At 45.8% G+C, this 115,343-nt stretch carries 101 protein-coding genes (1 of these 101 running past the window's edge); 78 read left to right on the top strand and 23 right to left on the bottom strand.

Annotation, left to right across the window (positions count from 1 at the left end):
• From AC4PM4_RS19995 to AC4PM4_RS19940, 12 genes are all read left to right on the top strand, one after another.
• Positions 1-75, top strand: partial view of a redox-sensing transcriptional repressor Rex gene (locus AC4PM4_RS19995; protein ID WP_053780717.1) — the end only. It extends 579 nt beyond the left edge of the window; the window shows 75 of its 654 coding nt (coding positions 580-654); its start codon lies off the left edge, out of view; the stop codon is at positions 73-75.
• A complete protein-coding gene (locus AC4PM4_RS19990) occupies positions 62-1,366 on the top strand; it encodes an amidohydrolase (RefSeq protein ID WP_491614411.1) in 1,305 nt (434 codons plus the stop codon). The genes AC4PM4_RS19995 and AC4PM4_RS19990 overlap by 14 nt, the downstream gene beginning before the upstream one ends.
• Positions 1,367-1,407: 41 nt before the next feature.
• A complete protein-coding gene (locus AC4PM4_RS19985; RefSeq protein WP_491614409.1) occupies positions 1,408-1,938 on the top strand; it encodes a hypothetical protein in 531 nt (176 codons plus the stop codon).
• A 302-nt stretch (positions 1,939-2,240) separates the two neighbouring features.
• A complete protein-coding gene (locus AC4PM4_RS19980; protein ID WP_491614407.1) occupies positions 2,241-2,768 on the top strand; it encodes a hypothetical protein in 528 nt (175 codons plus the stop codon).
• Positions 2,761-4,263, top strand: a complete 1,503-nt coding sequence (locus AC4PM4_RS19975; protein WP_491614405.1) for an AAA family ATPase — start codon at positions 2,761-2,763, stop codon at positions 4,261-4,263. The genes AC4PM4_RS19980 and AC4PM4_RS19975 overlap by 8 nt, the downstream gene beginning before the upstream one ends.
• A gap of 133 nt (positions 4,264-4,396) precedes the next feature.
• Positions 4,397-5,269, top strand: coding sequence for a 3-hydroxyacyl-CoA dehydrogenase family protein (locus AC4PM4_RS19970; protein WP_063566802.1), 873 nt, complete (start codon positions 4,397-4,399; stop codon positions 5,267-5,269).
• Positions 5,266-6,471, top strand: coding sequence for an acetate/propionate family kinase (locus tag AC4PM4_RS19965; protein WP_063566803.1), 1,206 nt, complete (start codon positions 5,266-5,268; stop codon positions 6,469-6,471). The genes AC4PM4_RS19970 and AC4PM4_RS19965 overlap by 4 nt, the downstream gene beginning before the upstream one ends.
• Positions 6,472-6,573: 102 nt before the next feature.
• The gene (gene asnS, locus AC4PM4_RS19960) at positions 6,574-7,869 is read left to right on the top strand and encodes an asparagine--tRNA ligase (RefSeq protein ID WP_063566804.1); all 1,296 of its coding nucleotides are present in this window, start codon (positions 6,574-6,576) and stop codon (positions 7,867-7,869) included.
• Positions 7,869-8,591: a DnaD domain-containing protein gene (locus tag AC4PM4_RS19955; protein WP_231952456.1), complete on the top strand. Its 723-nt coding sequence runs from the start codon at positions 7,869-7,871 to the stop codon at positions 8,589-8,591. Before asnS ends, AC4PM4_RS19955 begins: the two co-directional genes overlap by 1 nt.
• A 162-nt stretch (positions 8,592-8,753) precedes the next feature.
• Positions 8,754-9,374 (top strand): RNA polymerase sigma factor, encoded by a 621-nt coding sequence (locus AC4PM4_RS19950; RefSeq protein WP_079694035.1) that lies wholly within the window; start codon positions 8,754-8,756, stop codon positions 9,372-9,374.
• Complete coding sequence (locus AC4PM4_RS19945) at positions 9,364-9,816, top strand: hypothetical protein (RefSeq protein WP_491614401.1); 453 nt, start codon at positions 9,364-9,366, stop codon at positions 9,814-9,816. The genes AC4PM4_RS19950 and AC4PM4_RS19945 overlap by 11 nt, the downstream gene beginning before the upstream one ends.
• 37 nt (positions 9,817-9,853) lie before the next feature.
• Positions 9,854-11,155 (top strand): multi-tm2 domain protein, encoded by a 1,302-nt coding sequence (locus AC4PM4_RS19940; protein ID WP_491614399.1) that lies wholly within the window; start codon positions 9,854-9,856, stop codon positions 11,153-11,155.
• 164 nt (positions 11,156-11,319) lie between these two features.
• Here the strand turns inward: AC4PM4_RS19940 and AC4PM4_RS19935 are convergent, their stop codons facing one another.
• From AC4PM4_RS19935 to AC4PM4_RS19905, 7 genes are all read right to left on the bottom strand, one after another.
• A complete protein-coding gene (locus AC4PM4_RS19935; protein ID WP_036607600.1) occupies positions 11,320-11,973 on the bottom strand; it encodes a methylthioribulose 1-phosphate dehydratase in 654 nt (217 codons plus the stop codon).
• A gap of 2 nt (positions 11,974-11,975) precedes the next feature.
• Positions 11,976-12,653 carry a 2-hydroxy-3-keto-5-methylthiopentenyl-1-phosphate phosphatase gene (locus tag AC4PM4_RS19930; protein WP_063566808.1) on the bottom strand — a complete coding sequence of 226 codons (678 nt, stop codon included), beginning with the start codon at positions 12,651-12,653 and terminating at the stop codon, positions 11,976-11,978.
• Complete coding sequence (locus AC4PM4_RS19925) at positions 12,650-13,873, bottom strand: 2,3-diketo-5-methylthiopentyl-1-phosphate enolase (RefSeq protein ID WP_063566809.1); 1,224 nt, start codon at positions 13,871-13,873, stop codon at positions 12,650-12,652. The genes AC4PM4_RS19930 and AC4PM4_RS19925 overlap by 4 nt, the downstream gene beginning before the upstream one ends.
• The gene (proC, locus tag AC4PM4_RS19920; RefSeq protein ID WP_064636898.1) at positions 13,870-14,730 is read right to left on the bottom strand and encodes a pyrroline-5-carboxylate reductase; all 861 of its coding nucleotides are present in this window, start codon (positions 14,728-14,730) and stop codon (positions 13,870-13,872) included. The genes AC4PM4_RS19925 and proC overlap by 4 nt, the downstream gene beginning before the upstream one ends.
• Before the next feature lie 36 nt (positions 14,731-14,766).
• On the bottom strand, positions 14,767-16,014 hold the full coding sequence (locus AC4PM4_RS19915; RefSeq protein ID WP_400346360.1) for a glutamate-5-semialdehyde dehydrogenase: 1,248 nt from the start codon (positions 16,012-16,014) through the stop codon (positions 14,767-14,769).
• A 96-nt stretch (positions 16,015-16,110) separates the two neighbouring features.
• Positions 16,111-17,214, bottom strand: coding sequence for a glutamate 5-kinase (gene proB, locus AC4PM4_RS19910; protein WP_400345850.1), 1,104 nt, complete (start codon positions 17,212-17,214; stop codon positions 16,111-16,113).
• A gap of 361 nt (positions 17,215-17,575) precedes the next feature.
• A complete protein-coding gene (locus tag AC4PM4_RS19905; RefSeq protein ID WP_400345849.1) occupies positions 17,576-18,784 on the bottom strand; it encodes a pyridoxal phosphate-dependent aminotransferase in 1,209 nt (402 codons plus the stop codon).
• Positions 18,785-19,044: 260 nt separating this feature from the next.
• On the opposite strand from AC4PM4_RS19905, the gene AC4PM4_RS19900 reads away from it, so the two are divergent.
• The 4 genes from AC4PM4_RS19900 (at position 19,045) to AC4PM4_RS19885 (ending at position 23,053) form a co-directional block, all read left to right on the top strand.
• Positions 19,045-20,061, top strand: a complete 1,017-nt coding sequence (locus tag AC4PM4_RS19900) for an ABC transporter substrate-binding protein (protein WP_064636913.1) — start codon at positions 19,045-19,047, stop codon at positions 20,059-20,061.
• Positions 20,062-20,264: 203 nt separating this feature from the next.
• On the top strand, positions 20,265-21,911 hold the full coding sequence (locus AC4PM4_RS19895; protein WP_090951414.1) for an ABC transporter substrate-binding protein: 1,647 nt from the start codon (positions 20,265-20,267) through the stop codon (positions 21,909-21,911).
• 48 nt (positions 21,912-21,959) lie between these two features.
• Positions 21,960-22,781: a carbon-nitrogen family hydrolase gene (locus AC4PM4_RS19890; RefSeq protein WP_491614394.1), complete on the top strand. Its 822-nt coding sequence runs from the start codon at positions 21,960-21,962 to the stop codon at positions 22,779-22,781.
• A gap of 86 nt (positions 22,782-22,867) precedes the next feature.
• Positions 22,868-23,053: a hypothetical protein gene (locus AC4PM4_RS19885; protein WP_024630602.1), complete on the top strand. Its 186-nt coding sequence runs from the start codon at positions 22,868-22,870 to the stop codon at positions 23,051-23,053.
• 220 nt (positions 23,054-23,273) lie between these two features.
• Here AC4PM4_RS19885 and AC4PM4_RS19880 read toward each other — a convergent pair whose 3' ends face one another.
• Entirely contained in the window at positions 23,274-24,194 is a 921-nt protein-coding gene (locus AC4PM4_RS19880) for a LysR family transcriptional regulator (RefSeq protein WP_491614392.1), read from the bottom strand.
• Positions 24,195-24,648: 454 nt separating this feature from the next.
• Here AC4PM4_RS19880 and AC4PM4_RS19875 point away from each other — a divergent pair, with 454 nt between their 5' ends.
• Both AC4PM4_RS19875 and nagA read left to right on the top strand, forming a co-directional pair.
• A complete protein-coding gene (locus AC4PM4_RS19875; protein WP_491614390.1) occupies positions 24,649-25,434 on the top strand; it encodes a DeoR/GlpR family DNA-binding transcription regulator in 786 nt (261 codons plus the stop codon).
• 26 nt (positions 25,435-25,460) lie between these two features.
• Complete coding sequence (nagA, locus tag AC4PM4_RS19870; protein WP_072733395.1) at positions 25,461-26,603, top strand: N-acetylglucosamine-6-phosphate deacetylase; 1,143 nt, start codon at positions 25,461-25,463, stop codon at positions 26,601-26,603.
• A gap of 257 nt (positions 26,604-26,860) precedes the next feature.
• Here nagA and AC4PM4_RS19865 read toward each other — a convergent pair whose 3' ends face one another.
• On the bottom strand, positions 26,861-27,700 hold the full coding sequence (locus AC4PM4_RS19865; RefSeq protein ID WP_491614388.1) for an AraC family transcriptional regulator: 840 nt from the start codon (positions 27,698-27,700) through the stop codon (positions 26,861-26,863).
• Positions 27,701-27,965: 265 nt separating this feature from the next.
• On the opposite strand from AC4PM4_RS19865, the gene AC4PM4_RS19860 reads away from it, so the two are divergent.
• The 24 genes from AC4PM4_RS19860 to AC4PM4_RS19745 all read left to right on the top strand — a co-directional run bounded on the left by AC4PM4_RS19860 (position 27,966) and on the right by AC4PM4_RS19745 (position 63,300).
• Positions 27,966-28,838 (top strand): chitosanase, encoded by an 873-nt coding sequence (locus AC4PM4_RS19860; protein WP_491614387.1) that lies wholly within the window; start codon positions 27,966-27,968, stop codon positions 28,836-28,838.
• Between the two features lie 19 nt (positions 28,839-28,857).
• Positions 28,858-31,446 carry a metallophosphoesterase gene (locus AC4PM4_RS19855; protein WP_491614386.1) on the top strand — a complete coding sequence of 863 codons (2,589 nt, stop codon included), beginning with the start codon at positions 28,858-28,860 and terminating at the stop codon, positions 31,444-31,446.
• A 455-nt stretch (positions 31,447-31,901) separates the two neighbouring features.
• Positions 31,902-33,323, top strand: coding sequence for a 3-isopropylmalate dehydratase large subunit (gene leuC / locus AC4PM4_RS19850; RefSeq protein WP_063566821.1), 1,422 nt, complete (start codon positions 31,902-31,904; stop codon positions 33,321-33,323).
• A 31-nt stretch (positions 33,324-33,354) separates the two neighbouring features.
• Positions 33,355-33,972, top strand: coding sequence for a 3-isopropylmalate dehydratase small subunit (leuD, locus tag AC4PM4_RS19845; protein ID WP_063566822.1), 618 nt, complete (start codon positions 33,355-33,357; stop codon positions 33,970-33,972).
• 275 nt (positions 33,973-34,247) lie between these two features.
• Positions 34,248-35,654 (top strand): N-acetylmuramoyl-L-alanine amidase family protein, encoded by a 1,407-nt coding sequence (locus tag AC4PM4_RS19840; RefSeq protein ID WP_465117089.1) that lies wholly within the window; start codon positions 34,248-34,250, stop codon positions 35,652-35,654.
• 258 nt (positions 35,655-35,912) lie between these two features.
• Positions 35,913-37,325, top strand: coding sequence for an N-acetylmuramoyl-L-alanine amidase family protein (locus AC4PM4_RS19835; RefSeq protein ID WP_063566824.1), 1,413 nt, complete (start codon positions 35,913-35,915; stop codon positions 37,323-37,325).
• A gap of 35 nt (positions 37,326-37,360) precedes the next feature.
• Positions 37,361-38,044 (top strand): GerMN domain-containing protein, encoded by a 684-nt coding sequence (locus AC4PM4_RS19830; RefSeq protein ID WP_491614385.1) that lies wholly within the window; start codon positions 37,361-37,363, stop codon positions 38,042-38,044.
• A 72-nt stretch (positions 38,045-38,116) separates the two neighbouring features.
• Positions 38,117-40,855 (top strand): S-layer homology domain-containing protein, encoded by a 2,739-nt coding sequence (locus tag AC4PM4_RS19825; protein ID WP_491614384.1) that lies wholly within the window; start codon positions 38,117-38,119, stop codon positions 40,853-40,855.
• A 163-nt stretch (positions 40,856-41,018) separates the two neighbouring features.
• A complete protein-coding gene (gene nth / locus AC4PM4_RS19820; protein ID WP_063566827.1) occupies positions 41,019-41,714 on the top strand; it encodes an endonuclease III in 696 nt (231 codons plus the stop codon).
• Between the two features lie 23 nt (positions 41,715-41,737).
• A complete protein-coding gene (locus tag AC4PM4_RS19815; protein ID WP_024630585.1) occupies positions 41,738-42,010 on the top strand; it encodes a hypothetical protein in 273 nt (90 codons plus the stop codon).
• Positions 42,011-42,305: 295 nt separating this feature from the next.
• Complete coding sequence (locus AC4PM4_RS19810; RefSeq protein WP_491614382.1) at positions 42,306-45,977, top strand: dynamin family protein; 3,672 nt, start codon at positions 42,306-42,308, stop codon at positions 45,975-45,977.
• A 321-nt stretch (positions 45,978-46,298) separates the two neighbouring features.
• Positions 46,299-48,071, top strand: a complete 1,773-nt coding sequence (locus tag AC4PM4_RS19805; RefSeq protein ID WP_063563179.1) for an ABC transporter ATP-binding protein — start codon at positions 46,299-46,301, stop codon at positions 48,069-48,071.
• Positions 48,068-49,918 (top strand): ABC transporter ATP-binding protein, encoded by a 1,851-nt coding sequence (locus tag AC4PM4_RS19800; protein ID WP_063563178.1) that lies wholly within the window; start codon positions 48,068-48,070, stop codon positions 49,916-49,918. Before AC4PM4_RS19805 ends, AC4PM4_RS19800 begins: the two co-directional genes overlap by 4 nt.
• Positions 49,919-50,054: 136 nt before the next feature.
• Positions 50,055-51,242, top strand: a complete 1,188-nt coding sequence (purT, locus tag AC4PM4_RS19795; RefSeq protein WP_063563177.1) for a formate-dependent phosphoribosylglycinamide formyltransferase — start codon at positions 50,055-50,057, stop codon at positions 51,240-51,242.
• Positions 51,232-51,690, top strand: a complete 459-nt coding sequence (locus AC4PM4_RS19790; protein WP_062328403.1) for a GNAT family N-acetyltransferase — start codon at positions 51,232-51,234, stop codon at positions 51,688-51,690. Before purT ends, AC4PM4_RS19790 begins: the two co-directional genes overlap by 11 nt.
• A 349-nt stretch (positions 51,691-52,039) precedes the next feature.
• Complete coding sequence (locus AC4PM4_RS19785) at positions 52,040-52,843, top strand: CAP domain-containing protein (protein ID WP_491614381.1); 804 nt, start codon at positions 52,040-52,042, stop codon at positions 52,841-52,843.
• A gap of 247 nt (positions 52,844-53,090) precedes the next feature.
• Complete coding sequence (locus AC4PM4_RS19780) at positions 53,091-53,957, top strand: GDSL-type esterase/lipase family protein (RefSeq protein WP_491614380.1); 867 nt, start codon at positions 53,091-53,093, stop codon at positions 53,955-53,957.
• Positions 53,958-54,923 (top strand): ABC transporter ATP-binding protein, encoded by a 966-nt coding sequence (locus tag AC4PM4_RS19775; protein ID WP_063563175.1) that lies wholly within the window; start codon positions 53,958-53,960, stop codon positions 54,921-54,923.
• Entirely contained in the window at positions 54,916-55,905 is a 990-nt protein-coding gene (locus AC4PM4_RS19770; protein WP_491614379.1) for an ABC transporter permease, read from the top strand. The genes AC4PM4_RS19775 and AC4PM4_RS19770 overlap by 8 nt, the downstream gene beginning before the upstream one ends.
• A 76-nt stretch (positions 55,906-55,981) precedes the next feature.
• Positions 55,982-57,961: a DNA topoisomerase IV subunit B gene (parE, locus tag AC4PM4_RS19765; protein WP_072733384.1), complete on the top strand. Its 1,980-nt coding sequence runs from the start codon at positions 55,982-55,984 to the stop codon at positions 57,959-57,961.
• A gap of 12 nt (positions 57,962-57,973) precedes the next feature.
• Entirely contained in the window at positions 57,974-60,436 is a 2,463-nt protein-coding gene (gyrA, locus tag AC4PM4_RS19760) for a DNA gyrase subunit A (RefSeq protein WP_064636946.1), read from the top strand.
• A gap of 229 nt (positions 60,437-60,665) precedes the next feature.
• Positions 60,666-61,103, top strand: a complete 438-nt coding sequence (locus tag AC4PM4_RS19755) for a MarR family winged helix-turn-helix transcriptional regulator (protein WP_063563171.1) — start codon at positions 60,666-60,668, stop codon at positions 61,101-61,103.
• Positions 61,104-61,345: 242 nt separating this feature from the next.
• Entirely contained in the window at positions 61,346-61,792 is a 447-nt protein-coding gene (locus AC4PM4_RS19750; RefSeq protein ID WP_090951382.1) for a MarR family winged helix-turn-helix transcriptional regulator, read from the top strand.
• Complete coding sequence (locus AC4PM4_RS19745) at positions 61,789-63,300, top strand: DHA2 family efflux MFS transporter permease subunit (protein ID WP_063563169.1); 1,512 nt, start codon at positions 61,789-61,791, stop codon at positions 63,298-63,300. Before AC4PM4_RS19750 ends, AC4PM4_RS19745 begins: the two co-directional genes overlap by 4 nt.
• Positions 63,301-63,412: 112 nt before the next feature.
• Here AC4PM4_RS19745 and AC4PM4_RS19740 read toward each other — a convergent pair whose 3' ends face one another.
• The 3 genes from AC4PM4_RS19740 to AC4PM4_RS19730 form a co-directional block, all read right to left on the bottom strand.
• Positions 63,413-63,757 carry an MGMT family protein gene (locus tag AC4PM4_RS19740; protein ID WP_072733382.1) on the bottom strand — a complete coding sequence of 115 codons (345 nt, stop codon included), beginning with the start codon at positions 63,755-63,757 and terminating at the stop codon, positions 63,413-63,415.
• Between the two features lie 119 nt (positions 63,758-63,876).
• On the bottom strand, positions 63,877-64,611 hold the full coding sequence (locus AC4PM4_RS19735) for an RluA family pseudouridine synthase (RefSeq protein WP_491614377.1): 735 nt from the start codon (positions 64,609-64,611) through the stop codon (positions 63,877-63,879).
• Positions 64,611-65,474: a class I SAM-dependent methyltransferase gene (locus AC4PM4_RS19730; RefSeq protein WP_491614376.1), complete on the bottom strand. Its 864-nt coding sequence runs from the start codon at positions 65,472-65,474 to the stop codon at positions 64,611-64,613. The genes AC4PM4_RS19735 and AC4PM4_RS19730 overlap by 1 nt, the downstream gene beginning before the upstream one ends.
• Positions 65,475-65,736: 262 nt before the next feature.
• Here AC4PM4_RS19730 and AC4PM4_RS19725 point away from each other — a divergent pair, with 262 nt between their 5' ends.
• From AC4PM4_RS19725 to AC4PM4_RS19715, 3 genes are read left to right on the top strand one after another with little or no spacing between them, the layout of a single operon-like run.
• Positions 65,737-66,189 (top strand): flavodoxin, encoded by a 453-nt coding sequence (locus AC4PM4_RS19725; RefSeq protein ID WP_064636952.1) that lies wholly within the window; start codon positions 65,737-65,739, stop codon positions 66,187-66,189.
• Between the two features lie 6 nt (positions 66,190-66,195).
• Positions 66,196-66,999, top strand: coding sequence for a hypothetical protein (locus AC4PM4_RS19720; RefSeq protein WP_090807339.1), 804 nt, complete (start codon positions 66,196-66,198; stop codon positions 66,997-66,999).
• A gap of 52 nt (positions 67,000-67,051) precedes the next feature.
• Positions 67,052-67,618: a nitroreductase family protein gene (locus AC4PM4_RS19715; protein WP_072733380.1), complete on the top strand. Its 567-nt coding sequence runs from the start codon at positions 67,052-67,054 to the stop codon at positions 67,616-67,618.
• Between the two features lie 22 nt (positions 67,619-67,640).
• Here the strand turns inward: AC4PM4_RS19715 and AC4PM4_RS19710 are convergent, their stop codons facing one another.
• Positions 67,641-69,098: a 4-hydroxyphenylacetate 3-hydroxylase family protein gene (locus AC4PM4_RS19710; protein WP_090807337.1), complete on the bottom strand. Its 1,458-nt coding sequence runs from the start codon at positions 69,096-69,098 to the stop codon at positions 67,641-67,643.
• A gap of 202 nt (positions 69,099-69,300) precedes the next feature.
• Positions 69,301-69,453: a DUF1540 domain-containing protein gene (locus AC4PM4_RS19705; protein WP_072733378.1), complete on the bottom strand. Its 153-nt coding sequence runs from the start codon at positions 69,451-69,453 to the stop codon at positions 69,301-69,303.
• A gap of 363 nt (positions 69,454-69,816) precedes the next feature.
• Between AC4PM4_RS19705 and AC4PM4_RS19700 the strand changes: the two genes are divergently transcribed.
• Positions 69,817-70,629: an AAA family ATPase gene (locus AC4PM4_RS19700; RefSeq protein ID WP_491614373.1), complete on the top strand. Its 813-nt coding sequence runs from the start codon at positions 69,817-69,819 to the stop codon at positions 70,627-70,629.
• A 164-nt stretch (positions 70,630-70,793) separates the two neighbouring features.
• Here the strand turns inward: AC4PM4_RS19700 and AC4PM4_RS19695 are convergent, their stop codons facing one another.
• Together AC4PM4_RS19695 and AC4PM4_RS19690 are read right to left on the bottom strand one after the other, a co-directional pair.
• Complete coding sequence (locus AC4PM4_RS19695) at positions 70,794-72,257, bottom strand: HAMP domain-containing sensor histidine kinase (protein WP_491614371.1); 1,464 nt, start codon at positions 72,255-72,257, stop codon at positions 70,794-70,796.
• A complete protein-coding gene (locus AC4PM4_RS19690) occupies positions 72,242-72,928 on the bottom strand; it encodes a response regulator transcription factor (protein WP_063563160.1) in 687 nt (228 codons plus the stop codon). The genes AC4PM4_RS19695 and AC4PM4_RS19690 overlap by 16 nt, the downstream gene beginning before the upstream one ends.
• A 191-nt stretch (positions 72,929-73,119) precedes the next feature.
• On the opposite strand from AC4PM4_RS19690, the gene AC4PM4_RS19685 reads away from it, so the two are divergent.
• The 17 genes from AC4PM4_RS19685 (at position 73,120) to AC4PM4_RS19605 (ending at position 92,511) form a co-directional block, all read left to right on the top strand.
• Positions 73,120-73,839, top strand: coding sequence for a YceI family protein (locus AC4PM4_RS19685; protein ID WP_491614368.1), 720 nt, complete (start codon positions 73,120-73,122; stop codon positions 73,837-73,839).
• A gap of 240 nt (positions 73,840-74,079) precedes the next feature.
• Positions 74,080-78,435, top strand: a complete 4,356-nt coding sequence (locus tag AC4PM4_RS19680; protein ID WP_491614366.1) for a glycosyl hydrolase 53 family protein — start codon at positions 74,080-74,082, stop codon at positions 78,433-78,435.
• Positions 78,436-78,595: 160 nt separating this feature from the next.
• Complete coding sequence (locus tag AC4PM4_RS19675) at positions 78,596-79,612, top strand: iron-hydroxamate ABC transporter substrate-binding protein (RefSeq protein ID WP_063563156.1); 1,017 nt, start codon at positions 78,596-78,598, stop codon at positions 79,610-79,612.
• A gap of 242 nt (positions 79,613-79,854) precedes the next feature.
• Positions 79,855-80,898 (top strand): SPFH domain-containing protein, encoded by a 1,044-nt coding sequence (locus tag AC4PM4_RS19670; RefSeq protein WP_491614363.1) that lies wholly within the window; start codon positions 79,855-79,857, stop codon positions 80,896-80,898.
• On the top strand, positions 80,895-81,998 hold the full coding sequence (locus tag AC4PM4_RS19665; RefSeq protein WP_491614361.1) for a diacylglycerol kinase catalytic domain-containing protein: 1,104 nt from the start codon (positions 80,895-80,897) through the stop codon (positions 81,996-81,998). Before AC4PM4_RS19670 ends, AC4PM4_RS19665 begins: the two co-directional genes overlap by 4 nt.
• An 81-nt stretch (positions 81,999-82,079) precedes the next feature.
• Positions 82,080-82,793 (top strand): response regulator transcription factor, encoded by a 714-nt coding sequence (locus AC4PM4_RS19660; protein WP_491614359.1) that lies wholly within the window; start codon positions 82,080-82,082, stop codon positions 82,791-82,793.
• Positions 82,794-82,891: 98 nt separating this feature from the next.
• Complete coding sequence (locus tag AC4PM4_RS19655) at positions 82,892-83,782, top strand: sensor histidine kinase (protein ID WP_491614357.1); 891 nt, start codon at positions 82,892-82,894, stop codon at positions 83,780-83,782.
• A gap of 171 nt (positions 83,783-83,953) precedes the next feature.
• The gene (locus AC4PM4_RS19650) at positions 83,954-84,724 is read left to right on the top strand and encodes an ABC transporter ATP-binding protein (protein WP_076289013.1); all 771 of its coding nucleotides are present in this window, start codon (positions 83,954-83,956) and stop codon (positions 84,722-84,724) included.
• Complete coding sequence (locus AC4PM4_RS19645; protein ID WP_491614354.1) at positions 84,699-86,648, top strand: FtsX-like permease family protein; 1,950 nt, start codon at positions 84,699-84,701, stop codon at positions 86,646-86,648. The genes AC4PM4_RS19650 and AC4PM4_RS19645 overlap by 26 nt, the downstream gene beginning before the upstream one ends.
• Before the next feature lie 105 nt (positions 86,649-86,753).
• Positions 86,754-87,485, top strand: coding sequence for a ZIP family metal transporter (locus tag AC4PM4_RS19640; protein ID WP_090807319.1), 732 nt, complete (start codon positions 86,754-86,756; stop codon positions 87,483-87,485).
• A 187-nt stretch (positions 87,486-87,672) separates the two neighbouring features.
• A complete protein-coding gene (locus AC4PM4_RS19635; RefSeq protein WP_491614534.1) occupies positions 87,673-88,281 on the top strand; it encodes a hypothetical protein in 609 nt (202 codons plus the stop codon).
• Between the two features lie 285 nt (positions 88,282-88,566).
• On the top strand, positions 88,567-88,725 hold the full coding sequence (locus AC4PM4_RS19630; protein ID WP_491614352.1) for a hypothetical protein: 159 nt from the start codon (positions 88,567-88,569) through the stop codon (positions 88,723-88,725).
• Positions 88,725-89,282, top strand: a complete 558-nt coding sequence (locus tag AC4PM4_RS19625; RefSeq protein WP_491614349.1) for a hypothetical protein — start codon at positions 88,725-88,727, stop codon at positions 89,280-89,282. Before AC4PM4_RS19630 ends, AC4PM4_RS19625 begins: the two co-directional genes overlap by 1 nt.
• 70 nt (positions 89,283-89,352) lie before the next feature.
• Positions 89,353-90,105, top strand: coding sequence for an SMI1/KNR4 family protein (locus tag AC4PM4_RS19620; RefSeq protein WP_491614347.1), 753 nt, complete (start codon positions 89,353-89,355; stop codon positions 90,103-90,105).
• 3 nt (positions 90,106-90,108) lie between these two features.
• Positions 90,109-91,410, top strand: a complete 1,302-nt coding sequence (locus AC4PM4_RS19615) for a hypothetical protein (RefSeq protein WP_491614345.1) — start codon at positions 90,109-90,111, stop codon at positions 91,408-91,410.
• A 44-nt stretch (positions 91,411-91,454) separates the two neighbouring features.
• Entirely contained in the window at positions 91,455-91,883 is a 429-nt protein-coding gene (locus AC4PM4_RS19610) for a hypothetical protein (protein ID WP_491614344.1), read from the top strand.
• 16 nt (positions 91,884-91,899) lie between these two features.
• Positions 91,900-92,511, top strand: a complete 612-nt coding sequence (locus AC4PM4_RS19605; protein ID WP_491614342.1) for an SMI1/KNR4 family protein — start codon at positions 91,900-91,902, stop codon at positions 92,509-92,511.
• A 100-nt stretch (positions 92,512-92,611) separates the two neighbouring features.
• Here the strand turns inward: AC4PM4_RS19605 and AC4PM4_RS19600 are convergent, their stop codons facing one another.
• Positions 92,612-92,905 carry a hypothetical protein gene (locus AC4PM4_RS19600; protein ID WP_143021529.1) on the bottom strand — a complete coding sequence of 98 codons (294 nt, stop codon included), beginning with the start codon at positions 92,903-92,905 and terminating at the stop codon, positions 92,612-92,614.
• A gap of 105 nt (positions 92,906-93,010) precedes the next feature.
• Between AC4PM4_RS19600 and AC4PM4_RS19595 the strand changes: the two genes are divergently transcribed.
• On the top strand, positions 93,011-94,063 hold the full coding sequence (locus AC4PM4_RS19595) for a leucine-rich repeat domain-containing protein (RefSeq protein ID WP_090807311.1): 1,053 nt from the start codon (positions 93,011-93,013) through the stop codon (positions 94,061-94,063).
• Between the two features lie 150 nt (positions 94,064-94,213).
• Positions 94,214-94,918 (top strand): cupin domain-containing protein, encoded by a 705-nt coding sequence (locus AC4PM4_RS19590; RefSeq protein WP_063563142.1) that lies wholly within the window; start codon positions 94,214-94,216, stop codon positions 94,916-94,918.
• 124 nt (positions 94,919-95,042) lie between these two features.
• Here AC4PM4_RS19590 and AC4PM4_RS19585 read toward each other — a convergent pair whose 3' ends face one another.
• On the bottom strand, positions 95,043-96,089 hold the full coding sequence (locus AC4PM4_RS19585; RefSeq protein ID WP_491614339.1) for a Rieske 2Fe-2S domain-containing protein: 1,047 nt from the start codon (positions 96,087-96,089) through the stop codon (positions 95,043-95,045).
• Between the two features lie 357 nt (positions 96,090-96,446).
• On the opposite strand from AC4PM4_RS19585, the gene AC4PM4_RS19580 reads away from it, so the two are divergent.
• Both AC4PM4_RS19580 and AC4PM4_RS19575 read left to right on the top strand, forming a co-directional pair.
• Positions 96,447-96,893, top strand: coding sequence for a carboxymuconolactone decarboxylase family protein (locus tag AC4PM4_RS19580; RefSeq protein WP_072733365.1), 447 nt, complete (start codon positions 96,447-96,449; stop codon positions 96,891-96,893).
• A gap of 37 nt (positions 96,894-96,930) precedes the next feature.
• Positions 96,931-97,857, top strand: a complete 927-nt coding sequence (locus AC4PM4_RS19575) for a sigma-70 family RNA polymerase sigma factor (protein WP_072733364.1) — start codon at positions 96,931-96,933, stop codon at positions 97,855-97,857.
• 146 nt (positions 97,858-98,003) lie between these two features.
• Here AC4PM4_RS19575 and AC4PM4_RS19570 read toward each other — a convergent pair whose 3' ends face one another.
• The gene (locus AC4PM4_RS19570) at positions 98,004-98,960 is read right to left on the bottom strand and encodes a hypothetical protein (protein WP_083584631.1); all 957 of its coding nucleotides are present in this window, start codon (positions 98,958-98,960) and stop codon (positions 98,004-98,006) included.
• 216 nt (positions 98,961-99,176) lie between these two features.
• A complete protein-coding gene (locus AC4PM4_RS19565) occupies positions 99,177-99,821 on the bottom strand; it encodes a spore coat protein (RefSeq protein WP_072733546.1) in 645 nt (214 codons plus the stop codon).
• A 131-nt stretch (positions 99,822-99,952) separates the two neighbouring features.
• Between AC4PM4_RS19565 and AC4PM4_RS19560 the strand changes: the two genes are divergently transcribed.
• Together AC4PM4_RS19560 and AC4PM4_RS19555 are read left to right on the top strand one after the other, a co-directional pair.
• The gene (locus AC4PM4_RS19560; protein WP_491614336.1) at positions 99,953-100,486 is read left to right on the top strand and encodes a hypothetical protein; all 534 of its coding nucleotides are present in this window, start codon (positions 99,953-99,955) and stop codon (positions 100,484-100,486) included.
• A gap of 34 nt (positions 100,487-100,520) precedes the next feature.
• A complete protein-coding gene (locus tag AC4PM4_RS19555; RefSeq protein ID WP_063563137.1) occupies positions 100,521-101,252 on the top strand; it encodes a DUF1361 domain-containing protein in 732 nt (243 codons plus the stop codon).
• A gap of 117 nt (positions 101,253-101,369) precedes the next feature.
• Here the strand turns inward: AC4PM4_RS19555 and AC4PM4_RS19550 are convergent, their stop codons facing one another.
• Positions 101,370-102,344, bottom strand: coding sequence for a serine hydrolase domain-containing protein (locus AC4PM4_RS19550; RefSeq protein ID WP_072733362.1), 975 nt, complete (start codon positions 102,342-102,344; stop codon positions 101,370-101,372).
• Between the two features lie 327 nt (positions 102,345-102,671).
• Between AC4PM4_RS19550 and AC4PM4_RS19545 the strand changes: the two genes are divergently transcribed.
• From AC4PM4_RS19545 to AC4PM4_RS19515, 7 genes are all read left to right on the top strand, one after another.
• Positions 102,672-105,008, top strand: a complete 2,337-nt coding sequence (locus AC4PM4_RS19545; RefSeq protein WP_491614334.1) for an ABC transporter permease — start codon at positions 102,672-102,674, stop codon at positions 105,006-105,008.
• Between the two features lie 10 nt (positions 105,009-105,018).
• Positions 105,019-105,783 (top strand): ABC transporter ATP-binding protein, encoded by a 765-nt coding sequence (locus AC4PM4_RS19540; protein ID WP_072733360.1) that lies wholly within the window; start codon positions 105,019-105,021, stop codon positions 105,781-105,783.
• A 28-nt stretch (positions 105,784-105,811) separates the two neighbouring features.
• Positions 105,812-107,137 (top strand): MFS transporter, encoded by a 1,326-nt coding sequence (locus AC4PM4_RS19535; protein ID WP_491614333.1) that lies wholly within the window; start codon positions 105,812-105,814, stop codon positions 107,135-107,137.
• Positions 107,138-107,342: 205 nt separating this feature from the next.
• Complete coding sequence (locus AC4PM4_RS19530; RefSeq protein ID WP_491614332.1) at positions 107,343-108,410, top strand: ankyrin repeat domain-containing protein; 1,068 nt, start codon at positions 107,343-107,345, stop codon at positions 108,408-108,410.
• 298 nt (positions 108,411-108,708) lie between these two features.
• Positions 108,709-110,013 carry an SPFH domain-containing protein gene (locus AC4PM4_RS19525; protein ID WP_491614331.1) on the top strand — a complete coding sequence of 435 codons (1,305 nt, stop codon included), beginning with the start codon at positions 108,709-108,711 and terminating at the stop codon, positions 110,011-110,013.
• Positions 110,013-110,756, top strand: coding sequence for a hypothetical protein (locus AC4PM4_RS19520; protein ID WP_491614330.1), 744 nt, complete (start codon positions 110,013-110,015; stop codon positions 110,754-110,756). The genes AC4PM4_RS19525 and AC4PM4_RS19520 overlap by 1 nt, the downstream gene beginning before the upstream one ends.
• A 19-nt stretch (positions 110,757-110,775) precedes the next feature.
• Entirely contained in the window at positions 110,776-111,162 is a 387-nt protein-coding gene (locus tag AC4PM4_RS19515) for a hypothetical protein (protein WP_063563130.1), read from the top strand.
• Between the two features lie 486 nt (positions 111,163-111,648).
• On the opposite strand, the gene AC4PM4_RS19510 is transcribed toward AC4PM4_RS19515, so the two are convergent.
• Positions 111,649-112,203 carry a hypothetical protein gene (locus AC4PM4_RS19510; RefSeq protein WP_491614329.1) on the bottom strand — a complete coding sequence of 185 codons (555 nt, stop codon included), beginning with the start codon at positions 112,201-112,203 and terminating at the stop codon, positions 111,649-111,651.
• A 20-nt stretch (positions 112,204-112,223) separates the two neighbouring features.
• Positions 112,224-113,186 carry a hypothetical protein gene (locus AC4PM4_RS19505; RefSeq protein WP_491614328.1) on the bottom strand — a complete coding sequence of 321 codons (963 nt, stop codon included), beginning with the start codon at positions 113,184-113,186 and terminating at the stop codon, positions 112,224-112,226.
• 165 nt (positions 113,187-113,351) lie between these two features.
• On the opposite strand from AC4PM4_RS19505, the gene AC4PM4_RS19500 reads away from it, so the two are divergent.
• Positions 113,352-114,158 carry a helix-turn-helix transcriptional regulator gene (locus AC4PM4_RS19500; RefSeq protein ID WP_072733354.1) on the top strand — a complete coding sequence of 269 codons (807 nt, stop codon included), beginning with the start codon at positions 113,352-113,354 and terminating at the stop codon, positions 114,156-114,158.
• Positions 114,159-114,285: 127 nt separating this feature from the next.
• Complete coding sequence (locus tag AC4PM4_RS19495) at positions 114,286-115,239, top strand: aldo/keto reductase (RefSeq protein ID WP_491614532.1); 954 nt, start codon at positions 114,286-114,288, stop codon at positions 115,237-115,239.
• Positions 115,240-115,343 lie beyond the last annotated feature (104 nt).

The following is a 115,343-nucleotide window of genomic DNA, read 5'->3' as shown; positions in this document are numbered from 1 at the left end:
TTTACGACGGATCTACTTAGCCTGGCTTATTACTTGGAGAATGGAAAGGACGACGAGGAAGATGACGACAAATAGATGGGTAATTCACAACGGCAAATTTGCCGTGAGTGAAGGTACGAATTGGAACGTGGTTCAAGGTTTTATGGTTGTTGAGAATGACAAGATTGTGCATATTGGTGAGACATTGCCGGAAGGAGACGAAAGCCTGACAAAGGTGGACGGAAAAGGACTGTTCTTCTTGCCGGGTCTGATCAATACGCATGGTCACGCGGCCATGTCGCTCCTCAGAGGCCATGGAGACGATCTGGCGTTACAAGTATGGTTGCAGGAGAAAATGTGGCCAATGGAAGCCAAATTGACGTCTGAAGACGTATATTGGGGCACATCACTTTCCGTGCTTGAAATGTTGAAGGGTGGAACAACAGCTTTCCTAGATATGTATGATCATATGGATCAGGTTGCGAAAGTGGTGGAACAATCCGGCGTTCGGGCTGCTCTGGCACGTGGGGTAATCGGGCTTTGCTCAGAAGAAGAACAACTGCGCAAGCTCGAAGAGTCCGCAGCATTTGCCCGTCAATGGAATGGACAAGCAGACGGAAGAATTACAACCGTAATCTCTCCGCACGCCCCTTACACTTGCCCTCCGGATTACATAGAGAAGCTGGTACAGGTTGCTCATGATCTGAATCTGCCTTTGCATACGCATATGTCTGAAACGCTTCGCGAAGTGGAACAGAACGTGGCTGATTACGGACTGCGTCCAGTCGCACATCTGGAGAAGCTAGGATTTTTCTCCCGTCCATCTCTGGTTGCACATGCGGTACATCTGAATGATGAAGAGATCGAGATTCTCGCAAAGCATGATGTAGCAGTTTCCCACAATCCAGGCAGTAACCTGAAATTGGCTTCGGGTGTTGCGCGTGTGCCTGATCTGTTGAAAGCAGGCGTGACTGTGTCTCTGGGAACAGACGGACCAGCAAGTAACAATAACCTGGATATGTTTGAAGAGATGAGATTGGCTGCGTTGATTCACAAAGGTGTGTCCGGTGACCCTACTGCAGTGCCGGCAGGGGAAGCGCTTCTGCTTGGAACTTCATATGGTGCTAAATCCATATTCCTGAACAATACAGGCGCTCTGCAAGTTGGCATGAAGGCTGACTTCATCGCGTTGAACATCGAACAGGCCCATTTCTATCCGCATACGGATCTGATTTCCCATACGGTCTACTCGGCATCGGCCAAAGATGTGGAGCATGTGTGGGTGGATGGTAAACAAGTGGTTAAACATGGCGAATGTCTTACGATGGATGAAGAGCGCATTCTGCGTGAGTCTCAGCTGGCATTTGACAGTTTGCTTGCCCGTTAATTACAAGGACAGCATCGTCATAGGGAAAGGAAGTTCGGCTTTTGAAGAAAAAAAAGAAGTGGATATGGATTTCGCTGCTGCTCCTGGTTCTGATTCTGTTTGGACTTCAGCGTTATTATGTCTATGTTACCCAGGATCAGCGCAAGGAAGAGGCGTTGGCCATACAGGCGGCCCAGGAACAGCTGGGGATTACGTCCCACGAAGAGCTGCGTAAGTATGTCTGGGGGCAGAAAGACGGCGGAGACAACATATACTGGACCCTGATCGGCAAAAATAAGGATAACCAGGATGTCATGGTGTGGATCAAGTTTGATGAGAATAACAAACCCGTGACGGGAACCAATGCAGTACACGGTGAACTGTTAAAGAACGGCATGAATGAAGCTCAGATTCGAAATCGGTTCAGCTCTGAAGTTCCCGGTGGGGAGATCAAACGAATCATGCCAGGCGTTGTGAATGGAATCTATGTATGGCAAGTGTATTATAATGATGATACTCACAACTATTATCGGTTTTACCGCTTCAGTAACGGGGATCAGGTGGATCTGGTCTATACGATCCCAAATAGCTAGAATTAGCATAAATACTATCGTCCAAAAGAATACATTAAAGAACCGGCAGACGGAAACCCGACTGGTCCGGTTCTTTGGCGTACTTTGTTGATCATTTTGGATTTGAATAGTTAAAATTAATAATTTATTCATATTTTCGCCTTAGATATTGTATATACGATGTGATATACTCAAATATGTATTCAAGGATACATCATACACAAATAAATCCTGTTAGGCACATCACAGGACATTACGTACACATATTCATATTCTTGCCTACAAGTTATAGGATGGGCCAAAATTTAGGAGGGGTAACTCACTTGAAGATAAAAGTATTGCCTATTGCTCTGACTGCCGTCATTTCAGCCGTTGTGTTGTTTGGAGGTTGGTTTGTGTATCGTCATGTGGCTGTGCAAAGCCCAATTCAAAAAATGGTTACCCAGTACGATGGAGTCAATGATGTTCAATTAACTATTAACCGCAATGATGTACAGTTGAAACTCGATCTGCAGCCGGATGTTGATCTGGGCAGGTTGGTACAATATATTCACAAAGAAGGACAAACCTTGATTGGCACTCGTTCGTTGAAGCTGGATGTCGTGGATCATTCCAACGAAGCATTAGAGAGCTGGTGGGGAAGCGCGATGTTTACCGTAGCACAAGCGATGGAGAACAAGCAATACACCGAAATTACACCGACCTTGTCTAAAATGGCTACAAATGGGATCAAGGTAAATACAGCCATGGATGACAATAATGTATATGTTAGTCTCAGAGATGGAGATGCCAGTAAGTTTATTATTCTGCCGCGTGTGCCCGGTCAGATAGGAGTGTGGCCTAATGCCTAAATGGACGAAAGAAATTGCCATTGGATTTGTACCCGTATTGATTATCTTTCTCGCTTTTATCGGTGTAAACATGATTCCCATTCTGATCGCTGTAATGCTTGTGGGAGCTCTGCTGCTCATGATGCAAATGCGGGGTGGGATTACGGTGGGGGCAGGTCAGGAACGTAAACGCAAGAAAAAAGGACCTTCCAAGCTGACTTTTGAAGAAATCGGTGGCCAGGAGAGTGCCAAGCAGGAACTGCGGGAAGCGCTTGATTTTCTCATTCGACATGAAGAAATTCAGAAGTTTGGTATTCGTCCTTTGAAAGGTATACTGCTTACTGGCCCTCCAGGAACAGGTAAAACCTTGATGGCCAAAGCTGCTGCTCATTATACCGACTCTGTTTTTGTAGCTGCTTCAGGCAGTGAGTTTGTTGAGATGTATGTTGGTGTAGGTGCAGGCAGAATACGTGATTTGTTCCGTGATGCAAGAACTCGCGCCGCTAAAGAAAATAAGGAAAATGCCATTATATTTATTGATGAAATTGATGTGATCGGTGGAAAACGCGAAGGTGGACAACAGCGTGAATATGATCAGACGCTGAATCAGCTGTTGACGGAAATGGATGGCATATACTCTTCCGAAACACCACGTATACTCGTGATCGCCGCTACGAACCGAAAAGAAATGCTGGATAGCGCACTGACGCGTCCAGGTCGTTTTGACCGTCATATTCAGGTAGACTTGCCGGATAAGAAAGGCAGAAAACACATACTGGAGCTGCATGCAGTTAATAAACCTCTTTTGGAAGGGGTCAGCCTTGATAAGACAGCAGAAGAATCCTATGGTTTCTCTGGAGCGCAGCTGGAAAGCGTGATGAACGAAGCTGCAATTTACGCGATGAGAGACGGGCTGCTCAACATTGAACAGCGTCATCTGTCCCTTGCGATTGATAAAGTAATGATGGGTGAGAAGACAGACCGCGAATCCAGCGTGGAAGAGAAGAAAAGAGTAGCTATTCATGAGTTGGGACATGCCATCATGGCTGAACTGGTTCGTCCTGGCAGTGTGAGTCAGGTTGCACTTAGCCCTCGTGGACAGGCCTTGGGTTATGTACGTCATAACCCGCAACAAGAGCAATTTCTGTACTCGAAGCGTTTTCTTGAAGAGCAAATCATGATTGCCCTCGGAGGTGCAGCAGCAGAGGAAATGTATTACGGTGGACGCAGTACAGGATCTCGGAATGACTTTGAACAAGCAACGAATGTAGTACAGACGATGATGGCTTCCGGGCTCACGACGTTGGGTATTGTTAACATGGATATGGTAACTACGGAAGAATTGATGCGGGAGAATAAATTAATCCTGCAAGACCTGATGGAACAGACCAAACGATTGCTTGAAGAACAGCGGACAATTTTCGACAATTCCCTCGACACGTTGCTCAGGGAAGAAGTATTGTCTGGCGATCAATTTCGTTGTCAATTTCGTGACAGCGCCCTTCTACCGGCATAATTTATTTATGTCGGTTATTTTTTTTTACATTTCAGTCGTGCTAAGATATTATTATATGTTGGGTCGAAATTTGTAATTTTCGGCGAACAGGGTACAATAGAGAAATAGAGAACCGAAAGGATGGAGCAGAACCATGTTTTTCAAAAAGATAGGAGTTGTCGGCGGCGGCACGATGGGGCAAGGTATTTCCCAGATGCTTGCAGCCAAAGGACTTGATGTGCTTCTGGTGGAACACACAACGGAGAAGCTGGATCATGCGTATAACATGATTGAGACGAACCTTGATAAACAACTGGAGAAATGGGCCATTACGAAGGCTGAGAAGAAATTGATTCTCTCCCGTATTACCAAAGTTGCTCATCTGGCTGAACTCGGAACTTGCGATATGGTCATTGAGACTATTTCTGAAGATCTGGAAGCGAAAAAAGCGGTATTCAGTCAACTTGACCAAGTTTGCCCAAGCAACGTAATTCTTGCAAGTAATACATCCACGCTGAGTTTGACTGAGCTTGCAAGCTCAACCAAATACCCAGAGCGTGTTATTGGTATGCACTTTATTCACCCGGTTTCCCGGGTTGATCTTGTAGAGATTATTCGTGGTCTGAAAACATCCGATAGCACTTTTGCAGAAACTAGACGTTTTGTGGAAGAAGTAGCGGACAAAAAAGGCGTTATGATCTATGAATCGCCTGGATTTGTTACGTCCAGACTGATCTGTCTTCTGATCAACGAAGCGCTGCATGTACTGCAGGAAGGTGTCGCTTCCGCTGAAGATATTGATGACGCTATGCGTATCGGATACAATTTCCAGCACGGACCGCTTGAGATGGCAGACCGTTTCGGATTGGATTCGGTAGAAGCTGCACTCGAAAGAATGTTCCGTGAATTCGGTGAATTGAAATATCGTCCTTCCACAGTTCTGAAGAAAATGGTGCGTGCAGGACACCTGGGTGTTAAAACAGGCGAAGGATTCTTCAAGTACGACAAGGATGGTGACCGGCTGTGAAAGTACTCGTAATTAATGCGGGGAGTTCCTCGCTCAAATATCAATTGTATAACATGACGGATGAATCTGTATTGGCAAAAGGTCTGGTAGAGCGGATCGGCATGGACTCTTCCATTCTGACTCATAAACCAACGGGCCGCGAGGATGTTACGGAAGTTAGCGAAATTCTCGAACATACTACAGCGATTCGTAAAGTTATTGACATCCTGACAGATAAAGAAAACGGTGTGCTTGGTTCCGTTGATGAAATTCAGGCTGTTGGACATCGTGTGGTTCACGGTGGTGAAGCATTTAAGGAATCGACATTGGTTGATGATGCTGCCAAAGCAGAAATCCGCCGTCTGTTCGATCTGGCTCCACTTCATAACCCTGCAGCAATGATGGGTATTCGTGCGGCTGAATCCAATATGCCAGGAGTACCACAGGTAATGGTCTTTGATACGGCTTTCCATCAAACGATGCCGGAAAAAGCATATCTGTATGCTATTCCACGTGTGCTTTACAAAAAGTATAAAGTGCGTCGTTATGGAGCACATGGTACTTCCCATGATTACGTAAGCAAGGCAGCAGCTGAATATCTGGATCGTCCATTGGAAGATCTGAAGATCATTACATGCCATGTTGGTAATGGTGGTAGTGTAACGGCTGTACAGGGCGGCGTATCCGTTGACACGTCCATGGGCATGACTCCACTCGAAGGATTGATGATGGGAACACGTAGTGGTGACCTGGATCCGGCAATTGTACCTTATGTTATGAACAAGGAAGAACTGAGCGTGAGCGAAGTAAACTCCATGTTGAATAAACATAGTGGACTTCTTGCAATCTCCGGCATCAGCAGCGACATGCGTGAAATCACGGAAGGTATGGAAGCTGGCGATGCTAACTCCACGCTTGCATTCGAGATGTACGAATACCGTTTGCGTAAATACATCGGTTCTTATGCAGCAGCAATGAACGGTGTAGACGTGATCGTATTTACGGCTGGTGTAGGTGAAAACTCCGTTGTTCTTCGCCAAAAAGTATGTGAGCAACTCACGTACCTGGGTGTTGAACTGGATGAAGCGCTGAATGCAATTCGCTCTGGAGAGCCACGCCGCATCACAACAGCGAATTCCAAAGTGGACGTTCTTGTAGTTCCTACGAACGAAGAATTGGTGATTGCAAGAGATACACACCGAATCGTATTGAATTCTCTGTAATCTAATTGTAAAGTGAATATAGCATGACAAGGAAGTGCAGGGGACAGGCATATGCCTGCCCGCTGCATTTTCAAATTCAGGATTCCAAGGAGAGATATGGGCATGAGTACGGATTGTGTAATTCGTAATGTGAGTGAGCATGTGGGCGAGACTGTTAAAATCGGCGCCTGGATTAACAACAAACGTTCCAGCGGCAAAATTCAATTTTTGCAACTGCGTGATGGAACCGGATATATTCAAGGGGTAGTGGTTAAGAGTGAAGTTAGCGAAGATATCTGGAATGCTGCGAAGAGCTTGACTCAAGAAAGTTCATTGTATGTAACAGGTATTATCCGTGAAGAACCGCGTAGTGCATCCGGTTATGAGATGACAGTTACTGGCGTGGAAATTATCCATCTGACTGAAAACTATCCAATTACACCGAAAGAGCATGGGGTAGACTTCCTGATGGATCATCGCCATCTGTGGCTGCGTTCGACAAAACAACGTGCGATTATGGTTATTCGTGCGGAGATCATCCGCGCTGTTCAGCAGTTCTTTGATGGTAACGGATTCACTCAGGTTGATCCTCCGATTCTTACACCTTCATCTGCTGAAGGAACGACGAACTTGTTCCACATCAAATACTTTGATGAAGATGCCTATCTGACACAAAGTGGACAGTTGTATATGGAAGCTGCAGCAATGGCGCTGGGCAAAGTGTACTCCTTCGGTCCTACGTTCCGTGCCGAAAAATCCAAAACACGTCGTCACCTGATTGAGTTCTGGATGATTGAGCCGGAAATGGCGTTTGTGGATCACGAGGAAAGCCTGCGAGTGCAAGAGAAGTTTATTGCTCACGTGGTTCAAACGGTTCTGAAAAACTGCCGTGCTGAACTGGAGTCCATCGGACGTGATGTATCCAAGCTTGAAAAAATTGTAGCTCCATTCCCGCGCATTACGTATGATGAAGCGATTGAATTCCTGAATGGACAAGGCTTCGATATTCCTTGGGGAGAAGACTTTGGTGCTCCACACGAAACGGCGATTGCCGAGAAATACGAAACACCGGTCTTTATTACCCATTATCCGGCTGGAATCAAGGCATTCTACATGAAACCTGATCCAAATCGTCCTGAAGTGGTCCTCTGTGCAGATATGATCGCACCCGAAGGATACGGAGAGATCATTGGTGGTTCCCAGCGTATTGATGATCCGGAACTGATGCAGCAGCGCTTTGATGAGCATCAATTGTCGGAAGAGGCATATCAGTGGTATCTGGACTTACGTAAATACGGATCGGTTCCTCACTCCGGCTTCGGTCTGGGATTGGAGCGGACGGTAGCATGGATCTGTGGATTGGATCACGTACGTGAAACAATTGCATTCCCACGTATGCTCTATCGTCTGTACCCTTAATGCTTAACCGCGAGTCCATGGAAGAAACCGGCTCCAAAGCCTGGTTGAATGGAGCAGCTTACGGTATGGCATCAGGGACAGCGCAGCTCCCATATGCTTTATTGCGCTATTATCATCAGCTGGGGTTAAGTGACGCAGAGGTACTTCTGCTGATTCAATTGTTTGGATTCCGGCAAGTCGAATTCAATGAGTTCCCAACGCTTGAAGAGCTTGCAACCCGTATGGGTCTTGCTCCTGAAGGCATCGCCAGAATGCTGCAACGTCTTATGAGAGACGGGTACATTCACATTGACGAGCATCGGGATGAAGAGCGTGATATTCAGTATGAACGTTATGATCTGCATGGATTATATGCCAAGCTGGCAGGATGTACAGCAGAGGAGTTGGCCGTTGCTCGTAAGCAGCAGCAGGACAGTAATGCATTACGCCCGGATTCGAACAGTGTTCAAAAAGAAGAGGAAGAACGAAATATGTTCTCTATTTTTGAAAAAGAATTTGGCCGCCCGCTTTCCCCGATGGAATGCGAAACTATATCCAGCTGGCTGGATCAGGATCGCTATCAGGAGGAACTGATTCTCATGGCATTGAAGGAAGCGGTGTTTGCTGGTAAAGTGCATTTCCGCTATATCGACCGAATTCTGCTTGAATGGAGCCGTAACCGCGTGAAGAATGTGCAGGACGCCAAGGCATATACCCAGCGGTTCCGTAACGGTGGACGTTAATACGAATGTTAGATTAGGCAACAATTTCATTCAGATAAACCAGAAACAGGCCAGAAGATATTCTGTGCCTGTTTTTTTAGATTATAGAGATGTTAAGTAAGATATGTTAAGTTCCCGGTGGAACTGACTTTTCAGGCAATGTGTAACCTTTTTATAAAAAAAATGAATGAATACGCAGGGGTCAACAAACAAGTTGTCGTCTATTGTAGTGGAGAGGAGGGGAGAGTCATTGATGAAGCGCGCTTAATCGAACAAATCCGTCAAGGCGATACATCCCAGATGCGTTTGTTGATCGAAAAGTACAGCCAGCATGTATACCATGTGGCCTACTCCGTATTACGGAACGATCAGGATGCACAGGATGCAGCGCAGGAGGCGTTCATTCAAATGGTCAAATCTCTCCCCGATTACCGATCCGAAGGTTTCAAAACGTGGTTAACCCGAATTGCCTTTCACAAAGCAATTGATGCCAAACGCAAGCTGGGCAGACGAAGCGCTGAGGATCTGGGCGGAGAAGAAAAAATAATGAACATGCCCGGTCGTGAAGAAGATGTTCTTGCCCGCCTCGTGCGTGAAGAGCGTCAGGAGAAGTTGCGCGAGCGAATCAATCAGCTGCCTGCCCAGCATAGGGACATTATTACTGCGTATTACTTAAGCGAAAAAAATTATGAGCAGATTGCCCGTGATGCACAGGTCGCAGTGAAAACCGTGGAGTCCCGTCTGTATCGTGCCCGGCAGTGGATTCGAAATCATTGGAAGGAGGATGAGTGGCGTGAGGAATAAAAGGATGTATACCGTCCAGGAATGGACTGATTATATTGAAGGCCGAATGACTGCAAACCAGGCAAGTTTGATGGAACAGGTGCTTATGGACGTTCCGGAAGCAATGGACAACTATCTCGAAGCACTCAGCATTCATCGGGAGTTGCCACAACTGAAGGACCCGGTAGGCTTCGCCGATTCGGTCATGAATCATATTACGGAAATGCAATCCTCCAAGCCAAAGCGCAAATCGCGTTCTGGACGAAGACGTCTCTGGCTGGATCACAAAGTGTTTCATTATGCTGTAGCGGCTTGTCTGACGTTAATCTTCCTCTCCTCGGGACTGTTTGACAAGGTAGCCCCTTATCATAAGTTCCAGGAAGGTGAGAACAGGGGGTCATTTACGGAAAAATGGACGGAGGCAGCCACATCATGGCTGGATCACTTCAAGCCTGGACCATAAATTGTTTCGTATTGCCTGAAAAGAAAGGATGAAGACTGTGCAATCAGATCGTAACAAATTACTTGCATTCTTATTAAACCTGATTCCGGGTCTGGGTTTTCTCTATTGGGGTCGGCCTGCCAGAGCTGTAATCTATCCATTACTCTTTTTTGGGACAGCTGTTGGTTCGTTTATGCTGGCAATTCTGGTGAGTGAGCGGGAATTAATGATTCTTGGGGCTTTGGGGACCATATTCTTCTGGTGTGTCAGCATGCTGGATATGATTATCGTTCTGCTGCGTGCCCCATCGCCTAATGATGCCCGATACCATGGATATGGCGCACATTACAGTGGACCGCACCAGGGGGCGGCATATCAGGGAGCATACACTGGTCAGGAAGGTCATCTGGGACAGATGGAGATGGACATGGACATGGAGGGAATACATCAGCATCAGAACGGTGAGTATGGCGTGCCTGCGGCTCCTTATGGTCAACCCATGTATCAAAAAGGCAGTGAAAGCGAACGATTCTTCACGATTCTGCTTTCCTTTGTTCCAGGTCTGGGACATCTTCATCTCGGACTGTTACATCGCGGTTTATCATTCCTTATCGCGTTCTTCGGTTCATTTGCCATGATGGTTTTTGTAGCTTCTATTACGAATGAATCCGTATTTCTGATGTTCTTGCTCATTCTGCCTGTCATCTGGGTTTACTGCATGTTTGATGCGGTCCAGCATGTGCATCGCAAGCAGGCCGGTGAGGTATTGCAGGATCGTACGTTGTTCGAGGAGCTGGAGATGGGCAGGGCTTCTGGACGGCGAAGCAAAGTGCTGGCAACCCTGTTATCAGCCTTTCCGGGTGCGGGTCATCTGTATCTGGGACTGCAAAAAAGAGGCATGCAACTCATGTTCCTGTTTCTCGGCAGTATCTACGTTCTGGACCTGCTTCATTTATCGGTGTTCCTGTTCATGATTCCGTTGATCTGGTTCTACAGCTTCTTTGACGGACTTCAGTGTTCAAGCAGGTATGGCCGCGAACCGTTGACAGATCAACCTATTTTCAAGGATTGGGCTCGTCACCAGCGCCTGATTGGATTCGGAATTGCTGCATTGGGATTGTACTATCTGTTTATCCGCTTGGTCATTCCACAGCTGAATGAGATGTTCCCGGATGCATTTATGACGTACGAGATTCGTTCGTATGTGAACACCGTCATTGTGTCCTTGCTGCTCATTTTTGGCGGTCTGAAGCTGTTGTTTGGCAAGCAGAGGGGGACGGGTATCTCTAGTGCGGCTCATCGAAATGATGAGGGAGCGGACAGTCTCTTTTTATTCAAGGATCGGGACGATCGTCTGTAGAGCTTTACTTAGTTGAACTAAAGAATAGTTACACTGACACTACGATGATAGAGTAACCTTCCAATCGCTACAATTTCCCAAACATAAAAAAACACGCCGAGGACTATGTATATTAGCCTTGGCGTGTTTTTGGTTTTGCAGCTTTTATTTCGAATAAATGATTGCTATTTCGTAGCACCCTTCAGCAGAAGTTGACGGTACATCACTTCGAACAGGAACTCGAACGCTTCCAGATGACGTTTCGCTTCAAAAGCATCTTTGCCCCAGGCATAAATACCGTGATTACGCAGCAAAATTCCTGGTACGTTGGCATCAAGTACACCTGGCACCAATTCAGCGATGGATGGAATATCAGCGAAGTTAGGCAGGACCGGTACACGAATCTCCGCATTTTCTTCCCAGATGTTGAAAGCCTTGATCAATTCGATGCCTTGAATCGGTACGTGTCCATCTGCTCCAAAGAATTCACTGATCAGGTTGTTAAATACGGTATGCACATGGAACACCGCGCCACAGCCGGTTAAACGATAGATTTCGCAGTGAATCAACGTTTCAGCGCTCGGTTTCAGGGTTGTGGTCTCAATGGCTTTACCATGCTTGTCCACAAACAGAAAGTCTTCCGGTGTGCGGAGGGATTTGTCTTTGCCTGATGCAGTAACTGCAAAGTAGAATTGCTCCGGGTCGAAGTCGCCCACACGCATCGACAGGTTGCCACTTGTACCAGGGAACCAGTTACGGCTGGCAAACAGCGCTTTGATATCAGCCAGCTCTTCGAGGACCTGGCGTTTATGTTCCAATGTAATCTTTTCAAAACCCATTTTTACAGCACTCCTTGTGTTTGCTTCTGTTTCATATCTTCCATAATATCGTAGAAGGTTGTGAATGGGACATGATCCACACCCAGCTCTATACACTTATCCGTCAGGATAGAACGGGAGTAGACAAGATCAGCGATTTTGGCACCTTCAAAATCCGTTAGACTGTCTCCAATGAGGATACGATTATATTGTTCTTCCGGGAATGTACGAATAACCGTCGTTTTACACATGCCGCATCCGTTCTCACAAGGAGGCTGACATGGATTAGGCCATTCAATACGTATAAATTCATCTGTGAAATCTGCCCCATTGCAATAAACGTGATCCTGTGGAATATCGAATGGAGCGAGCAAAGGCTCGATAAAAAAGTCCATTCCGCCGCTGGTGACATTGAATTCAATGCCCTCGTCCCGAACGTATGCAAGAAATTCGCTGAACCCTTCTCGGATGCCAGCCTGTCCAAGTACAAATTCCACAATCTCATCTTTCTGCGAAGAAGGCAACAGAGCGAACATCGCTCCCACACCTTCGCGGAGCGAAACTCGCTGTTCAATCGTGTCTTTCATAATTGCTTCAATACCTTCGGGTTTAAAATGTTTCATAATTGCTACAATATTGTCCGAAAGGGTGATCGTGCCATCGAAATCACAGAAAATGACCGTTTTTTTATCACTTCTCATCGTTCGCCACCCCACAGATCCAGTGCACTTTTCAGTTCGGGATGTTCGACTGCATACTCTGCCAGTGGAATGGAACGCTGGGCTGCCTCGATAGCCTGCAAGAATGCCCGTCCGCCTGCCTCAGTGCCCATGGGATGTCCATGAATACCTCCGCCGGCATTAACGATGACATCGGTGCCGAAGTCACGCAGAATAAGCGGTACAAGCCCTGGATGTATACCAGCCGAAGGCACAGGCATGCTGGTTCTGACCGGAAGCTCAGGTGACAGCAATTGTTCTGTAATGGCCATATTCTCTTCCTTCGGCATTGTCACCGATCCGTAAGGGGAAGGGAAGAGCACCAGATCCGCTCCGGCAAGTCGCATCAGCTGTCCCAGCAGGACGGAAGCCGAGATACCATAGTGTGGTGAAGGATACAGTGCACCTGCAAGCGCAGGATGAGCCATGATTGGCACGTTGATGTCCGGATCACTGCTTAGTTCGTGCAGCACGTCATATCCGTAAGACAAGACATTGAACAACAGCGCATTTGCTCCTGCACCTATCGCACGTTCAGCCTGTTGTTTCAGGCGTGATGTAGGTCCAGTCAAATTCGCGGCATAAAGAAGTTTCTTACCCGTCTCCTTGCGTGCCTGTTCCGCAGCTTTCATGCAGACCTCGACTCTTTTCTCAATCGGAGTCAGTTTGTTCTCAAACAGAATTTCATCGTCTTTAATCAAGTCTACTCCACCAAGAGCCTGGCGAATAAACTGTTCCTTCAATTCGTCTGCATCCAGTCCAATAACTGATTTAAAGATACTCATTAACAATGGACGATCATGTACACCTAGCAGATCACGAACACCGTTCAGTCCAAACTTGGGACCGGGGAATGCGCTGAGGAAGCCGTCTGAGAATCCAAGCCGTGTCAGTTTGATGCGTCCATCCATTGAGATTTTGCCAAAGACCGTCACGAGCAGGGCAGGAATATCACGGCTAAAATTTACATCCGGATAACCAATGGTAATATCGGCGTAACGCTCACCTGGGGCCATGCCCTCAGCTTCATGCACCTCAACGCTGATGACCTCACCCAGATGTTTCTGCATCGCCTCACGCTTGGCCTGAGGCAATTCGGTCCAACTGCCAACAGTCATGCCGACAGCAATGGACTCAGCCTTCTTGCGGAAGTCTGCACGATCATCATGCAGACGATATGTGGCTGTGCACATAGTATTCATTTTAAATCTCCTTCCAAAGCAGCTCCCATCTCCCGTGAGCGCTCTGCACAGCGGTTGACGGCTGCGATTACATTTTCAAAGAAATCTCCCTCGTCCAGCGTTTTTAGTGCTGCCTGGGTTGCACCTCCCGGGGAGGTCACATCACTACGGAGTTTCATTGGCTCTAGGCCAGTCTGTTGTACCATGCGAGAAGCACCCAGCACGGTCTGAACAGTCAGATCGCGGGATTGTTGGCTGGATAAGCCGCCACGAATACCTGCGGCAATCATGGCCTCCATCAAATAGTATACATAAGCCGGACCACTTCCGGAAATACCTGTGAGCACTTCGAGTTTATCTTCAGGCACAATGGTCACGATTCCGACAGCTTCGAACATCGTCATGACTGTACTACGCTGTTCATCCGTAATCTCTTCAGAGAAGGCAAGTCCGGTTGCTCCAAGCCCGATTGTACTGGACGTATTCGGCATGGTGCGGGCGATCGGTTGCTTACGTCCCAGCAGGGATTGCATCGTACGGATCGATAATCCGGCAATAACGGAGACGATTAATTGATCCGGAGACAGGAGCGGCCCAAGTTGACGCAGCGCTGCGGCAGCATCCTTCGGTTTCATGCAGAGTACAATAACGGGAGAAGCGGAGAGATGATCCAGCGATTGTGCAGCAGTTCCGGTATGTACGGCATAACGGGTACTGAGCTCCTCCTGACGTTTCTGGTTGCTGCGGTTCAGCATCGTAATATCCTGAGGACGAACGACAAGGCGGGAAATTAATCCGCGCACGATGGCTTCCGCCATCGCACCTGCTCCGTGAAAAGTAATCTTTTGTTGTAATAACGTCTGTTGTTCTTGACTCATATTTATCGTTCCTCCTATATAACTGTAGCTGCGATATTATTGCCGGATTTGTCCATTGCCAGTGATACGGTATTTGGTTGACGTTAATGCAGGCAGACCCATCGGTCCACGAGCATGCAGCTTCTGGGTACTGATCCCAATTTCGGCTCCATAACCGAACTCAAATCCGTCTGTGAAACGTGTGGAAGCATTATGGTATACAGCAGCTGCATCTATATCATGTAAAAAACGTTCTGCATTACTCGTATCCTTGGTGACGATACACTCCGAATGCTTTGTGCCATAACGTGCAATATGCTCCATCGCTTCATCCAGGTTCTGAACTACACGAATATTTAAAATATAATCATTGTACTCTGTCGCAAAATCTTCTTCCGTCACAGGAAGGGCAGAGGGAACGAGACGGCGAACCGTGTCACAACCCTTCAACAGGACATTCGCTTCACGGAGTTGTTCAGCCATAGCCGGCAGATGCTCCTCCGCGTATACAGCGTGCAGCAACAAGGTTTCCATGGAGTTGCATACCGATGGACGCTGTGCCTTGGCATTAACTGCAATCTCCACAGCCATAACCGGATCGGCAGATTCATCCACATAGGTATGGCAGATACCTGCGCCGGTTTCGATCACAGGCACTGTTGCATTGGCGACCACATTGCGGATTAGTGAGGCTCCGCCGCGTGGGATGATGACATCGAGCAGTCCATTTAACTTGAGCATTTCGTCCACGGAAGAGCGGTCTGCATCCTCCACAAGCTGCAAGGCGTCGGCGGGCATGTCTGTTGTTGCCAGTGCCTGATGGAGTACCTCCACAATTTTGCGGTTGGAGGAGAGGGCCGAGGAGCCACCTCGCAGCAGTACAGCGTTGCCTGTTTTGAGGCATAGTCCGGCGGCATCTACTGTAACATTTGGACGTGCCTCGTAGATGATGCCGATCAGACCGATGGGCACTCTCAATTTTTCAACATGCAATCCGTTTGGACGAGTGAACGTCTCCAGCACTTCGCCGACAGGGTCCTGCAATTCCACGATCTGACGCAGTCCTTCAGCGATACCAGAGATACGCTCTTTATTCAAAGCGAGGCGATCCAGCATCGATTCTGGCGTACCTTGCTGTCTGCCACGTTCCAGATCGTCAGCGTTTGCTACTATAATGGAATCCGATTGGGCAATCAATGCGTCCGCCATGACCAGCAGGGCGTTATTTTTTTGTTCTGTGCTCAGTCGATTCAGCTGCGGAACCACGGCTTGGGCCTTACTCGCTTTTTCCCTGACTTCACTCATCATAAATTCCTCCCATATATAAAGTGGAAACAAAAGATTATTTAATGGCTATATCATATGATCCTGAGCAGTACACTCGGTAGGATTAGAGGTTTTCTATTTTAACGTAATCCACTCGTCCCGATGAATAACCTCAAGTCGATGGATGCTGTTCAGCTGCTTCATCACTTCACCACTTGGCAGTCCTGCGATGAGCCGTAGCTGGTCATCATCATAATTGACGATACCACGACCGAGCAAGGTTTCATCCATACCCAGTACCTCTACAACATCTCCGGCATGGAAGGTACCCAGCACACGTTTGACACCTACAGGCAGGAGACTATGACCACCATGGACGAGTGCTTCTTCGGCACCATTATCCACAACGACGGTACCGAGCGGAGTAGACATGAAGCCAAGCCATTGCTTTTTACGAGAGAGAGCGGCAAGGCGAGTCTCGAAATACGTTCCTTTTCCGGTTCCATCAACCGCTTTTTGCATATCTCCAGGTTCCTTCACACTTCCCACAAAGACAGGCACGCCTCCACGCGTTGCCACTTTGGCTGCATCTACCTTGGATCGCATGCCGCCTGTACCTACGGATGATCCAGAACCGCCAGCATAGGCGTAGATTTCTGCCGTAATTTCGGGGATACGGTCATAACGAAACGCAGACGGATCTTTTCGTGGATCGGCCGTGTACAGACCGTTGGTATCTGTAAGAATGACCAGATGCTGTGCCTTGACCAGATTCGCTACCAGAGCTGACAGGAGATCGTTATCTCCGAACTTTAATTCATCGACAGATACGGTATCATTCTCGTTAAAGATCGGAATGACGCGCTGTTTGAGCAGTTCTTCTACCGTCATGCCCGCATTGCCCATACGTTTCCGGCTGTGAAAGTCGGTACGGGTGAGCAGAATTTGTGCTGTAGTAACGCGGTGCGCTGCAAAAGCCTGTTGATATGCCTGCATCAACAAAGCTTGCCCAACAGCCGCTGCAGCTTGTTTTTCATGCAACTGCTTGGGACGCTGAGGGTAACCGATCTCCCGGAATCCGGCAGCTACCGCTCCCGAAGTGACCAGAAGAATCTCATGGCCCTGTTCGGCCAAGGCAGCAATTTCTCCGGCAAAAAAAGTAATGGCACTCCGATCAAGCCCGCCTTCTTCCGTAGTAAGCGAACTACTTCCGATCTTAACTACAATACGTGAGGTCATGTTTTCACTTCCTTAAACAATATTAATGATTGACCCTGGAGCAGGCCGTTGGGTACAAAAAAAACTCCCGCCCTTTTAGTTAAAAAGGACGAAAGTTCGTTACTTCCGCGGTACCACCTTTATTGATGATTGGATCATCCGGCTTCATGCCCTGTAACAGAAGGCACTGTCCTGTGCATCACAGGCCGCTCAGGGGTAGGTTTCGGAGAGAAGCCGCGGTAAATTCTTGCAGCCCGATGGAATTTACTCTCTGGGCGCGGCTGATCCTCTCGTACTGGTCCCGTCATCACGTTTCGTTCAATATTTCCTTATAACATACCATGGAAACTTGGCAGATGCAAAGGGGTTATACACCTGTAAATTACTTGAATAAATTCAACTTGCCAATCCGCTCCGCTGCTTCCCTTAATCGATCTTCATCACTTAGCAGTCCTGCGCGCACATAGCCCTCACCATGTGAACCAAAACCAATACCCGGTGCTACCGCGACTTTTGCTTCACGCAGTAACACGTCGGCAAATGAAGCAGAAGTAAAGCCCGCAGGTACAGGCAGCCAGCTAAAGAAGGAACCTCCCGGTTTAGGGGCCTGCCAGCCGATAGATGAGAGTGCATTATAGAAAGAATCGCGACGTGATTCATAACGTGCAACCAGTGAAGTGACACATTCCTGGGAAGATGTCAGTGCAGCAGCAGCAGCGGCCTGGATGCCTCCGAAGAGACTCACGTAGATATGATCCTGCAGCAGATTGATTTTGGAGATGATCTCCGCATTGCCCAGAGCAAATCCGACGCGCCAACCCGCCATATTGTAGGTTTTGGATAACGTGTAGAACTCAATGCCCACTTCTTTGGCACCTGGTGCCTGCAAAAAGCTTACTGGACGATGTCCATCGAATCCAATTGCACCATAGGCGAAGTCACTGGCTACGACGATTTTATTTTGAATGGCGAACTCTACCGTATCTTCATAGAAGGAAAGCGGGGCGGTTGCCGATGTTGGATTGTTGGGATAGTTCAGGAACATCAGCTTGGCCATTTCCCGATCCTCGGTAGAGATTGCTTCATAATCAGGTAGGAATGCATTGGACTCTAGCAGTGGCATAAAAGACATGTGCGCTTTCGCCAGTGCCACACCGGACCAATAATCCGGATAACCTGGATCAGGTACGAGACATACGTCGCCAGGATTGAGCAATACTTGAGGCAACTGGACCAAGCCCGTTTTTCCACCAAATAAAATCGCAACTTCCGTTTCGGGATCCAGGTCCACGTTATAATCTTCCTTGTAACGCTTCGCAACGGCTTCCTTCAGGAAAGCATGCCCGCTAAAAGGCGAATATTTGTGATAGAGCGGGTTCTCCGCCGACTCCTGCAATGTTTTAACAATGTGGGGTGGTGTAGGTGTATCCGGGTTACCCTGACCCAGGTTAATCACGTCGTGACCACTTGCGATTTCGTGGTTTACATTTTGAACAAGAGTAGCAAAAAATTGTGTAGGAAGCTGTGTCATTACATCGGATGTAGGTATGGTAAAGGCTGAACGACCCGATGCTTTAGGCTGATTAGTCATGCTATACATCACTCCGGTTATTAAAGATGGCAATATAGTACTCATTAATTTATCACGTCAATCCCGAGCTGTATAGGGGGAAAACACTTCATGAATACTTGAATGGAGCCAATATTTGAGTTTTTGTACAAAACTGAAATGAGAGATTTCGTTTTGTCCATTGAGATTAGGGGAAAGCCTGTTTTATGATAATACTCGATAATGATAATCAATATCATTGATAAATATGAACGAAGCACTTATTAGGGGGAGAAATAGAAATGAAAAAGGGTATACGAAATACGGCAGTATTATTGACGGTTACATGGTTGTCCATTCTTCTGCTGGCTTGCGGAAATCAGGCTTCAACTCCATCTGCCGGAACGGATGATTCCAAAACGGCCAATGAAACACAGACAGATGGGGATCAGTCCAAGCAGGAACAGACGGCATCCACGGATAACAGTGAGGGTGAAACCCGGATGTTCAAGGACTGGACAGGCCATGAAGTTGAGGTTCCGGTTACGCCAAAACGTGTGATTTATCATGGTGAAGTTACAGGGGATTTGCTAGCGCTGGGCGTTGTACCTGTAGGTATTCTTCGTCAGGATGGAACGGTATATGATGATCAGGTAGCCCAAGCGGAAGATGTGGGTTTCCCGATGAGTGTTGAAAAGGCGCTTACCTTGAATCCTGATCTGATCATTTTCTCAAATAGTGATCAGGCACAATATGATCAAATCTCGAAGGTTGCGCCAACGGTTACCTTTGATTCATTTGCTTCACTGGACGACCGCATGCGTACTCTTGGCGATCTGTTGAACAAAAAGCCGGAAGCGGAAGCTTGGATCACGGCCCATCAAAAAGCAACGGAAGAGATGTGGAAGCAGCTTCATGAGAATGGACTGAAAGAAGGGGAAACGGCATCGGTATTCACCATGTATCCTGGTAATCGACTGTTTGTAATGGCCGGAGCAGGATTGCCACAGTTGTTATATGGAGCCGATGGCATGAAGCCAACCGCGGAAATTCAGAAAGTATTAGATGAAGGAATGGGCTTTGCAGAGATTTCTACTGAAAAGCTGCCCGAAATAGCGGGTGATCGCGTATTTATACTGAATCCAGTAACGGATGATGCGAAGCAGTCCACCAAAGAATTGCTGGATAGCCCAATCTGGAAGAACTTGCCCGCTGTAAAAGAAGGAAAAGTATATCGCTTTGATCTGGTTAAGGCTTCAAGTGATGCAACTTCAAGAGAATGGCTGTTGAAAGAATTACCGAAACAGATGATTAAATAGTCGTTTATGGATTGATAGATCATAATATTTTACTGGAACAAGAACGAAAATGCCGACTAAAAAAGAGCCTTCAACATTTCGTTGAAAGCTCTTTTTTTTGCTGATTACAGCCAGATCTGGATTAATGACAAAAGCTCGCTTATAATCAGTTCATACAGATTTAATGATAATCATTCTCATTTTAAAGAACGAGGTGAACCACCATGCAGGCTTTGAATGCCGATGCGAGAGGGTTGTATTTTTCAGCATTCATGTTTCGGCTGGATCATCTGGAACAACGAATTGAACAACCAGAACAGGTGATGCTGGAAGTGGCATGCGATAAACATACATTTTTGATCTGCGAAGAAGGGGAAGGTCGCTTATACATAGGATATGAACAGTTTCCTTTTACCACCGGATGTGTTTACCCGCTTTCTCCGGGCGAGGGGTACCAAATTGAACATGGAAACCGAATGGAATTAAAATATATGGTGATATCATTTGATGTTATTCATGTATTGACAGGAGATCCGGAACAGTATACGCGCCCTGTATTCGAACATAGAAATCAATTGAACGGCTATCCTTATGCCCCGTTAAGTGGACTGTTGGAGCAATTGTATGCCATTCGTGATTATCAAACAGATGCCGAATATATCCATTTGAATGCACAGTTTCAGAGATGGATGGAGATGATCATCACCCGGTACACTTCTCCAAAAACGGAGCAGAGCATGGAATCCAGACTACACAGCACGATTCAGTATGTAGAAGACCATTACGCTGAAGAAATCACAGTAACGAAACTGGCACGTCTTGCGGCTATCCGACCCGTGCAATATACAACCTTGTTCAGACAATTAACCGGCCACAAGCCGCTTGATTATGTGAACCATGTACGAATTAAACATGCTAAGGATTGGCTGCGCAAATCCGATGAACCGCTTCGGGATATAGCAACCCGGGTGGGCTTTAAGGACGAGTATTATTTTAGCAGGCGTTTTCGTCAAATGACCGGATTATCGCCTCGTCAATATGACCGATCTATTCAGCAACAAACACTGGTTCAGGATTGGTTGGGTCATGATGTGAATATTCCGGCACGACCGGAGCGAATTATGTTTTATGGTGATTCCGGTGGAGATCTGCGAGTGCTGGGTATTGGTCTGTTAGGAGATCAGGCATATGATGCGGTTGCCCCGGTTAATGTGGAAGAGGCAGTCCGGATGAGACCAGACCTGATCATTTTCGATAGCACTAACGAACAGCAATATGAGCAATTTTCCCGAATTGCACCCACACTGGCATACAACTCTCACGCAACGCTGGAAGATCGGATTTGCAGGGTGGGAAGCTGGTTTGGCAAGCAATCAGAGGCTGGACAATGGCTCTCCTCCTATCAGCAACGTATGGAAAAGATGTGGATGAAGATTCATGCTTCAATTGAACCGGGGGAAACGGCGTCCGTATTCACGTATCATCGGGGTGCACGATTGTTTGTCATGGGTAATATTGGTCTGGCCTCGCTCTTGTATCATCCGATGGGGTTCAGACCCGTTACGAAAGTGAAGGAGGCGCTTGCCGCGGGCAGAGCGTATAAGGAAATTTCGTCAGAAGCGATTCGTCAGTATGCCGGTGATCATATATTTGTCTTGCTTCCTGAAGAGGTTATTGCAAGGCAGGCCACAGAGAAGTTGATGCAGAGTCCAAGCTGGCTGGCACTTCCAGCCGTGCAGAAGGGGCAAGTGTACGGAGTAGAGGAGACAACATGGAATTTGGGCGATGCGCTGACGAGCAACCGTTTGTTAACATTGCTGCCCGAGTTATTATGTAGGAGTTCAGAACGAAAACAGGTTGCAGATGTTTGAATGATCAAGCTATGATTACAGGTATTACGGTTCAGAGGAGTGCTGGTTATGACAGAACAACAACAAGGGGAAATGCGTGTGGCCCTGATTCAGGGCGATATTCAGCTCGGAGACCCTGAGGCCAACCATAAACATATGCAGTCTTTGCTCGAACGAGCGCTAGAACAGGTTCCCGACCTGGGATTGGCTGTGCTGCCCGAGATGTGGAATACGGGCTATGCTTTGAAACAAATTCATGAGCTTGCTGACCCGGAGGGCCAGAAATCAAGAGAGTGGCTCGCGGCTTTTGCCCAAAAACATCGAATCTCCATCGTTGGCGGTTCCATTGCGGAGAAACGTAATGGCCAAATTTACAATACAATGTACGCCTATAACAGTGAAGGAAATCAGGTGACACGTTACGATAAATTGCATTTATTCCGTCTGATGGATGAAGAGAAGTATTTGCAGCCTGGTGCAGAACCGGAAATATTCGAATTGGAAAATGGCCTCACCGCTGGAGCTTCGATCTGCTACGATATCCGTTTCCCTGAGCTTGCTCGAACCCTTGCCTTGAACGGAGCCAAAGCATTAATTGTCCCCGCTGAATGGCCGAACCCGCGCTTGCATCATTGGCGCACACTGCTTACAGCAAGGGCCATCGAAAATCAGATGTACGTTATTGCCTGCAATCGTGTAGGGAAAAGCGGAGACACCGAATTTTTCGGGCATTCCCTCATTATTGATCCTTGGGGTGAAATTGTGGCTGAAGGTGGAGAAGGAGAAGAGATCGTGACCGGAGTTATCCGTCCTTCGCTTGTGGATGAGGTTCGTGGCCGTATCCCGGTATTCGAAGACCGTAGACCTGGCATTTATTTTGGCAGCAAATAAAAATCTGCAATTTTCCAATAAAGTGTTTATTCATCCGGGAGGCGGGTAATGATAACTATCCCGTCACCAAGGAGGATGATCAATCAATGGACAACCATGTGAAAGATACGCTCAGGAGACTGGAACAGGAAAACACTAGGGTAGATCACTTGAGGCCATTCTTAGAGAATGGGGCAGGAGGGCTATCACCACCTGAACAATCTGTTCAGGACGAAGGCCGCCTTGTGAATCAACAGAACAGGCTGACAAGTGAACGTAATTTGCGAAAATAAACCGCCAAACTTGAAATTCTCATATGTACGTTTTTACGTTAACAATTCAATGATGATATCAGCAACATTGTACTGTAACGATGATGTACTGCTAATACCATGTAAGAACTTTATCCTGCGGATGCGGGAGACGAGTATAGAACAAAGGCTTGGCCCTTATGGGTCAAGCCTTTGTTTATTTTGTTGCCATGTATGGCGGGCCAATTCGCTGACCGTCCAATTATTCTCCTTGAGAGAGCTCGGCAACGGTTTGTTGAAACGTATGGATGAATGCCTCCGCGGCTTTGGAGAGAACCCGTCCTTGGCGGTATGCAACTACAAGGGTACGACTGGGGGTTGGCTCAGCTAGCGGTACATAAACAGGAACAAATTCACTGCGGGGCGCGCGGGCAATGAAGCGCGGAACCAATGTAATCCCCATACCTGTAGCCACCAGTGACTGCACCGTCTCAATGTTTGTACTCTCAAACACCACGTTGGGATCAAACCCGGCTTCCTCACACAGATCAAATGTAAGTTTACGGAAGCCTTGTCCTTTCTTCAGCACAACAAAAGGTTCATCGCGAAGCTCTTCCATCCGTACTGGAACCGGATGCTCTGGATCTCCTCTGCGTGCCAGAGGGTGATTTGGGGGAACAGCCAGATCAATTCGCTCTTCACCTATCGTTACATAAGATAGACTTGGCTCCTGCAATGGGAGGGAGAGCAGGCTTAAGTCAGCCTTGCCACTGGCCGTCAACTTTTCAAGCGTCAGCCCGGAGTCTTCCAGCAAGGTTACTTCAATCTCGGGATAGGCCTGTTGAAAAGCGGGAAGCACATGCGGAAGCAGGTGGGAGCCAGTGATCGGCATGCTGCCTACAACGACTTTACCTTTACGCAGCTGGGAAATGTCCGACATTTCCTGTCTGAGCAGCTCGACTGCATCAATAATTTTCTGAGCCTTCTCTACAAAAGTCACCCCTGCATGGGTCAGTTCCACGGTGCTGGTATTACGCTGGAATAACAGTACGCCGAGTTCCTTTTCAAGTTTGGATAGCTGCTGACTTAAAGAAGGCTGGGCGATGTGCAGTTTCTCGGCTGCTCGGGAGAAGTTCCGCTCTGCCGCAATTTGAAGCGTATATTGAAGTTGTCTGAATTCCATATGCACACGTCATTCCTTTCGTTATGCCATCATTATATCACTACATATAAGAAATGATTAGTTTAACTGAAACGCTTAAACTGCTTAAAAGAGTTAATACAACACAGGCAAAACTATAACAAAAAGAAACTCCCCCAAGGGGGTGAAAAGCGTGAAGTCCAATTCTGCAACGAGCATTAAAAAACTATTGGGAATCCATTGGACTCAAGATCGTATTTATCTGAGTGATTTAAGTCAATTTGATAAGCAAAAGGCTCCGAAATCCATTCATTAATTTTTTCTTAGCAGTAAATCTTAACTTATGAAGACGTTAACGGATGTAAATTCATCTGGCTAACGTCTTTTTTATTGAACAGTCAGGAATAAATACTTGCACTTACTTAAGGTTTACTTATGATAACTTGCGAAAATTAAAAATAAAACTTATACTTACTTAAAAGGAGGTGCGTGTATTGTGTATCAAGAGGAAAGATTGTTAAAAATACTCGAATACTTGAAACATCACCAATCGATGAGTGTTACAGATATATGTACGCTGTTTGAAGTATCAAGGGATACTGCACGAAGGGATATTGTTAGATTAGTACAAGAAGGCGTTGTGATTCGAACTCATGGGGGGCTATCGTTACCTGAGTTACAGAAAGAAATGCTGTCTTATCAGGATCGTTTGATTGATGAATCCGAGAGTAAGAAAAAAATAGGGGAGTTTGGGGCAAAACTTATCCAAGACCATGAGACTGTGATTTTAGACGTATCAACCACGGTGCAATTTGTAGCGGAACAAATTAGCGCAAAAAATTGCACGGTGGTCACGCACTCGATTGATAACGTAGGGATCTTGTCCAATCGAGAGGATCTTCAAATCTATATTCTCGGTGGTTACTTGAATGTAAAGCACCGCTTTTTATATGGTTCTTCCATTATCGATAAACTAAGTGAAATTCGTGCTGATAAAGCCTTCATTGGAGCATCGGCGATCCGGTCTGATGGACTTTATTATCCATATGAAGAAGATGCCCGGGTAAAGAAAGAAATGGCCAGAAGATCTGATCAGGTTATCGTAGTAGCTGATCATACAAAATTTATTGGCAAATCTATTCATCGGCTGGACTTTGATTTCGTTGACATTTTAGTCACAAATCAGGAACTCCCGAGTGAGATCAGAGAAGTTCTGGATCAGAAGAACATCACTGTTATTGAGTGTCAGGAAGAAAATGAAGAGGTTCGAAAGCAAGACTGATAACCATCGGGAAGAGGAGGATTTTTATGGATTATATTTTGCATAATGTACAAATGGCACTTCGCAACCGTATCGTTCCATCAGCCAATGTGTGGATTTCTGAAGGGAAAATCATGAGGGTAGACACAGGTGATCTTCCTACGCTAGAAGGGGAGTATGAACGGATTGATGGGAGAGGACATTTGCTAGTACCTGGGATGATAGATGTTCATATCCACGGTGCCAATGGCTTTGATATGATGGACGGTACTGAAGAGAGTATTCAAGAAGTTTCACGCCAATGTGCTTTAACGGGGTGTACCTCATTTCTGGCTACATCTGTTAGTTCTACGATGGAGGATCTTCTGGAAATGATTCGTAGTGTCAAGCGTGTAATAGGACAAGAAGTGGGAGCAAAGATCGCAGGGATTCACTTAGAGGGACCGTATCTGAACCCGAAGCGAAAAGGAATGCAGAATGAAAAGTATTTGCGGCATCCCAACATAGAAGAAATGAAGATCATTTTCCAGGAAGCAGGGTCACTCATTAAGATGGTTACTATTGCTCCCGAGCTGCCGGGAGGAATGGACTTGATTTCCTTTTTGAAAGAACAGGGAGTAGTTATAGCGATCGCTCATTCGGATGCCACATATGAGGAAGCCAAACAAGCCTTTGCATCAGGTGCGAGTCATGTGACGCATTGTTTTAATGGCATGCGGCCGATCCATCATCGAGATCCGGGTCTAATCGTGGCTGCTTTTGAAGAGAAACATGTAAGTCTTCAAGCTATTGTGGATAATGTCCATCTGCATCCTGCTATTATTCGACTGATTCATAACCTGAAAGGACCGGAAGGAATGGTCTTGATCACAGATGCTTTACAAGCAATGGGTATGGGCGATGGGAATTATCTATTTGGAGGCCATCATGTCACGGTTTCGGGTGGCATTGCAAGACTAGAGGATGGAACACTGGCCTCCAGTACAGTTACCATGAATGAAGCCTTACGTTATACTGTCGAAACCGGAATTCCCTTGATAGATGCCGTACAGATGGCTTCAACTACGCCGGCCAATATTCTTGGATTTCAACAAAAGGGGGAAATTTCCTCTGGTTTCGATGCCGACCTGGTCCTATTGGATGATGAATTTCAGGTTCTCTGGACGATGGTGGGCGGTCAAATTCTATAAATCACTAGTATTTGCGATTCCACAGAGAAAGCCCATTAGATAAGTCTAGTGGGCTTTACATAAATAAACCCAAGAACCCCTTTTTTATAAGGGGTTCTTGGGTTGGGAAAAGAAATTTCGACTTGAATTGGGATGAGGAAAGTGAGTGATTGTAATGGATGGATCCGCTAACGTATTGCCTTACAGAATCCATTGCCGATTTTGAAGAATTGGGCATTTTATTTTCTTTAATGATTGGTATTTCAGTGATTTTGCTATTAAGATTTAAATTGTTTGCGGAAGCAGAGTGGCGAGATGCCCATCACTAATTTGAAGGTTCTTCCAAAATGGGAAGTGTTATCAAACCCAACCATTCCCGCAATTTCAGTAACATTAAAAGAAGAGCCCACCAGCAAATCACGAGCTTCTTTAATACGGATGTTATTGATATATTCAATGAAGCTGAACCCGGTGGATTCTTTAAAAGTTCGGCAAAGGTAGGAAGAGCTTATGTCGAATTGCCGTGAAATCTCACAGAGCTTAAGCGGTTCCATATAATGTTGATTTACATGATTAACGATGTCTAGGACTTTCTTGTGTGTACGATTGGATTCCACCAATGGAGCGACAAGGCTGTCAAATAGTTTGCGGTTAAGATAGAGGAGCAACTCTACCAATAATATTTGTTGGTATTGTTCATACCCGCGGGCTTGCTTTTTCCCTTCCTGGATCATCTTCTGAAAAAGCTGTTCGATGAAATGCTGATCCTTTCCGGTCATCTTCAAAGCACGGTAATCACTTTTGAACAATTCGAGCAGATCCTCACATTGACCGCGGGTGCAGAATTGCTGCAGGAATTCTTTCTTAAAAAGCAGTGTAACTCGTTCATACATATTGCAGCCGGAATTAACCAGTTTGTGCCTTTCGTGAATATCCATAAATAGCAGTGTTCCGCCCGCAACCTGGTAGGTTCTATCGCCTATATAATAATAAAAATCCCCGGATATTAAATACAGAATCTCATAAGCATCATGATAGTGTCTTGAAGGCATGCTGGTGTATGCCTGTTTCTTGCGGCTGACATCAAAAAGAGCAGACTCATAAAATACCGGCTTCATTCAGCACCTCCTAAGAGGATTGTAGACTTGATCTAAGGTTCATAGCAATATATGTATGAAAATTTAATAATTACAAGAAAATACGTGCTGTATAGTTAATTTTTCTGAGATAAGCTTGAGTGGAATTTATTAATCGTTAAAAAAGGAGGGGGGCGGATAGGTTTGGGGATAGGGTTCCTATTTCTAAAAGTTAAAGCGCTTATACTATTTAATTAAGGGAGAGATTGCGGTGCTTAATTCAACGAACAGTAAGGTTTTCAAGAAGATGAAATTTTCATTGATGCTCCTGCTCAGTTTTTCAATGATTTTTTCTTATGGCTCTCTGTCCAATACGTCTCAACAGAAAAGTTATGCGGCAGGGAACCCTAATTCTAATTTCTCCCCTGCAACACTTCAATTCTTACGTACCAACACAGGTCTGGATGGTGAGCAGTGGAACAATATTATGATGCTTGTCAACAAACCGGAGCAGGACGATCTGAACTGGACCAATTTTTACGGATATTGTGAAGATATTGATGATAACCGCGGATATACGATTGGAATATTCGGTGCGACTACAGGCGGCTCAAATGATACCGGTCCCGACGGTCCGGATCTGTTCAAGGAATATGACGCTGCCAAAGGCGCGAGTAATCCTTCGGTTAAGGGAGCATTGGCCCGGATCGGTGTCAAGGGTTCGATGAAAGGGAAGATCCTCGAAATCAATGAAAGCGAAAAGAGTTTCTGCAAAAAAATCGGCAATTTGCAAAATGATCCCGAGTGGAGAGAGGCTATGTGGAAAACGTTCTACAATGTTTATATTAAGTACAGTGTGGATCAGGCCCGCAAACGCGGCTTTAACTCGGCATTAACGATTGGTTCCTTCGTGGACGCAGCGCTGAACCATGGAGCGACCGGCGGTTCTGAGACCCTTCAAGGGCTTTTGGGTAAATCAGGAGGCAGCACGGATGAGAAGACTTTCATGACTACATTCTATAAAGAACGGACCAAGATTGTGGATACGAATGACTACAACTCTCCGCCTAACGGAAAGAATCGTGTGAAGCAGTGGAGCAATTTGCTGAACATGGGAGAAACAGACCTGAAGGGCGCAGATTCGGCAGTACTTCAAGTTACCAACTGGAAACTCCAATAATATGAGGGAGATGAGGCGAATGGACAACAACCAATCTTATCTCAAGAACAGATTCTCCAAGGTAATTAGTCTATTGGTTATAGGTTTGCTGCTTGCCATGGAGCTGACCGGTTTTGTCTCAGCAGGAAGGGAAGAAAATGAGGAAGATCTTGCAAGTGAAGCAACTGCAGTTGAGGAAACGATTGCCCAGTGGATTTTTAAAGACAAAGGTGAGAACGGAGTATTTCCGGCTACCGACGGGATATATCAAACAGCTTCATCCATTCGTGATGTAGGAACAAATACGGATGCATACACCTATGAGTCAGGTGAGAACAGCGTACGCAACCAGGGCTGGCATGAAGGAACGGGCATTAAGTACTGGCTTGCCACGGTTTCGACCAAAGGCTTCGAAGGTATCGACCTCTCTTCACAGCAAACATCTTCAAGTACAGGACCTAGGGATTTTAAGGTGCAATACAGTACGAATCAGCAGCAATGGACTGATGTTTCGGGCGGCAAAATGGTTCTTGCCCAGAACAATTTTAATTGTTCCAATAATTCCTGCAAATTAACGAACCTCGCATTGCCTGCGGAAACAAACAATCAAGATGTACTCTATATCCGCTGGGTGGTAAACTCTGCGAAAAGCGTAAGCGGGGAAACGGTGTCCAGCTCAGGTTCAAGCAGAATCAAAGATGTGGTAATTAAAGGAACACGCATCAGCGGCGAACCAGGGAACACTCCCACACTTGAGGTAAATAAAACTCCCGCTTCAGGGGCTTCAGATGTTTCCCTTAACGCAGAGATTACAGTGAAGTTTAATAAAGCCATTAGTCTCGTTAGTGGTCATCAAGTTGTAATCACAGAAAATAATGTCCCTCTTACCAACATCTCTGCCTCGCCCCTCGGTCAAGACACGGTTAAAGTCAGCCATCCTAATTTTACTGCCGGCAAAACTTACAAGGTGACCATCCCTAAAGAACTTGTTAAGGGGACTGGGGACGGCCGGACACCGGACAACGATATTACTTGGAGCTTTAAGACGAAGTCTCCGGATACCGGCAACAAAACACCAACGCTGCTGAATATGACTTTTAATGGGGACCCCAAGACAAGTATCGCTTTTGACTGGTATACGGCCGAAACCGTAAGAAGTACAGTAGTGCAAGTAGTGGAGGCCTCCAAAGCCGGAGGAAGCGAATTCCCAGAACAGCTGGCAACTTCTTATGAGGGTAGTTCAACAATTATTGAAACCTTAATGACGTTAGGAGACAGAAGTTCCAAGAAGTATAAGAAGTTCGCCAGCCACAAGGTTATTGCAACCGGTCTTAAGCCTGGAACCAAGTATATGTATCGCGCCGGTAACGGTGATGTGGACGGCTGGAGCGAGACGGGTTCTTTTACCACAGACAAGGCGGATAATCAGGATTTCCATTTCCTCTATGTAACCGACACCCAAGGCTCAAGTAAATCCAATTTCGATCTGTGGCAGGATACTTTTAAGAGAGCTATTGAGAAAACGGTAGATCCAAAGTTTGTTCTTCTTACAGGGGATCTAACGGATGACGGTGATCTGGAGCAGCTGTGGCAGTGGTTCTTGGGTGTGCCGAAAAAAGAATTTGCCAATGTACCATTTGCGCCGATAATCGGCAACCATGAGATCGAGGATTATCCGAATAATAATTTTTATAACCATTTTAATCTTCCAAAAGATGTGGGGACTGGTGCTCATGACGGGTCGGTATATGCTTTCGAATACGGCGATGCCCTGTTTATGCAAATCAATTCCCAGTACGAAGGGGAGGTCAAGCCGTACAAAGCGGATATTCAGTTCACGAAGCAATTGGAATGGATGCGGAATCAGGTGGCAAAGACCGACAAGAAGTGGAAATTCGTCTCTATGCATAAGGGAGCTTATTCTTCAGGAGATAATGCTTCGGCAGAAAGCGAACGTGTAGAATTTTACCGGAAATATCTGATTCCTGTATTTGATGAACTGGGTGTGGATATGGTGTTTGAGGGACATGACCATATGTATATGAGATCTTTTCAAATGCTGAACAACGTTCCGATTAAGAATGTCATTACCGATGAGCATGGAAATGTGCTGAATCCCAAAGGGACCGTGTATCTAATGGGGAACTCGGCCGCTTCGAAATTCTATGCTCTTAATCCAGACGCAGACACGTTTTTTGCAGCAAAAAACGATCAGCCCAATAAGAAAATGTTCCTGGATGTTTCCATTACAAGCGACGTGCTGAAAGTTACATCCTACACAGCAGTTAAAGATAAACCTCTTGCCGTCTATGATGCTTACAGTATTAAACGGACGGACGGCAAACCAGGCATAGTCAAAAATCCAAGCGCAGTACGACAGTCAGCGAACCGTGCAGTTCTTTCGTGGAAAGCGCCAGCAACTAGCTCTGAGCCGGTGCGAGGTTACCGGATTTACGAGAAGAATGATAAAGTCAGCACGAATTGGAGCTTGTATGTGCCGGCGGTCAGCGGTCAGACAAGTTACAGCTATACTTTAAACGGCATAGATTCTGCCAAAGCCTACAATTTCGTTATTAAAGCAGTGGGGACAAGAAGTAATTCACTTCCAGCAGAGGCAGGAATGCAATGAATGGATAGATGTGGGGAATACGGGAGGTAGCGATCGTACTTTTTTTCAAGACCTCAATCTGCTGATCCGTTGTCTCATTTATTTCATTCGGTTATTCATACGTCGTTTGTACTGTGTGTGGACGGGACCGTCTAGAGCTGGTGAGAATTAGTCATCGCAGCCCTGGCATCAGGGCTGCTTTTTTTCTATTTAATATAAAAAGCATTGACAGCGAAGGAGCTGGAACGTAGTATAAGATTTATATGATAATGATAATTGTTATCAATTGAAACCTCTGCATAGAGCAGTGGTTTATTTGCTTTTCCCTCATTATAGGTTAAACCTATTACATCTATAGATATTATATCTTGGAACAATGAAGGACAGGGTGATATATTTATGTCATTCAAGAGCTTCACTTTTAAAGAAACTACTGAGGCTCTTCCAAGGACCGAACTTATGATGAGGTGAAAATGATGAGTAAAAAAACGATGTTTGAGAAAATTTGGGAAAACCACGTGATTCATCAGGAAGAAGGCAAACCAAGCATTTTGTATATCGATCTGCATCTGGTGCATGAAGTAACATCCCCACAGGCGTTTGAAGGTCTGCGTCTGAGTGGTCGTAAAGTTCGTCGCCCTGAGTTGACGTTCGCAACAATGGATCACAACGTTCCAACGAAAGATCGTTTTAACATTACGGATCCAATCTCCAAACAACAAATCGACACACTTTCACAAAACTGCCGTGACTTCGGCGTAAAACTGTATGACCTGGATACCATCGATCAAGGTGTTGTACACGTTATGGGTCCTGAGCTCGGCCTGACTCATCCAGGTAAAACGATTGTATGTGGCGACAGCCACACGTCCACACACGGCGCATTTGGCGCACTCGCATTCGGGATCGGAACGAGTGAAGTAGAACATGTTATGGCAACCCAATGTTTGCAGCAAGCCAAAGCCAAAACGATGGAAGTTCGTTTTGTCGGCAAACGTAACCCGGGTGTAACGGCGAAGGATATGATTCTCGCAGTCATCGCCAAATACGGTACAGACTTTGCTACTGGATATGTTATTGAATATACAGGTGAATCGATCCGTGAACTGAGCATGGAAGAGCGTATGACCGTCTGCAACATGTCCATCGAAGGTGGAGCAAGAGCGGGCATGATTGCTCCGGATGAAACAACTTTTGAATATCTGCGTGGACGTGAATACGTACCTGCCGATGGCCAATTCGATGAAGCGGTTGCTGCCTGGAAAGAGCTTGTAACCGACGAAGGTGCTGAATTCGACCATGTTGTTGAAATCGATGTGGAATCATTGATTCCGCAAGTGACTTGGGGTACTAGCCCAGGTATGGGAACCGACATTTCTTCGAAAGTTCCTGTCCCGGCTGAATTGCCAACTGAAAACGAACGTAAAGCAGCTGAAAAAGCGCTTGAATATATGGGCTTGGAACCTGGAACACCAATCTCCGAAATTCCAATTGATTATGTATTTATCGGTTCATGCACGAATGGACGGATTGAAGATTTGCGTGCTGCTGCACAGGTAGCCAAAGGTCACACCGTATCCAGTAATGTTACAGCGATCGTTGTACCAGGCTCGGGACGTGTTAAAATTCAGGCGGAAAAAGAAGGTCTGGATAAAGTGTTCACGGAGGCTGGATTTGAATGGCGTGATGCAGGATGCAGTATGTGCCTGGCAATGAACCCGGACGTATTGAAACCCGGACAACGTTGTGCTTCGACATCCAACCGTAACTTTGAAGGACGTCAGGGACGTGGAGGACGTACTCACCTCGTATCTCCTGCAATGGCGGCTGCAGCAGCGGTTAAGGGACACTTCGTTGACGTACGTGACTGGAATTTCAAAACGGAAGCAGCTATCTAACAACGAACGGATTGAAGGGAGAACGAATGATATGGAAGAATTCAAAACACTGCAAGGCATCGTTGCACCGGTAGACCGGGTCAATGTAGATACAGATGCAATCATTCCGAAACAATTTTTGAAACGGATCGAACGGACCGGATTTGGACAATTTTTGTTCTACGAATGGCGTTTTGACGAAGAGGGCAACAACAATCCTTCTTTTGAAATGAATAAACCTCGCTACGAAGGGGCATCCATTCTGATCTCACGCGCCAACTTTGGTTGTGGATCTTCTCGTGAGCACGCACCATGGGCCATTATGGACTACGGTTTCCGTTGTGTAATTGCACCATCGTATGCGGATATCTTCTATAATAACTGTTTCAAAAACGGGATCTTGCCGATCAAACTTTCCGAAGAGCAGGTTGAAGATCTGTTCCAGCGTACAGCTACACATGAAGGCTATGAGATGAATGTGAATCTGGAAAACAAAACGATTACAGATGCATACGGACTGCATATTGATTTTGATCTGGATGAGCATCGTCGCCAATTCCTGTTGCAAGGATTGGACGATATTGGTCTCACGCTTCAACATGATGACGAAATAGGGGCTTATGAACAACGCCACGCGGCAAAGCTGTTTGGACAAACGGCCTCAGTCTAATCTTTCATCTGTAATTTGTATTTCAAACCTCCAATCGTGCAGGGAACTTCACCGTTCCTTGGATCGAATTGGAGGTTTTTTTGCATTTGGCAATGATGCAATTATGTTTTCGAGTTATAGGATATTCCGACTAAATATGACAACGTTGTAACCGGATGAAGTGACAATATCTGATAAACTGATTAGTAGATTATGGAAGGGTAGATAGAGTCGAGTGTTGCATCACTGCGAATCAGGTCGAAGGTTCAAAAGACAAACAGAATGGTGGTTGATGTATGAAGAAATGGTCGGCAGCAGTCTTTGTTTTTCTGTTCCTCTGTTTATTTCCTGTCATGGCAAATGCCGATTCGTCTCCCTCGATTGTGCTGGACGGTGTGACCATTAACCAGCAGTCGGGAGCTCCAGCCGAGAATACTGGCAAAACCGTGATGGTGCCCATTCGGATCGTCTCTGAAAACCTCGGTTATCAGGTGAAATGGGAGAAAGCCACTCAGACTGTTCGTATTCTCAAAGGTAACAGCAGTATCCAGATGACGGCAGGCGAAGATGCGGCCACCGTGAATGGAAATCGGGTGAGTCTCGATTCTCCGCCTCTAATTAAACAGGGGACTACACTGGTTCCGCTACGTTTTGTCGGTGAAGGCATGGGTCTTCAGGTGGGATGGGACAATGGAACCAAGACAGTAAGCCTATCAAGTATTCCTCCTGTAGCAGGTACCGAAGGTGAAAATGACCCAGTGGAGGCTCCTGAACCAGAAGGTCTGTCTGAGCTTCAAAGTATCAGCTTCGGCGGGGACCGTCTAATCTTGGCGACGAACGGGAAAATCACACCGAAGGTTTCCAGTCTCAGCGGACCTGATCGTATCATCGTAGATCTGCCCGGCACCACATTTGCTAAGGAGTTCATCCAGGGACAGGCTTCCAATCCGGATGGCAGCGGAACTCTTCTGGTTACGGATTCATCGCTGGTTTCCAAGGTGCGATATGCAATGTTCAGCCAAACGCCTTCAACGGTGCGTGTGGTCCTTGATCTGAGTCAGGTGGCGACTGCCAAATGGTCACTGGGCGAGAACAACGTGTTGCTTGTTGACCTTGCGGCGAGTAATGGAGAACCAACAAGTCAGCCTGCTGTGCCAACCAATGATGGCAAAAAGGTTGTCATTATTGATCCAGGACATGGTGGACGACAGTCAGGGGCCGTCAGTGTGACAGGTGCCTATGAGAAGGACTTTAATTTGGCTGTGGGACTCAAAGTTCAGGCACTTCTGCAACAATATACGGAGATTCAGACGGTGATTACAAGGCAGGATGATACGGAATTATCCCTGCAGCAGCGTGTAGATATTGCCCAGCTGAATCAGGCGGATATTTTTGTGTCGATCCATGGAAACAAGTTTACAACTCCTGTTCCTAATGGAATTGAAACGTTGTACAGTCGTAAAGATAGCAAGGATTTGGCCGATGTTTTGCATAAGCATGTGTTGCAGGTTACAGGATTTAAGGATCGGGGAGTCAAAACGGCAAGTCTGCATGTAACCCGTGAAACAACGATGCCCGCAGTTCTGCTTGAACTCGGATTTCTGAGTAATCCAGCTGATGAAGCAATGATGCTGACTGAAGATTATCAGAACAAATGTGCACAGGCCATCGTAGACGGAATTGTTGAATATTTAGGTCTTTAAAGTGGGCAGTGCGCAAATATGAAGGTCAGGGTAGTCCGTTGTTTCGAGATGCATAATTGATAATTAAGGAAAAATTCATACAATAAAATGTAGAAAAAGCTTGATTTGACAACGTTTTTTTTCTGTTATGTTGGAATATATTCGCAACTTTTGAGATTACGAGGCGTCTAATAGGTGTCTGGTAATGCCTCAGTAGTCAGTCGGAGCTGAAGGTTCACAACATGCGGCAAAAAAATATGAGAATGGTAGGGGTGAAGGATGAAGAAGTTCGGTTTTTTGGTACTGTTATTTGTCTTTGGGCTCGTTTTCCCGGGCTATAGTCATGCAGCAGCAGATACGCACATTATCCTAGATGGGAAAGAAATTGTGCAGCCTACGGATGCCAAAGCGGAAATTATCAATAGCAGCGTGATGGTTCCGATTCGGGTTATTTCGGAGAGCCTGGGATATGGTGTGGACTGGAAACAGGCAACAAGCACCGTGACTATTAGCAAAGACAACACTGCCATGCAGATGATTGTTGGACAGAAGACGGCAACGGTGAACGGCAGTAACGTGAACCTGGATGCCCCGCCACTCGTGAAAAATGGAACCACACTTGTGCCTTTAAGGTTCATTGGTGAGCAAATGGGTCTTAAGGTGGGTTGGAACAATACAACGAAGACGGTAACATTAGTTACCCAGAATTCAGGTTCCGGAAACGGGACAACCACTCCTCCGAACTCTGGTAATGATGGTGGAGGATCGGATCAGGATGGTCTTGTACTGGTGAACGGCATCAGCTTCAGTGACAACCGCTTTTTGATTGCAACAAGTGGAAATACGAAGCCGAACGTCTTCACGATGACAGGACCGGATCGAATCGTTATAGACTTGCCAAATACCGCATTCGCTGACTCTTTTAGTGAAGGACAAGCTTTGGACAGCAACCAGAATGGACAGCTTGTCGTGAGTGGATATCCGGATGTGTCGAAGATTCGTTATTCCTTGTACAGCAATAGTCCTTCTACTCTTCGTTTTGTCATTGATCTGAGCAATGCCAAAGGTTATGACGTGCAAAGTGACTCCGGTCTGGTTATGATTGATCTGAACAAAGAAGGCACTACAACACCGCAACCTCCTGTTGGAAACAATGGTAAAAAAGTTGTTGTTGTAGACGCTGGACATGGTAATCAGGACCCGGGAGCCATCGGTGTAACCGGCAAGAAGGAAAAAGACTTCAATCTGGCAATGGCTCTGAAAGTGGAAGCATTGCTGAAAAAAGAATCTAACATTGACGTTGTGCTGACGCGCAGCGATGATACATTTTTGGCTTTGAGTGAACGAGTAAAGATCGCAGAAAAATTGAAGGCGGATATCTTTATTTCCATTCATGCGAACAGCGGGTCTGCAGCGGCAAACGGTGTGGAGACGTATTACACCCGTTCGAATAGCAAGGCATTGGCTACGGTGATGCACAAGTATCTCTTGCAATCATCTGGCCTGAAGGACCGCGGAGTAAAAACGGCAAGTCTCCACGTAACCCGTGAAACAACGATGCCGGCTGTTTTGCTGGAAGCCGGTTTCCTGAGCAACAAGAGCGATGAAGCCGCATTGTTCACTGAAAGTTTCCAGAACAGTGTAGCCAAAGGGATTGTTGCAGGGATCAAGGAGTATCTGGGAATTAAATAAGGGTTCAACCCTTATGATCAGGAGGCGGAGTTAGAATGAACAAAAAATTATGGATTGCAGCGCTGCTGGTAACGGTTATGACAGTTGCTGCTGGATGTGGAAGCAAGCCAACAGCTGCTCCAGCTCCAAATCAGACTCAAGGTGCGGGAACAGAGAATAATGCGTCTGAGGATCAGAATGAGACGGATATTACTGAACCTGTAACTGTGGATCCGGAGAATACAACGACAACGACACCGGATACCACTGAAGGCACTACGGAGGGTACAACGACTCCATCGGGTGGAACTACTTCAGAGAAACCTGGAACTTCCGAAAGCAATGAGAAGAAGACCATTGATGTGTACTACACAGATCTAGAAGAGTTGGAATTGCACAAAGCATCGGCAGATATTTCTTACGCTTCGGATGAAGCCAAGTACAAGGCTGCATTTGCAGCGCTGCAACAAAGCAAGGACGACAACCTCGTTCCGCTTTGGGCGAAAGAAATTGAATTGAAATCTGTTCAGTTCAAAGACGGCGCGCTTACCCTGGATATTCACATGCCGGATACAGCACGTCTTGGTGCAGGTGGCGAAGTGTTTGCCATTGATGCTTTGAAACAGACGTTTTTCCAATTTGATGAAGTCAAATCACTTGATTTGCTGGTAGATGGCAAGCAATCCGAGAGTTTGATGGGCCATGTGGATCTTGAGCATCCAATGACACGATCCGAATAGGTTGTACAGCATGTTGTTTTACCATGAATCTGCGGAATATCGGCCGTTTTACATGAGAGAGGGGAATCACAGGTGACTTTTAAATATAACAATCCATCACACTCTAAAAAAGTAGTTTCAGCCGTGCTTGCAGGCATGATGGCCCTTAGCGCTGGCGGAGCTGCCATGGCAGCAGAATCAACAGGTACGGGGCAAGGCCAGACTGCAACTGTAAGCAATACAGCTGCACCAACCGGTTTGTTCAGTGATATCAAGGTCGGATATTGGGCTGAGAAACATGTGTACAAACTGGCCTATCAAGGCATTCTTCTCGGTAACAACGGCCTGTTCCGTCCAGGAGACGCGGTAACACAGCAGGAAGCTGTGACGATGGCGATCCGTTTTATGAACAAGGAGAACCAGTTGAACGACAGCACGGCTACGGCATTACCGACAAATATGGAAGTGGGAAACTATTTCAAGCCATATGTCGCTTTGGCGCTTCAACTGGGACTGATAGATAAAACCGAAGAATCTACTGTGGATGTATCCAAAACATCCTGGGGGCAGAAGCAGGCATCACGTGAATGGATTACAAAATTGCTGATCCGTTCGTTGAACAAAGATGCTGAAGCGAAGGCACAAAACAATCAATCTACCGGATTTGCAGATAATGATAGCATTTCCGAAAGTGGCAAAGGGTACATCAATCTGGCTGTAAGTTTGGATCTGGCCAAAGGTGTAGAAGGCAACAAGTTTAACCCAACGGGCTCTGTAACTCGTGCCCAACTTGCTACATTCTTTAGCCGCGGCGAAACGTTAACGGATACGAAGTATGCGAACACATCCACAGGTTATGTAACAGGATTAAAAGATGGGCAGATTACGCTTGTTGTGGACGGAAAAGCTGTTAACTTCGCAGTGAACAGCAGTACGCCTTACTTTACAAAAGACAGTGAATCCCGTGCATCGTCTGCGGATGTGAAGCTGTATACAAAAGTTCAGATTGTAGGTACTACCGGTACGGCTTCCTATGTCGAAGTGGTCGATGCTACGCCGCAGGTAGAAAGCGTTGAAGGTACGTTTGCTCGTTCATTATCAGGTAATAAAATTGGCTTGTTTGTAGGCGAGAATTATGAAACGTACGGCTATGATGAGGCAACAGCATTTATGGACCAAAATGGAAATGCAATCAAACTGTCTGATATTACAGCAGATAGCACCATTGAAGTACAACGTGAGACGTTCTCGGCTGACAAAAAGACAGTTGTTGTTCGTGTGAAGTCCGGAATTGTCAACAAAAGTGATAGTGGTGTCGTTGCTGAAGTCACGACTTCTGCCAAAACGATTAAGCTTACCAATGCAGCGGGAACTACAGAGCAATACACGTATAACGATAATCTGATCATTCGATATCAAGACCGAATCCTTTCCTTGGCTGAGCTCAAAGCGGGAAGTGCAGTGAAGTATACGGTGAAAGACAGCATCCTGCAAACAATTGAATTGTCGCAAGGTGTAGAGCAGTCTTTACGCGGTACACTGGTGGAGATCGGTGGAAACCAATCGACACTGACGTTTAAACGTGAAAGTGGATCGCTGGAAGCGAAGCTGCTTGCAGAAAAACCGGAAGTAGTTATTAACGGAATCCAGGATGCTACGCTGAATGATCTGATTACAGACGCAACTAATGGAGATCAGGTTGAACTTACGCTAAACTCTGAAGACCGTGTGACGCGCATTCAAGTGATCGGACGTCAGATGGAGCCAATGAACGGAGTTTCCGTTGTATCCTACAACAGTAAAACAAAAGTTTTGACGGTTCTGGACAGCAATAAAAAACCGTTTGTATTCACGCTGGATGACAAAACGAAGCTGGACTACAACACATCGAAGCCTACACTTGCTGGATTGGAATCTTTGTTGAATGATGGTCGCAAATTGGATCTGACGTATGTGGGAACTCGTGCGTTATCCGTTAAAGTGATCTATAAATACGAAGGCACAATCAGCAGTATTGATACTGCGGGTAGAAAAATCAGTTTGTTGTCTGGAAACCAGACGATCACGGTGCCGTACTCTACGGTTCCAACAATAGAGATTTACAACAAATCTGGAGCAAGTCTGAGTGACCTGAAGATCGGTGATAGTGTCACAGTTACGCTGGGTTCGAATCAGGACTATGTACAGAAAGTGGCTTTGAACACCGTGGCTCAATTTGAAGTAGTTTCTGTAGAGACGAATGGTCGTGTTCGTGTGAAATCGGATTCGCTGACAAGTCAGTTCTATGTCGATCAAGCGGCTCTGACAGGAGAAAGTGGTCAGACCATTACGGTCTCGCAATTGACAGCCGGCAACCTGATTAACGTTACATTTGAGGGAACTACGCCTAAAGCGGTTCAAGTCGTTAAACGTACGCTAGCGGAGGTTACATCTGTTGACGCTTCGTCAGTTACACTGAAACTGTTCAATGGTCAAAGTGAGACGGTTCCTGTTAGTGGTTCTGTAAAAGTGGTTAAATCGGGATCTACGTTAACCACACTTGGCAGTCTTACTGTAGGTGATCGTGTTGAAATGACGAAAGATACGGATAATTCTACCCGTTTTAGAGTGTTGACAGTCATGAGCAAACAGTTCTGGTCTTATGATGGAGTAGGCAACCAAATTTTGGTTAAACGCGAGTCCACATCTGACACAAATTATCGTTTTGCACTGGGTACAGGCGCATTTGTTCACCAGGGTGACAACACTTTAAGCGTGCAATCTCTCAAAGATAATGATAATATTGTATTGTATCTCCTGAACAACGTTGTACTGGAGATTCAAAAACAGTAATCGTTTCTTTTCGAGGATCAAAAGAATGACCGTCTTGATGCGGGATCTTTCCCGTATCAAGACGTTTTTTTTGCAAGATTTTTGGGGTCCCCGCAAAGTACTCGAAAAAAGCTTCGAAGTAAGGCTCCACCGTGTGGAGTCATTTTGTGGGAGGTAGCTCTTCATGAATGCAGCCACTGTAAGACATATACTCGAAACAATGGAAGCGATGTTTCCTGATGCACATTGCGAATTAAATCACAGCAATGCGTTTGAATTGACTGTAGCCGTCCTATTGTCTGCCCAGTGCACCGACGAAACGGTAAACAAGGTAACCGCAGACTTGTTCAAAAAGTACACCAGTCCTGCCGATTATCTGTCTGTTCCTCTCGAAGAACTGGAACAGGATATCCGGCGTATCGGTTTGTACCGAAACAAGGCCAAGCATATTCAGAACATGTGCCGAATTTTAATAGAGCAGTATGGCGGTGATGTACCGCAGGAACATGATCAGCTTGTGACGCTCCCTGGTGTCGGGCGGAAAACTGCAAATGTCGTTGTATCCAATGCATTTGGAGTCCCGGCAATTGCGGTGGATACGCATGTTGAACGTGTATCCAAAAGGCTGGCACTGGCAGGTTGGGATGACTCCGTACTTGAAGTCGAGAAAAAACTGATGAAGCGCGTACCCCGGGATGAGTGGACTTTAACTCATCATCGGTTCATATTTTTTGGACGCTACCATTGCAAGGCACAAAACCCTCAATGTCATGTCTGTCCATTGCTGGACATATGCAGAGAAGGTAAAAAGCGTATGAAAACGTCCCAAATCAGGAAAGATAAGGAACGTGCCACAACCCCAAAACGAAAAATAAATTAATGAGTAGAAGAGGATGAGTAATCATGAAATGCATTTCCGTGTACACTGACAATTTTGAGGCCTTCTCCGATATTTTCGAACAAATCGTTGAACAGGAAATGGCTGAAAACGAAGAAAAAGAAGTAGAAGGTATCACTGTAAGCCATTCTGGCGATGTGCCTGAACATTATTTGGAGCGTATGTCCACGAAACCAGAAGTGGTTGTCATGAGAGACAAAGGTCGTGACATTACGATTCTGCAGCATGGACAAGTATTTGAAATTTTGCTGCCTTCGATGGAGAACGCTGTTTCTTAAGAGATTTGGAATAATAAGATATGCTGCTTCTATGTCACTGGGTTATCCTTTTGAAGGTGATCCCATTGGGCATGGACGCAGCATGCTTCTTATGGAATACAATCGTTTCACAGATAAAACCGACAGGATCGGTTTTATTTTTTTATGTGGAGAATTGCGATGTGAAAATTTCTTTGTCAGTCATCTTGCATTCAAACCGTTCAATTTCAAACTTGATAATGGTAAAATAAATGAATTATAAGATAAAGACATCGGACCAGATGTCAAATTAGAGGAGCCAGGGGGAAGGCCAGTCATGTCCAGAACAGATTACCCAGTAGAGATGGCCAAACCTCTGCTTCCACTGCGAGAAGCGATGGAGCAGACAGGGGACCATACAGCTGTACAGGCTTTAACGGATTTGATCAGTAAGGCGGAAATGAAACAGTTAACGATTGCGTTTTGTGGACACTTCTCGGCAGGCAAATCGAGTCTAATTAATAGTTTATGTGGCAAGCGGGTTTTGCCTTCGAGTCCTGTACCTACAAGTGCGAATGTTGTATCCATCCGTAACGGTGAGCCGAGAGCACTTATTTATACGTCATCGAACGTAAGCGCTGACAATTCAGCGGGAGTACTTGAGGTTTCGCCAGAACAATTGGAAGAGTATTGCAAGAATGGTGGGGCATACACCTCCATTGAAGTATGGGACGACATTCCTCTACTGAAAGATGATGCGGTATTACTTGATACACCAGGCGTGGATTCGACCGATCAGGGGCACAGCCTAGCAACACATTCAGCACTTCATCTTGCCGATGTGGTGTTCTATGTGATGGATTATAACCATGTGCAATCGGAAAGCAACCTTTCTTTTGCCAAAAGTTTATCCGATTGGGGCAAACCGTTGTTTCTTATCGTAAACCAGATTGATAAACATCGGGAACGGGAGCTTTCGTTTGACCAATATGTTGAAGGTGTAGAAGCTATTTTTGCAGCCTGGGAAGTCCGGTATGATGGTCTGCTGTTTACTTCGCTTCGGGACAAGGAGCATCGTTACAGCCAGTGGAAGCAGCTTCCTCAACTGATTGAACATATGATGAATGAGAAGGAAGGGTTAATCAAGCACAGCCTTGCAAGCTCTGCGAGCCATGTGACCGAGCAGCATCTGACAAGACAGGCGGAAGAACGCGAAGAGGAAGAGACAGCGCTCCTGGAGGAAGTAGGGGGCAAGGAAGGTATTGAACGCCTGGAACGGGAGTTGGGTCTCCTGGATCAAAAGGAAGCAGAACTTCGTTCCAAACCATCACGGGAACGGGAGAAGTTTCGGGCGGAGTTGGAGCCCCTTCTGGCAAATGCGAACCTAACCCCTGCCGATATTCGTACCTCTGCGGCGGCCTATTTGGAGAGCCGTAAACCCGGTTTCCGGGTAGGCTTATTGTTCTCTGGTGGCAAAACCGAGCAGGAGAAAACGCGTCGTGCCGCTGAGCTTGTGAGACTTCTGCATGATCAGGTCTCGGGACAAGTAGAAGTGCATATCCGTACCATGCTTAGACAGTTGGGCGAAGCCCATCAGCTGTGGGGTGCTGAGTGGGAGCAGGCGCTGAATGCGGAGCTGCCTACAGTAGATGAAGCACTGCTGGAGATGAAACGGAGTGCCAGCGCAGAAGTATCTCCCGAGTATGTGCTTCAATTCAGCAAAGATATACGGGGCGAGATTGAGGCCCGTTACCGCAGGTCGGCCATGATGCTGGCCGACCGCTTGCTTGAAGCGCTGGGCGCGCAGGGCGAAGCCGCGCTCCAGGCGCTGGACGCCAGCCGCACAGCGCTGCTGGCGCAATCCGCGTCGGCGGCGCGCTACACGGCGCTACTGCGCGCCGCCGACGCCGAGGCAGCAGGGCTGCGCAGCCTGCTGCCGCCTGCGGGCCCCCTCACCTCCGGGCTACTGCCGGAGGTGCAGGGCCCGCCCGTGCCCGCGCACGAGCCGGGTGAAGCACCCGGCCCGCACACGGGCACGGCAGAGTCTGTGGCTGCGCAGCCACAGACTCCAGGGGCACCGCCGCCACGCAAAGCGGCGGTGCACGGGCAGCCGGCGGCTGGCGCACAGCGTCGCCGGCGCCTGGACGCAGCGGCGGCACGGCTGGAAGCCGCCGCTGCGCTGGTAGAGCCGTACCCCGCCATGGGGTCGGCGGTACGGGATCTGCGTGCACGCGCGGCTTCGCTTGCGGGCGGCACGTTTACGCTGGCGCTGTTCGGAGCGTTCAGCGCCGGTAAGTCCTCCTTCGCCAACGCGTTGCTGGGCGAAGCCGTGTTACCGGTCTCGCCGCATCCAACGACAGCGGCAATTAACCGGATCATGGCTCCGACCGGTGGCGCGGAGCATGGAACTGCCCGGGTCCGGATGAAGTCCCCGGACGCCTTCCAGGAGGATCTTGCGTATTCCTTCCGTTTGCTTGGACTGGGCGAGCCTGGGGCAGACTGGCAAAAACGCGTCAAAGCCCTTTCACCACAGGATGTGCATCCGGCGGGGCGCCCGCATTACAGCTTTTTGCAGGCAGCCGCAGCAGGCTGGGAGGATACCGCAGCTCAACTCGGCCAGGATGTGCTGGTGGATCTGAACGGATATCGTAACTTTGTCGCCAATGAGAAGAAGTCTTGCTTTGTCGACAGTATTGACCTTTACTACAGTTGTGATGTGACAGAACAAGGCATTGTCCTTGTAGATACGCCAGGGGCTGACTCTGTGAATGCCCGTCATACGGGCGTCACATTCAATTATATGAAGAATGCGGATGCACTCATTTTCGTAACGTACTACAATCATGCCTTCTCTCAAGGAGACCGACAATTCCTGAATCAATTGGGACGCGTCAAAGACAGCTCGGCGATGGATCAGATGTTCTTTGTGGTTAATGCAAGTGATTTGTCTTCCTCTGAAGAGGAGTTGGAGCAGGTTCTTGACCATGTGAGTACTCAGCTGCGCAGTAATGGCATTCGGGCACCACGCCTATTTCCTGTATCCAGCATGCTGGCAATGGAAGGCAAGACGGGCAACGATGCGACATTGCTGGAGCAATCCGGCTTCATTCAGTTCGAGGAAGAATTTAACCGATTTGCAGGAAGTGAGCTTGCGGACCTTGCGGTTGGTGGAGCTTCTGAAGAGATCGCACGGGTGATAAAACGTCTGAAGACACGTGCCGAGGATGCAACTCAGGGGGAAGAGGTTCTACAGCGACGTCGGGATGAGCTGGGCTCAATCCAGGAACAGTCGCTTCAGAGGGTACATTTGCTTGCGGAACGGTCCATGAAGGCAGAACTGGCTCAGGAAACGTCTGAACTTCTGTTCCATGTGCGGCAGCGCCTGGGTTATCGTTTTGGTCTGTTCATGGCAGAAGCGTTCCATCCATCCGTTCTTCGTGAGGATCGCGGGAATCTGAAAGCAGCCTTTGCAGCCTGCGGTCGCGAACTGCTGCGCATGATTGCCATCGAACTGGAGCAGGAACTGCTTGCTACTACACTCCGACTCGAACAGGCGGGTCAGACTTGGCTGCACAAACAAGTGACCGAATGTGTAGATGAATTGAAACGATTATCCGGAGGAATGGATCTGTCGTTGCCGCTGAACGAACGCTGGAGTACACCTGTCCTGGACGAGGTGCGTTTGGAAGAACCTTCGGGTTGGAAAACATATCTGAGTTATTTCCGTAATCCGAAACAGTTCTTCGAAGGAGATGGACGACAGCGGCTGCAGGAGGCACTTGACCCAGTTATTAAACAGATGGTGATCGATGTTCTGCCTGCTGCGGAGAATAAGCTGGTCCAATTCTATGACAACCAGCTTGGGCAGTCTTTGCAGCATCAATCCCGTCAATTGGAAGAGAGACTTGAGGAGGCCGTGAGTGCCCTCCATGAGACTCTGACCAGTGGAATTCCTGCCGAAGAATGGGAGAGTCTGTCTGTACAACTGGGGCAGATTGAATGTGAATAAAAGGTATTCAAATCCATGTCTGTATGTAAACGGTTGAAAAGCGAAATGAGATATACAGCGATATGTTGAAATGTTGTCGTTGTACCAAAAAAGGCCCCTGCCTCTAAAGGTATACAGGGAGCCTTTTTTGGTACGAACAACCTGAAAGGAAGAGAATATTCAAACATTTGATTGATAGAAGGGTATCTACCTCCCTTAATGACGCATTAAGGTGAAAGTAGCCTGAATATGGTCGCTTATTCGCTTTGCCGCGAAGGGGGGACGGTGATAAACTTCATAAATGTTCATACTGATTTTGAACGATATAAGAGGAGGAGAGACATGGATGTTCTCAGGCAATTGCAGATCTTTTTCTGGGAGAAGCGCTCGTATTTATTTTTATCGATCTTATGCCTCGCCATAGCGACCGCGCTTGGACTGGTGTATCCGAACATGCTAAGGATACTGATTGATGACGTCATCACTCCGCGCAATTTTGAAGACGTTCCCAAACTTGCTTTAACGGTATTAGGTGTCGTTATTCTGAAAGCGGGAATGCAGTTTTTACACGGTCTTTTTGGAGGGCGTCTCGGAAACTTCCTGGCGTACCGACTTCGTAACGCTTGTTACGAAAAGCTTCAATTTTTATCCTTCCGGTATTACGACACGGCCAAAACGGGAGACTTGATGTCCCGCCTCACGGGAGATCTCGAAGCGATCCGTAACTTTATCGGATTTGGCTTCGCTCAAATTCTCAACATGGTTCTGATGGTCGTATTCGGCGCAATCATGATGATGACCATGAGTTGGAAGCTTACCTTGCTAACGCTCATATGTATTCCTCTGCTTGCCTTCGTTGCGCTGAGATTCGAATCCCGAATTCACCCTGCATTCCAAGAAATGCGGCTGGCACTCAGCTCTTTGACGACAGCAGTACAGGAGAATATTACAGGTGTGCGTACTGTAAAGTCATTTGCACGTGAGCCTCACGAAGTGGAGAAGTTTGCCGTCCGTAACGAGCGTTACAAAACGAACCAGATTCATGCAGCAACATTATGGAGTCAATACTTTCCGATCATGGAGATTCTCGCTTCGGTCAGCGTAGTTCTTCTGCTCCTCATTGGCGGAAACATGGTTATTCAGAAAACGTTAACACTCGGTGAACTCGTTGCCTTTTTCAGTTTGATCTGGTACATAATCGGTCCAATGTGGAACCTTGGCTTCCATATCAATAACTATACGCAATCCAAAGCATCGGGTGAACGGGTGTTGGAACTTTTGAATACGCCGGTAGATGTACAAGAGACAGAAGATCCGGTCATTGTAGAGGCTGATCAAGTCAAAGGGCATGTGGCCTTTGAATCCGTTACCTTTGCTTACGGCAATAAAATGCCGGCAGTGACCGATATTAACTTTGATGCGCCACCAGGCTCCGTCATTGGCTTCCTGGGAGGAACAGGCTCGGGTAAATCAACTATTATTCAGCTCCTGATGCGTGCATACAACGTGAACTCGGGCACCATCAAGCTGGACGGCAAGAATATTAAGGACATTGGAATTCGCAGCCTGCGGAGTCAGATTGCTTCTGTGTTCCAGGAAACGTTCCTGTTCTCTTCCAGCATTCGCAACAACATTTCATATGGACTCAAAAATGTAACCATGGATGAGATTATCCGTGCAGCCAAACTGGCCAAAGCACATGAATTCATCATGGAATTCCCTGAAGGATACGATACGGTCGTCGGGGAGCGGGGAATGGGCTTGTCGGGAGGGCAAAAACAGCGGATTGCAATTGCTAGAGCTCTGCTGAAAAACCCGAAAATTCTCGTTCTGGATGATGCAACCAGTGCAGTCGACATGGAGACCGAACATGAAATTCAATCCGGATTCCAGGAAGTCATGCGTGGAAGAACGACGTTTATCATTGCGCATCGGATCTCTTCCCTGCGTCACGCAGATGAGATTCTGGTACTGGATGAAGGACGTGTCGTTCAACGTGGCACACACAAACGTCTCATTGAAGAGCCTGGACCTTACCGGGACGTATATGAGATTCAATACGCAGATTATATTGCCCGCGGTAAGCGGGAGGCTGGGGAGCAGGTGAATTCATGAGTGCCGAAACGGTAGCCGATAGGCGTGAGGTCAAAGAGACCTCTGATAAGAAAATGAATGAACGTTTTGTATATCAGGACGACGAAATAATTGAAAAACCGTTTAACTGGCGTGAGTTCGGACGTTTGTTCGCTTACATGAAACCTTATGCAAGACAACTCTTGCCACTCATTATTCTAATGATGATTTTGGGTACCATTACGAAATTGTCCGTTCCATTTTTGATCAGTTTGGCGATTGATAAAGCAATTGCACCTGCAACGGGTTTGCCAAGCTTGACGATGCTTTATATTATTGCTGGTTCTGTACTTGTGTTGTATCTGATTCAATGGGCGGCTAATACGTACCGAATCAAATTGACGAACATTATCGGGCAACGGGTCATTTACGATCTTCGCTCGGATTTGTTCAAACACATCCAGAAGCTGTCCTTTAACTTCTTTGACAAAAGACCTGCGGGCTCGGTATTGGTGCGTGTCACCAATGATATCAACTCCCTGCAGGATCTGTTCACCAACGGTGCGGTCAATGTCATGATTGACTGTGTGCAGTTGTTGGGGATTATCGTCATTTTGCTGCTGATCAACTGGAAACTGGGCCTCGCGGTCATTATTACGGTTCCGCTCATGTTTATTATTTCGACCAAACTGCGTGTGCTGATCCGCCGTGCCTGGCAGGATGTACGTATGAAGAACTCACGCATCAACTCCCATTTGAATGAATCCATTCAGGGGATTCGTGTGACTCAGGCCTATACGCAGGAAAAAGAAAACATGAAGTATTTTGACAACATGAATCTGTCGAGCAAAAAATCATGGGATAGAGCATCGGCCATGAACCAAGGCTTTGGTCCTCTGATTGAAATTACGGGCGGCTTCGGTACGTTAATCCTGTTCTGGTTTGGTGCTTATCTGATTCAAGAAGGGCAGCTGACAATCGGATTGCTCGTAGCTTTTGCCAACTATGTCGGCAACTTCTGGGACCCGATTAACCGTCTGGGACAGATGTACAATCAGTTGCTCGTTGCTATGGCTTCCTCCGAACGGATTTTTGAGTTTATGGATGAGGAGCCAAGTATTGCGGATAAACCTGGAGCCAAGCCGCTTGCTTCTATTAAAGGAGATATTGTATTCGACAATGTGGTGTTTGAATATGAGAAGGGCAGACAGGCGCTGAAGGGAATCAGTTTCGCTGCAGATGCCGGACAATCGATTGCACTTGTAGGTCATACGGGTTCAGGTAAAAGTACCATTATCAATCTCATCAGCCGATTCTATGACATATCAGGCGGACGTCTCACCATTGATGGTCAGGATGTAAGGGATGTAACGGTTGAAAGTCTGCGCAGCCAGATCAGTATTGTGTTGCAGGACACGTTTATCTTCTCTGGCACCATTCGGGATAATATTCGTTTTGGACGGCTTGATGCAACCAATGAAGAAGTGGAAGAAGCTGCGAAGGCAGTTAATGCCCATGAATTTATTATGAAGCTGCCGGGTGGATACGATACGGAAGTCGAAGAACGCGGGAATGTATTATCGATGGGACAGCGGCAATTGTTATCCTTTGCCCGTGCCTTGCTGGCTGACCCTCGAATCTTGATTTTGGATGAAGCAACTGCCAGTATCGACACCGAAACAGAGCTCAAAATTCAGGAGGCTTTGAAAGTGTTGCTGCAAGGAAGAACTTCCTTTATGGTGGCCCACCGTCTCTCCACGATCCGAAATGCGGATAACATTATCGTGCTGGATCATGGTGAAATCAAGGAAGAAGGAAACCATGAGCAACTTATCCAGAAACAAGGAGTTTATAATGGGTTAATAGAAGCTCAATACAGATTTTTGTAAAAATTGATCGAAAAAACACAAAAAATCTTGTAAAATTCACAAGAAAAATAGGGAGCACTCTTGCATTCTTTAACCAAAACCCCGAAAATAGAGAGATAGATATAGAAGATTTCTCTTTGGGAGGATTGGAAAGAACATGTGGGGTGCTCCATTTTCGGCTCAAGCCAAAAAAATGCTGCTATTGGGCAGCGGAGAATTGGGAAAAGAGGTCGTTATTGAGGCTCAACGACTGGGAGTAGAGACGATCGCTGTTGATCGTTACGAAAACGCACCTGCCATGCAGGTTGCGCATCGGTCTTACTGCATCGACATGTTAAATGCCGAAGCTCTGAAACAATTGATCCGAAAGGAACAACCTCATTACATCGTACCTGAGATTGAAGCAATCGCAACAGAAGCTTTACTCGAGCTTGAGGAAGAAGGATTTTGTGTCGTTCCTACGGCCCGGGCTGCCCGTTTAACGATGGATCGCGAAGGCATCCGCCGTCTGGCAGCCGAACAATTGAACCTTCCGACAGCGGCCTATCTTTTTGCGGACAACCTGGAACAACTTCAGGAAGCTGTTCGTGAATTGGGTACACCATGCGTCATCAAACCACTAATGAGTTCTTCCGGTAAAGGGCAGAGTGTATGCCGTACATCGGATGACGTAGAGGATTGCTGGAACATTGCTCTTTCGGGAGCACGTGGCAAATCCGTACGTGTCATTGTGGAAAGCTTTGTGAAGTTTGACAGCGAAATTACGCTGCTCACTGTTAGATCTGTCTCAGGGACTGTATTTTGTCCTCCGATCGGTCATATTCAGAAAGATGGGGATTATGTCGAATCGTGGCAGCCTCATGCGATGACACCAGAGCAATGGGAACAAGCTTGTCATATTGCCAAGTTGGTTACGGATGAACTCGGTGGTTATGGACTGTTCGGGGTCGAATTATTCCTGACATCAGATGGAGTTGTGTTCAGCGAGGTATCGCCTCGTCCGCATGATACAGGCATGGTTACTATGGTAACGCAAGATAGTTCCGAGTTTGCGCTGCATGTGCGTGCAATTCTTGGTTTTCCGGTCACAGGTGTACATTTACTGACACCGGGAGCTTCAGCAACGCTGAAGGCTAATGATGAAACATCTGACTTTACTGTAGGCGGGATTGAAGAAGCACTGGCACTTCCTCGTACTCAGGTTCGTGTATTTGGCAAACCTGAGACCAAAGTGGGACGCCGAATGGCCGTAGCATTAAGTGCCGGCCAAGATGTGGAAGAAGCTCGTAAAACAGCGGTACAAGCCGCTAATATGCTGAAAGTGGAGGTAAATCATGTCCAATAATGTTGAGGCCCCTGTACTGATGATCCGAGAGTGTGAACTGCGAGATGCTGAAGCGGTAACGGGACTGATGCGAGAGGTCAGCTATCCCACAACAGCCAATGTCATGAAAGAGCGCATTGAATGTTTGGAAAGCAATCCAAACGCATGCATGCTTGTTGCCGAAGTGGATGAACAGATTATTGGTGTGATTGGCTTGCAATGTGTGCAAAGTCATGCCTATCCGGAACCTGCCGCACAAATTACGTCCTTGATTGTAGGGCAAGAGCATCGTGGGGGCGGAATTGGCCGTCGTCTGATGGCTCGTGCCGAGGATTGGGGCAGACAGCAAGGTGGGAAACAATTGTTTGTCACCGGAGCGAACCGTGAAGTGACTTCAACAACCTATTCTTTCTACGAGCATATTGGTTTCCAGAAGAGAGGCTATCGTTTCAGTAAAGTCCTTCTATAGAAAAAGAGTTTTATTATATCGCGATCTTCACGTTTTTGGTGTGGTGAATGATAAATAGAAGATAAGTGGCATTCGGCAAGCATTTCTTGTCCGGATGCCATTTTTTTATGCCGTATTTTAAGCTTTATGGTTGGGGTTTTAGTTGATATACCAGTGTTTTAAGAGCAAGTTGCAGGATATGGTGCAATGTACTATAAACCGTCCACGCCCCTTTGAAACAGGGTTAAAAATGACAAAAAAGTTACTTTTCCATAATTTATGGGTTCACAATCTACTATTCAATTGATATACTCCTAGAGTATTAATTACAAAGTTGTCATAACTAATATTTCTAAGGAGATGAATGAATTTGAAGAAGAAATGGATGAAAACCGTGGTAACCAGCAGTCTGACAGCCGTACTCGCCGTAGGGGTTATGCTCCCTGCTTCCGCTGCAGATGCATCATATAAAACAACTACTAAAACTACAACGTTTAAGATTACGAGTGCGGATAGCTTAAAAGCGTACATTGAACAATGGCTGAAAGATAATGGTTACACTGTATCAACTGGCGAGGGGCAAACAACAGTAGAGAAGCCTGTAACACAACCTGATCAAACAACTAAACCTGATCAAACTACCAAACCTGCTCAACCGACAACACCTGCAAAACCCGTAACACCTGCAAAACCAACTCAAGAAGAGAAACCGGCAACTACACCAGCCAAAGATCCTTCAAATAGTGGAACTGGAACTGGAACGACTACAGGCAATACAGGAAACAGTGGTAGCGAGAGCACACAATCGGATTTTGCAGTTCAAGTAGTAAAACTTGTGAACGCTGAACGTGCCAAAGCTGGCCTGAGCGCATTGGCTTCCGACGCTCTTTTGGACAAAGTGGCTGTAGCCAAAGTTAAAGACATGAGCAACAACAATTATTTTGATCACCAATCACCGACTTATGGTTCTCCGTTTGACATGATGAAACAATTCGGAGTAACTTACAGCTATGCTGGCGAGAATATCGCAAAAGGGCAAAAAACACCTCAAGAGGTTGTTACAGCTTGGATGAATAGCGAAGGCCACCGTGCGAATATCCTAAGTAAAAACTTTACGAAAATTGGTGTTGGATTTTACAACGGATATTGGGCTCAAGAATTTATCGGTAACTAATTCATTTTATTGAAGAATATTTTGATTTTAGTTCAAAAAAAGGTTATGTCATCACAGCTCGAAGCTGTGCATGACATAGCTTTTTTTTGTAAAAGCATATTTGAAACTGAATTCTGCTTAATTCAGCGGCAAAATTTGCAAATTAACGACAGAACATTTATGTTATTTAGAAAAAGCGTCATCTTAATGTAAAATCATTTTAAATTTTAAGCACCCAGCCAGGTGTACATGAGCGGAGATGTGATGAATGAAAAAAAGAAATCTTGATTCAGCGCCATGGATCTGGAGAACCATTAGTACAGTGTCCATATTAACAACATTGCTGCTGTTATTTGGATTTGGATACGCCATTAAAGACGTCATTTTTCCTGAGGGAGATGCCCAATTAGGTACAGGACAGCAGACAACGACACCTGCAAAGGATAGCGGGCAATCAACACCTGTGGTGAAAGATGGCAAAATTCGAATGGCTGTAATCGGTGATTCCCTGGCAAGAGGTACTGGGGATGATGAGGGGTTTGGTTTTGTAAGGCGGGCAGGTAATTTGCTTAAAGATCAGGGATATGATGTGCAAGTGCTTAACAATATGGGTGTGAACGGTTTGAGAACAGACGCATTGTTGAGCAAGCTAGATGAACAAGGCGTACGTTATGTCTTACAACAGTCCAACTTTATTCTGTTGTCGATCGGAGCCAATGATCTATTCCAGGGTGGACAGGTTTTACAGGGAGAAGACGCGCCCACGGCAGAGACACTTGCTGCGGCATTACCGGAGACGTCGAAGCGTTTGCAGGAGATCTTGAAGAAAGTGAAAGAAATTAACCCTGATGCACAGATTGCCTACATAGGGCTATACAATCCGTTTGGGGATGTGAAAGAACTCAAAGAGCCAGGAAATGCGGTTGTAGCTGCATGGAACGATGCTGCAATGAAGGTTCTGAACAATGAGGACAAGATGACACTTGTACCTACATTTGATCTGTTTGAAAATCATCTGGGACAATATCTGTCGTCAGATCATTTTCATCCCAATGGAGAAGGCTACGAGCAAATTGCGGTTCGGATTGCACAGGAATATCAGGCAGAGACTCCAGCAGAAGGGAGCGGAAAATAAATGGCACAAGAACAGACTGATTCCGTATTGTCCGTGCAGCATCTGAAGAAAAAGATTGGACGCAAATGGATCATTAAGGATGTTACTTTTGACGTTAAACCAGGCGAAATTTTCGGTTTCCTGGGACCCAATGGTGCCGGGAAGACAACAACCATCCGGATGTTAGTTGATTTAATTAAACCGACAGAAGGTAAAATTCAAGTCTGTGGGTATGATGTCAACCGTGATCCTGAAAGGGCCCTGAGATATGTGGGTTCCATTGTTGAAAACCCGGAAGTGTACACGTATTTGACCGGATGGGAAAATCTTGAGCATTTTGCCCGTATGCAGCCAGGCGTGGATAATGACCGTATTCAGGAAGTTGTAGATATTGTACGCCTCGATCAGCGGATTCATGATAAAGTAAGAACCTACTCTCTGGGGATGCGTCAACGACTTGGCATTGCACAGGCATTGCTTGGTCGCCCAAGGCTGCTGATTCTGGATGAGCCAACGAACGGACTTGATCCCAAAGGGATTAAGGAACTTCGCGTCTTTATCAAACAGCTTGCAAGTGAAGGCATGGCTGTATTCGTCAGCAGTCATTTGCTTAGTGAGATTCAACTTCTCTGTGACAGGGTGGCGATTATCAGTGCAGGGCGCGTGCTGGCAGTTGGCGGCGTCAATGAACTGATTGAAGACCATTCCAAATTGGCGATATGGCATGTTACTCCGCTGGAGGAAGGTAAAAAAATGCTGTTGAATGCAGGTGTTTCCTTGGTGGATCGGCCTGCAGATGTTATGGACGATACCATTGTTGCAGGGCTTGGTCCGAATGCTGTCGTTGCTGAAATGCATGAAGATCGAATTCCGGCCCTAGTCCAGCAAATGGTGCAAGCCGGAATTCAGGTTGAAGGAGTGCAGCGGATTCAGCCTACGCTGGAACAGCTATTCTTAAAAATGACAGAAGGTGAATCCATTGAGTAACATCATGCCGCTGATCCGAAACGAAACGATCAAAATGGTAAAGAAAAAACGTCTTTATATTATTTTTATCGTACTCGCGGTCCTGGTTCCGATGTTTACGTATGCCCAGATGAAATCTGCGGAAAATAATCGTGACAAGTTTGGCGGCGACTGGCGGCTTGAGCTGCAACAAGCCATTACGGATAATCAGAACTCGCTTGGCAGTGACCGGGTACCTGAAGAATACAAAAAGTACAGGACTGTGTACATCCAGCAAATGCAATACTATCTGGAGAATGACATCAATCCGAAGGAGCCTGGCGGTGTAACTTTTACGCGGGAATTCATGAATAACGCCGTTGGATTGTTTATACCACTGCTCATTATGGCGATTGCCTCGGATCTGGTATCCGGTGAGCGCACCACAGGTACGATTAAAATGCTTCTGACCCGTCCGGTCAAACGTTGGAAAGTGTTGCTGAGTAAGCTCATCACGTTGATTATGTTCGTGTCGATTATTGTGGTGTCGGCGTACGTCATCTGTTATGTCATTTCGGGAGCGGTATTCGGATATAAAGGTTTCGGTATGCCGATCTTTACCGGATTCAGGGTTGTGGGTACAGATGTCGATATGTCAGCAGTCCATGCAGTGGACCAGTGGTTGTATATGCTAATGCAGGCAGGGCTCATCTGGTTCGTCAGTATAATTGTGGCGATGCTTGCCTTCATGGTCTCTGTGCTAGTGCGAAGTACAGCAGCAAGTATTGTCATCATGATGGCAGCACTCATAGCAGGAACTATTCTCACCAGTATGGCCGCATCCTGGCAGTCAGCCAAATATTTGTTCATGGTTAACCTCGAACTTCCGAATTATTTGTCTGGCGGATTGCCACCAATCGAAGGGATGAATTTAGGTTTTTCCCTTATTGTGCTTAGTGTTTGGGGCATTGCTTCACTCTTTGTGTCATTCATTGTCTTTACGAAACGGGATATCTTGAATTAAAATGGACAAGGATAAGAAAACATCTGTTTGCATTTTAGGCATTTTTTTAGTTGCAAGTTAAGAAGGGGGAGCATGAATGGTCGAGCAAATCGATATGTCGGCAGGTTCGACAGGCGGAGGACAAGGGTCTTCAGGCTACGACGCGGACGACATTCAAGTACTTGAAGGACTGGTAGCGGTACGGAAACGGCCGGGGATGTACATCGGCAGCACCAGCTCTTCGGGTCTACATCATTTGGTATGGGAAATCGTGGATAACGCTGTCGACGAACATCTCGCCAAATTCTGCTCCAAAATCGATATCACGCTGCATAAGGACGGTTCTATTACGGTTCAGGATAACGGAAGGGGAATTCCGACAGGTATACATAAAACAGGGATTCCTACTCCCCAGGTCGTGTTTACGATTTTGCACGCAGGCGGAAAGTTCGGTGGATCAGGATACAAAAAATCAGGCGGTTTGCACGGTGTAGGTGCGTCAGTTACGAACGCATTGTCCGAATGGCTTGAAGTCGAGATTTTCCGTGATGGCAAGATTCATCGTCAACGATTCGAGTATTGGCAGGACAAAAAAGGCGTTGAGCATGTCGGAGAACCGGTGTCTGGTCTCGATGTATTGGGCAATACCAATCGAACGGGAACAAAAGTTACGTTTAAACCGGATATTCGCGTGTTCCAGAGCGGCATTCAATTTAATTATGATACACTGGCAGAACGTCTTCAGGAGATTGCCTTCCTGAACTCGGGGCTGAGAATTATGCTCAAGGACGAACGTTCAGGCAATCAGGATGAGTACATGTACGAAGGCGGAGCAAGCCAGTTTGTTGCTTTTCTTAACGAAAATAAAGATGTGCTGCATGATGTCATTCACTTCTATGCGGAGAAGGATGACATTGAGGTCGAAGTGGCGATCCAGTATAACGCGGGTTATACGGAAACGCTGGCGTCGTTCGTCAACTCGATTCCCACTAGAGGTGGCGGTACACATGAGACCGGATTCAGAGCAGCTTATACACGTGTGATGAATGATTACGCACGGCGTACCAGCATGATTAAGGAAAAAGATAAAAACCTTGAAGGTAATGATTTGCGTGAAGGCATGATGGCTGTCATCAGTGTCAAAATGTCGGAGGTCGAATTCGTAGGACAAACGAAGGATCAACTCGGTAGCGCTTCCGCGCGAAGCGCAGTGGATTCTGTCGTGTCCGAGAATATCCAGCGGTTTTTGGAAGAAAATCCGCAGGTTGCGCAAACGTTGATTCGCAAAGCGGTTCAGGCCTCCAGAGCCAGAGAAGCTGCACGCAAAGCACGTGATGAGATGCGGACGGGCAAAAAACGCAGCGAAAGCTCCAACCTCAATGGCAAGTTGACTCCGGCACAATCGAAGGATTTTACCCGGAATGAACTGTTTATCGTCGAAGGGGATTCCGCAGGCGGTTCAGCCAAACAGGGGCGTGACTCCAAGATTCAGGCGATACTCCCGCTTAAGGGGAAACCGCTCAATCCGGAAAAAGCAAAGTTGGCTGATATCCTCAAAAACGAAGAATACCGGGCCATTACATCGGCGATCGGGGCGGGTATTGGAACCGAATTCGCAGTTGAAGACAGCAATTATTCCAAAATCATAATTATGACGGATGCTGATACGGATGGTGCACATATTCAGGTACTATTGCTGACTTTCTTTTACCGCTACATGAAACCGTTAATTGATGCAGGAAAAATATATATTGCTCAGCCGCCGCTTTACAAACTCACGCGCAAATCCGGCAAAATGGCAAGTGTACGTTATGCCTGGACCGATGAAGAGCTGGCGAATTACATGAAAGAATTTGGAACCAATGTGGAGCTCCAACGTTATAAAGGGCTTGGCGAGATGAATCCGGATCAACTGTGGGAGACTACAATGAACCCGGAAACACGTGCATTGCTCAAGGTACAGATCGTTGATGCAGCGAAAGCGGAGCGTCGAGTATCTACGCTTATGGGTGATAAAGTTGATCCACGCAAACGCTGGATTGTAGAGAATGTCGACTTTACAGAGTACGAAGAATAGAAGGTGCTTGGAATGAGCCTATCAGAACAATTTATGCCGGCCTTTCTCGAAGAGGTCGTAGGTGATCGTTTCGGTCGCTACTCTAAATACATTATTCAGGACCGGGCCATTCCCGATGTAAGGGATGGTTTGAAGCCTGTGCAGCGGCGTATTCTGTACGCCATGTACGATTCAGGAAATACGCCGGAGAAACCATATCGTAAGTCAGCCAAAACCGTTGGGGACGTCATGGGTAACTACCATCCTCACGGGGACTCCTCCATCTATGAAGGTATGGTGCGGATGGCACAGCCATGGAAAATGGGCCATATGCTCGTGGACGGTCATGGTAACTGGGGATCACAGGATGATGATCCGGCTGCAGCGATGCGTTATACAGAGGCCCGTTTGTCGTCCATCGCTATGGAGATGCTTCGCGACATCGAGAAACGGACTGTTCTGTTTAAGGATAATTTTGATAATACGGCCAAAGAACCGGTTGTATTACCATCGCGTTATCCGAACCTGCTGGTCAACGGCGTAAGTGGGATTTCCTCCGGGTTTGCAACGGAGATCCCTCCACATAATTTGCGTGAAACCATTGATGCTTGTATTGCCGTGATGGAGAAGCCGTCGATTGAACTGGACGAGATTATGATGTTTATCAAAGGTCCGGATTTTCCGACAGGCGGATTAATCATGGGCGGCGACGGAATTCTGGATGCTTATCGCACAGGTAAAGGACGGATCTATCTCCGGTCCAAAACCGATATCGAGAATATGCGCGGTGGCAAACAGCAAATCGTCATTACCGAGATCCCTTATCAGGTCGTAAAATCCCGTCTGGTTACAGCGATGGAGAACATTCGGCTGGAGAAAAAGGTTGAAGGAATCGCCGAAGTTCGGGATGAGAGTGGGCGTGAAGGCCTGCGAATCGTGGTTGAGCTGAAAAAAGAAGCGGATGCACAAGGTATTTTGGCTTATTTGCTGAAGAAAACCGACTTGCAGGTCACTTACAACTTCAACATGGTTGCGATTGTAAACAAAGCCCCTCAGCAATTGGGATTGAAATCAATCCTCGAGGCTTATATTGCCCATCAGCGTGAAGTTGTGACGTTCCGTACCCGCTTTGAGCTGGAGAAGGCGGAAGACCGTGCACATGTCTTGGAAGGTCTGGTAAAAGCTCTTAACATCCTTGATGAGGTCATTGCGGCTATTAAAGCTTCGAAGAACCGTCAGGATGCTCAAAATAACCTGATGTGGATGTTTGGTTTCTCCGAACGTCAAGCGGATTCCATTCTGACTTTGCAATTATACCGATTGACTAATCTGGAGATTACTTCTCTGGAAAAGGAACTTGGCGAACTGATGAAGAAGATCGCGCAATTACGTTCCATTCTGGATAGTGACCGCAAGCTGATCGGAGTCATTCGTAAAGAACTGATGGAGATTCGTGAGAAATACGGAATTGATCGTCGCTCAGCCATTCAAGGCGAAGTAGAAGAACTCAAGGTTAATCTGGAAGTGCTGGTGAACGCGGAAGATGTATTTGTCACATTGTCCAAAGAGGGATACATCAAGCGTACAGGCATGCAATCATTCACACGATCCGGCGGGGAACGTAACGCAAGTGGTGTGAAGGAAGGCGATTATATCGCTCAGGTCCTTGAAGTGAACACGCTTGAGAATTTGCTGGTATTTACGAAGAAAGGCCAGTATTTCCTGTTACCTGTGCATCAGGTACCGGAATTCAAGTGGAAAGATCCGGGGACGGCGATCGTCAACGTTATTCCTCTGGCAAAAGATGATCGAATCTCAAGTGTGCTTGCCGTTAAATCCTTCGAAGAGCCGGATCACAGTCTGGTCTTTGTCACTCGCAAAGGACAGGTTAAACGTACCGAGCTGAAGGAATACGTCACCAAGCGTTCCGGCGCAGTAGCCGCATGCAAAGTCGGCAAGGATGATGAGGTATTATCCGTTCATCTAAGTACTGGTGGCAAGGACATCATGCTGATCACCAAAGAAGCCATGGCCATCCGTTTCCGTGAGGATGAAGTAAATCCGATGGGTCGTGTGTCTGGAGGCGTACGTGGTATTCAGTTAAAAGAAACAGATGAAGTCGTATCTGTTCTTTGGGTGGAAGGCGATGAAGGCGAGGTTGCTATATTGTCTGACTTGGGTTATGGCAAACGCTCGTTACTGCTGGATTATGCTCTGCAGAGCCGTGGCGGCAAAGGACTGGCAACATTTGAATTCAAGGAAGGCAAACGGGTGAAACCGAACGGTAGCCGAATTGCCGGAGCGTTCTATTGTCGGGAACAACGGAATGTAACGGTGATGACCAAGGAAGGTCAAACACATCACATTTCTTCCGAAGCTGTACCTATTACTGAACGGAAACATATTGGTAAATTGCTTGTGCATGTGGATAAACAGGATGAAATTGTGGAGCTTATCATGGATCTCGCAGAGAATCAGGCAGCTTCTTCCTCTTAATAAGGATTCAATAAAGACTCTTTGCAGAGCAGGGAAACCTGTCATGTGAGGAGTCTTATTTTGTTGTTCAAACGCGGATTAAAAGAGGACCTCCATGCGAAGTTTAACAACCTTCGTCGATTACGGTCGATCGCTGGGAAATTGAAAAAAGGCAGCAGGAATGCGGCTTTGAAGGGCGAAAACTTAAGCAGGTGAAGTGATAACCGGTTGCAGAGAGGAGCGATTCAAGATGTATAATTCCGATTTTGCCAAGTGCTGGTCGAGGCTGACCAAGGACTACAAGCTGCATATGGATCATGAGCTGGCACCCTCGTTAACAGAGGCGCAGCTGGCCGTACTGGAGGTTCTTGAGGATCACGAGAAGATGAAACCATCCGATCTGATTCCTTTTCTGGCTACAACACCCGCAGCAGTAACGATGTTGTTGGATCGTATGGAAAAAAACGGACTGATTCGCCGGGATCGGGATGATCAGGATCGACGAATTGTATGGGTATCCCTATCTGATAAGGGACGCATGGAGACCGAACGGGGAATCACGATTCGTAATGAATTTATGAATTCGGTGCTCAGCAACATTTCAATGCATAACCAGCAGTTGCTGGTTTATCTATTAGGCAAAATGACAACACCAAAAACAAAAGAGCATGCCTTGTCCACATCTTAAAGACGATGGACGCACGAATAATAGTAACCATGGAACTCTTGCTGAAAAGGCAGGAGGGCTGTGGTTATTTTTTATTGATGTGTACTTTAAAGAGTTTTGCCTGCTTTGGATAGGTAAGAATAATCTCTAAAATTTTATATGTAAAGAGTTGACTATGTAAATATTTTTGTTATAATAAGTAATTGTTCCCCTGATATTTCGTGTACGAAATATTATATTCCATAAGTAAAAAGGGTGAATTAATGTCTGACACATACGAAGTATTCTACATTATTAATTCGTTTCGGCAGGTCAATCAACTGCTCTTCCGGGCATTCTGGAATGAAAACAAGGAAATTGAGCTCACTTCGATTCAATTTATGGTGTTATCCATTTTGAAGGAGCGCCCTTCGATCGGTATCAATGAAGTGGCTGATCTCTGTCATATGGGCAGCAGCTCCATGAGCGCTGTGGTGGAGCGTCTGGTCAAGGGTGAGTACATTGTTCGAACGCGATCCGACTCGGACCGTCGATCTGTAAAGCTTCAGATTACGGACAAAGGGGCACAGGCTCAGGAGGAAACACACCGTTTGTGGATGGAGCGAGTGTCACCTATTCTGGATATCCCGAAGGAAGACCTTGAGCACCTGCTAAGAATTCATAATCAAATGATTGAAAAGTTAGAAGGAAGAGAGATGAACAACCAATGAGTACTACTGCAGCAGCAGCGCCATCCTCAGCGATGGACAATATTAGGAAAGGCCCGATTGTGGCCGCATTGTTAATCGGTGCATTCGTCGCCTTCCTGAACCAAACTTTGATGAACGTAGCTCTTCCTAAAATTATGGAGGACCTCGGCATCGGAGCGAACAAAGCACAATGGTTGACTACGGGTTATATGCTCGTCAATGGTGTGTTGATTCCGGTTACGGCGTATCTGATCGCTAAATTCTCCACACGTCAAATTTTTATTACAGCCATGACGCTATTTACATTAGGAACCTTGGTCTGTGGTTTAAGTCCGAACTTTGCTATCCTGATGGTAGGTCGTGTTATTCAAGCGGCAGGTGCAGGTATCCTGATGCCTCTGATGACGGTTGTATTCTTGACGATCTTCCCTATTGAGAAGCGTGGTCAGGCGATGGGTACAATGGGGATCGCGATGATTCTCGCTCCGGCCATTGGACCAACATTGTCAGGTTATGTGGTTGAGCATTATTCCTGGAGACTGTTGTTCTATATCATTTTGCCATTCTCCGTTATTGCAACTGCAATCGGTATTGCGTTTGTCAAAAATGTAACACGTCAATCCAAACCTAAATTGGACTATCCAGGTGTTATTTTATCCACACTCGGTTTTGGTAGCTTGCTGTACGGCTTCAGTGATGCGGGTACAGACGGATGGGGCAGTGCAATTGTAATTGCTTGTCTGGTCGTAGGGGCGTTATCCCTGATTCTGTTCGTGATTAGACAGATGACAACCGATCATCCACTCTTGGAGTTCCGTATTTTCAAATACAACATGTATACATTAACAACGATCATTAACATGCTCGTTACGATGGCAATGTTTGCAGGTATGATTTTGCTTCCGATTTTCCTGCAAAATATTCGTGGATTCTCACCGATTGAATCCGGTTTGCTGATGATGCCGGGCGCCATCTTGATGGGGATTATGTCTCCAATCACAGGTCGCATCTTCGATAAAGTCGGAGCGCGATGGTTGTCCGTTGCCGGTCTTGCAATTACCGCTATCACAACTTGGGGGCTCAGCCGCCTGTCGATCGACACTACTTATGGTTACATGATGTTTATCTACACAGCTCGTATGTTCGGTATGTCGATGTTGATGATGCCAATTCAAACAGCGGGTCTGAATCAGCTGCCACAGCGTCTGAATGCGCATGGTACAGCGATGTCCAACACACTGCGTACGGTTGCGGGTGCGATTGGTACAGCGATTCTCGTTACGATTATGAGTAGCAAGTTGAAATCCCATCTGGCAGATACCTTGGCTACAGGCCAAATCGCTACAGATGATAAGGCTGCAATGCTTCGTGCTACCGCAGATGCAACCATCTACGGGGTAAACTATGCTTTTATTATAGCGACCGCAATGACAGTCGTTGCTCTGGTTCTGGCCTTCTTCATCCGTAAAACAAAACCGGCTACTGAACATGTAACAACTGAGCAACAGAAAGTGAATGCAACAGCATAAATCAACCTAGATTACTGTTATTATTCATTCAATAAAGGTCTTATATATACAAAAGAGAGTTCAGGCAGATCACACTGCTTGAACTCTCTTTTTGTTTTGCCTTGTTTTGACGTTATTCTTCATCGGCTGATGAATCAAAGAGGAAGGTAGGACCAGGATCATGACCAAAGAGTCTAAGGTTGATACTCCCATCCATCTGAAATTCAACACCCTCGCTAATAAGCTCCGTCTCCTGCATCAGGCGTGAATGCTCGTCGGGAATGGCTATCAGACCTTTGGCATTGACGACGCGGTGCCAGGGAAGCCGCTCCTTCCGGCTCATGGAGTGCAGAATGCGCACAACCTGTCGGGCAGCTCTCGGGCTGCCTGCATGAGCGGCAATCTGTCCATAGGTCATGACTTTTCCCTCAGGGATTGCTGCGATGATGGCGACGACCTGTTTCGTAAAAGGTGTCATAGTAGGTCTTCCTTTCCATTGGAGTAAAAAAACCGCGCCATTCAGATAAGGAATCTGGATGACACGGTTTACGGTCAGATTTGACCTGATCCTGTGAATGATTATTTTAAATATATCAATTAATGTTCGGCTTTAAATGCTTTATCGTACACAGCAGCCGGCCACTCTGCCCATGGAAATTCACGGGGAGGCAGGGACTGCAGCACAATTTCTTCCTTCGTTACCGGGTGGGGAAAAGCAGCGATGGCAGACCATAGAGCAATTTGCTGTCCAGGTTTATTCACACCTGCACCGTACTTTTGATCTCCGAACAGCGGGCAGCCGATTTCTTTCATTTGGACCCGAATCTGATGAGATCTGCCTGTGTGCAGTTCGATGTGAACCAGACTGTAACGGTCGGTTTCTCCGATGACCTGGTAATCCAATACAGCATCTTTACCACCAGCCGTACCCTTAGGCACAACGGTGACGGTATTGGTACGCGGATCTTTCAGCAGCGTGTGTTTTAACGTCCCGTGCTGTGCAGGCAGCTTGCCATGTACAACAGCCGCATATATTTTGCGAAAATGACGTCCTCGGACCGTCTCGGATAATCTTGAAGCCGCCTTCGATGTTTTGGCAAAAATCATGGCACCACCAACGGGGCGGTCAAGACGATGTACTAATCCGAGATAAACGTTGCCAGGTTTGTTATAGCGTTCTTTCAAATCCTGTTTCAGCAGTGTAAGCAAATCCGGATCACCTGATGCATCTTCCTGGGTAGGTACATTGACCGGTTTCGTAATGCCTAACAGATGATTGTCCTCAAACAGAATCGGAATATTTCCCGTTGTTTGCGAATGTTCGGACATCATCAGGACTCCCAGCGGCCCAAGATGCCGCATGGCAGATCCAGACCACTACGGGTAATGGGAAGACCAATTTCACCTGCTGTAATTTGACCGCCGTATTGGGCAGACATCGTCATTGTAAGCATGTTGCGCAGAACGGTAGACGAAATACCGGTTGTATAGGAATTGACCAGCATGAATAATGGGTTATCGGACAAAATTTCCATACAGGATTTAAGGAAAGGATAGAGGTTCTCTTCCAGCTTCCATGTTTCTCCGTTAGGGCCACGGCCATAGGAAGGCGGGTCCATAATAATCGCGTCATACCGATTGCCGCGACGTTGTTCGCGCTGTACGAATTTGAATACATCATCTGTAATGAAACGAACAGGACGATCCGCGAGGCCAGATAATTGAACATTTTCTTTGGCCCACTGTACCATGCCTTTAGCTGCATCCACGTGCACAACTGAAGCTCCGGCATAAGCAGCAGCAACTGTTGCACCGCCTGTATACGCAAACAGGTTTAGTATAGAGATGGGACGGCCTGCTCCAGCAATTTTATCCATCATCCAGCTCCAGTTGGCCGCTTGTTCAGGGAATAGACCGGTATGCTTGAAGCTGGTTGGTTTAATATGGAATTTCAGGTTCTCATATCCGATGGTCCAGCGTTCCGGGATCGGTTTTTTCATATCCCAGCTGCCGCCGCCCGAAGAACTGCGGTGATAATGGCCGTGAACCTGGCGCCATTCATTGGTTTCTTTTTCAAGGGGCCAAATGATCTGTGGATCGGGTCTACGCAAAATCACATCGCCCCAACGCTCCAGCTTTTCGCCGCCTCCTGTATCGATTACTTCATAGTCCTTCCAGTTCTTTGCTACGTACATAATGATTTATCCATCCTTCAAAAGTCATTTGGATACTATTGTACAACAAAAAAGGGCCTGTACGCCAGTTGTGGTAGGCGCCTGAAAGGGTGCAGTGCCTAATATGGTGTTGAATTTGGTCCATCACCATATACTGAAATGGAAACCGATTGAAAATTTAATTTGACAATGATAATCATTATCACATATGATTTTGATAAATTCAAATGTTACTTCTTCAGGAACAGTATGACATGATCAATAAAAAGTGAGGGAAAAATAGATGGCTAAATTGTTAGTGGCTTATGCAAGTATGACAGGAAATACGGAAGAGATTGCGGAACTGATCGTCGAAGGAATTAAACAAGGTGGGCATGAAGTGGATCTCAAGTCCGTAACGGATTGCAACGCAGCTGATGTACTTGATTATGACGGGTTTCTCATTGGAGTATACACGTGGGGAGACGGTGAACTGCCGGATGAATTCCTCGATTTTTACGAAGAGCTGGATGAGCTAGATCTGAGTGGCAAACGGGCGGCAGTGTTCGGAAGCGGGGATACTTCTTACGAGCAGTACTGCGGAGCCGTTGATCTTGCGGCAGCGAAGCTGGTGGAACGTGGGGCGGAGGTATCTCCAGAGATGCTGAAGATTGAATACAGTCCGATGGAGCAGGAGAAGGATACGTGCCGTGACTTTGGCAAACGTTTTGCTGCTGCCGGATTACAGGTGTCCTAAGGACTCATGTTAAGACATAATGTTCAGGCAGCTCTTCAGCCGGGAATGTCAGACACCCCGGTACGGCTGCTTGAAGATTACAGATTGGAAGAGATGCTGCGCAGCCCGCATCGGTTCATCCGCCCGGAACCGGAGGCTGAACAGCGCTCACCGCTGCAATGGAGACACCGTGTACAATATGCAGTCAGCCATGCAGTTAATGCTTTTTACAGTATGGACCCGGAAGTCCGCAAAGAGGTGCCTGTACAGTATTTACTCGAAAAGTGGTGGCCTAGAAAGGCAACCGGATTCGAATCAGTACTTCATTACTGGGATATAAAAAACAAAATTACCGATGAATTATCCCTTGCAATTGCGATGAACGATGATCTGAAGCATCCGACCATTCTGTTTGAACAATGGCGAACGGAGCTTCCTACCTTGTCGATGCATCTGTCCATGATCTTCCAGGCGGCCTGGCAGCCAGAGGGCTGGGATTCGCTTCTCATCCAAAAATATATGGTTGTCCATGATCCAAACGTGGTTGAGGCGTTCCAGCATATGGTGAGCGTGTTCTGCTGGGAAGCATTTGGCAAGCTGCCAGGTATGATCGAAATCTATTGTTTGCTTGAAGGTCGCAAGATTCGATATATCCCGGGACGACAATCACTTATCCGTTCGATGGATTATATTCGACTGATTCGTGACAGCATTCCGAGCGCAGAGAAGGTGGAATCTGATCAATTTACGGTTCAGGACAAAGCCAGAGTACATGAAGAGGTCGATCGGTGGAGAAGTGAGACTGAACCGAAAAAAAACTGGTTGATGTAAAGAATGACAAGGGATGTTGTGATATATCTTGCAGATTAAGGAGGGATGATCCATGTCTACCGGTTTGAGACAAGATGCAGCAAGCGGCAAGAAACGTACAGGAACTTGTGAATTCAGCCCGTTGCCTGTACCACAGTCGGTTATAAGACGGTTGCTTGATGAAGCAGATCCATCTTTATATGTGATAAGTTCAGAGCCTTGGCGGTTTATGTTGTTCGCGAATGAAGGACGTCAACTGTATCTGGAGGCGGTCAGACAGAGTTACCCACCACATTTGGCAGATCGTTACGGAGACTGGGCTACATATCAATATACAGAAGCTATTCCGGCACATCTGGTTGTTGTCGCCCCTTCAAGTGCCAGGGAGGACCATTTATTGCCTGCAAAAGCCTGGAGCAAACGTTTTTGCATCCTGGCAGCGGAACAAGGTTTGAATGCCGTCTGGAAGATCAATGATTATCAACAGCATCCCGTGTTTATGAATTTGATGGGTTTAACGCGTGAGGAAAAGGTATTGGGTGTATTCCACATCGGTTACGGAGACCAGTCTGCACTTCGGGACACCGACGCAGGCAGACCAGCCTCTGAACTGATGACGGTCTACGACCATCTGGTTTAAACGAGGGGATCATCCCTCATTCTTATTTGCCGGTCTTGGCAATAAAATTGCGTACGAGTTGACGATACGATTGATCTGCTGAGCTTGCTGAATACATCCGATTCGACACAGTGATCGTGTTGCCAAAAAAGAACCGTTCGAACTGGGTCTGTCTGCCTCCGAATGATCCTGCTCCAAGCTCCCAGATTAGGCGGAACAATGCTGTGCGTTCCTGAGATACCATGTCGGTTCCTCTCAGGTACGTATCCAGATGCGGCGCGATTTCGGAGCGGAATTCTTCTTCCTGAGGCACCATAATTACGCCGCTGGAACCCAAGAGCTGCAAAATTTCAATCATCTCTGGATACAGTTTGGGAAATAAAAGGTTTGCTGCCATTAACGGTTTGGAGGCAGGTATTATAAATCCCCGTCCATCTTCCATAGCACCGGCTTCTGCTGCCAGAGCCAGTGCTTTTAACGTTTCAAGACCCGCGAGTACCCTGGCTGTTTTCTCTACCACATGCGTTTCAGCAGCTTGGTCGAGCGTGTCAGCGAGTAACTGAATGGTGCCCAGAACAAATTCCGTTTTGGCAATATACCGGCATACGACCTGATGTCCTGCGTGAATGTGAAAATGGCTTCCGCTAAAGAGGCGGCCAGACATTTCCTCATTACCGGCGAAGAATATCCGTTCATGAGGAACAAGCACATGATCAAAAATGACGATGTTGTCCATCTCTTCATATCTGGAACTGAGTGGATAGTTGAAATTAGATTCGGCTGCGTAGGTATCCCGGCAGATCAGGCTAATTCCAGGCAAGTCATTCGGTACAGCAAAGGCAAAGGCGAACGGATTTTCATCTTCGAACGGTGCCGGTGAAGGGGAAGGATACACCAGGATTTCGTCTGACGTGGCGGCCTGAGTGGCCATCATGAATGCACCATTAATGATCAGACCTTCTTCAGTGCGATCAACCACTTTGGCGGCAATGGCATCTTCGGTCGCGTCCAATAGTCCTGAAATTTTACTGGCATGAGGCTGGATAAAGGCATGGGAGAGGGTAATATCATTATCACGGCAGTAGGCATAGTAGTTTCTCAAATTTTCAGCGTATTGTGGCGATACTTCTTCAAGAATATCTGCTCCAGTATAAAAGGCCATAATTGCTGTGTTCATATAATCGGGTGATCGTCCCAAAAAACCATGGTGAGTCCCTGACCAAATATTCATTGCTTCTCGGCGTCTGCGCAAGTCATCTGCGCTGGTTGGAGGCAGAAAGGACATACCTACTGGTTTTCCGTCAGCAGGAGATGCATAAGTCATCGTATCGATTAGATGTGGATCAGACTGAAGATCGTACAACTTCGCTTGTGTTTCCATCAAACCTGCAAACGCAAAATGTTCAGAACGTTTTCCGGTAATAAGCTCCCCTCTGTACCAGCAGGGGACTGTCTGGGCATCGATACGTTCGATATACTGTTTGCCACTTTTTACGGGCATCGTTACTCACCTCTATGATCTATTCGTTCATGGGCAGTTTGACTGCTCTCGTAGTGTACGTTAATAGGCAGTCCAATGTGCATGAAGAGAGGGAGTTCAGATTTTGCAGAAAAGAGCTTGATAATAATTATCATTCTTGTTACAATAGAAAAAGAAAAAGGAACCGCGAAGGCTCCTTTAACTTGAACAAACTGAATTTTTATTATTTTACTTCAAATGTTTTGCAATCCGTTTCAGCGGATTCACTTACTTTTTTGGAACTGTGACTCACGATGTAGATTGAAGATGCGTTACATTTGTTCTCTTGAGCCCAGTGACGACATGAATTAACCTCACATAATACGTCTTTTGCCATGATTGATAACCTCGCTTTGATTGGATTACATTCGTTGGTATAAAAGAACTTCCGGAAATGGCAAGTTGCCGCTTGCAAATCTGGAAAAATTTTGTGCTCTCTCGAGTAAATAGAGGGCTTTTTTGCGTTATACACAACGATGCATATTTAGAATAGCAAATTTTGCTTCCGCTTGCAACAAATTGGACGGGACCTTACGCAAAATGATGGACAAGTCACGGAAACTTTGCAAAGAGGCCGTCTTATGTTATTATTTAATAGTAATAATTACGATTAAAAGATCGTTAAATATGGAGGAGAATGAATCGATAGCATTTAACTTGGATGATCCCCTGAGACATAGAAGAAGGAGAACGATCAACGATGAGCAAAACCAACCATGTAAACCGGATACCCCGAGCGAAAGGCATCGATATGGCCGCTTTTTATTCACCGAAAGAGTGTGGACGCAAGGCAAAGCATATTGTATTCTCTGCAGACAATGAACGGGTTGTGGAGGAGTTTATTACGATTCTCGGTATGAAAGATCAGTTTGCAGAACATGATGTACCGCTGCCGAACAAAATGGTGATGTTTGGACCTCCGGGTACAGGGAAAACCTTAACGGCTTTTCATCTTGCACACCGACTTCAGCTTCCCCTAGTCCTTGTAAGACTTGATGCCATTATACACAGTCACCTCGGGGAGACGGGGAGCAATGTCCGTAAACTATTCGAATATGCACGGGCTAACCCCTGTGTGCTATTTCTTGATGAATTTGATGCCGTAGGTCGTACGCGTGAAAGTAATGATGAGGTTAAAGAGATGGCTCGTGTCGTCAATACATTGTTGCAGTGTCTTGATGAATTCGAAGGAGACAGCATTCTGGTTGCTGCTACGAATCTGGAGACCCAGCTGGATCATGCGATATGGCGGCGATTTGATACCAAAATGACTTATGGGATGCCGGATGAATCGAGCCGTAGATTATATATTAGCAAGTTGATGGGGCAGTTTGAGCAGGAGAGCCGACTGGAAGAATTCACGTGTGAACGCCTCACAGGATGCAGTTATGCCGATGTAGAGCAGATTGTCTTAAAAGCTAAGCGGAAAGCCATTATTGCCAGCAGTCCATTACATGAGCAATTCATTAATGATGCGTATGCAGAATATATGCCGCGGGTACTGGCCACATAGCTTATATATGAATATCAGCAAACACTCTCACATAATGAATAGCCCGGTTCCTATGAAGGAATGTCGGGCTATTCGATATTTCAGCAAGTTGAATGGCCGTTTGTTCTTGGTTATTTGGCGGCAAATGAAGAAAGCTAGATATGACATGCAGACATCGTGTCCTGCTAAGCGTTAGCCGTTGCGCGGTAAAATGGTTCTATCTCTGTTTTTTCAGGACCAGACCATCGTGGCAAAGTTAAGGTGAAAAGGCTGCCTTCAGGACTGCTGGAGGTCAGGGACAGCTCCCCTCCCTGGGCTCGAGCAAGCAAGCGGCTATAGGTCAGTCCCAGACCTAGTCCACGGGTACGGCGTTTTTTGATCTCGCCACGGTAGAAACGTTCGAAGATCTTGGGTTGATCGTCTTTGGTGATACCCGTACCGTTATCCTGCACATTAACAAACAGGTTGTCCTCCTCCGCACGCAAACGGATATGAAAGACGGCAGCATGGTCGGAAGCGGCTGCTTGCAGTCCGTTATTGAGCAGGTTGACAATGATCTGCTGAATCCGAAGGGTATCACCGATGGTATAGAGCGTACCCGAAGGTGTATGCAATTCAATTTCGGGAGACTTGTCCTCATAAGCGATTTTCCACTGATAGATAATCTCACCCACCAGCAAATTCAGATCTATGCGTTCCCGACGAACAGCAACACTTCCAGCGCTCATCGCATTGTAATCCAGCAGGTCAGCGACCATACGTTCCATACGTTCGGATTCTTTGAGTGCGATGTCCAGAAATTCCTTTGCTTCCTCCGGACTAACGATATCATCCCGGACAGCCATCACGAGCCCTTTAATGGACGTTACCGGCGTTTTCAATTCATGGGTTACCCCAGCAAGTGACAGGGCACGCCATTCCTCCAATTGCTGCAAACGAATGGACATCTCGCGAAAAGATTCAACGAGTTCATTCATCTCCCGTTCCCGTGTATTCAGATCCAAATTGACTTCATAGTTTCCGTTTCGAATCTGCTCCGCGGCGTGGGCGACCTGGCGAATAGGCTTGGAGAGCTTGCGGGACAGGAGGTAGATTGTAAACCAACCACACAGGATTAAAGCAACGAAAAGGATGCACACCACCAGCATCGTTTCCGGATTGTATGCAATGGACTTTTTGGATTGCATGACCCACACTTTACCGAGCGTCTGATCGTCATCTGTGACGTTAACCGTCACCCCGGCGAATTTATTGTTTCTTGGTTCGCGCAGGTCGTCAGACAGCCGATAATACACATCCTGCTGCGTCATTTTTGGTTTGGAATAAATCAATTGATTATTGTTGTCGAGCACCATAATACAAAAGTAATTATCTGTATTGAAAAGCTTGGTACGTTTGTCCACCAGTCTGTCAAGATCCGGGGGAATATACAGTTTGTTTTCTGTGCCAGTTACCTTCTCGGCGATTTCCAGACCTAATAGTTGGGCCGTTTTGAGACCTTTCTCAATGGAAGTGGTTCTGATCCAGTAAAGTGCCCCTGCAACAATAATGGTAAAGCCGATGCAGAGGATTAGAAAATAACGAAGCGTCCAGTAAGACAGAATGGATGTTTTACGTTTCGGTGTATTTCGTTTTAGTTGGCGATCCAAAATTGATACCCCATTCCCCGTAAAGTCCGGATTTCTCCCGTTTCCGGTAGCCAGTGAGATAACGCCTGACGCAGCCGTTTGATCGACAGGTCCACAGCCCGATCACTTCCGTCATAGTCCATGCCCCATACCTGTTCGATCAGATGGTCTCGGGTAAATGTGCGGTTGGGGTATTCCGATAGAAACAGGAGCAGGGACAAATCACGTGGTGTCAGTGCAACCTCGGCGCCGTTCAAAAGTACCTGTTTGGCAGCCAGGTCAATGACCAGATTGCCAAAGTAACGTTTGCCCTCACCTTCGGCTGTCCAGTGTGGGTTGCGGCGAAGCACAGCATTGACTCTGGCGACCACTTCCTCGGGCACAAAGGGTTTGCTCATATAATCGTCAGCACCGGCATTCAGCCCATTCAGTCGGTCCTGAATATCATCCAGTGCGGTTAGCATGATGACGGGACAAGCACTTTTTTCGCGGATGATTCGCAGCAGATCCCAACCGTCCATTCCGGGCAGCATCACATCCAGCAAAACCAAGGAAGGAACATCCGCATCAAATTGAGTTAAAGCAGTGGGTCCATCCGCTACATGACGAACATCGAATCCCGCTTTTCGAAGATAGGCAGCCAGCACACGGGCGATAGCTTGTTCATCTTCGACGATGAGTATGGATTTCAAGAAGGTGTCTCCTTTCACTTCAGAAGCTTGTGTACTGATTTTACATGAGCGGAAGCACAATGCCAATGAGGCAATTATTTTCAGAAAAAAATGCGTTGTATGTCATTTCTTGACGTCATCCTGACACATTGGGCTGTTAAGATGCTGATAAATAACCAACTTATACAGTTACCCATTGGAGGAAAATAGAGATGAATAAAAAGACAAAAACATGGATGATCTCAGGGGCAGCAGCAATTGTTATTCTTGGAGGCGGAGGGTATTATTTCGCAAACAGTTACCTGGGCAATAACGTTGAGATTGAACAGGTGCTTCCTGCCAGTACCGCCGCGTCCACAACGGAAGCCGGATCGGACAGTGGTACAAGCGTATCCAACGATGCAGCGCGAGCAGAGCAACTGAATGGAGACTGGAGCATCAGCGAAGGTTCAAAAGTATATTTCTCGGTAACGACATCACAGGAAACCGTCAATTTTGCCGACGAGCAGGTGAGTGGTAACCTGACCCTTAATGTAGACGATGCGTCCCAGATGAAGGCGGATGGACAGATTGAGATGAGTGACATTGATTCAGGCAATAGCCAGCGGGATGGACATGTGAAGGGGGCTGATTTCTTCGATGCAAGTACTTATCCACAAGCTACATTTAAGGCTACCTCATTTGAAGGTGTACCCACGGAATGGCCGGCAGGGCAGACCGTAGATTTTAAAATGAACGGAACCCTAACGGTAAAAGGGATTGAGAAAGAGGTAACGTTTGACGTAAAAGCCGCTTATGAAAATGACCAGGTGTTGTTGTCCGCCACAACGATGGTTACCTTTGAAGATTTTGGTATGGAGAATCCACATTCGGTGGTCCTTTCTACTGAAAATGACATTCAGGTTCAACTGGAGCTGAAGCTCAGCAAGTAAGCATATAGTAAGGCTAAAATCTGTTCCAATCTGCCTAATCAGGCAGAGGGACAGATTTTTTTTGTTAGGAATGGGAATCGATCCACAGTGAGCAAGGAATTACCATTCGATGTGTTAAAATAACTGCTGTTTCCTTGGCATAATACCGTGTCCTCGATTATTGTAAAGCGCTTACAATAATAATGATTTACAACATTCATTGTTCAAGTTGAACCAAATACGATTAGGGGGAGATCAAGCGTGCACAAAAGATACATAAGTGGCTGTCTCGTATTACTGTTGTTGTTCTGTGATTTGGGGCTGGTAGTTCGGCCCGCAGCGGCAGCGGCGAAAGTAAACGTTGCGCTGAATAAGGCGGTTACGGTCAGCTCGGAGGATCTACAATGGGGGGGCAATAAAGAAAAAGCGGTGGATGGCAAAGGAGATACGTATTGGAGTGCGAGCACTGGAACAACAGTTGATCAGCCACAATGGGTGCTGATTGACTTGCTCAGCGCCCACCGCTTAACTGGAGCCGAAGTATTGTGGAAGGATGACGTTATTGTGCAATTTGTCGTTGAGACATCCATGGACCAGGCAAATTGGACCGTTGTAGCTGATTACAGTAACAATGCCACAGCTAAACAAAAGGTCGATCTTGATTTTCAGGAAGAGGGGGTCCGGTATGTCAGAGTCAAGATTCCTTTCTACGGTGAATCAGGAAAATGGTCAGCTATATCCGAGCTTCAAATCTGGGGAGAGGAAGAAGGTCGTGACCCGGCAGGAATCGCAAGTTATGATGCAGTCAACGTAACAACCGTAAGCCGGAGTGCCCCAGTTCTGCCTAATGAAGTCATGGCACATTACGGGAACGGGAAATCGGGTCTTGTCCCGGTTGCATGGGAGGAAATTAATCCTTCAAAATATGCATCAGCAGGCAGCTTTACCGTTACAGGTGATGTATATGGAGCTCCCTTTCAACCTGAAGCTACCGTTACGGTAGAAGGATATCGCAGTGATTTTGTCAGAGGGGTGGATATTTCCACGTTAACAGCCATTGAGGATAATGGAGGTTATTATCTGGACAGCAATGGAGCTGAGCGCGATCTGCTCGATATTCTCAAAGACCGTGGCGTGAACTATGTGCGGCTTCGTCTGTGGAATGATCCACAGAAATCCAATGGGTACAACGACAAGGAAGATGTGATTCGTCTGGCCCAGCGGGTAAAGGCGAAAGGTATGAAGGTCCTGCTCGACTTCCATTATTCCGATGAATGGGCGCATCCGGGTCAACAGCTTCGTCCCAAGGTCTGGGAAAATCTCTCGTTCGAAGACCTGAAGACGGCGGTGTATGATTACACACGTGAAGTGGTAGGCGAGATGAAGGATGCGGGCGCGATGCCCGACATGGTTCAGATCGGTAACGAAATTAACAGTGGCGTGTTAAACGGATTGAAGAGTAACGTCAATTTTGATGAAAATGTAGCTTTGCTTCAGCGCGGTGTGGACGGCGTACGCGATGTCCCTGGAGGAGATCAGGTCAAAATTATGATCCATCTGGCTGAAGGGGGCAAAGCGGATACATTTGACTGGTACTTCGGCGAATTGCAGAAAAAGGGGCTGCAGTACGATATTATCGGGCTGTCCTATTATCCATTCTGGCACGGAACATTCGCAGATGTGCGCAAAACGATGAATGAAGTATCTGCGAAATATGGAAAAGAAGTCATTATTGCTGAGACGTCCTATCCATTCTCGTATAAAAACGGGGACGCTCACGGCAATATTATTGGCAACCCGGAAACGCTGAATGTGGGAGGTGCTACCTTCCCGGCAACCGTGCAGGGACAATACGATGCGATTTCAGGCATCATGGACATGATCTCACAAGTTCCGGATCAGAAGGGAGCGGGTTTCTTCTATTGGGAGCCTGCATGGATTGCGGCCAATGTAGGCTGGATTGCTTCCGAGGGAGACGCATGGGAGAATCACGCCATGTTTGATTATGACGAATATCCGGCGAATGGCGGTTACTCGTATGAAGGGCGTGCCCTGCCATCGCTGGATGTGTACAAACGTGGTTTAGACATTCTGCCCGCAGATCGGAAAGATTTGTCGGCAGCCATTACGCGTGCAAAGGCGCTGGTATCCAGTGATTTTACACCTGAAAGCTGGACCACACTCGCTCCGGCCATTGCGGCAGCCGAGCATACGTACAAATTGGCGTATACATCTGGTGTGACACAACAGGATACGGACGCTGCGACTGCCACTCTTCATGAGGTTATGCAGCAGCTTGATGTTATAGCGGCGAATCGGAACACTCTCGAGGAGATTATTACCGAAGCCAAAACATATAAGCAAGCAGATTGGTCTGCTGCAACCTGGGCTGTTCTGACTAAGTCTCTTACTCGTGCAGAACAGATCATGGCAGATCTAAGAGCCACTCAGACCGAGGTGAATACAGCAGCAAAACAAGTGGAAGCAGCAATTCATGGGTTGTCCAATGTAGACAAAACTGAGCTGACACAGTTCATCGGTGAAACCCAGCAGCTGACCGAATCTTCATATACACAGCGAAGCTGGGCAAACCTGAAAGCGGCATTGTTATCGGCAATCACGGTCAGAGACAAGCAGGATGCCATACAATCGGAAGTGCAGGAGGCTCTGACAATACTTCAGAAAGCCCATAACAACCTTGTTTTGCTGGAGGCATTAACAACAGGTAAAACAGCTACTGCATCAAGCAGTGCCGGTACTGGTGGTGGAAAAGACAACTCACCTGGGGGAGCGATTGACAGTGACCCCACTACTTCATGGGGAACAGACCAAAGTGTGGATAGTTGGTGGCAAGTGGATCTGGGGGCGACCGCTGTGATCCGTAAGCTGGAAATGTCCATGTGGAGTGGAGGCATTAAATACCAGATCGAAGTATCCAACGATAACAAGAACTTTGTCAAAGTCGTGGATACAACAAGTGATGTGGTTGTTTCCACCAGTCCGAGGCATATCCTGCCCGCAGGCACGGAGGCGCGTTATATTAAACTGACCATTACCGCTGGTTCTCAGTGGGTAGGCTTTATGGATTTTGAAGCTTACGGTATGTTCCTGGCGGACAAATCTGCCTTGGGAACTACAGTGAATTCCGCTGCGAAGCTGCATCAAAATGATTACACGGCCGTAAGCTGGAATAGGTTTGCACAGGCATTGTCGTATGCTCGTGTGCTTATGGATGATGCAGAAGCCAGTGCACAGGAAATCAGTGCTGCGGATAACGCGTTGAAAGAGGCGCTTAGTCAGCTTGTACGGCAAGAGTCGACTCCGGGTCAGCCGTCACAGCCCGGTCAACCTGCACAGCCTTCCACGCCTGGATCATCGCAGAATCCCGGCAATCCTTCTGTAACGCCACCTGTTGAATCCGGTAATCCAGGAGAAAGTGGTTCCATTACATTCAAAGGTACAAGTACCGGAGCGGGCTCCTATGTGATTCAACCTGATATGAAGCAGTTGTCTCAAACGATTGACGGAATGGGAGCAGGCAGCAAACAGCTCACCTTGATTGCAGATGTTCCTAAGGATACAAAGGCTGCGACCTTCCGGCTCAATGCAAATCAACTTCAGGAATGGGCACGTACTCAGGCATTACAGTCGCTGGAGCTGATCATGAAGCAGACATCTGTCCGCATCCCATTAAGTCTATTGAAGGATGCTCGTAATGAAGATGGAGTTACAATGGATGTCATTCTGGTCGAAGACTCCACAGCCAATCTGTCTGAAGCGCAAAAGAAAGCCATCGGTAACCGCAACGTGGTCAGTGTGGATCTATTGTTGAATGGGCAGCCGTTACAGTGGACTGATAGATCCATTGAAATTGCGATGTCGAATGTTCAACATTCAAATGCAGAAGACGTTGTGCTGGTTATCCAATCCCTTTTGGCAAATGGTGAAATGAAACCAGTAACCTTTACTCAATATGATGAAATGACCCAAAGTCTGGCTTTCAAGCCGCTTCAATCAGGCCGTTTCGTGATTACTGAAGTGCAGGTGCCGTTGAATGACTTACAATCCTACTCCTGGGCCATTAAAGAGGTTCAGAATTTGTATGGCAAAGGAATCATTTCAGGCATGACAGATACCCGATTCAGTCCGCAAGCAGAGCTGACACGAGCACAATTTCTGCAAATGATCATGAAGGGGATTGGCGAATCACGGTTGCCGGATACATCCACTTCAGCTCCAATGGATGTGAAGAATGATCAGTGGTATTCAGATTCCGTACGTCTTGGTTTGGAGATGGGAATCGTGCAAGGCCGAGCAGACGGTTCGTTTGCAGCAAATGAACGTATTACCCGTGAGGACATGGCGGTAATGTTAAACCGTGCGGTACAGGTCATGAAGCAGAACGCCAGTACAACCGTTGATACAACAACCAACAGCACCACATTTAATGACAACGCAGATATCGCTGAATATGCAAAACAAGCTGTTGCATCCATGCAGGAGCAAGGTCTACTTAGAGGAATGGCGGATGGCACGTTTGCGCCAAAACAGCATGCCAACCGTGCACAGGGGGCGGTCGCTGTAGCCAGAATGATGGAGCAGATTTATAAATTCTAAGTTTATATATGATATAGGGATCGGGTCTTTCTGGCTCGATCCCTATGTTTATGGATTTCAATTAAAATGGTAGACAGTTAGTAATCAATTCTGCTATGATTCCAATGATAATGATTACCATTATCACAAAAAGCAATGAATTATAGGGGGCATCATGTTTATGTTTAAATCCAAATCGATTCTTTCCATCTGCACGTTATTCATTGTGTTTACGCTAGTTCTTGCGGGCTGCGGAAATGCAGGAAAGACAACGGATGAAACGGGGAGCGGCTCAGGACAGACGAGTGAGAATCAGGAATCCACTGGAACCGATACAGCTCAGAATGAATCAGCGGAAAGTGAAACACGTGAATATGAGACGGATAAAGGGACGGTTACCATTCCTGCACATCCGAAACGCATCGTGACCGATTACTACGGGGGCGAAATTCTGTCTGTAGGCGGTAATCTGATTGGTGTGGAGCCAAGTGCCTTTGATAATCCGTTCATTAAGGACAAGCTGAAAGACACCACAGACGTGGGTTATCCGGTGAACGTGGAGAAGACGCTGGAATTACAGCCTGACTTGATCGTTGTGATGTATGATGATAACTACGAGGAACTGTCCAAAATTGCACCAACTGTGCATATCCCATATGGTACAGCTACAGATATCTACAAGACAGTTGAGCTGTTTGGTGATTTAATGGGTCAACCTGATCAGGCGAAGGCGTTCATTGCCGATTATGAGAAAAAGGCGGAAGAGGGACGCGAGAAGCTGAAAGGTATCGTGGACGAAAATACAACCGTTGGATTATACGAGTTGACGGACAAAGGGGATCTGTGGATCTTTGGCGACAACGCAGGCCGGGGCGGGCAAGTTGTATACAATGCTTTGAAGCTGAAAATGCCGAGCAAGGTGAGCAAAGACAATCAGACCGTGCAGCTATCGCTCGAAGTACTGCCTGAATACGCTACGGATTACATGTTCATGACGGTGTACGATCCTGAGAAAAAAGGCGAAGCACTGAAGGAATTCAAACAGTCCAAAGTATGGAACGGTCTGGATGCGGTGAAGAATCACCGGTTCTTCGAGAATGATTTTGATACATTCTATCGATATGATCCAATCGCCATTACTGCCCAGATCGATTTGTTTGTTGATCTGATCTTGAAGAGCGCTGAACAAAACAAATAAATGATTAACAGCTTGATGACTTCTAATGTTAGGCTAGCGCCTCGCATAACTTAACCCACAATGAGTTGTCATTACTGACTATAATTATAGAAAATCGACCTGCTTTAAGGCTTCTGCCTAAGGTAGGTCTTTTTTTGATATAAAAGCAAAAAAAATGTTAATGTCATATTGACAATATCGAATTCGTTTGCTATCATTTCGATAATATCAAAACGACAATATTAAGAAATGGGGAATGAGCGATGTTTGGATTCCGATTCGTGAAGTTTCAACCCAGTGAGTACGTAATGAAAGTGAAAAATGGGCAGGTGCAGCTTCAAGGAGTGGGTTTGTCCTTCTACTATTATGAGCCGACGACGTCGGTGGTGGTTCTGCCTGTATCTTCGGTGGATGTGCCCTTTATGTTCGAAGAAATAACAGCTGATTATCAAACCGTTACGGTTCAGGGTCAACTGAGCTATCGTATCGTTGATTATATGAAGATCACCCAAAGCTTGAACTACACGTACAATTTGCGCAAAAACAGATATATTTCCGACGATCCTGGCAAGTTGGATCAACGTGTGATTACGACCGCCAAAGTGCTGACCAAAAAACATCTGGAGCAAATGCCCCTGAAGGAAGCCATTCAATCGAGCGAACGGCTGGCCAGCAGCATGAAACGGGAAGTGGTGCAGAGTGAGGAACTGGAGAAATTGGGCGTAGAGCTGATGAGTCTGTCCATTCTGGCCATTTTGCCCAATAAAGAGACGATGCGTGCACTGGAAGCACAAGCGCGGGAAGAGATTTTACGCCAGGCCGACGAAGCGCTGTATGTACGTCGCAACGCATCCATTGAACAGGAGCGGAAAGTGAAGGAGAACGAACTAAACACGGAAATTGCCGTTGAGACGAAGAAACAGCAGATTCGAGAAACACAATTACATGCAGAGCGTTCGGTGAAACAGAAACAAAATGAGATGGAACAGGAACAGCTCCAATTCAATACGGCGATGGAGGAACGGAAACAACAGCTTATTGAATTGACGATTGCCAATCAGAATGCCGAAGCTGATGCCAAAGCCTATGAAATTGCTGCCGTGATGAACTCGTTACAACAGGTGGAGCCTAGCGTGCTACAGGCGATGGCTAACATGGGTATGAACTCGGATAAACTGATTGCCCTTGCATTCCAGGAGCTGGCTGAGAATGCCGGGAAAATTGGACAGCTTAACATTTCGCCGGATCTGCTGCAAGGATTGATGAATCCACCGACAAGAGAGCAGCAGGGAGGTCGGGCACGATGAGACTTGGGAAGGCAAGCCAGACTGTAGCCGCACACATTACTGGGGGAGAACCGATGACCGAATACAAGTTGATTCTGGTCAAACGCAGAACGAGGCTGGAAGAATTGGTGGTCCGCTATAATACGGTCCAACAAGCCCAGTTCTATATCGAACGCTTGGGAGCAGACTTCAGTGATTACCTGGAGGAGGACAGACGTTATCATCATTCCGTGCAGCAAGCCCAGCAGCAGCTCAGCCAACTGGGCCGGGTTCAGACCATTGATCGGGAACATGTGCCCAACTTTATTTTTGGAGCACAGGACATTGTGGTAGTGATTGGACAGGACGGTCTTGTTGCCAATACACTCAAGTATGTAACCGAGCAGCCGCTTATTGGTGTTAATCCTGACCCCATGCGTTGGGATGGGGTATTGCTGCCATTTACGGTAGAGGATCTGAGCTTCATTATTCCCGATGTTATTCGTAAACGTCGCTCTCTGAAAGAAGTGACTCTGGCCAAAGTGGAGCTGAATGATGGGCAATATCTCTATGGCGTCAACGATCTGTTCATTGGCCGAAAGACGCATGTATCTGCTCGTTATGAAGTTCGCATGGGTTCATCGGTAGAACAACAATCCTCCAGCGGAGTGATTGTATCCACGGGAATGGGATCGACGGGCTGGTTCAAAAGTGTGCTGGCAGGTGCTGCTGGAGTCGTGGGCTCGGAAGCATGGCAGCACATCCAATCGGGTGAAGCGTTTATTCCCGATAGAGACAGCAGAAGCTCTCATTCAAACTCGGACCCTAGAGGGAAGGGTTATTCAGAAGCACATATCGCTGCGACAGCATCTGCACAGGGGAGCATGAGCGACATGAATCACTTTGGCTGGGATGCGCCTTATCTGTATTTTACAGTACGTGAACCCTTCCCCAGCCGGACGACTGCAGCCAATCTGGTTTTTGGACAGATTCATCCGAAACAGCCTTTGCAGATTGTCTCCCAGATGCCGGAGGACGGCGTTATTTTCAGTGACGGGGTAGAACAGGACTTTCTTGAATTTAATTCCGGAGTGGAAGCGACTATTGGCTTGGCAGAGAAACGTGGACGTTTGGTGGTCTAATCCTTTATTTCCAATCCGTTTTTGACTAGAATGGTAAACTAGATGTAGAAGATATGTCAGGGAACGGAAAGAAGGTTGACGATGCAATCGATATTGCTGGTTGAAGATGATGCCAAGCTCGCAGGATTGCTGGGTGAATATCTGATCCGAAATGGTTTTCAAGTGCAGATTGTGGCAGATTTCCGTCATGTTCTGGATGAATTCATGCAGATCGGTCCGGATTTGGTATTAATGGATGTAAATCTGCCTCAATTTGATGGCTACTACTGGTGTAGACAGATTCGTTCGCATTCCATATGTCCCATTCTATTTATTTCGGCTCGTGACAGTGGCATGGATCAGGTTATGGCGCTGGAACATGGGGCGGATGATTATATTACGAAGCCTTTTCAATACGAGGTCGTACTTGCTAAAGTTCGTAGTCACCTGCGTAGAGCATATGGGATGTATGCAGCTGTTCAACCAGAAATGAAAGTGAAAAATGGCTCTATGCTACTGTACCCCGAAAGATATGTACTGGAGTTCGATGGTCTTTCCGCAGAGCTGACTCAGAAGGAATCCATATTGGTCGAAGCGCTGATGGCCAAGGCCGGTCGGGTGGTGGGCCGGGAACGTTTGCTCGAACTGATGTGGGAAGATCAGCATTTTATTGATGATAATACGTTGAATGTGTACATTACACGTGTTCGCCGCAAGCTGAAGGATCTGGGGGCAGAAGAGGTTTTGGAAACCGTTCGCGGAGCGGGCTACCGATTGCTTGATTTGGAGTCACCTGTCCAAGAGGACCGACAATGAAACTGTTCTTAAGAGATCAGCTACCCCTCATCGGATTTTATTTGCTACAAATGCTGCTTGTCCCATGTGTATATTGGCTCTCAGGTGAGGAACGCCCCATGAGGATTGTTCTTTATGGCATGTTTCTGAGTACAGTGGTATTGATCGTGTATCTGACCGTGCGTTATTTCCAGCTCCATCCATATTACCGTGTGCTCCAGCAGCCACAACGGCTGGCACAGGAGCCTTTCCAATCACTTGGTAATGCCCCTGTGGCTAATTGTTTACAGGAATTGATGCATGAACTGGAGCGTAACCGTCAGCATGAGATGGGGCAATTGCGCATGCATAGTGAGCAGCAGGTTGTATTCATGAATCGTTGGGTCCATCAGATGAAGACACCCTTGTCCATTATTCAGTTGACCCTGGAAGATGTGGATGATGATAAAACTGCAGGCAGTATACAGGATGAGCTGGATAAAATGCGCAAAGGGTTGGAAATGGTACTTCATTCTTCACGTCTGGAACAGTTCGAAGGGGATTTTCGCGTAGAGCTTTTGTCTCTACCCGAGGTGGTTCGAAGCAGCATAGCTGAGAATCGACGTTTGTTTATTCGCAGAGGAATTACGCCGGATATCCAAATGGACAACGAACTTCTAGTTTATAGTGACTCCAAATGGTTGCGGTTCATGTTAACCCAGATTTTGACCAATGCCGTCAATTACTCAGATAGCAAAGCAGGTAAAAAAGTCATGATTACTGCCTATATGAAGGAAGAACGAATCGTATTAGATATTCAGGATCAGGGTATCGGCATATCGGCTGAAGATATTCAACGTGTGTTTAATCCTTACTTCACCGGAGAGCGGGGAAGACAGTATCATGAATCTACAGGGATGGGACTATATCTGGTCCGTGAGATCAGTGCACGTTTGGGTAACCAGATTGAATTGTTCTCCAAACCGGATGAAGGAACATTGGTCCGATTCAGCTGGATGAATCGAAAATAGAAGTGCTTTGCCTATGGGCGAAGTGCTTTTTTTATGGAATAGGAAGAAGAGGGAACATAACCTTAAACGCTGTGTAAGGAAAGTTTAAGGTAAATCGATAGCAGGGTTGTAGGAGGTCGTTTAGGATAAGGATATGAAAAGAAAGCATAGTTTAGTTGGAGGGGAAACACCATGGAAATGTTACAAGTTTCGGCACTAAACAAAGTGTATCAGGGCAAAGTGCAGACTCAAGCCCTTAGTGATATTCATCTGACCATCAAGCAGGGTGAATTTGTAGGGATTATGGGACCATCGGGCAGTGGAAAAACGACGTTGCTCAATATGGTCTCGACCATTGATGAACCAAGTTCAGGCAAGGTGCTGATTAATGGCATGAATCCGTTTGATATGAAAAAGAAAGAACTTGCCATGTTCCGACGCAGGGAACTCGGGTTTGTATTTCAGGATTTTAATCTGCTCGATACCTTGACCGTTGCTGAAAATATAGTACTCCCCTTGACGCTGGACAAAGTCAAGCTGAAGGAGATGGAGAGCAGACTCAATCGGATTACCACTCACCTTGGAATTGATCATATTCTGGATAAACGCATTTATGAAATCTCGGGTGGACAGCGGCAGCGTACAGCCATTGCCAGGGCCATGATTAATATGCCATCCATTGTACTGGCCGATGAGCCGACTGGTGCATTGGACTCCACCTCATCTCAAGCGGTAATGGAATCGCTTGAACAGATCAACCAGCAAGAGAAAACAACCATTATGCTGGTCACGCATGATCCACTTGCCGCAAGTTACTGCCATCGGATTGTATTTATCAAGGATGGCAAGCTCGCAGCCGAAGTGCATCGTGGCGATAACCGACAGACGTTCTTTCAACGGATTATTGATACATTATCCTTCTGGGGAGGGAATTCGCATGAGCTTTCCTCAGTTCGCCTTTAACAACATTCGCCGAAACGGGCGAGCGTACATCGCCTTTTTCCTAAGTAGTGCATTCATGGTCATGATATTCTTCGCGTATGCGATGTTTATCTATCATCCGTTTGTTGAGAAATTGCCGATTGGTAAGACTACAGCAGCGGGAATGCAGGTTGCCTCCGTCATCGTATACGTTTTCGCGATCTTCTTTGTTATGTATTCCATTAGTGCATTTCTGAAATCACGGAACAAGGAATTCGGTATTTTAACCATCTTGGGCGCGGAACCAGGACAGATTCGAAGACTGGTCATTCTGGAAAATATGTTTATCGGATGTCTGTCCATTGTGGCTGGAATAGGTGGAGGCATGTTATTATCCAAGCTGTTCCTGATGTTAACCACCCGATTTATCGGTATGGAAGACCTGCCTTTTTATTTCCCGGTAAAGGCCATGTTGATTACAGTGATTGCTTTTTTAGTACTGTTCTTTTGCATTTCCCTGTTCACACTGATCTTTATCGGAAATAAGCGCGCATTGGAGCTGCTAACGGGCACGAGCAAACCCAAAAAGGAACCTAAAGCATCATGGGTATTCTCTATTCTTGGGCTTGCGTTTCTCGCTACGGGATTCATTGCGCTATACGGCAGTTTGTCGAGTGAGAGTATTCTGATCGCTGCTGTGACAGGCATTGCAGGTACGTATTTTTTCTACTCGCAGCTTTCCGTGCTGGCCATTCGTCTGTTGAAACGTAACCGCAAACGGGTGTGGCATGGTACACGCTTGCTATGGATTTCCGAGATGAGTTACAAAATAAAAGATAATGCACGCATGCTGTTTATGGTGACGGTGGTTATTGCGATTGCTTCCATGAGTGCAGTGGTCATTTTGTCGCTGGATCAACAGAATCGACAAGTATTTAGAGACAATCATTTTCCGATTCGTTATAACGTGTACAGTGCATCGGAAGAACCTAACATGGCACCCGTCAATGAGGTTCTTGACGCTGCGGGTCTTCAATATCAGAACGCTTATCTGGAATATTTTTGGACAAGTACAGATGATAGCGGCATCAGTGTGATGTCTCTAAGTGATTTCAACCAGTTCAACACAATCCAGAACAAACCGACCTATAAGCTCTCAGCTCATTCCAGTATATTCATTGATTCACGCAATGTGGAGAAGCCTCGACATGAAGAAAGATTTCGTTCCTATGCCAAGGGCGATCAGTTAACGCTGGATATGAATTCAGGGCCTGTTACACTCGATATTAAATACACTGGAAATGAACCGGAATTCAACGGGCTTCTGTATACATCAGCCCTAGTTATTGTAAGTGATGAAGAGTTTAAGGCTCTTGCCGGACAATTGGACAAAGATGCTGTGTCCGGTAAATATCTTTATCATATCCCTTCATGGGGGGGATCGGTGCCCGATAGGCAATCATCTGAAGTGATGGTAAGCGATCGGCTGGCGGGCATGGATGAAATCATGAGGAATAACTCTAATGATAAAGATTTTTCGGGCTTTTTCACGACGCGATATGCTGACTTCGAAGAATTCAGACAGACAACGGCACTCTTCACCTTTTTGGGGATATTCATTGGACTGATCTTCTCGATCTCCTCAGCGAGCTTTCTCTATTTCAGGCTGCACACGGATCTGGAGGCAGATGGGAAAATGGTGCATTCCTTGTCTAAAATGGGTCTCAGTTTTCAGGAGATGAAACGATCATCCACAATTCAGATCGCGGTTCTCTTTTTCTTCCCAATCCTGATCTCAATTGTTGAAACGCTCGTTGTTGTTAAGCCGTTTCTGACTGAATTCGGTATTACGAATTATACTGTTCCGGTATTAACCGTATTTGGTGCATTTCTGCTGGCACAGACCTTCTATTTCTTCGTCATTCGTTCAAGATATATATCTTCACTACGCAAAATGATGGTTTAAAGTTAGCGGTTTTATATTAATCTGGTCATCTCCCCTGTTTTTGTTCTCTATGCTCCGGTTAATGGAGTGATAGATCATATATGAACATGAGAGGGGTCATCCCGGATGTGGACTGCATTCATGTGGGGCGGCATCTCCGCCTCGGCTGTTGTCATAGGAGCACTTGCTGCGCTGTTTCTGAAAATTCCGAAACGAGTTATTGGCTGGATCATGGCTTTTGGTACAGGTACCCTGATTGGTGCAGCTGCATTTGAATTAATTGGGGATGCGCTCAATGATGGTGGAATTGTGCCGACGGCGATTGGATTTACCTCAGGGGCCGTAGTGTACACGCTATTCGATTTGCTCATTTCCAGTAAAGGGGGAGCAGGGCGCAAGCGTTCGGAAAACACCGGGAACGGAGATTCCAGCCAGAGCGGACTTGGTATTTTTGCAGGTACGGTCATGGATGCCATTCCCGAATCGATCATGCTGGGGGCCAGTCTACTCGCCGGGAACGGTGTCAGTGTTGTGTTGGTTGTTTCTATCTTTGTGAGTAATATTCCGGAGGGTCTGTCCAGTACGGTTGGACTTCAACGCAATAAATACTCCCGCTCCAAGATTATTCTCTTGTGGCTGGGTGTACTGATCATCTCTGCACTTGCAGCATTGGGAGGATATTTATTTCTGGAGCAGCTTCCTGATGAGATGGCCGCGGCTATTGGGGCATTTGCCGGAGGAGGCATTATTGCAATGATCTGCTCCACCATGATGCCGGAAGCGTTCGAAGAAGGTGGGCCGGTAGTAGGTTTTATCGCTTCGATGGGATTGCTTGTATCCCTTTTGCTTGACCTTTGATTCATTCAATTTAATAGGGGAGAAGAGTACCTTTCAGATGATGATCTGGAGTAAGGTGCTCTTTTTTACGTTGTGTTTTCTTGTGCTAAGCCATGGAGTTACTTATAATTTTAGGTAGAACAACTGGGAAATGTTGAGTGATTGCTTTTAGCGATTGTCATCATGTAGGGGAAAGGCAGGATTGAAAATGAAACGTTTCGAGGATGAAGGGGCTTATAAATACAGCTTCTACGCTGTTCTTCGCCGGGGAGAGCAGGTCGATGTGAAATGTAAACCATGCGGCGGGCACGCCTTTATTATCATAGAAGAAGATCATCTAGCATGGAAATGTTCGCAATGTTATGCTCATGGAATTCAAGAGACAGAATATCAGTACAATGCCAAGAAAAATTGCATTCGGTGTGAGCGCTGGTTCAATGTTGAAGTGACGGATGAGAAAAAGATAACTCACAAAGCATCACATATTGAATGCCCGCACTGCGGGACCGTTAATGATGTCGAATTACATAAAAAGCTAGCATACCGAGGGTATTATCCCGATATTCGGGATGGGCGAGATCCTGTGTTTGATATGGAATTGTACTTTCTGGACTATATCAGAGGTAAGGTGGTATGGGCTGTTAATCGGGAGCATTTAAACTATCTGATTTCATATATTTCGGCTGATTTGCGCGTGAAACCTGGAAATGTACCTTTGAAGACGGCTTCACATTCCATCCCCGCTTATATTAAGAACGCCAAGAACAGGGAGCTGGTTGTCCGCACATTGACCAAACTTCAGCATAAGACTGGATAAACCAGCAGAACGCGAGTCAAAAATGTGAATCATATTCAATACCTTTTTCACATCGCTTATCAGGAGTTTGATGTTCGATCCATTGAAGATAATCCCTATCTGGCGGGTACAGTGAGATATCAATCCACAGAGAATGAATATGTAAAATCCGAAAAGCAATATATTAATGCTAAAGATTTTACAACGTTGTTGAATTTTTATAATAAGGACAAAGAGGTGATTTATACTTATTAAAATACTGGAAAAGAGGATGGACAGCTGGTACAATCCATTATTCATCAGGGGATGAGTCGTTCTAGCAATGGAGGCAGTAAAGCTGCTCGTGATCCTTATATCAACGTTACGGCTTTGTTCTATGATAAGTTGGACATCGATGTGAAGCTGGATGTGGATGAAGAACATAAAGTCGTAACCATTCGAATGAATAAAGCGGAGGCGAGATGATGAATTTATTTGGTGTACATAAAGGACCTACATATTTGGAAGGTTTGGTTCGGGAGATTTCGGATGTTCAGACTCATGAAGTCGAATGGAAAGGCAAGTTGCAGACGAGCGACGGACATGACAAGTTCCATATTTTTTATTATGGTGACTTAACCGAAGATGATCTGATAACCTGGCATGATTCGACACCGCTCATTGTATATGCAGAGCATACCGTAACAGGGGAACGTTACTTACTCATCGATTCAGCCAAATACGGTTATGATGCGATGCAATGTGAGACATATCCGGAGGAAGACCTGAATTACAGGCCTCTAAGGCCCTACCTGGACGTCGAAGGGGAAGATATATTTGAAGTACAACTATCTGCCTTTTACAACGTGCCGTGGGATGATGAGTTCGGGGAAGATGTAGATGAAGACGGAACCTACGAATTAATTACGGGAGAGCGCATGGATTTTGAGCAGGTGAAACGTGACGGCTATGATGCATTTGCCATAAGCATTGTAAACCGCAAAGGCGTAATAACCGAAATTGTGCAGGAAGAACTGGCTTAGGCTAGTTGAATTTTCTGACCGGTTGAATGACTGGTGAATTGAACGAAACGATCGTAGGGAGATGTCGTGAATGTATATAGTAACTCGTGCGTTGAAGCCCATACCGGCTAAGGAACTGGATCATTTTGAAGAACAGCATTCTACCTCGTTACCTGCGTCATATCGCCAATGGCTGGAACAATACGGGGAAGGCACGTATAAGGGCTGGATGAATGTGCAGCGGCCGGACCAGGAGGTATTGAAACCTTTTGCTGAATATGATTTTTGGATGCATACGGAGGATACACCGGTTACCCAGGATCAGCTTCAGGAGTGCATCAGTATCGGCAGTTCGGTGGATGGTGATTTCCTGGCGATTCATCCAGAGGTGAAGGGATTGTTATGGCTCCCGCGTCATGATGAGCATATTATCTTGTGGACTTGCTCAGAAGCTGACTTTGGAGAGACATTGGACCGGATCTATTGCGGATATTACCATCAGGATAAACCGCTGACCCCGGCGTTTTTTGAACCGTGGAATGAGCTGCGAAACCACACGTTCTACCACTTGGTTAACGTTGAGCGTGAAGGCTCTATGAAAGAACTGGCCGATTTGTGTAAGAGTAAATTCAAGTGGGATGCAGTGATGGAAAATGAGTACACATGTAAGCTTTTTATGGTCTCCATGGGTGGATATTTACGTTTTAATTATGCGAACGGCAGGGAAATTGCGCTTTTCTATGAAGAGATGCACGGGACGGAAGGTGCAAGGGATCACGATCTGGATCAATTTTTGCTGGCAAATCATTGTACAGTCATCAATAGAGGCGGAGTGGAGGAATAACAATTGAATTGGTTGAAAGAAAATATTGCAGAAACGTGGCGAAGTGAAGGCAAACGATACGCAAAAGATGTCAATGCATTTGTACGCAGAGGCATGGCAGGAGAGCAACTGGATGAATCGGAGCTCGCGGAGGATGCCAGAGCCTCGATTAGTACTGAAGTGTGGAATATGGTGAAGCAAGCCAATCTTCAAGGGGATTTGGAACGGCTTCGGCTTGAACTGCCTGCTGCAACATGGCCAATGAACGAACATTTTCAATCTTCCATGCAGGCCGTTCGGGCTGTAGGTTATCTGAACACAGAAACAATAGTATTCACAACAAGCACCTTCACGGAGAATGGCTGTGTATATACGGCTGATCAACATGGATGGTTGCTATTCTCTCAGTATACCTTCGCAGGTTGTTCGCCAGACGGTGGAGACTATGCGCTGGCCGGATCAGAAGGTATTCGTATCATCAGACAACCAGATCGTCGACTAGAAGGAAAAGAGCTTGCGGTGTATCGCTGGGAAGATATTCAATCCAGTATTCAGATGGCTTTGCCACGTATTGAATCCCTTGCTGACTGTGAGCATCCGGAACGCACACTTGAAGGACTTATTCCATTCAATGATGGGAAATCTGTTCTTATCTTCTCCAATTATGGAATCTACCTGGTAGACCAAGAGCAGGTATCCCTGCTGCACCCGGATCCTGCAGAAATCGAAGAATATGAGTTGGAAGATACACAGATTGATATGGGTCATGCCGCAGTCTCACGTGACGGTCGCTGGATTGCCTACGGTAGCCAGGTCAGTAACCATATGGTTCTGGATCGCCAACAGAATAAGACATATTCGCTTTATCCTGAATCCAGCTATCCTCATTATGCGGTTTTCACCGCAGACAGTTTGAAGGTATGGTTTAATGCCTGTCACTTTTATAACGGTGCTACAATACAAGTTCAGTTGGAAACGATTGATGGTAATGAGAGTAAGGAAGATTGGCCTGTAATGGATGAGAATGCCCGTGTTTACGCTGCAGTAGAATTGGATGCAGGTATGGTGCTTGGTGACGCATACGGATATTTATATTGTGTGAATGGTGATGGGCAGGAAGTGTGGAGACATTTTGTAGGCAGCACCATCTATTCCTTGGCGATCTCGCCTGACCAGTCCAAGCTTGCAGTGGGGACGTTCGGGGGCATGCTGCATATTCTAGATCTGCACTCTGATCAGATGGATGAGTATGGTATAGGCACAGGCACCCTCCGTGAAATTGAGCGCTACGTGTTATGGCGTGGAGAAGAACCTTTACGTTGGTGAACACCAATGATTGAAGATCAAGATTGGATAAAGTGGGGGTTGAAATGAAGCGTGAAGAAGCAGTGATTTTGTTGAAATGTCATGCCTTTGCCTGCGATGATCTGAATCATTCGACAATGGAAACCGGTTTTCTTGGTAGCTTGCGCCCCTTTCGCGGTAACCTGAATGAAGAAAATTTTCATGAACTCATGGAAATCTTGCATGTTTTGGCTCCTGAACTAAAACAACCTACGCTGGATCGTGAAATTATGGCTTCACTATGGGGAATTACCCACCTTGGACGTGCATGGGCCGTCGAACCTGAAGGAATGTTGCAGAGTAATCAATTGATCTCAAATGAACAGATTGCATTGATGGAACGGTGGCTGGATCTGTTTTCCTACGCTGTTATGGTTCTGATCGAAGACGGAGGGGAAGAAGAGGCGTTCTGGGGATATCAGGAATATGTGCGGGAACGGGTTGAAAAGAGTTGAAAAGGGAGGGGTGTGTATGACACCTGAGGCTAATGCAAAATGGAATGATTTGTTTGATGCGTTGAATGAGCTCCTGAACGAAAAAATCCATGATGATGAAATTCGGCAGTTATACGACGAATACCAGCATCGGGAGGGTGCTTCTGAGCACAGTCTAACCGCATTTGAAACGGAGCATGGCGTCCGGCTACCGGAGGATTTCCGTTCCTTCTATAAGCGTAAAGACGGCAGTGGTTATGCATTTCATATCTTGTATCCGGGTGATGCGGAAGCAGAGGAATGTAATCCGTTTTATCTGATGTCATTGAAGGAAATTCGGGAAACCAAACAATATTTCTGTGAAGTAGATGAGAAATTGGACGAGTACTATTCTGACGAAGAGATCAGCAAACTAGACCCGGAGATTAAGCCGTACTTATTCCATAAAGAGTGGATTCCTTTTGCAACGATGGCGGGAGGCTCGCTGTATTTGATGCTTGATTTTGATCCGACAGAGAAAGGAACCTACGGGCAAGTGATTATGTATGTGCATGATCCGGACTTTGTTTATTATGTGTCTGAGACATTTACAGACTTGCTGGAAGTGTCCAACCGTAATCTGAAGATTATGGATGAGATTGAGTATTGAGCAGGTAGAAGCTGTTCAACAGAAGGGCATTGGATATTTTAAAGAAAGTTGAACAAAGACAGGAGCTGCCGACAGCAGCTCCTGCATTGCTATTTTACCATTAGAAACGATGGCCGTGGAAACCTCCGCCAGGTCCACCAGGGCCCCCGGGTCCTCCGCCATGTGGTCCGCCCGGATAGCCGCCTCCAGGGAATGGACCGTGCGGACCTCCCGGGTAACCGCCATGCCATCCTGGGCCTCCGATATGTCCGATGGGAAAGGGCAGAGGAAACGGTACGATGGGTGGATAGGGATATGGATAAGGGTAGGGGTATGGATAGGGTGGCGGTGGATAATAAGGGTAAGGATAACCCGCAGTTGGCGGGATAGGAACTGAACCAGGTCCGTATGCCATGATGCATGCCTCCAGTGTTTGATTGATGATATTAGCCTATGCTGCGATGCAATGGAGTGACACAGAGGGGTTAATAGAACGTGGTATGGTGAAGGGGGATATGATTTGGTAGCTGTGTCGTTTCATACTGATCCAAGAGGCTCTGCTTATGAACAGTTAATTGATGAGTTGATTGAGAAAACAGATCGTTTTTTGCTGGTGGACAGACGAAGGTACGATGTCGACGAAGTACCAGGGGTTTCAAGAGTATTGCGGAAACTGAAGCCTTACTTTATTGAAAGCTGTACGATGGAAGAAATGATGATGCAAAGTGGTGCCATGTATTCAGAGGGGATTTATTACATATATCGCTGCACATCGGAATCAGGGCAGATACTTAAAGAAGAAGCAAACCGTTTTCATGACTGGTTGTATCCATCATTGCCGGATGATCTTTGTTTTTTGAAAGAGGATGGAAGTGATTATTTTTTTAGTGTTGCTCATGAGAACATATATGGTATGCGGATTACACAAGAAGAAGCAAGTGAGTTAATGGAGCGGATCACGGGATTATTCTTCGATTTGCAGCGGCATCAGGACGTTCAATGTCTGCTGGATGATGCGATCAAGCATGAGACCGACATTCTAAATATCAGTTCACATGGCCTAACCGAGATTCCTAAAAGGATTAGGGAATTGAAACAGTTGAAACAGCTGACGATTTTTGAGCAGGATCTGTACACGCTTCCTCCAGCTCTTTTTGAACTAACTTCTTTGGAGAGATTGGAGATCATGACATTGGACCTGGAGTGTTTTCCTGGAGATATCGGGAAACTGAAAGAACTTCGAGAGCTGAGAATATATTGTGGCAGCCCTTTTGCTTCTGTACCTGGATGGAGGCCCAAGCCACAATCGGAGCTGGGATTGAAGTGTATTCCTCCCGAGATCGGTGAACTGAGTAATCTCAAATATCTGGAGATTGTTTATTCCGGTATACGAGAATTTCCTTCCGAACTGGAGAAACTTAAAAACCTCAGGGCATTGCTGGTTACGAATTCATTAATTGAGGGGACACCAGATATCGTTACACGAATGAACTGGTTGGAGTATGTGGACTTGATGAATATTCCGTTCGGTACCAGTTGGCAAGAGGTTTGGGATATGAAAAAAAACCAATAACCAAAAGAAACCTGATCAGGCTTCCTGAGTCAAGGTTCTTTTGGTTAAATGTTGCCTACCTCAGAAATGGGCTCACGCATAGAAGCCCAGAGCATAAGCTGGCGTTATAGGTTATCACCTAAACCGAGAGCGAAGGGCAGGCGTTTTATTTTGGCAACCTCTTATATGGACTTCACCTCACCTACCACCCAATTTACAGCTGACGTGAACCAGAATTCTTTCTTCCAAAAAGACGGAAATAACTATATTAATGTTCTCTCCATTCAGCAATTAAACACATTGGGTAACGTATCCTTGCTGGACATTTTTCTTAGCACGGGCAATGTGGTTGATCCTCATATTCATCAGAATGCATCCGAGCTGGTGTATTGTATCAGTGGTTCAGCGGTCGTTTCCCTTATTAACCCGTTTACCAAAGAGTTGTTGAATTTTACGATCACACCGGGTCAAGTAGCGAATGTTCCGCAAGGCTGGTGGCACTATGAAATTGCAACGGTAGATCAGACTCATCTGCTGGCTATCTTCGATGCCCCGGTTCCTGAAGCCATATTTGGCTCGGATATTTTACGGCTGACACCTGCGAGTGTTCTGGCTCATACGTATTGTTTGGATGAGAACAAGGTGAAGGAAACGCTTGCTCCAATTCAAAAAACGGTAATTGTTGGTCCGCCAGTGGACTGTGTTACTCAAGTTTCCCCGAGCACCAACATGCCTAACTCGAATAGCCATCCCAACGTGCAGCCTTATGTGAATCGCCTTCCATATTGGGGAACATGGGTTGATCCCCGCATTATTCACGAACCAGGCTGTCCGTATTATACAGAACCTCCTGTGAACACGAATAATCAAGGGTAAGTGAACGATATAAGGCATTTAAATGGGGGAAAACCCAGTACATTATCACGAGTGAAAGTGTAGCAATTATACAAAAAAGAAGCGTTCGTAGAAACGCTTCTTTTTTTGTCCATTTGTTTTCAATTTATGATGTGTAATTTCGTCCCAAACCAAGCTCTGTCAATAACTGACGATAAGCGATAGAGGTACGGTCTGCGGGAATATGCGCTTCTGCATGCAGATCCAGTGGCAAATCCTCTGGCTTCTGTGATTCCACCATTTCCCGATCTTCCTCAAATACTTGCAAGTTAAACTTAATTGTATCTTCAATCGGAGCATCCTTGTCAAAGTTACGGGTAATCGGACAGAACAACCGCGTAAAACGTGCAGAGATGGGAGAGGCACAGTTAAGAATGTTAAGTTTGTCGTTCTCCGGGAAGTGAACCGTAAGTGATGCGGCAAATGGCGGAAATACCCGGAATTCACGCAGCCACTGAAAACCTTCGGGTGCGACATTATCCTGACCTTTGCCATAGTTGCTGACAGAACTCCAGTATTCGGCAAGCAGTTCATTGCCTTCGCGTTTTACTTTGTATTGGGGCACTTCGGTGTTGTTCCGGTCGCCGAACGTTTCGGTATGCACGTATGCAAAATGGGATACATCCAGAAACCCTTCCATTTGACGTCCAGCAGAACCTGCGATATCAAAGTTCGGGGGCAAGATGTTGATATAATCTGGATCATCCCATCCCGGGAATGCGGGAATCTGCTCGTCGGTACCGGCGAGTGAAGTCCAAATCAGGCCATAACGTTCGACTGCAGGATATACGATAAGCTTCAATTTGGGAGAAATTTTGGAGCTGGGGCGTGCAGGTACAGCGGTACATTTACCCTCACAGTTGTAACGGAAACCATGATATGGGCAGACAATTTCCCCATTTTCTACCCAGCCTTTACTGAGCGGAGCACCACGGTGAAAACAAAGATCCTTGGCAACTACAACTTTGTCGTTGCTGCGATACAGGACCAAACGGACATCAAGCAATTGAGCGGCAAGTGGTTTATCTGTCACTTCGCTTGCCTGGGCAATGGGATACCAATATTGAGATAATACATGCCAGTCTTCTGCGGAGAACGTGCAACCGCGAGGCAGTTCAGATGTAAGTTGAGGATTGGAATTGGAAGTTATCATGGAAATCACTCCTTGCTAGGATAATGAATCGTTCTTTTTCATGTCAGGAAAGTTTACTTTGTAGACGTATGTTACTACTCTTTTGTTTCGTGTATCAATATGTATAATGATTATTTGTTCAAAATCACAAACAAAACATCAAACAGCTAACATAAATACGGAAACTCCTGTTTATACATAACGCTTTACGTGAACTATATTCATGTCGGTTATGCTCCACGCAGATTAATTACTTAATTGTTAATCGAGCTATATTCTGTGCCTGAGTATGCTGAAGAAATTTTTTATAGAAAAATGTCACAAATGTGAGCCTTGGTTTGTCTTAAGATTGTAGACCAAAATACGGAGGCGAATGCAATGAGTTTAAGAGTGAATTATAGAGTGGCTAACCCGGGTGCTTTCAAAGCAATGATGGCATTGGAGCAGCACATTTCAGGTCAGTTTGAAGACAAACCGTTATATGAGCTACTGAAAATCCGTGTATCCCAAATCAATAGTTGTGCGTTCTGTCTTGATATGCATGCTAAAGATCTGTTGAAGCTTGGAGATTATGCCGATCACATTTTGTTGCTGAGCGTGTGGCGCGAGGTGCCTTTGTTTACAGAAAAAGAACGTGTTATGCTGGAGCTGGCTGAAGCCGTAACACTAATTTCGGAACAAGGCGTACCACTTGAATTGTATGAAAAAGTTAGAGAACATTTCAGTGAGGCCGAACTGGTGGATCTGATCATGGCGATCAACACGATTAATAGCTGGAACCGGATTGCCATTACAACAGGGATGTATCCAGGCTGCTTTAATTAAGTAAACATTCGACCATCTGCCAGAGGAGGCCATTCTCATGAAATTCAATTCCCTCACCAATGAGCCAGAAGTGTCTTCTCTGGAAGTTGGTGAATTGTATATTCGTTACAAAGCCTATGCCTTTTCCATTGCTTACCGCATGCTTGGCAGTGTTGTGGAGGCTGAAGATATTGTGCAGGATTGTTTTGCAGAGCTTCAGAGCAAGTCTCTTGATGATATCCGTAATGCCAAGTCCTATATTGCTAAACTAATCGTAAACCGAAGTCTGAATCTGCTAAACTCTGCCCGCAATCAAAGGGAAAGTTATGTTGGAGAATGGCTTCCCGAGCCGATGAGTGACGGTAAAATGGGTAACATCCCGGAAGAAACCGTGCAGCAGAAGGAGATGATCTCTTACGCTTATCTGGTTATGCTGGAACAGCTTTCCCCAATGGAGCGCGCCGTTTTTGTACTTCGTGAGGCATTCCAGTATGAATATACGGAAATAGCGGATTGGCTGGGCAAATCAGAGAGCAACTGCCGTCAGATTTTTAGCCGGGCGAGACGCAAGCTTCCCGATAGACTTCCGCCGATGGAACAGAGTTCTGCAGATTATGCTGCAAAAGAGCAATTGCTGGCTCGTTTTACAACGGCTTTTCTGAATTATGATGTCTCCGAGATGCTGGAGCTGCTTGCTGAACAACCGGTATTTACGGCAGATGGCGGTGGACGTGTGCATACGGTCATGAGAACGATGAGGGTTCGTAAGGGTGTACTCGCCTTGTTGACCTCTCGCCGGGTGCTTACCCGATTGCGAAAACGAGAGTGGGTGCCTACATTTATCAACGGAGAGCAGCACCTTGTGTTACTGGAAAACGGACAGTTGTCCGAAGTTCTGTGTTTGGAACTGGACTCTCTTGGAGAGCGAATTGAGGGGTTCTATCTCGTTGTGAATCCAGACAAACTTACATCGGTATCGAGATAATACTTTTCTGGAATGGAATAAGAAGGGCTCAAGGCATGTTAAAGCGGCACATCCTGTAAAGAGGAGTGCCGCTTCTTTTTAGCTTTGAGATTGTAGCTAATTTTATTGTGAACTAACAACATCCATTTTGGACCGGTTATTATTTATTAATTATTGGCAAACAGGCTTTCAACATGGTCAGTAATCTCTCTGATTTCTGGGGTAAGTTCGTCGTTACTCTTATCGAGAAGATGCAAAATCTTCTCCACTGTATCCAGAAGTACACTCTTCGTGTTAGTCTCCCTATTTGCCACAGCCTTTTCATATGCTTTTTTCACTTCTGGATCGATAGTACGAATTTCTTCTTCCGTGTACCAGTCATAGGCGGGAGAGTTATCACTTCCATAAAACAGGTAACCAACGTACAGTGAATTTTTAACTGCTGACGTACGATTAGAGCTTGGGAAGTTGTTCAGGAAAGCTTCCTTTTCTAGAGTACGCCGGATGAGTTCATCCCAGGTTATGATAAAGGCCGCATCGGAAGTTGTGGGCTGGTTGGATTCCGCAGCCATAATATCAATGTAAGCAACAATGTCAGGTTTCACGTAGGGCTGAAACTTTTTGTACATCTCATAATTGAGGATGGGATAGTATAGACCTTCACTAGTTTCCAGTTTGAATCCCAGATCGGAAGCTTCCTGCAAGAGCTTGCGAACGGACGGATCTTTAATCACTTTGAGCAGACTGCTATATGTAAGCCTTTGTTCATAACCTATGTTGGAATGGGCTTCATAGAGAACGCTTTGAAACAGTTCCGTATACATTTTTTGATCCAAGTCAGCCAGTCTGATCTTTTGCAAATTCTCCAGTTGAAGGGTCATCAAGGTAGCCTGCCAAGGTCCGACTTCATCGATATGATTCAATAGATATTTACGTGCCTGAACCAGGCTGGGCGTGGATTTCACTGCATTTTTTGAATACATTTGAAATTGATGATATACCGCTTTGGAAGCTGGGACAGGTGCAGCCAATGTAGTTTGGGATGTTATCAGAGTTGCAAAGATGGCCGTAAAGCTTAATGTAATGGCTAGAAAACCAAGTTTAATCGATGGATTCAATCGCATTCAAAAACCTCCCATGTTACATAATGAGTAATTGTGACCACATTCTGATTAAACCAGTTTCTGGTAATCGAATCAAGGGAGAATTCTTTTAAAATAAAATGTGTTATTCAAGACATGCTGCAAACATTAGTTGATTCTGGAAATAACAAAGAACAGCATCTTTCAACCTTGAGTGGGTTGAAGATACTGTTCTTTGTTGATTAAGCTTATTTTAAATTAATGGAGAGGTGGTTTATTGTTGATTGGCATCTGAGGTGTGCCGTTTGCTGGAACGTAGGCCTGAAGCATCTGTGTGGTATCATTTGCACTGAGTTGAGGCACTTGATAGTAGGCATGTTGATTTTGATACGTGAAAATTTCGTAAGCCATCTCGATAAACTGTTGAACCTGCGAAGCGATGACCCGGCGTACGGCGCCATTCGTAATTTCAGGTGCAGACATAGCCAGCAAAGAGGCGTGAGACTTGATTAATCCCAGCATATGACCGCTGATGCCTGCATCTTTGACATCCGAAAGGGATTGATTTGGCTTTTTCGGAGCGGACGGCTTGAGGCCATACACAGGTTGCACGATGTTCGGAATCATGTAGGTTGCAGTCTCGTGATGAGGCTTGTGCCCAGTTGAGAAGCATTCTGCAGTCAGATTATATTGGGATAACATGAAGTTGTATTGACGATCAAGAATATGAAGAAGTTCAGTATCTTGTACAAACGTCCTGAAGATCATGTATTGATCCAATACGTTGATGGCTCCTGACAGAATTTCATGCATATCAAACATTTCATGCCCGCCATGGTTCAAGTGGGGTGTGAAGTCTGAATTTGTGTTGTTAGCAGGTTGTATTCGGTTTGGAGGCTGCATTGAATTTGGATTCATTGTGAATTTGATTCTCCTTTGGGAAATGGTATGATCCTAGTATGGTCTTCAACAGTAAATTTATGTAATGTGTGCTGGTTATAAGCGAAAATAGAGACAGGTATGGTGGTGGTTGGATGGAAACCGATTGGAGTGTTCCCAAAGCGTTATTCGTTAAACATTATGGGAGCGCTGTTCAGATGCATCGTGGTGGTGTTTATGCAGAATATAAACAATGGGATGTGCCGCAAGAGCTGGAGCAGACATGGATGGAAGAAAGAATAGGTCAGTTAACCTCTGAATTATCCATCATGAACTGGGACGCGGTTGATGAGCTTACGTCGATTGCCAGATATCATGCAAATCCGCTGATTATTGCCGCAGTCACAGCATTCGCATCAAGACAACTGACGAGTGCGGACAGTATGGTGCGTCTAGTGTATGCGGAACGTCTGATTGAGTTGATCAAGCGATATGAATCGATTATTTCGGTGGATAAGCTGCGTGAAGCCTATCAACTGACAATGAACTTGTTGGAGGATGTAGTAACAAAACCGTTGGTGCTTGATCCGGGACATGAACTACAGCAATATGGGTTAAAGGATAAACGTGGACTGAATCTGCGTGTGGAAAAGAACAAGGAAGAGATTATCCGTTATTTTCGGAACTGAATGTATTTCATTGGATCAAGTGAGGTAAATATCATTGAGAAAACTGAATTATATCAAAGTATTTATTTTCCTTAGTGTGGTCACAGTGGTGACTCTAGGTTTGTATTACGCAGCTGCGGATTGGCTGGATCAGCGCTATTTTCGCTTCCTTATCTGGAATCTGTTTTTGGGCTGGATTCCTTTTGTGTTTTCATATGTGGCCTATGGCTTTAGCCATGTTAAATGGAAAGGGGCAACATGGTTTGTCGTTGCAAGCGGACTGCTCTGGCTATTGTTCTTCCCGAACTCTTCCTACATTGTAACGGATCTTGTCCACCTGACGGCACGCAGTTCCCGCTATTATGGCGGAGGCAATGGATTGGACTACAAGTACTGGTATGACTTAATTGTGGTTTTGATGTTCGTTTGGACGGGTTTATTGCTCGGATTTCTTTCGATGTATCAGCTTCAGGAAGTGATCCATCACAAACTGGGACGATGGTTTTCATGGATATTTGTGCTAGCGGGTTGTGCACTGGGGAGTTACGGTGTTCTGCTGGGACGTGTATATCGCTTGAACAGCTGGGATGCGTTAACCAATCGAGAGACGCTGGTTGAACTTATGCATGAGAGTGTAAGTCGTCCATCGCTGGCTTTCTGTATGTTCTTTGGCACGTTTATTCTTACGATCTACGCAACGTTATACTATCTAATTAATACCAGATCTTACCGTGATAGAAAGACGGAGGTAGGAAGTTCAGAGGCTGAACTGCAAGGCTTGCGATAATCGAGAGCCTGGCATGTCTAGTTCTAATAAAGCCGTAATAAATAACCCTCAACTATTCGGGAAAACTCCCTAACGGTTGGGGGTTATTTATTACCCATTAAATGAAAACGAAGAAAGCTACAAGCATTTTAACAGTTCAGGAGCAATCCGCTTGGGGAACACATCCAGTGGAGGTTTTTCCTTCTTTCGTTTGTCATTGGTGAGCACGGCAACGAGTTCCAGGGACGGGACGATATATACAAATTGACCACCAAATCCACGGGCGTAATAATAGTGGAGTATGGAAGTGGGCTGTTCCGCAACCTTAGCTTCCGAAGTTTCGTTGGTATAAGCATCTACCCACCAATGCCAAGCGTAACTACCATGATTGGGTGGAGTAACCGAAATGGCAGGTTTTGTAGAGCGGCTAACAAGATCACTCGAAATCAGCGACTGCCCGTTCCACATGCCTTGTTGCAAAAACAGTTGTCCGAATTTTAGTAAATCTTGCGGCAACATTTTTAAACCGAACCCCCCGGTATGTACACCTTGTGGGTCACTTTCCCATTCATACTGTTGAATCCCCAACGGGCCAAATAAGTAACGTTCCGCGAACCCAGCTACGGACATACCTGTACTTTGCATGAGGATGGCAGACAATATCTGCGATACCCCTGAATTGTATTCCATATATGTACCTGGCACATGACTTAAGTGTTGCTCCAACGCAAACTTCACCCAGTAATCCGTACGCGTCATACGCGGAAATGAATTCTGTCCTCCGAATTCGTCCCAGTTGAATCCGGCTGTCATGGTTAATAACTGCTCTAACGTTATTTCAGGTTTGCGGGGGTCAGAGTCTGATACCAGCTGTGGGAAAAAGGTGGAGATCGGCGTGTCAGCCTCAGGCAGCACCCCTTGATCCATAGCAATACAGATGAGCGCGGACAACACACTTTTGGTGCAGGAATTGATTTTTGCAATATGGGTAGCTGCTTCTTGATTACGGTAGTGTTCGTAAATGATTTCACCACGTACGCTGACTAAGCAACTGCGCAGATCCAGCGGTGGGATCATTTGATGCAACATGGATGGTATGGATGAAGGATTCATAGTGTCCTTTCTTATTTGGGACTTACCCCATAAATTGAGTATTCATTAGAAAAAGGTTTGAATCATTATCATAGCATAGGAATAAATAAGTTCTCAATTCATCCACCTCACTCAGACTCAGGGATTAGTAAGAACTGGACCGCAGACTGATTCAGTTGTTCATATTTATTGATACAATCGGGTCACATAATAAATGGGGTTATTTTACAGGAAAAGAGGAACATGAGCTTTGGTCTGTAGGGTTGGACATATCGGAAAAAATTAATTACATAAAGTGTACCTGATTATTCCAAAGTAGTGTTCCATACAAAGGAGCTAGTGTTATTCATGCTATTACGTATGTTGAGAAATGATCTTTTTAGGAAAAAAGGAATCAACATCGCTCTATTTGTTTTTATTTTACTAGCGGCTTTACTTGTTTCTTCAGGTACACGAATGATTATGGAGTTAACCAATTCAATTCACTATTTATTTACAGAATCCAAGACGCCTCATGTTGTGCAAATGCATGCAGGTAAACTGGATATAATGAAGGTGAATACATGGGCACAGACAAATGAAATGGTAGATAAACACCAGATCGTAGAAATGATTAACATTGACGGTTCTCATTTGTTTTTTGGAGCGGAGGCCGAGAAAAACAGTATCATGGATCTTGATTTTGTTGTACAAAATCAGGATTTTGATTTTCTGCTGAATCTGGATAGTGAGATTGTGCAGGTGAATGATGGAGAAATCGCGGTTCCCGTTTATTACTTGCAGCAGAAGAAATTGAGCATTGGTGACCGTATTCATATTAAAGACGGTTCTTTCAGCAGAACATACAAGATTGTGGAATTTGTACGTGATGCTCAAATGAATCCATCGATCATTCACTCCAAACGTTTTGTCATCAGTCAGAGTGAATTCCAAACCTTGAAACAAAATACGGGAGAGTCGGAGTATCTGATTGAATTTCGACTTAGAGATTCCAAGATGATTAGCGACTTTACCCAAGCCTATCAAAATACGAGTTTGCCGAACGCTGGTCCTATTGTGAACTACAATCTGTTTCAGTTGTTGAATGCGTTGACGGATGGGGTAGTCGCAGCTATAGTCATTCTGGTCAGTTTGATCTTGATTGTGATCGCTTTACTCTGCATTCGTTTCACTATGCTCGCAACTATTGAAGAAGATTATCGAGAGATTAGCGTCATGAAAGCTATCGGCATATCCGAGCGTAATATTAAGAAACTCTACTTGAGTAAATATGTTGTTATGGCAGGATTGGGCTCTATCGTAGGATTTCTAGCATCACTATGGGTTAACCGTTTGTTCATGTCCAATATGTTGCTCTACATGGGGGCAGCTCCCAAGACATGGTTGCACTACGGCATAACATTGTTTGCGGCTGTCTTCATATTTGCCATCGTTGTATTTTTCTGCAACCGTGTGCTTCGGCGTTTTAATCACATTTCAGCTGTTGAGGCATTACGTTCGGGCAGTATGGGTGAGACGAGAATAAGTCAAAACAGACTAAATTTGTCCCAAAATCGGTGGTTATCAGTTCCGGTTTTTCTGAGCTTAAAAGAAGTCATCCAACGAATTAAAATGTTCCGTTTGCTGTTGTTTGTGTTTATTATAAGTTCATTTATTATGATCGTACCTATAAATTTCCTCCATACGTTACAAGCTCCTAGCTTCATTTCTTACATGGGTGTAGGTCAAAGCGATATGCGTATTGATCTGAGGCATTCTGAAGATATCGAACAGCGTTACGCTGAATTAATTGATTATGTTCAAAAGGATAAGAACGTACTTCGATACTCACCCCTTGTCACAAGCCAATTCAAAGTGTTTAACAGTGAAGGTAGCTATGATCATTTAAGCGTAGAGACAGGTGACTTTGACGTTTTTCCTTTGTCTTACGTGAATGGCGCAGCACCGAAAAATGAAAATGAAATTGCTTTGTCTGATGCGAACAGTAAAGACATGGAGAAGAAGACAGGAGATTCCTTGGTACTGATCGTAAATGGACAGGAAAAAACAATGACCGTCAGTGGTGTATATCAGGATGTGACCAATGGTGGAAAGACTGCCAAAGCACGGCTGCCCTATAACAAGGATCGTGTGCTCTGGTATGTCGTAAGTTTGGATTTGAAAGATGACGGTAGTAAGATTTCAGATAAAATTGCGGAATATGAGCAAGCGTTCTCACCTGCAAAGGTGACCGATTTAAAAGGCTACTTAGATCAAACACTTGGAGGAACGATTCATCAGCTTAAGCTGGTTACGGTGTTGGCGCTTGTTATAGCAGTATTGGTTACGATCCTGATCACATCATTATTCCTGAAAATGCTTGTCGCAAAGGACAGCGGTGATATCGCAATTTTCAGAAGTTTGGGATTTGCCATCTCCACAATTAAATTCAAATATGTATCAATGTCCCTTATTGTCTTGGGTGTTGGCGTCCTTGTAGGAACCGTGCTATCGAATACTGCAGGCGAGTGGTTGATCAGTGCAATAATGGCTTCTTTCGGAGCGTCCAATATCGTTTTTGTCATTGACCCGCTACAGGCGTACTTACTTTGTCCGCTCCTGCTGGCTGCAACGATTATCTGTACCGCTCTAATCAGTATTCAATCCATCAAAGAATCCAGCATTTCCAAAATGATTATCGAATAGGGGGACAACCATGGCTATAATCCTGGAAGCCAAAAACGTGAACAAATCGTACAGTACTGGTGAGCGTGAGAAGCATCCTATTTTGAAGGATATTAATTTTCAATTGAAGAAGGGCGAATTTGTCTCGATTATGGGTCCGTCGGGATCAGGAAAATCAACCTTGCTATACAATGTCAGCGGCATGGATCAGGTAAGTAGCGGGAGTGTTTATTTTGCTGGCAAGATAATTTCGGATTTCTCGGAAAAAGAATTGGCACAGCTTCGCTTGAACAAGATGGGATTTATATTTCAGAACATCCATCTGTTGAAAAATCTGAATCTACTCGACAATATCATTCTGTCTGCTTATCTGGCCAAAAAAAGCAGTAGAGATTCCATTAATACACGAGCACTCAATTTGATGAAAAAAATGGGGATTAATGAACTGGCCAACCACAATATCACTCAGGCATCGGGTGGGCAATTGCAACGGATTGCTATCTGTAGGGCGTTGATCAATCAGCCTGACATTCTGTTTGGTGACGAACCCACAGGGGCACTGAATTCACGTTCAACCAATGAAATCATGGATATTCTTGGAGACATTAATGCTTCTGGAACAACAATATTAATCGTTACTCATGACGTCAAAGTCGCAGCTCGATCTGAACGGGTTTTATTCATGATGGACGGAAAACTGGTGGCAGATCGCAACATGGGTAAGTTTAACGAACAGCATGACCTTAAAGCGAGAGAGAGCAGCTTAGGTAAATGGCTAACGGATCAAGGGTTCTAACACGGTTAATTGGAGAGGGGTTTATCCAATGAAACAGATGGAGAACAGGTCATTTGGCAAATTTCTGATGGTATGGTTCGGACAGCTCATATCTACAATGGGGATCGGAATGACGGCATTCTCCCTTGGAGTGTACGCATTTGAGAAAACCCATATGGCGACAGCTGTGGCACTGATTACACTGTTTACCTTTTTGCCTAATATCTTGTTGCGTCCTATAGGTGGAGTCCTTGCAGATCGTTTTGACCGGCGCATGATGATGGTCATCGGTGATCTTGGTTCTGCCGCTGGTCTCGTTTTTATCTGGATCATGATCCTGATCGGAAATATTGAACTATGGTATCTCTATGTTGGCGTCACTTTCAGTTCCGTGTTCTCGGCTATCCAAAGTCCAGCCTATAAGGCTTCAGCCACCGATTTACTCGATAAAGATCAATATTCAAAGGGCAGCGGCCTGATGCAGCTCGCTGAATCATCCAAGTTTCTATTTTCGCCCATTCTAGCGGGAATTCTGCTCAGTATAACAACCATTGAAGTCATTCTGGTTATTAATATGTTGACGTATCTGGTTGCCATTCTAGCGGTGCTTGCCATCCGGAAAAGCATTAAAGCAGCGCGAAGCGATGATGAGAGGAAGCCTTGGCTTGTTGAGCTAAACGATGGCTGGATTGAAGTCACGACGAATAAAGGCGTGCTTCTGCTCGTCATTATTATTTCAATCATCACGTTTTATCTTGGATTTCTTGAGACACTCATTGGTCCTATGATCTTATCATTTTCGGATTCAAGGATGCTTGGCACGTTTCTATCTGTGAGCGCGATCGGTATGCTGATTAGCAGCCTGTGCATTGGCATGTTCACCATGAGTAAAAAATATTCAAAAATACTTGTTCTGGGTCTGGTTATGTCCGGAATATCATTCTCCCTCTTGGGATTTTCCACCAATATTTTTATCATTATTTTTGCAGGTTTCCTGTTTTTGGCCTCCCTGCCTTTTGTCAACATGAGTGCAGATGTATTAGTGCGTAATAACATATCCAACGAGAAGCAAGGCAGGGTGTGGGGAATCATCGGCATATTATCGCAATTGGGTTTTATTGTATCCTATAGTCTCGCAGGTTTTTTGGCAGACCGTGTCTTCAACCCGCTTTTGGTGGAAGGTGGAGCACTAGCTTCGACCGTAGGATCATATATCGGCGTTGGTCCGGGAAGAGGCATTGCGTTGTTGTTTATTATTGCAGGGGTGTTTGTTATCGTTATTGCAGTCATCACTTCTCAACTTAAATCCATTAAGGGGTTAGAGAAGGGGATTGATATTGTGCCATCAGACCCAACGAATTTAGCGCATGATTGATTGAGTTGGTGTGATGTAGTTTAAAGGATGATATTGGCCCCGGAACTTTATGTTTCGGGGTTGGTTTGTTTGAAAGGCTTTAGGACTGGAATCATGATTTTGGTAGAGGTTTGTACAAATGAAAAGGATAGCAGGTATACTAATTATAATGAGCATCACAGGACTAGTAATCATGAGATATTTAACCAGAAGGAGGTTACATCTTTTGTTCAAAATCGGAAATCAAGGTACGTTTGAAACGTTGCCTGATCACGCCATAGCGATTTACAAGGGAGATGTTATTGCTGTAGAAGAATTTATTAAACAGGGCATGGATCTCGAAAGAGAGATTACGCTGAGTAAATACATAGCGTTGACGCCATTGGATATTGCTCTAATCACCAATCAACAGGCAGTGGTCAAGCTTTTGGTAGATAACGGAGTAAACCTAAATGTGAAGGATAATCCAGCAATCCTCAAGGCGGTCAGATATGGCGGGGAAGAGATCATCCGATATTTGCATCAGAAGGGTGCCAAATTGAACGGTTTGAGCAAGGTGAAGTCGAATGCGTATGATGAAGCCTATTACAGTAACAAAAAGAACATCACAGTGCTGAAGGGCCTCGGACTGGATATTCGAAAATATGGTGGAAAAACATTAAGAAAAGCCGTTTCAAATCACGATATGAAGATGGTTCAGTATTTGCTAGACGAGGGCGTGGACATCAATTACAACGAGTCCGATATGGTGTATCCATACAAGGCTACACCACTTACGGTAGCGGCTCGCAACAACAATATGAAGATGGTTCAATTTCTGGTGGAACAGGGGGCGGATGTGACCATTCAGGAGAAGGACGGGGAACGAGCATACACGATTGCGATCAGTCAGAAGAATGCGGAAATGGCAGAGTATTTGAAAGCTCATGAGCCGCAAGACTTTCACAATCTGAGCAATAAATTGCATGTGCTCAAATCGTACAAGCTGCCGGATGCATTAATCCGTTTTCTAACGGAAGGTCCACGAAGAATCGACTTGCCGAACAAATCGTCCGGCGTGGGATACATCGAATTCTTCCATCTGGTCGATACGGTTGAAATGAAGATGGGCAGACAGAAACTGCTGCGTATATCCTCTGACGTGGATCAGTACTCCCATATCCTGATCGTCTGGAATCCAAGCAAAAAAATGATTGGCTACGCAGATATTGAACATCAGGTGATTGGAACGATTTCGACGTTCGAAGCGTTCATGGCCGATCTCGCATCATATATGGATAATCTCCTGAATTAACCAGAGGGCCTCCGCCATCACAAGAACCTCTTGTATATTGTCGATATACAGGAGGTTCTTTAGTGTCTCTAACATTCATCTATAGGAAAAATATCTCATGAAATAGTAACTATACTAGTGCGAAAGGAGGTTATAAATGGTAAAATAGCAATGCCTAAACATGAAAAAACATTTTTGTTGAAAGATTAGCAGATAAATTAGATTTAAAATGGTTTAACTTTAGATTGTTAGAAATCGATTGTTAGTACAATTGTTTCAATGAAATTATAGTATTCTACTACTGGAGTGAGGAAGAAAAATGGCCATTATTGATGTAATCAAGTATGACGGTTCACCAGATGTATTTGCTTGGAAACATCCTGAGAATGAATTGGGAACATGGACCCAGTTGATTGTGAATCAATCCCAACAGGCGATCCTCTTTAAGGATGGAAGGGCGCTTGATATGTTCGGGCCAGGAAGACATACGCTAAGTACAGCGAATATCCCGATCTTAAACCGGCTCGTTAACCTTCCGTTCGGAGGTAAATCACCTTTTGCAGCAGAAGTGTGGTACGTCAACCAAGTAAGCGCATTAGACGTGAAATGGGGAACAGCAAATCCAATTCAGATACAGGACCCAAAATATAATATTATCGTTCCCGTGAGAGCATTTGGACAGATGGGAATAAAAATAGCAGACTCTCGCAAATTTCTGGTCAAACTTGTGGGAACACTGCCTGAATTTAACCAGGCTAATATGGTCAATTACTTTCGCGGGCTAATTATTATGAACATTAACTCCATGCTGTCTTCCTATCTAATACATAGAAAAGTAAGTGTACTGGAAATCAATGCTTATATCGCAGAAATATCACGACATTTTGCTGATACGATTGCATCTGCTTTCGAAGAATTTGGTATTGAGTTAATCAACCTGTATATCCACAATGTCAATCTGCCTGAAGAGGACCCTTCGGTCATTCGTTTGAGAGAAGCGTTGGCACGCAAAGCCGAAATGGATATTATCGGGTACACTTATCAACAAGAGCGTTCATTCGATACGCTTGAAGGTGCAGCCAAAAATGAAGGAAGCATGCAATCGGATATTATGGGTGCAGGGCTTGGTATGGGGATGGGCGTTGGACTGGGAGGATCATTTAGTAGCGAGATGTCCCAGATGTCTAAAGTAATGGCTACAACGGAAACACCTGCTGTACGCATATGCAAACATTGCAGCCATCCGAACCAGGAGCATAGCTCTTTTTGCAGTAAATGCGGCAATTCACTTGCCGAAAAATCAGCAACGACCGGTTGTAACAACTGTGGACATGCCTTGCAAAAAGGGACCAAATTTTGTCCCAATTGTGGTGACAAATATCATGCATGTCCATCCTGCGGGGCGGATAATTCTGAGAATGCTTTGGAATGTGTTCAGTGTCACGAACCGATGCCTAGCCCATGCCCAAAGTGCAATCATATGAATTCGGGTCAAACTAAATTTTGCGGCAATTGCGGCTCGAGTCTATCTTTGAAATGCAGTCAATGTCAACATGAAGTGAAGCCCGGTCAGAAGTTCTGTCTGGATTGCGGAAACAATCTGCAAGATGGAGGGCAGGAATAGTGAAGAATAAACGGAGCAATCTTTTCATTTTGGATGTCATCTATCTGATCTGCATGCTGGTAGCCTCAGTCGTTTCTTTTACGGTGTTTAGTCATGCCATTGTATCGTTTTCTTTCTGGATGAATCTTGTGGCTTCTTATGTCGCGATTACGGCGATTTGGATTTATATAAGGCATGTCATGCTACATATGGATCGCTTTAAGCAACTGGTTCCTGGTTACACAGCACTAGGGATTGTGTTGGTGATGTATCTGATTTGTGTAATGATATATTCTCTGTTTACAGGTTTAGCAGATCATGGTCTCCGCTGGTTCGTTTTGTTACATACAGTAACTTTAGCTATCGCCCTCATTCTGTGTGGCATCATTTTGATCTTTATTCAAAGTACACGTCGTAATGAAGCCGTTGAGCAAACGAAATTGGTCAATCTACATTTGATTGAAAACGCTTTGCAGCAGCTGTTTCACACGATGGAGCGCCATTCCGTTCTGACTGCGGAAGAAGAGAGGAAGACCGTTCAAACATTAATAGAACTTGTAAAATATAGTGACCCGATCACTCCACATTCACTTGAATATAATGACCGCCAGATTTTGATGGATATTGAAAAGATAAACAGTGAGCTTTCAGCTCATTACCAAGCAGGGGAACTGGTGAATAGCGAGCATCTTGCTTCACAACTATCCCTATTAAAGTCCCGTTTGAAAGAGCGGAATCAACAGATCGTGACAAGCAAATCATAAATTCATAGGAGGAAAAGCTGTGAAGAAATTTTTTGGAATTATATTCATTATACTTTCATCTCTGACCATCTTATTATCTATATTATTAATATCCCAGGGAACCGAAATGGCTATTATTAGTACGATTATTCTTTTTATACCTGGCGTTATCGTACTTGTTACAGGAATTAAAATGTGTAGTCGACCTAAATTCCATCCCAAGGCTGATCAGTATCAATACCATTACGACAGTGACGAGGAATATGATGATGAAGGGTACTATGAGGATGAGTACCACGATCATGAATACGAGAAACCGCAAGAACCTGTATCTGTGAATTGTTCGGGGTGTGGAGCCAAGGTAAAGGTATATCCGAATTTGTCTGCGGACTGTGAGTATTGTGGAACAACGATGAGGATCTCCTAGCTAACATAATAGACACCATGACCATTTTGTTGATTCCCGATGTGATAGAAGCCGGTTATAAAGATTTGTTTTTGAAGGAATCTTGATGTTGAGAAAGTTTTTTGGATCATTTTTATGATTTATGCAATTGGCATACCCATTGCCTTATTCAAGTTACAATAGAAATACCGTTAGTTACACCTGTCACAATACAATCCACTATACAGAGATTAATATATCCGATGAAAAAGACGCTGAAGAAAAGGTCGAGGAACCACAAAGGAAGGTTTCGGTGAGTTGTCCGGGATGTGGTGCGAAGGCGAAGGTATATCGGAAGCAATCCACGGATTGTGAATATTGTGGAACAACTGTTGAAGCTCCGTAAAATAGTTCTGAATGGACACGAAAAAGATAAAAGCCTGATTCCTATGGAGTCAGGCTTTTATCTTAAGCTCGTTTTGCGGATAAAAGTAAGAGAAAGAACCTCTTATCTCACACATCCTGAATCTAAAAATCTCTCCTGTGTTCAAACACTTCATCCAGCTCCTTGCGATTAACTTTAATAGCACTTGTCAGGTCAATTTCCGGTTGTGATTCCAATTGATCCAACAATTCAACAAGGGCGTTATAAATTTCTTCACGTTCGATTGTTTCAATAAAGTTGGCTTTGGCCTCCATTTGGTTAAACGTCTCGGTGTACTTCTCCACTAATAACATCAGTTGTTTCTGTATAAGGTCCAAATCGCTCATATTTTGACTTAATCTTCGAATTTCTTTGAGGTGCTGTTTGTAGGTTTGAGCTGCTTTTTTGGCATACGCTGCTTTGATGTGATCCCTCCCGTCCCAATCCCGAAAAGGATTGTTGAGATTCTCTGCGAGCCATTCCGGTTTGCGTGGTTTGCCAATCTCCAGATCGATTCGGGTTTGAGCTGCCTTTTTATAGTTTGCCTTAATGGTTTTGGCGGCGTCTGAGGGAAGGCTGGTCAGCCTGAGTGTACTTAGTTCGGGAAGCTGCTCGGGGCCAGGGAAATCTTCTCCTTTAAATCCAAAAAGATCGTTCATGGATAAGGTCTGCAAAGAGGTCAATTGCTGAATTGACTGTATATTGTTACGTTGCCGGGTTTTCCCCACAATCTTAATTCTGAAAGCTCAGGATAAGTATGTACAACAGGCTGCAAATCAAGCTCCGTAATTTCTCGAACATACAAACCTCCAAGCCGAGATAACGCTGTAATCTGAGGTACGGTCGCTGCTACATTCAACGTCATTCGGTGGCCTTTTTCATAAGCATTCACATGCAAGTCAGGGGACACGTCTCCCATAAAGCTTAAAAACTCGATCCTGGAATGAAGAGTCAAGCTGTTCACACGGTTCATATCCAGCACAAGTTTGGTTAGATGTGTTTTGCTTAAATCCAGTGCGGTTTGTCCATGTTCATGAATATGAAGTTCATATATAAAGGGATTCTGCTCCAAAAAAGGAATAATGTCTTCCGTATATCCACGCATTTCGATATGTGTAAGACAAGGAAACTGGACTAGTGCGACGACATCCTCGGCAGAGGTTGGTCTGAAGTTGCGCAGGATACTGGTGTTTTTTCTCACCATTGCATCACCTAGTGGAATTTCACTATAGTCTTCGGCAGCTTGTTTGAAGTGTTCCCTTCGTGATTCATCGATGGCATCCCATTGATGTTGCCGATACAGACTCTCTCCGATCTGCCATCCTGCGCTATAACTTCGGGTTTCTTCCGTTATGAGTGGAGCCCGATTACCTGCAAGAACATAATGCGTTGGAACCTCAGCATTCACGAAGCTGTGATCCCAATTGCCTTTCCAAAAATAGTAATTGCAGCTCAACGGTTTCATATCCAGAAGTTCCGTTTCATCGGGCGGCTGATCTCCTGTCCAGTCCAATTGCAGGATTGCGGCAAGCTGGCGGGACCCCTTACTCCCGGTTTCTTTCAGATCAGTTACCTGGCAGGCAGCATAATGTTGTAAACTTTCGACGTATACACAGTAAATGTCTCCGATCGTTGGGACCATGTTGTGCTCCTTTCGTTCTGCATAAATCAATGCTAAGCTTCTTGTAAACTAAGGATTTTGCAAAATGATGATAAAAGAATTATATCAAAGGCGTTCAATCACATCCATTTTGGATAGAGCCGTATTTGAATTCATAGAAATCTGAATATCTAAGGGAGGTTATTCATGACTACTGGTATTAGCCGAAGTAAAACACTAGGTGAATTTTTGAAATCTCGGAGGAGCCGGATTCAGCCAGAGCAAGCAGGGATCACCGGATCGTATGGACAACGCAGAACGCCGGGATTAAGACGTGAGGAAGTTGCCGTGCTTGCGGGTGTCAGTGCAACTTATTATACGTGGCTTGAGCAGGGGAGAGAGGTTAACTCGTCTAGAGAGGTTATGGAAAGTATAGCGGGTGCACTCCAGTTAAGTGAGGAAGAGAAGGGACACCTATTTCGTTTATGGGACCCCAATGCAGAGCATGAATTCCCTGCCTCCTATTCACATCTCGAAGGGGGATGGCAGAGTATCATTAGTCAACTTGCATACCCTTCATTTATTACGAATGAAAGGTCTGAAGTACTTGCATGGAATGAGGCAGCGAATGAGAAGCTTTTTGACTTTTCCTCGATGAACGTGAACGACCGCGTCATGATGCGAATGTTATTTCTAGATGCAACGCTCCGGGAACGTATGCATAATTGGGATGAATTTGCACGGCATTCGGTAGCGGTGTTTCGTACGTACTATGACAAGTACCCGGGTGAACCTGAGTTTTACCAGATAGTTCAACAATTGATCGAAGACAGCACGGATTTTCAAAATATTTGGAGCCTGCACCAGATTAAACAGAAAAAAGTCAACCGGATCTTTCTCGAGACAACAGATCGGACGGATGGTATTGCCCATGCCTATGATATCTTTTCCATGAGCAATCTTAACGAACAGTCAGGTATTCATTGTTGTGTGTACATCCCCGTTGTGGAGTGACAAAAACGATCAGGGTGGTAATTCTAGTACTAGCATAAACAGACTGTGGTTGGGTCTTTGTTCGTGAAATAGAATGAATACAAGTTCAATATCTTTCTATTTATTAACGAAAAGAGGGAACCACATGATTAAGACAAGAACGTTGGGAAGCGATAAATTGCAGGTATCCGGGCTTGGGCTGGGCGTGATGATGATGCCACACAACCAAGAATCCGTTCATACAATCCAGGGTGCACTGGATGCGGGAGTAACGATGTTCGATACAGCTGATCTGTACGGTGAATATGAAAAGCAGCGATTTGGAGGCAACGAAAAATTGCTTGGGCGCGCGCTTAAAGGGCGAAGAGCCAATGCTATTGTAGCGACCAAGTTTGGTATAACACATACCCAGGGCCCCAAGGGAGATCCGGCGTATATCAAAAAATCAGTAGATGCCAGTCTGTACAACCTGGGCATGGATTATATAGATCTCTATTATCAACATCGCCCTGATCCCAATACTCCCATTGAGGAAACGGTGGGAACACTTGCCGATCTGGTACAGCAGGGAAAGATCCGTTATATAGGTCTGTCTGAAGCGTCTGCAGAGACTATTCATCGTGCGAATGCCGTTCACCCCATAACAGCACTCCAAACGGAGTATTCATTGTGGAGTCGTGAGCTCGAAGATGAGATATTGCCATTGCTCGGTGAGTTGAACATTGGTCTTGTACCCTACAGTCCATTGGGGCGTGGTTTCCTAACAGGCCAGATCCGATCGATAGAAGACCTGCCGGAGGACGATTATCGTCGTCATTATCCACGTTTCCAGGGTGAGAATTTCGAGAAAAATCTGGAGGTGGTGCGCCTGATCCAAGAGCTGGCGAGGCAAAAAGGATGCACTGCTTCTCAGCTCGCACTCGCCTGGTTACTTGAAAAGGGAAAGCATATCGTTCCGATCCCTGGTACTCGCAGTTTGGAGAGAGTTCATGAGAATCTTGGTGCCTTGCAGGTTTCTTTCACCAATGATGAATGGGCTGAGATTGAACGGATATCTCCCAAAGGATTTGCCGCAGGGGGAAGATACCCTGGCCTTGCCTAATATAAGCCGAGCCTATAGATAAAACACTTAATGCCCCAGACCTGTTTTAGGAACTGACCCCATAACGAGAGACAAATTAAAACACCTTCAAGTGAATGAAACCT

The sequence above is a fragment of the Paenibacillus sp. MDV22-iso6 genome (assembly GCF_058408365.1).
This window is presented reverse-complemented; position numbering and strand designations above follow the sequence as displayed.

Coding starts and splice junctions, on each gene's coding strand:
- AC4PM4_RS19990 (WP_491614411.1), top strand. CDS start 62: ATGACGACAAATAGATGGGTAATTCACAACGGCAAATTTGCCGTGAGT.
- AC4PM4_RS19975 (WP_491614405.1), top strand. CDS start 2,761: ATGCCTAAATGGACGAAAGAAATTGCCATTGGATTTGTACCCGTATTG.
- AC4PM4_RS19970 (WP_063566802.1), top strand. CDS start 4,397: ATGTTTTTCAAAAAGATAGGAGTTGTCGGCGGCGGCACGATGGGGCAA.
- asnS (WP_063566804.1), top strand. CDS start 6,574: ATGAGTACGGATTGTGTAATTCGTAATGTGAGTGAGCATGTGGGCGAG.
- AC4PM4_RS19955 (WP_231952456.1), top strand. CDS start 7,869: ATGCTTAACCGCGAGTCCATGGAAGAAACCGGCTCCAAAGCCTGGTTG.
- AC4PM4_RS19950 (WP_079694035.1), top strand. CDS start 8,754: ATGAATGAATACGCAGGGGTCAACAAACAAGTTGTCGTCTATTGTAGT.
- AC4PM4_RS19935 (WP_036607600.1), bottom strand. CDS start 11,973: ATGGGTTTTGAAAAGATTACATTGGAACATAAACGCCAGGTCCTCGAA.
- AC4PM4_RS19930 (WP_063566808.1), bottom strand. CDS start 12,653: ATGAGAAGTGATAAAAAAACGGTCATTTTCTGTGATTTCGATGGCACG.
- AC4PM4_RS19925 (WP_063566809.1), bottom strand. CDS start 13,873: ATGAATACTATGTGCACAGCCACATATCGTCTGCATGATGATCGTGCA.
- proC (WP_064636898.1), bottom strand. CDS start 14,730: ATGAGTCAAGAACAACAGACGTTATTACAACAAAAGATTACTTTTCAC.
- AC4PM4_RS19915 (WP_400346360.1), bottom strand. CDS start 16,014: ATGAGTGAAGTCAGGGAAAAAGCGAGTAAGGCCCAAGCCGTGGTTCCG.
- proB (WP_400345850.1), bottom strand. CDS start 17,214: ATGACCTCACGTATTGTAGTTAAGATCGGAAGTAGTTCGCTTACTACG.
- AC4PM4_RS19905 (WP_400345849.1), bottom strand. CDS start 18,784: ATGACTAATCAGCCTAAAGCATCGGGTCGTTCAGCCTTTACCATACCT.
- AC4PM4_RS19900 (WP_064636913.1), top strand. CDS start 19,045: ATGAAAAAGGGTATACGAAATACGGCAGTATTATTGACGGTTACATGG.
- AC4PM4_RS19895 (WP_090951414.1), top strand. CDS start 20,265: ATGCAGGCTTTGAATGCCGATGCGAGAGGGTTGTATTTTTCAGCATTC.
- AC4PM4_RS19890 (WP_491614394.1), top strand. CDS start 21,960: ATGACAGAACAACAACAAGGGGAAATGCGTGTGGCCCTGATTCAGGGC.
- AC4PM4_RS19885 (WP_024630602.1), top strand. CDS start 22,868: ATGGACAACCATGTGAAAGATACGCTCAGGAGACTGGAACAGGAAAAC.
- AC4PM4_RS19880 (WP_491614392.1), bottom strand. CDS start 24,194: ATGGAATTCAGACAACTTCAATATACGCTTCAAATTGCGGCAGAGCGG.
- nagA (WP_072733395.1), top strand. CDS start 25,461: ATGGATTATATTTTGCATAATGTACAAATGGCACTTCGCAACCGTATC.
- AC4PM4_RS19865 (WP_491614388.1), bottom strand. CDS start 27,700: ATGAAGCCGGTATTTTATGAGTCTGCTCTTTTTGATGTCAGCCGCAAG.
- AC4PM4_RS19860 (WP_491614387.1), top strand. CDS start 27,966: ATGAAATTTTCATTGATGCTCCTGCTCAGTTTTTCAATGATTTTTTCT.
- AC4PM4_RS19855 (WP_491614386.1), top strand. CDS start 28,858: ATGGACAACAACCAATCTTATCTCAAGAACAGATTCTCCAAGGTAATT.
- leuC (WP_063566821.1), top strand. CDS start 31,902: ATGAGTAAAAAAACGATGTTTGAGAAAATTTGGGAAAACCACGTGATT.
- leuD (WP_063566822.1), top strand. CDS start 33,355: ATGGAAGAATTCAAAACACTGCAAGGCATCGTTGCACCGGTAGACCGG.
- AC4PM4_RS19840 (WP_465117089.1), top strand. CDS start 34,248: ATGAAGAAATGGTCGGCAGCAGTCTTTGTTTTTCTGTTCCTCTGTTTA.
- AC4PM4_RS19835 (WP_063566824.1), top strand. CDS start 35,913: ATGAAGAAGTTCGGTTTTTTGGTACTGTTATTTGTCTTTGGGCTCGTT.
- AC4PM4_RS19830 (WP_491614385.1), top strand. CDS start 37,361: ATGAACAAAAAATTATGGATTGCAGCGCTGCTGGTAACGGTTATGACA.
- nth (WP_063566827.1), top strand. CDS start 41,019: ATGAATGCAGCCACTGTAAGACATATACTCGAAACAATGGAAGCGATG.
- AC4PM4_RS19815 (WP_024630585.1), top strand. CDS start 41,738: ATGAAATGCATTTCCGTGTACACTGACAATTTTGAGGCCTTCTCCGAT.
- AC4PM4_RS19810 (WP_491614382.1), top strand. CDS start 42,306: ATGTCCAGAACAGATTACCCAGTAGAGATGGCCAAACCTCTGCTTCCA.
- AC4PM4_RS19805 (WP_063563179.1), top strand. CDS start 46,299: ATGGATGTTCTCAGGCAATTGCAGATCTTTTTCTGGGAGAAGCGCTCG.
- AC4PM4_RS19800 (WP_063563178.1), top strand. CDS start 48,068: ATGAGTGCCGAAACGGTAGCCGATAGGCGTGAGGTCAAAGAGACCTCT.
- purT (WP_063563177.1), top strand. CDS start 50,055: ATGTGGGGTGCTCCATTTTCGGCTCAAGCCAAAAAAATGCTGCTATTG.
- AC4PM4_RS19790 (WP_062328403.1), top strand. CDS start 51,232: ATGTCCAATAATGTTGAGGCCCCTGTACTGATGATCCGAGAGTGTGAA.
- AC4PM4_RS19780 (WP_491614380.1), top strand. CDS start 53,091: ATGAAAAAAAGAAATCTTGATTCAGCGCCATGGATCTGGAGAACCATT.
- AC4PM4_RS19775 (WP_063563175.1), top strand. CDS start 53,958: ATGGCACAAGAACAGACTGATTCCGTATTGTCCGTGCAGCATCTGAAG.
- parE (WP_072733384.1), top strand. CDS start 55,982: ATGGTCGAGCAAATCGATATGTCGGCAGGTTCGACAGGCGGAGGACAA.
- gyrA (WP_064636946.1), top strand. CDS start 57,974: ATGAGCCTATCAGAACAATTTATGCCGGCCTTTCTCGAAGAGGTCGTA.
- AC4PM4_RS19755 (WP_063563171.1), top strand. CDS start 60,666: ATGTATAATTCCGATTTTGCCAAGTGCTGGTCGAGGCTGACCAAGGAC.
- AC4PM4_RS19750 (WP_090951382.1), top strand. CDS start 61,346: ATGTCTGACACATACGAAGTATTCTACATTATTAATTCGTTTCGGCAG.
- AC4PM4_RS19745 (WP_063563169.1), top strand. CDS start 61,789: ATGAGTACTACTGCAGCAGCAGCGCCATCCTCAGCGATGGACAATATT.
- AC4PM4_RS19740 (WP_072733382.1), bottom strand. CDS start 63,757: ATGACACCTTTTACGAAACAGGTCGTCGCCATCATCGCAGCAATCCCT.
- AC4PM4_RS19735 (WP_491614377.1), bottom strand. CDS start 64,611: ATGATGTCCGAACATTCGCAAACAACGGGAAATATTCCGATTCTGTTT.
- AC4PM4_RS19730 (WP_491614376.1), bottom strand. CDS start 65,474: ATGTACGTAGCAAAGAACTGGAAGGACTATGAAGTAATCGATACAGGA.
- AC4PM4_RS19725 (WP_064636952.1), top strand. CDS start 65,737: ATGGCTAAATTGTTAGTGGCTTATGCAAGTATGACAGGAAATACGGAA.
- AC4PM4_RS19720 (WP_090807339.1), top strand. CDS start 66,196: ATGTTAAGACATAATGTTCAGGCAGCTCTTCAGCCGGGAATGTCAGAC.
- AC4PM4_RS19715 (WP_072733380.1), top strand. CDS start 67,052: ATGTCTACCGGTTTGAGACAAGATGCAGCAAGCGGCAAGAAACGTACA.
- AC4PM4_RS19710 (WP_090807337.1), bottom strand. CDS start 69,098: ATGCCCGTAAAAAGTGGCAAACAGTATATCGAACGTATCGATGCCCAG.
- AC4PM4_RS19705 (WP_072733378.1), bottom strand. CDS start 69,453: ATGGCAAAAGACGTATTATGTGAGGTTAATTCATGTCGTCACTGGGCT.
- AC4PM4_RS19700 (WP_491614373.1), top strand. CDS start 69,817: ATGAGCAAAACCAACCATGTAAACCGGATACCCCGAGCGAAAGGCATC.
- AC4PM4_RS19685 (WP_491614368.1), top strand. CDS start 73,120: ATGAATAAAAAGACAAAAACATGGATGATCTCAGGGGCAGCAGCAATT.
- AC4PM4_RS19675 (WP_063563156.1), top strand. CDS start 78,596: ATGTTTAAATCCAAATCGATTCTTTCCATCTGCACGTTATTCATTGTG.
- AC4PM4_RS19670 (WP_491614363.1), top strand. CDS start 79,855: ATGTTTGGATTCCGATTCGTGAAGTTTCAACCCAGTGAGTACGTAATG.
- AC4PM4_RS19665 (WP_491614361.1), top strand. CDS start 80,895: ATGAGACTTGGGAAGGCAAGCCAGACTGTAGCCGCACACATTACTGGG.
- AC4PM4_RS19660 (WP_491614359.1), top strand. CDS start 82,080: ATGCAATCGATATTGCTGGTTGAAGATGATGCCAAGCTCGCAGGATTG.
- AC4PM4_RS19655 (WP_491614357.1), top strand. CDS start 82,892: ATGAGGATTGTTCTTTATGGCATGTTTCTGAGTACAGTGGTATTGATC.
- AC4PM4_RS19650 (WP_076289013.1), top strand. CDS start 83,954: ATGGAAATGTTACAAGTTTCGGCACTAAACAAAGTGTATCAGGGCAAA.
- AC4PM4_RS19645 (WP_491614354.1), top strand. CDS start 84,699: ATGAGCTTTCCTCAGTTCGCCTTTAACAACATTCGCCGAAACGGGCGA.
- AC4PM4_RS19640 (WP_090807319.1), top strand. CDS start 86,754: ATGTGGACTGCATTCATGTGGGGCGGCATCTCCGCCTCGGCTGTTGTC.
- AC4PM4_RS19635 (WP_491614534.1), top strand. CDS start 87,673: ATGAAACGTTTCGAGGATGAAGGGGCTTATAAATACAGCTTCTACGCT.
- AC4PM4_RS19630 (WP_491614352.1), top strand. CDS start 88,567: ATGAGTCGTTCTAGCAATGGAGGCAGTAAAGCTGCTCGTGATCCTTAT.
- AC4PM4_RS19625 (WP_491614349.1), top strand. CDS start 88,725: ATGAATTTATTTGGTGTACATAAAGGACCTACATATTTGGAAGGTTTG.
- AC4PM4_RS19620 (WP_491614347.1), top strand. CDS start 89,353: ATGTATATAGTAACTCGTGCGTTGAAGCCCATACCGGCTAAGGAACTG.
- AC4PM4_RS19610 (WP_491614344.1), top strand. CDS start 91,455: ATGAAGCGTGAAGAAGCAGTGATTTTGTTGAAATGTCATGCCTTTGCC.
- AC4PM4_RS19605 (WP_491614342.1), top strand. CDS start 91,900: ATGACACCTGAGGCTAATGCAAAATGGAATGATTTGTTTGATGCGTTG.
- AC4PM4_RS19600 (WP_143021529.1), bottom strand. CDS start 92,905: ATGGCATACGGACCTGGTTCAGTTCCTATCCCGCCAACTGCGGGTTAT.
- AC4PM4_RS19585 (WP_491614339.1), bottom strand. CDS start 96,089: ATGATAACTTCCAATTCCAATCCTCAACTTACATCTGAACTGCCTCGC.
- AC4PM4_RS19580 (WP_072733365.1), top strand. CDS start 96,447: ATGAGTTTAAGAGTGAATTATAGAGTGGCTAACCCGGGTGCTTTCAAA.
- AC4PM4_RS19575 (WP_072733364.1), top strand. CDS start 96,931: ATGAAATTCAATTCCCTCACCAATGAGCCAGAAGTGTCTTCTCTGGAA.
- AC4PM4_RS19570 (WP_083584631.1), bottom strand. CDS start 98,960: ATGCGATTGAATCCATCGATTAAACTTGGTTTTCTAGCCATTACATTA.
- AC4PM4_RS19565 (WP_072733546.1), bottom strand. CDS start 99,821: ATGCAGCCTCCAAACCGAATACAACCTGCTAACAACACAAATTCAGAC.
- AC4PM4_RS19560 (WP_491614336.1), top strand. CDS start 99,953: ATGGAAACCGATTGGAGTGTTCCCAAAGCGTTATTCGTTAAACATTAT.
- AC4PM4_RS19550 (WP_072733362.1), bottom strand. CDS start 102,344: ATGAATCCTTCATCCATACCATCCATGTTGCATCAAATGATCCCACCG.
- AC4PM4_RS19545 (WP_491614334.1), top strand. CDS start 102,672: ATGCTATTACGTATGTTGAGAAATGATCTTTTTAGGAAAAAAGGAATC.
- AC4PM4_RS19540 (WP_072733360.1), top strand. CDS start 105,019: ATGGCTATAATCCTGGAAGCCAAAAACGTGAACAAATCGTACAGTACT.
- AC4PM4_RS19535 (WP_491614333.1), top strand. CDS start 105,812: ATGAAACAGATGGAGAACAGGTCATTTGGCAAATTTCTGATGGTATGG.
- AC4PM4_RS19525 (WP_491614331.1), top strand. CDS start 108,709: ATGGCCATTATTGATGTAATCAAGTATGACGGTTCACCAGATGTATTT.
- AC4PM4_RS19510 (WP_491614329.1), bottom strand. CDS start 112,203: ATGAACGATCTTTTTGGATTTAAAGGAGAAGATTTCCCTGGCCCCGAG.
- AC4PM4_RS19505 (WP_491614328.1), bottom strand. CDS start 113,186: ATGGTCCCAACGATCGGAGACATTTACTGTGTATACGTCGAAAGTTTA.
- AC4PM4_RS19500 (WP_072733354.1), top strand. CDS start 113,352: ATGACTACTGGTATTAGCCGAAGTAAAACACTAGGTGAATTTTTGAAA.